This window comes from Leptolyngbya sp. BL0902 (assembly GCF_016403105.1).
GTDB lineage: Bacteria > Cyanobacteriota > Cyanobacteriia > Phormidesmidales > Phormidesmidaceae > Nodosilinea.
Map to the genome: position 1 here is coordinate 2,985,414 of NZ_CP046155.1, position 115,343 is coordinate 3,100,756.

Here is a 115,343-nt window from a genome sequence, read left to right on the forward strand (position 1 = left end):
ACGGTATTTTCACCCACCTGCCCCGGTTCGCCCCCTGCCAGACCAAAGGGCGGCACTTTACGGTGATTAGAGAGAATCGCCGCCGTCATCGGTTCTTGAAATTCAATCTGCCGAATCATGCCATTGCCGCCGGGATATTCCCCGGCCCCGCCGCTGTGGGGCCGAATGGCAAACTGCCGCAGCCGCACCGGAAACCGCCATTCCAGCACCTCCGGGTCGGTGAGGCGCGAGTTGGTCATGTGGGTGTGGACGGCATCGGTGCCCGCAAACCCCGGCCCAGCCCCCGATCCGCCGCAGAGGGTTTCATAGTACTGATACTGGGCATTGCCAAAGGTGAGGTTGTTCATGGTGCCCTGGGAAGCCGCCATCGCCCCCAACGCCCCATAGAGCGCATCCGTCACCGCCTGCGACACCTCCACATTGCCCGCCACCACCGCCGCCGGATAGGTCGGATTCAGCATCGACCCGGCTGGGACGAGGATTTCCAACGGTTTCAGACAGCCCGCATTGAGGGGAATGTCATCCTCCACCAGGGTTCTGAACACATACAGCACCGCCGCCTTTGTCACCGCCAAGGGCGCATTAAAATTGTTGGGCCGTTGCGAAGAAGTCCCCGAAAAATCAATCTGGGCGCAACGCTGGGCACGATTCACCGATACCCGCACCACAATCTGACTACCGTCATCCATCAAATAAGAGAACTGACCATCCTGAAGCCGATCAATCACCCGCCGCACACATTCTTCAGCATTATCTTGAACGTGCTGCATATAGGTTTTAACTGTGGCAAGGTCATAGCGATTCACCAGTTTTTGGAGTTCCTGTACACCCTTTTCATTCGCCGCAATCTGAGCCTGAAGATCCGCAATATTTTGCACCACATTTCGCACAGGATAGGCCGCTGTGGTGAGGATTTCCCGTAATTCTTCCTCCAAAAAGCGACCCTGATCCACAAGCTGAACACTATCCAACAACACCCCTTCTTCCTCAATGGAGGTGCTATCCGGCGGCATAGAACCGGGGGTAATTCCGCCAATATCCGCATGGTGTCCACGGGAAGCGACGTAGAACTGGGGAAGTCGGGAGTCGGGAGTTGGGTAGGGGCGAGGTCTTCTCGCCCCTGAAAGTTGAGGATCAGGAGTCGGAGAATCTAGAAAAACCGGGGTGATGACGGTGATATCTGGTAAGTGAGTGCCGCCGTTGTAGGGATTATTTTGCAGGTAAACATCCCCAGGTTTGAGATCTTTGCCTTTAGCCTCAATCAAACTCCGCACACTTTCACCCATAGAACCCAAGTGAACAGGAATATGGGGTGCATTGGCCACAAGTTGACCCTGTTGGTCGAATACCGCACAGGAAAAATCCAATCGTTCTTTAATATTCACCGAATAGCTAGTATTTTGCAGCGTCACCCCCATTTCTTCCGCCACTGCTCGGAAGAGGTTGTTAAAGATTTCTAACAAAACGGGATCGGGAGAGATTGGGGAGTCGGGATTCGAGAGTCGGGATTCGGGAGTGTTCTCTGTGAAATTCTCGCCTTTTTGCACGTTGAATTTTGAATTTTGAATTTCCTTCCCTTCCGCCTTCAAAATCAAATGTCCCTTAGCCGTAAAAGTCGCTTGCCAATGAGGTTCAACCACATTGGTTCCCGTCGGTTCAATAATCAACGCAGGGCCAGAAATCACATCCCCAGGACAGAGATCATCCCGGTGATAAACGGGCGTATCGTGCCAAGTATCGGCGGTGTAAACCGAGACAGTGGTTTTGGGAACCAAGGGCGTGGTACGGGGCTTAGATAACTCCGGTTCTGCTGGGCTGTGGGTGTGGCCGATCACCTCAACCGTGGCCGTATCGACGATCAGGCGCTTGTCTTCCTGGGCAAACCCATATCGCTGCCGATGCAACGTTGTGAACTGTGCCGTCATCTCCGCAACGCTGCCAAAATCCAGCGCCAGAGTGGAATCTGTGCCCTCGTATTTCAACAACAGGCGGGGCAGGAGTTGAGGTGAGTCGGGAATCGGGAATCGGGAGTCGGGAGTCGGAAATTCCGAATCAGTCCTCTCCAACTCTTGTCCCCCTCTCCCCATGGGAGAGGGGCTAGGGGTGAGGGCTGCCAAGGACTGGGGCGCGAGGGACTCAAACCCCTGCTGGGCTAACTCCTCAAGTCCCCGATCTGCCAAGGACTTCAGCACTCGTTGAATTTCGGGTAATGTCTCTTCACTCAGGGGTCGTTCTACCGATTGTTCGTGGAGCGACCGCACATCCGCCAAGCCCATGCCATAGGCCGACAGCACCCCGGCATAGGGATGGATGAACACCTCGGTCATGCCCAGCGCTTCGGCAATCAGGCAGGCGTGTTGTCCTCCGGCTCCGCCAAAGCAGCAGAGGACGTAATCGGCCAGGTCGTAGCCCCGCTGCACCGAGATTTTTTTGATGGCGTTGGCCATTTTTTCCACCGCAATGGCCAGAAACCCTGCGGCGACCTGTTCGGGGCTACGGCTGTCCCCCGTTTGGGCGTGGATGTCCTCGGCCAAGGCGGTGAACGTTTGCCGCACCATGTCCGCATCCAAGGGCAAATTCCCCGCAGGGCCGAAGACCTGGGGGAAAAACTCCGGCTGAAGTTTGCCCACCATCACATTGCAGTCCGTCACTGCCAGCGGCCCCCCGTGGCGATAGCAGGCTGGCCCCGGATACGCCCCCGCCGACTCTGGCCCCACCCGATAACGGCTACCGTCGAAACTCACAATCGAGCCGCCCCCCGCCGCCACGGTATGAATCGCCATCATCGGAGCCCGCAGCCGCACCCCCGCCACCTCGGTTTCCAAGGTGCGCTCATACTCACCCCGATAGTGGGACACATCCGTGGAGGTGCCGCCCATATCAAAGCCGATGATGCGGTCGTAACCCGCCTGCCCACTGGTTTGCACCGCCCCCACAATGCCCCCCGCAGGCCCAGAAAGAATGCTGTCCTTGCCCTGAAAAAAATCCGCATCGGTCAATCCGCCGTTGGATTGCATGAACATGATGCGGGGGAATCGGGAGTCGGGTAGGGGTGAGGTCTCCTCGCCCGTAGGACTTAGGAATCGGGAGTCGTGAATCGGGAGTCGTGAATCGGGAGGCGGGAGGCGGGAGGCGGGCTTATCCAACTCCTGTCCCCCTCTCCTCGTGGGAGAGGGGCTAGGGGTGAGGGCCTCCGGGGCATCCGCCTGCAACTGTCCCGCCACCCGCTCCACATACCGCCGCAAAATGGGCGACAGGTAGGCGTCTACGACGGTGGTATCCCCTCGGCTGATCAGTTTGATGAGCGGACTAACTTGATGAGACAGGGAAACCTGGGTAAAGCCGACCGCACGGGCGATTTCACCCAACCGTTGCTCATGGGTGGGATAGCGGTAGCCATGCATGAGGACAATCGCGCAGGAACGAATGCCGCTGGCGTAGGCACCCTGAAGCTCCTGGCGTAGGCGATCTTCTTCGGACGGGGTGAGCGGCGTCAGGATTTCCCCTTGGGCGCTGATTCGCTCCTGCACCTCCACCACCCGTTCGTAGAGCATTTCGGGGAGTTGGATGTGGCGGGCGAAAATGTCGGGTCGATTTTGGTAGCCAATCCGTAGGGCATCGCGGAAACCCTCGGTAATCAGCAGCAACACCCGATCTCCCTTGCGTTCTAGCAGGGCATTGGTGGCCACGGTAGTGCCCATTTTCACCGCTTCGATGGCTTCGGCGGGGATGGGTTCTGCGGGACTGAGCCCCAACAGATTGCGAATGCCTTGAATCGGCGCATCGGCATAGCGGTCGGGATTTTCCGACAGCAGCTTGTGAACGACCAAGGTTCCATCGGGGCGGCGGGCCACAATGTCGGTAAAGGTGCCACCTCGGTCAATCCAAAACTGCCAGCGCTGGGGAGAAGCTAGGACGTCCATTCAGACCTCTGCCAAGTTGTCGGTAGGCTCTTCATTCTATTGAGTTGGGGGAGTCGATGGAATGGGTGAAGGTTGGGGGGTGTTCGCCCTTGGAATACCAAGTCCTAACCCAAAACACCCTAGGGGCGAGGTCTCCCCGCCCGCTTATGCAAAGGGCACGAACCCAAGGGGATCTCAGTTGCGCGATGCGGTCGTTTGCCTGAGATTTCCGTCCCCATCGTCTCTATATAACGTTTTGTGGCTACGCTGGAGGGTAGGGACGGGGATCGGTGAACTCTAGCCTTGGGATCTGCTGTCCGCCATTGCTGCCGTTTGCCTGGAAATGCCCTATGAATGACTTCTTTAAAGGCTTTGAACAACTGCTGGAACTGGCCAAAACCCTAGAGGAAAAGGCCGAAAGCGGCGAACTAAAAACCAATGTGCAGATCAACGCCCGTGGCCTCAGCAGCATTCCCCGCCAGGGCAACATTCCCGATATCGGCGTTAGTCGCATGGGGCGTCCGGGAGCGGGGGTAAGCTCCGACCCGGTGGAGGACGTGATTATCACCCCGCCGCCTAGCCGCAATCCAGCCCCGGCAGATCCCTCGGCTACGTCTCCCTCGTCTCCCTCGTCCCCCGATACGCCTACCGCCACCGCTTCACCCTCGGACGATTCGCCCGAACTGCCCACCCTGCAATCCGTTGGGGGTTTGGCCGATACCCTGCGGGAACTGCGGGAACTGGTGGAAATTCCCCTCAAGCGGCCCGATGTGCTGGCTAAGCTGGGCCTAGAACCCACCCGTGGGGTGCTGATGGTTGGCCCCCCCGGCACCGGAAAAACCCTCACCGCCCGCTCCCTCGCCGAGGATTTGGGGGTGAACTACATCGCCATTGTGGGGCCGGAGGTGATGGGCAAATACTACGGGGAGGCCGAACAACGCCTACGCGGCATCTTTGAAAAAGCCAAAAAAGCGGCTCCCTGTCTGATTTTCATCGACGAAATCGACAGCCTCGCCCCCGACCGCAGCAAGGTGGAAGGGGAAGTGGAAAAGCGCCTAGTTGCCACGTTACTCGGACTCATGGACGGCTTTGCCCAAACCCAGGGGGTGCTGGTGCTAGCCGCCACCAATCGGCCCGACCACCTCGACCCCGCCCTGCGCCGCCCCGGACGCTTTGACCGTGAGGTGCAGTTCCGCGTTCCCGACCGTCAAGGCCGTCTAGAAATTCTGCGGATTCAAACCCGTGAAATGCCCCTGGATGGGGTTGACCTAGAAACCATTGCCGATCAAGCGGTGGGTTTGGTCGGGGCCGACCTCAAAGCCCTGTGCCAAAAAGCCGCCTACCTGGCCCTGCGTCGTCAGGTGCCCAACCTCAGCGCCCCCGTGCCCGACACCATGACCCTCTGCCCAGAGGACTTCGCCCAGGCCCTCAAGGAAATCAAGCCCTCGGTGCTGCGGTCGGTGGAGGTGGAATCTCCCGCCATCGCCTGGGACGACATCGGCGGATTGGAAGCCGTGAAGCAAACCCTGCAAGAATCGGTGGAAGGGGCGCTGCTCTACCCCGAACTGTATGAGCAAACGGGGGCTAAGGCTCCGCGAGGGCTGCTGCTGTGGGGGCCACCGGGCACGGGCAAAACCTTGCTAGCCAAGGCTGTTGCAGCCCAAGCTAGGGCCAACTTCATTGCCGTCAATGGCCCAGAACTGCTGAGCCGCTGGGTTGGCGCTGCTGAACAGGCGGTGCGGGAACTCTTTGCCAAGGCCCGCCAAGCCGCCCCCTGCGTGGTGTTCATCGACGAAATTGATACCCTGGTGCCCGCCCGTGGCCAATACATGGGCGATTCCGGCGTCAGTGATCGCGTGGTGGGCCAACTGCTGACGGAACTGGACGGCCTGCAAGACTGCCGCAACGTGCTGATGATTGGAGCCACCAACCGCCCCAACGCCCTCGACCCCGCCATCCTCCGGGCCGGACGCATCGACCTTCAGCTCGAAATTAGCCTGCCCGATGCCGCCGGACGACTGGCGATTCTGGAAGTCCACAACCAAAGCCGACCCCTAGCGGACGTAGACCTGCCCCACTGGGCCATCCTCACCGATGGCTGGAACGGCGCAGATTTGGCCCTGCTGAGCAACCAAGCGGCCCTCGAAGCCGTCCGCGAATACCGCGCCCAGGCCATGACCGACCCCAGCCAAATCCGCATCACCGCCCAGCACTGGGAAAACGCCCACCAGGCCATCCTCAGCCAGCGGGATTCTGTGGCCAGTCGAGGATAACGCCTGTAGCGTCGGAAAATCATTGGATATCAGCGAATATGGCCTATCGCTGATATCCGTGACCAAAGCCGCGATCTAGCCCACGATGGCCTAATCCACAATGGCAACGCTATTGCCATGCAGCCAAGCGGTGGTGTTAGACCCAGGGAAGTAGACCCGCACGAAGGTTTCGGTTTCATCTCCATTGAATAGGTAGATGACGCCCCGCAGCCGCACCACATCGCCCACCAGGCCGTAGCTGCTGCCCTTGACCAAGTTGCCGTTGCTCGACAAGTTGTAGAGGTACACCCGGCAGGCCGAATTGCCCACAATCACCGCCGGAAAGTCATCGTCGTCAAAGTCGATGGCTTGGGGTTGGGTGTCGTAGCGGCTGGGGGCGTTGCAGTTGTCGGCTTGGGCCTGCACGGGCAACACCAGGGAAGCAGCGGCCAACAGCCCCAGGCTCAGGGCACCGCAAAACCGACGACTAAAAGGCAGGGTGGACAGTAGAGACACGGCGTTACATCCTCAATCGGGTAATGATCAGAAGGCGAAGGGCCAAATGCTAGGTGTAAGTGACCTTTCAGACCTCTTATTGGGATACCCAGGCTATGGAAAGCAGTTCGCACGCCCAGCCTCATTTCAAACAAAACTTCACAAATGCCGCTGCCTGTATGAAGCTAGGCCATCAAGCAAGATAGCCCAAATCCTGCTAGCGTCTCTCAGCACCTGCCAACTAACCGTCCTGATCGGCAGACCCCAGACCGTACCACCCTGGCCGTACTAGAACGGGATTCTAGAACGGGATCGGGCTAGGAGCACTCTCGATACAGGAAATCAGCCGCAGGCGGTGTTGGATGCTCTGTTTCCGGTAGCGGGCGCGATTGGATGGCCGATTTGGGCGACTTCTGGGCAACAATGGTGAATGCCTTCCTGGCTAGATGCCCTGATGGGAGCAGCCAGGGGGCGCAGTATCTTTCCCGTCGGGCGCGATTCTATGTTTGAGCAAACCTTCAGAAATATTGACGATGTGCTCTGGAAGGAGGCGGGTTGCACCACGGAGCTAGACTACACCGAGCAAACCTCGTGGCTGCTGTTTCTGAAGTATCTGAATGATCTGGAGTATGAGCGGGCGATTGAAGCGGAGCTGGTCGGCAAGCCCTACGACTTTTTGCTGGAGGAACCCTACCGCTGGTCGAGCTGGGCGGCCCCCAAGACGGCGGCGGGTGAGTTTGATCACGATAGGGCGCTGATCGGCCCTGACCTGATTGAGTTTGTGAATACCCAGCTATTTCCCTACCTGCAAGGGTTTAAGCAGCGGGCCAGCAGCCCCAACACCATTGAATACAAGATTGGCGAAATCTTTGGGGAGATCAAAAACAAGTTTACGAGTGGCTACAGCCTGCGGGATGCGCTGGAATATATCGACGAACTGCGGTTTGGGTCTCAGGAGGAAAAGCACGAGCTTTCCTATTTGTATGAGGCCAAAATCAAAAATATGGGCAATGCGGGCCGCAATGGCGGGGAGTATTACACGCCGCGTCCGTTGATTCGGGCCATGATTCAGGTGGTGAAGCCCCAACTGGGGGAGACCATTTACGACGGGGCCTGTGGGTCGGCGGGTTTTTTGTGCGAAGCCTATGAGTACCTACGCCGGGGCCAACTGACCACGCAGCAGCTTGAGGTATTGCAGACCCAAACGCTGTTTGGCAAGGAAAAGAAGCCGCTGGCCTTTGTGATCAGCATTATGAACTTAATTCTGCACGGCATTGATGCGCCGAACATCATCCATACCAACACCCTGGCGGAAAATATCAGCGATGTTCAGGATAAGAACCGCTTTGATGTGATCCTGGCGAATCCGCCGTTTGGGGGCAAGGAGCGGAAGGAGGTACAGCAAAATTTCCCGATTAAAACGGGGGAAACGGCGTTTTTGTTTTTGCAGCACTTTATCAAAATGCTGAAGCAGGGCGGCAGAGGGGCGGTGGTGATTAAAAATACCTTTCTGTCGAACTCGGATAATGCGTCCCGTGCCCTGCGGCGAGAGCTGTTGTCGAGTTGTAATTTGCATACGGTATTAGACTGCCCCGGTGGAACGTTTATTGGGGCGGGGGTAAAGACGGTGGTGCTGTTTTTTGAGAAGGGTCCCTTCGACTCCGCTCAGGGTGTAGCCACTAAAAAGATTTGGTATTACCAGCTTGATCCGGGCCGCAATATGGGTAAAACGAACCCGCTAAATGATGATGACCTGAAGGAGTTTGTGGAGCTTCAGGCGACGTTTGCGGAAACGGAGAAGTCTTGGTTGGTGGATTTGGAGGATGTTGACCCCGAAACCTTTGACCTATCGGTAAAGAACCCCAACGCCCCAGAAGAAGCCCCCCTGCGCGACCCGCAGGAAATCATGGATGAGATTGCGGTGCTGGATGCGGAAAGTGCTGAGATTTTGGCAGGAATTGGGGGAATACTGTGATGGGTTTTGGCTTCGGCTGCGCTCAGCCAGCAGGTTGGGACGATCCACGAGGGCTGAGCGAAGTCGAAGCCCGGTCTCTGCTGAAGTAGCAGTGATTGCGGTGCTGGATGCGGAAAGTGCTGAGATTTTGGCGGGAATTGGGGGAATACTGTGATGGGTTTTGGCTTCGGCTGCGCTCAGCCAGCAGGTTGGGACGATCCACGAGGGCTGAGCGAGGTCGAAGCCCGGTATAAGATGCATGAAGGACAGGTGAACTATGCCTCATATGTACATTTTGGAATGCGTCGATGGGTCTTTTTACACGGGCAGCACTAGGAATTTGCCCCATCGCCTATGGCAGCACCAGAACGGTATGGGGGCCAATCATACGGCAAAGCGCTTGCCTGTGAAGTTGGTCTATGCGGAGGAATTTGAGCGGGTAGCGGATGCTTTTTATCGTGAGAAGCAGGTGCAGGGATGGAGTCGGGCAAAGAAAATAGCGCTGATGGAGAGCGATTGGGATCGGTTGCATATTTTGGCGGAGTGCCAAAATGCGACGCATTATTTGGGGGAGGCTGGGGGTTGATGGGTGGGTTTTGGCTTCGGCTTCGCTCAGCCAGCGGGGGGATGGGGTGGGGTAGATTTGGTTTCGGCTGTGCTCAGCCAGCGGGGGGGATGGGGCAATCCACGAGGGCTGAGCGAAGTCGAAGCCCGGTCTCTGCTGAAGTAGCAGTGATGGCGGCGCTGGATGCGGAGAATGCAGAAGAGATTTTGTCGAGAATTGGGGGGATGTTGTGATGGGTTTTGGCTTCGGCTTCGCTCAGCCAGCGGGGGGGGTGGTTGATGGGGTGGGTTTGGCTTTGGCTGCGCTCAGCCAGCGGGGGGGATGGGGCGATCCACGAGGGCTGAGCGAAGTCGAAGCCCGGTCTCTGCTGAAGTAGCAGTGATTGCGGCACTGGATGCGGAAAGTGCGGAGATTTTGGCTGGAATGGGGGGGGATGTTGTGATGGGTTTTGGTTTCGGCTGCGCTCAGCCAGCGGGGGGGATGGGGCGATCCACGAGGGCTGAGCGAAGTCGAAGCCCGGTCTCTGCTGCGGTAGCAGTGATGGCGGCGCTGGATGCGGAGAATGCAGAAGAGATTTTGTCGAGAATTGGGGGGATGTTGTGATGGGTTTTGGCTTCGGCTGCGCTCAGCCAGCGGGGGGGATGGGGCGATCCACGAGGGCTGAGCGAAGTCGAAGCCCGGTCTCTGCTGAAGTAGCAGTGATTGCGGCGCTGGATGCGGAAAGTGCTGAGATTTTGGCTGGAATTGGGGGAATATTGTGAATAACTGGAAATTGAAGTCTCTAGGTGATGTTTGTTTAGTTATTGGGGGTGGTACTCCATCCAAACGAAACAATGACTTCTATGGTGGTTCAATTCCTTGGGCAACTGTCCGGGACATGAAGCATGAAGTCATATCCAATACCGAATATAAAATTACCCAGGAAGCAGTTAAGAATAGCTCAACAAATATTATTCAAAAAGGCAATGTTATTATTGCAACTCGTGTTGGACTGGGAAAGGTTTGTTTCTTGGCGCAGGATACTGCCATCAATCAAGACTTACGCGGCATAATTCCTAAACGTCCTGATCAAGTCAATGAGCGTTTTCTCTTCTGGTGGTTTAAAAGTATAGTTGATTGACTTTAGACTGGGACGTTTTTAAGCTATTTATAAGCGGAGTGATGGTTGAACGAAGAAACGATGCCTTACAGTCTGGATTTAAGGAAGCGCGTGATCGACTTTGTAGAAGGAGGTGGCAGCATCTCGAAGGCGGCGAAAACCTATCAAGTCGGTCGTGCGACAATCTATCGCTGGTTAAATCGAGTCGACTTGGCCCCGACCAAGGTAACCCGACGCCAACGTAAACTCGATTGGGACGCTCTTCGCAAAGATGTGGAGCAGAATCCAGAAGCCACGTTGAAGGAACGGGCTCAGAAATTTGGGGTGAGCATTAGTGCGCTCTCTAAGGTCTTCAAGAAAATGAAAATCACCCGAAAAAAAAAGAACTAAGGTATCGAGAGCGAAATGCAGAAGAACGCATGAAATACTATCGAACCCTGAGAGCATTGATTCAGGTGTATGGCGTCAAAAGCCTGGTCTATATTGATGAGTGTGGGTTTGAGGAAGGCGTGGCTTGTCTGTACGCTTGGTCGAAACGGGGAAAGAAAATCTATGGAGAGCGCCAGGGCAAGCGAGGGAAGAAGGAGAATCTGATTGCGGCCCGGAGGAAAGGCAGAAAAGACTTGATTGCCCCAATGTTGTTTACCGGAAGCTTAGATGCTGAAGGATTTGAGGGATGGTTTAGTCTGTTTTTGTTGACGAACGTCACGACCCCCTCAGTTTTTATTCTAGATAATGCTCCCATCCATCGAAAGACGAAGATTAAAGAACTAGCAGAAGAGGCAGGGCATCAGATTTTATTTTTACCGAAGTACTCTCCCGACCTAAATGATATCGAGCATGACTTTAGTGCCTTAAAGAGAGCCAGAATGTATGCGAAACCCGGCACTTCTCTGGATGACATTATTCGAGACTATTGTGCTTCCTGATGTCTCATTACTAATTCCATCAACTATATTGCATCACAGATTGAGAAGGCTGGGACAGGCATGACTGTCAAAGGTGTCACATTACCTTTTATAAAATCTCTAAAAATCCCAGTCCCCCCAATCGCTGAGCAGAGGCGGATTGTGGCGATTTTGGATGAGGCATTTGAGGGAATTGATGCGGCCATTGCCAACACCGAAAAGAACCTAGCCAACGCCCGCGAACTCTTTGAAAGCTACCTAAATGCTGTCTTCACTCGCAAAGGTGATGGGTGGGTAGAGAAAAAACTAGATGAGATTTGCTCAATCAAGCATGGTTTTGCCTTTAAGGGTGAGTTTTTCACCAACGAGGAAACCGATTATGTCGTACTGACTCCTGGTTCCTTTTATGAAAGTGGAGGTTATCGAGATCAGGGATCAAAGACGAAATATTACACCGGAGAAATTCCAGAAGATTACGTCCTGCGTGAAGGTGATTTCCTGTTTGCTATGACCGAACAGGCAGTTGGTCTTTTAGGAAGCTCATTGATTGTGCCTGAATCAGGAAAATTTCTGCATAATCAGCGACTCGGATTAGTGCAAGTTTTTGAGGATGTCTCCTGGTGCAACGACTTCTTCTTTCATCAATTCAACACAAAACGTTTTAGGGATGCGGTTCAAGATACTGCTTCAGGCGTAAAAGTTAGGCATACTTCGCCTAAAAAGCTCGGCGCTATTCCAGTTTGTTTTCCTCCCACGATTTTGCAGCAACAGCAGGTCGCAGATAAGCTAAACATACTTCACACTGAAACCCAACGCCTCGAAGCCATCTACCAACAAAAACTTGCTGCCCTCAACGAACTCAAGCAATCCATTTTGCAAAAAGCCTTTTCTGGTGAATTAACCGCTGAAGTAGGCGATACAGCAGCGGCCCAAGCCCAGGAGGTGGCGGCGGCATGATTACCCTAGGCGACCTAGAACAGTGGCTAAATGCCCCAGCAGAGACAGAACAACTGGAATTTAAGCAGGCCAAGCAGAGCTTTAGCAAAACCGATTTGCTGCGGTACTGCGTTGCCTTGGCCAACGAGCGAGGCGGCCATCTTGTCTTGGGCGTGACCGATAAACCACCCCGTCGCGTGGTTGGCTCCCAGGCGTTTCCGTCGGCCACCTCTCTCAACGAAGTTAAGGCGCTGATCGTTCAACAATTGGGCTTTCGGGTAGACGTTACAGAATTGCAGCACCCCGATGGTCGAGTGCTGGTTTTTGAGATTCCTTCGCGCCCCCTTGGCCAGCCCCAAGCCTTTGAAGGCACCTATTTGATGCGGGCAGGTGAAAACCTGGTGGCCATGACGCCCGACGTATTGCGGGCCATCTTTGCTGAAGATCAACAGGATTGGTTTTCCCAGCCTGCCCGGTCGGAGGCCAGCGCCGATGATGTGATTGCCCTGCTAGACACCCAAACCTACTTTGAGCTGTTAGATCGGCCCTACCCCACCACCCGCGACAACGTGCTAGAGCGCTTGCAGAGCGAGGGCTTTATTCAGTCCACCAAGGCTGGATGGGTGATCACCAACCTTGCCGCCGTCCTCTTGGCCAGAAAGCTAGAGGCGTTTTCCCCATCGCTGGCTCGCAAGGCTCCGCGTGTCGTCATTTATGAAGGGATCAACAAACTCCAAACCCGCAACGAAATTGTTGGCCAGCGGGGTTATGCCGTTGGGTTTGAAGACTGGGTCACGTTTGTTCATAGCGCCGCTCCCCAAAATCACTTCATCGAAGAAGTGGTGCGCGAAGAAGTCAAAATGTTTCCCAAGCAAGCCATCCGAGAACTCATCGCCAATGCCCTGGTGCATCAAGATTTTTTGGCAACAGGAACCTCGGTGATGATCGAGATGTATAGCGACCGCTTGGAAATTTCTAATCCGGGTCTGCCCCCCATTCCTCCAGATCGCTTCATCGACGAGTACCGCTCTCGCAACGAACAACTCGCCGACATCATGCGCTGCCTCGGCATCTGCGAAGAAAAGGGCAGCGGCATCGATAAAGTTATCCATGCCGCCGAAGTCTACCAATTGCCAGCCCCCGACTTTCGGGTTGGAGAAACCCGCACAACGGCTGTGCTCTTTGCCTACCAAGACTTTGCCGACATGAGTAAATCAGACCGCATTCGGGCCTGCTATCAGCATTGCTGCCTGCTTTATGTCAGCAATCGCCAGATGTCTAACCAGACCCTTAGAGAGCGTTTTCACCTGCCTCCCGCGAGAGCTGCCACGGTATCGCAGATTATTGGCGCAACCAAAGAGGCTGACTTAATCAAAACCGATGACTCTGAATCAGCCTCCACTCGCTATGCCCGCTATCTCCCCTTCTGGGCCTAGAGTGTTTTAACGCAAATCGTTATTAGCCCCCTCCATTCGCTGAAACCCTTGTAAATCAAGGAAAAAAGTGTTTTAACGCAAATCATCAAAGCCCTCATTGAGGCCCAACAACTTGTCTTGTTGCCACATTTCATCTTTCTCAGGCTGGGTTTTCCCCTGAATGCCCTATCTTGGCCACCACCCGCCCCACTACTGACAATGGCCCAACCCCTAGGCCATGATAGAAGCGCCCCCGGAGGGCTTTGGCCTAAGAGTGCTTTAACGCAAATCGTCATTAGCCCCCCTCAATCGCTGAAGCCCTTGTAAATCAAGGAAAAAAGTGTTTTAACGCAAATCGAGATGCCCAATGAACGAAGCCGAAACCCGCGCTGAACTGATTGATCCTGCCCTGAGGGCCGCTGGCTGGGGCGTGGTAGACCATAGCCGGGTGCGGCGGGAAGTCATTGCCCCTGGGCGGCTGGTGGGGAATGGACGGCGGGCCACTGCCGAATTTGCCGACTATGTGTTGGAATATCGCGGCCACAAGCTTGCCGTCATTGAAGCCAAACGACGGAGCGAACCCGATACCCTCGGCGTGGCCCAGGCCAAACGCTATGCCCAAAAACTCGAAACCCGCTTTGCCTACTCCACCAATGGCGACGGCATCTACCAAATTGACCGACACACCGGGGTAGAGGGCTACATCAGCGCCTACCCTAGTCCCGATGACCTGTGGGCCGCCACATACAGCGAAGTTAATCTGTGGCGCGATCGCTTTGCCGCCATTCCCTTTGAAGACCGCAGCGGCACCTGGGAAGCCCGCTACTACCAGCACAATGCCATCCAGCACGTTTTAGAAGCCATCTGTGAAGGACGCAATCGAATCCTGCTGACTATGGCCACCGGAACCGGAAAAACCTTTGTGGCCTTTCAGCTCACATGGAAGCTATTTCAAAGCCGCTGGAACCTCAGCCGCGAACCTAACCGCCGCCCCCGCATCCTGTTCCTCGCCGACCGCAATATCCTGGCCAACCAAGCCTATAACGCCTACTCCGCCTTTCCCGACGATGCCCTCGTCCGCATCGACCCCGAAGCCATCAAAAAACGGGGCCGGGTGCCCAAAAACGGCAGCGTCTTTTTCACCATCTTCCAGACCTTCATGGCTGAGAGCGCTGGTTTTGACTCCGCTCAACCAGCGAGCACCACGGGGGCTGAGCGGAGCCGAAGCCCCCGCAACTTTGGCGACTATCCCCCCGACTTCTTCGACTTCATCATCATCGACGAATGCCACCGGGGCGGAGCCAAGGACGAAAGCACATGGCGGGCCATTTTGGAATACTTCGCCCCCGCCGTCCAACTGGGCCTCACCGCCACCCCCAAACGGGCTAACAACGCCGACACCTACGCCTACTTTGGCGACCCTGTCTACACCTACGCCCTCAAAGACGGCATCAACGACGGTTTCCTCACCCCCTTCAAGGTGCGCCAGTTCGAGACCACCCTCGATGAATACCTCTACAGCCCCGACGATGAGGTGATTGAAGGGGCGATCAACACCGAGAAAACCTATACCGAAGCCGACTTTAACCGCATCATCGAAATCAAAGAACGCGAACGCTACCGGGTGCAGCTCTTTATGGAGATGATTAACCAGAACGAAAAGACGCTGGTGTTTTGCGCCACCCAAGACCACGCCCTCGCTGTCCGCGACCTGATCAACGAGTTCAAAATTAGCACCGACCCCGACTACTGCGTCCGCGTCACCGCCGATGATGGCAACCTGGGCGAGCAATTCCTGCGCACCTTCCAGGACAACGAAAAAAACATCCCCACGATTCTCACTACTTCCCAAAAGCTCTCCACCGGAGTGGATGCCCGCAACGTGCGCAATATCGTCCTACTGCGGGTGATTGGCACCATCATCGAGTTTAAGCAAATCGTGGGACGCGGCACCCGGCCCTTCGATGGCAAAGACTATTTCACCATCTACGACTTCGTCAAAGCCTACGAACACTTCAACGACCCCGAATGGGATGGCGAACCCGCCGAACCCGTCCCCGTCACCAGCCGCCGCAGTCGCGAGCCCGGTGGACAATACATCACCGATCCAAACGTCACTGACCCCAGCGACGATGGAGAAGGGCCAGAATCTACCCGCCGCCGCCCTGAAAAAATCGTCATCCAGCTTGCCGATGGCAAGGCCCGCACCCTGCAAAACACCACCCAAACCCGCTTTTGGAGTCCTGACGGCACCCCCATCACCGCCGCTGAATTTGTGACGAGGCTGTTTGGCGATCTCCCATCCCTATTCCAAGACGAAGCCGAACTGCGCCACCTCTGGAGCCGCCCCGATACCCGCAAAGCTCTGCTAGAGGGGCTAGCTGAACGGGGCTATGGTAACGAACAGCTCACCGAAATCAGCCGCCTGGTAGACGCCGAAAACAGCGATCTTTACGATGTGTTGGCCTACATTGCCTACACCACCGATCCCATCAGCCGCCGAGATCGAGTCGCCATCCGCAAGGCTCGTATCTTTGCCCAATATGGCGACAGCAAACAGCAGGAATTTCTAGACTTTGTGCTCGATCAATACATCCACGCCGGAGTGAGCGAACTTGACCAAGGTAAGCTGCCACACCTGCTAGAGCTGCGATACCACAGCTTGAAAGATGCAGTGAATGAGCTGGGTAGCGTGAAAACGATTAGCGAGGTCTTTACAGGCTTTCAGCGATATTTGTATGCCCAAAACGAGGCCGCCTAGCCAGGTGCCTGACCCGATCTAGAAGCGCCGCAAGCGACCTTAACGGTGTCTTGACCTTGGCCTAAACAAAAGGCCAAAAGCCTTGACACTCAACGGAGAGGGAGGGATTCGAACCCTCGTTAGGTTTGACCCTAAAACAGATTTCGAGTCTGCCGCATTCAACCACTCTGCCACCTCTCCCGGTGGTGTTTGTTATTCTACCCTCTGATTAGGATTTTCCGGTGACGGGGGCGGAAAAATTCTCCTAGCTGACTAAGCCTGACCGCAAAGCCCGCACGGCGGCTTTGGTGCGATCATCCACCCCTAGCTTATTGAGAATGCTGCGAACGTGGGTTTTGACGGTGCCCACTGTGATGTAGGAGCGTTCGGCAATTTCGGCGTTGCTGCATCCGGCCACAATTAGCTCTAGAATTTCTAGCTCTCGCTCTGTGAGGGGGCAGGTTTCGAGGATTTGCTCGAATTCTGGAGCCACAGCATCAATCCGTACGGTGCGGCTTCCCGCAGCCACGGGGCTGACTTCACGCACCTGCTGGAGTACCACGTTGGCCACGGCTGGATCAATCCAGGCATTGCCTTGGCAGGTTTCGCGCACCGCAATGATCAGGTCATCGAGTTCCGTCTGTTTCATGCAATAGGAGTCGGCCCCAGCAGCAAAGGCCGCCATCACCGCCGATTCGCTGTCGTGCATGGTCAGCATCAGCACCCTGGGCAGGGCTTGACCTTGGCTGGCCTGGAATTGCCGCAGGGCCTCTACCACTTCTATCCCATCCATGTCTGGGAGGCCGATATCCACGAGGGCAATGTCTGCAACCTTGCTTTTTAAGAGATTGAGACCTTCCTTGCCTGTGGCGGCTTCACCGACTACTTCCATATCTTCCAACTGGCTGAGGCCAGCCTTCAGGCCCATGCGGGTGAGGTTGTGGTCTTCAATCAAAATAATCCGGATCATGGTGATGGGTTGAATGCAAGGAATAAATAAAACGAGTCGGGGCAGGCAGAGCAACTAGTCGGCAGAACAACTGCTGTAGCCTCTCCTGGCTGGGAGAATCGCTGGGCCATTGAGCAAGGGGGACGTTGCGTGAATAGCCGAAAAATCTGGCTCTTGGCTGGCTTTCCTTCTCAAAATTAAGTCTTTGGTTAGACGTTGTCTTGTATCCTCAGGCAGAGATTTCTGATTTGCCTTGGGAGCCAACGTTGACCGATCCCCTTTCCCCAACCGTTGTTGCCGATGATGCCCCCTGGCTGGCACTGGTGGTGGGCAATAGTCGCCTGCACTGGGCCGCCTTTTGGGGAGAGCAGATCCTTGGCCTTTGGCATACGCCCCACTTGTCTGAGGCCCAAGCCCAAGGGCTGATTCAGGACACCTTTGCCCCATCGGCCTGGGCGGCCTTAGCAGCGGATTTTGGACTTAGATCGTGGCCTTGGGAGGTTGGGCCATCGGAGGGGAGCCTATGGGATGGGCCAGGTTTTTCACCCCCGCCGCCCCTCTGGCTGGCCTCGGTGGTGCAGAATCAAGGGCAGATTTGGCACACCTACGACCGCTGTGTAGCGGTGACAACGGAGAACGTTCCCCTCGGCAACCGCTATGCCACCCTGGGGGTAGATCGGGCCTTGGCTTTGGTGGGGGCGGGGGATGTTTGGGGCTGGCCCGTTTTGGTAGTTGATGGGGGCACGGCCCTCACCCTCACCGCCGGAGTGGCCGGGGATTTGGTGGGCGGTGCCCTTTGGCCCGGTTTGCGAGCGCAGTTCCGCGCCCTGCACGACTACACTGATGGCCTGCCCCTTGTGTCCCCCGCCTTCGGTGGGGCCGTGAATACTCCCGTAGTCAGTCCTTGGACAACCACCCTGCCCCCCCGCTGGGCCACCACCACGGCAGAGGCTATGGTGAGCGGTGTTGTTTATGGCCAACTGGCAGGGCTGCGAGACTTCATTGCCGACTGGCGGCAAATCCATACTCAGGGGCGGGTGGTCTTCACCGGGGGCGATGGGCCAGCCCTAGCCGCTGCCCTAATTACCCAAATCCCCGCCTGGGAAGCGTTCATTCAGGTGGAAGCTGCCCTGACCTTCTGGGGCCTGCGGGTGTGTCGCCGGGGTTGGGGTTAGAGGCCGCGAATCATCGCTTGATAGGCGACGGGATCGGTGCCGACCCCAGTGTTAGCCTCGAAGGTGCCTTCGTTGTGCATGGCCTGGAGGTTGGCGACGCGGTTGCCCGGATTGGGGTGGCTGCTGAGAAATTCGGGTGGGTTGCCGCCTCGGCGCTCCAGGGTTTGCATGAAGGTAATGAAGCCCGTGGTGTCGTAGCCCGCTCGGCCCATGTTAACAAAGCCCCGACGGTCGGCATCAAACTCGGCTTCGCGGCTGTTGGGCAATTCTAGGGCCAACTGCATCCCGATATTCACGAGGGTGTCTTGACGCACGCGCAGGGCTCCGGCAATGCCGTTGGCTAGGGCCGCCTGCTGCATGCGGTTAATCACGTGGCGTCCGGTGATGTGGCCAATTTCGTGGGCCATTACCCCGGCCAGTTCGGCTTCGTTGGTGGCGGCCCGAATCAACCCGGTTTGGATGTAGACAAATCCGCCCGTGGTAGCAAAGGCATTAATGCTGTTATCGGCCACCACTTGGAAGGTGTAGGGCATGGTGGGACGGTCGCTGGCGGCGGCAAGGCGCTGACCAATGGCGTTGATGTACTCATTGATGGCCGGATTGCCGCGATAAACCGTTACCCCTTGGGCCTTGAGCTGTCGGTCAATCTGGGTGCCGAGGGCCACCTCATCGCGCTCTGACATATTACTGAGCTGGATGTAGCGAACCCCCTGGAACAACAGCTCCAGCAGGCTAGCGTGGGACGGCATGGGGGTGGCCAAGCCAATGCCGAGGGCCAACAGCAGCGCCATGGCAGCATAGGTGCCCCGACGGTAGAGGGAACGGAACAGGGTGCGCGAAGTGGTGGTGAGTCGAATCAACATGGTGGTCGTGCCCTATCAACGTACGATCAGGATGCCCAGTTTTCCTTCCAGACGCGCCAGCTAACACAGAAGTGCCCGCCTGTGCTTCAATGGTATCGGCTTTGCCCTAGAGGTGCAGCCCGACTGACTCGTTGTGTTCTAAGCCCAGAGGGGCATCCATTGGCATGACCATCATTGACTCTAAAGGACGCCTGTTTGGTAAAGTCAGCCTCCTGGATGTGGGAGCGGCACTGATTATTTTGATGGTGCTGGGCGGCATTTTCCTCTACCCCGGCACCTCTGGGTCGGTGGCCCAGGTGGGGGCCACGATGCGCCCGGTGGAGGTGGACTTAATGGTGCGCGGGCTGTCTTCGTCTAACCCCGACCAACTCTTCAGCGCCATCCAAAACGCCGAAACCGTCAACATCATTATCCGCAATCAGCCCCACGGCCAGGTTAGGGTCAAGGCTGTGCAGCGGCTATCGCGCTCGACCACGGTGCCCCAGCCCGATGGCAGCGTTATCGCCATGCCCGACCCGCGCCCGGAGCTGAACTACACCATTGATATGCTGATCACCCTAGAGGGACAGGCCCAAATGACCGATACAGGCCCCGTCTTTGGCAACAGCAAAATTAAGGTGGGCACCCCCGTCGAAATTGACGGCGACCTCTACAACTTCAACACCAGCACCGTGGACGTGCGAGTTTTAGATAATCCGTCCTAACCGCCGTCCCTCATCCAAGGAATTCCGTTCTATGACCGTCGCCCCTCTGTCTGCTGCTCCGTCGTCTCCCGCCGTCCGTTCTTCTTGGTTTGACCTAGCCGATCAATCCTTGGCTGGACAGATCATCAGCCGAGACGATGCCCATCGGGTGCTGGCCTCGGCGGATGAAGACTTGCTGGACTTGCTGGCGGCGGCCTACCGGGTGCGACGACACCACTGGGGCAATCGGGTGCGGCTGCACTTTTTGCTGAATGCCCAAAGCGGCCTTTGTCCCGAAGATTGCCATTACTGCTCCCAGTCCAAAATCTCCAGCGCCGAGATTGAAAAATATCCCTTCATGGCCCAGGAGCAAATCCTAGCCGCCGCTGAACGCGCCCATAACCTCAAGGCGGGCACCTTTTGCATGGTGATCTCCGGGCGATCTCCCTCAGAACGGGTATTCAACCAGGTGCTAGATACCGTGCGCGAGGTCAAAGCTCGCTACCCAATGAAGCTTTGCGCCTGTCTGGGGCTGTTGGATGAGCAGCAAACCCAGCAACTGGCGGCGGCGGGGGTTGACCGGGTGAACCACAACCTCAATACCTCCGAGGCCCACCACGGCGATATCTGCACCACCCACGGTTTCCAAGACCGCATGGAGACCCTGCGGGCGGTACAGTCGGCGGGCATCACCACCTGCTCTGGCGGCATCTTTGGCATGGGCGAAAGCCACGATGACATCATTGATATGGCCCTTACCCTGCGCCAAATCAACGTCACCAGTGTGCCGCTGAATTTCCTCATCCCCATCCCTGGCACCCCCTTTGAGGGCCGTCAGGAGCTTACCCCGCGCCAGTGCCTGCGGATTCTCAGCCTATTCCGCCTGCTGCTCCCCGCCCAGGAAATCCGCATTGCGGGGGGCCGCGAAGTGCAACTGCGCCAGCTTCAGCCCCTGGGCCTCTATGCCGCCAACTCCATTTTCATCGGCGACTACCTCACCACCCCTGGTCAAGCCGCCCAGGCCGACTTCGAGATGATCCGCGACGCCGGATTTGTGCTCGAAGGCCCCGACGGCGAAGCGCTGCCAGACACGGTCAATATCCCCGACGATATTCCAGCCGTCTAGTTTCTGGGGCGGATGCGAGTACTAGGTTTAGTCCACCACAGGGCTGCCGTGGTGGTGGGTCATATACCAGCGTCCAGCCATGCGCTCAAAGCCGTTGGTGGCCATGGAGCGGGCCTGGAGCCGTCGGCCTTGGCTGATTTGCAGCACGTTTTCTACCAGCACCACGTAGGCCAGATCGCCGCTCACTTCCACGGTCAGAATGTCGGTATCAATTTCGAGGTAGCTGGTGTTGGCAAAAATCCTGGCCCAGGCGTCGCGGATGTCCACCCAGCCCTTGAGGGCGTCGCGGCCTGGGTGGATGCAAAGACAGCCGATTCCCTTTGACCACACGGCCTCCATTGCTTCTAGGTCTTTTTTCTCAAAGCAGCGGTAGAACGCCTGATTGGCAGCCAAAACCAGTTCCCGATCACCAGCCATAGGGGCCTCACTGATAAGATACAAGGGTTTTCCTTGCTTCCCCCTTGAGCATAGCTAACGGCGCTGGGGTCTAGCCACCGCTGCGGCCCAGTTTTTCTGAGTCCATCCCAAACCTGACTTCTACGACCGAACCTCCCCATGCTGACGATTGAGCGTCTTTGTAAAGCCTACGGATCCAAACCCGTCCTGCAAAACCTGAGCTTGGCCCTAGAGCCGGGGGAAATCTACGGGCTGTTGGGGCCGAATGGGGCCGGAAAAACCACCACCATCAACATCATCTGCGGGCTGCTGAAGGCCGATGCTGGGGCGGTCTACCTGGGCGGACAACCCGTTACCCCTCGCACCAAGCGCCAGATCGGCATTGTGCCCCAAAGCAACCTGCTTTATACCAGCCTCTCCTGTCGGGATAATTTGGCCTTTTTGGGGCGGCTCTATGGGCTGTCTCGGCAGGAATGCCAGCGGCGGATTGAGGTGTGCCTGGGGTCGGTGAACCTACTGGAGAAGCGCGATACCCCCGTGGAGCGGCTCAGTGGCGGGATGCAGCGCCGCCTCAGCCTTGCCGCCGCCATGCTCCACAAGCCCCAACTGGTGATTTTGGACGAACCCACCACGGGCCTAGACATTGAAGCCCGTCAGGATGTGTGGCAACTGATTCGCCAACTCAAGGACATGGGGGTGACGGTGCTGCTCACCAGCCACCTGTTCGACGAGGTGGAGCGTCTGTGTCAGCGGATTGGCATTCTTCGCCAGGGCAGCATTGTAGCCGAGGGTACGCTGGAAGCCCTGCGCCAGCAAATTCCCGCCCACGAAATTGTCACCCTAGACACGCCAGACCCCGAAAGCGCCATCCGCCGAGGCCAAGAACTGGGCTATGCCCACCGCTACTACGGCGGCGAACTGGCCTTTTGGGTGCCCGACCAACCCGATCTAAAGGAACTGATCGCCCGATTCGATGGCGTGCCCATGGATTCCATCGCCCGTCACCCCATCCGCCTAGAGCACGTTTACCTAGAGGTGACGCGGCCCACCGCCGACCTCCCCAGCGCCGCCCCGGTGAGTTAGGCCAGGGCTTCACTGAAGCGGCAGCGACCGAGGGACAGATCAAACAGGTGAAAGCCATACTCTTGGGACAGCGCCTCAAACACCTTCAGCCCGCGCACGCTATTGCCGTGGCTATCCAAGGGGGGCGAAAAGACAGCAATGCCCGCCTGGTTGGGCACCACGGCGAGAATTCCGCCCGAAACGCCGCTTTTAGCCGGAATTCCCACCCGGAAGGCCCATTCTCCGGCAAAGTTGTACATGCCGCAGGTGTACATCACGCTCAGGATGTCTCGCACCTGATCGGCACCCACCGCCCGTTCTCCGGTAACGGGATTGATCCCTTGGTTGGCGAGGGTGGCGGCCATTACCGCAAGGTCGTGGGTGTTGACCAGCACCGAGCACTGCTGAAAGTACAGATCCAGGGCATCCTCGAGAGGTTCGTCGATCATGCCAAAGTTGAGCATGAGGTGAGCCATGGCGCGGTTGCGGTGTCCGGTGGCCTTTTCTGACAGAAAGGTGGACATATCAATAAACACCTCATGGCCCACGTAGCCCTGAAACATAGCCAGCAGTCGATTCAAACGGTCGGCGGGATCTTGCCCGGTGATCAGGCTAGTGGTGGCGATGGCTCCGGCGTTAATCATGGGGTTGTCGGGGCGCTTCGAGTCTTCATCCAGGCGAATGTGGGAGTTGAAGGGGTCGCCCGTGGGTTCTACACCTACCTTTTTCAGCAGCTTTTCGCGGCCATAGTCCTCTAGGGCCATGCCGTAGACAAACACCTTGGAAATAGACTGAATGGTGAAGGTTTGTTGTACATCCCCCACATCAAAGCTGCGGCCATCCAGCGTAACAATGCTGATGCCGAACCAATCTGGACTGGCCTTGGCCAGTTCTGGGATATAGCAGGCTAGTTTTCCCTGGCGGAGGGGCTGAAGCTCAGCATGGAGGTCGTTGAGAAAGGCTTGAATATCGCGGGTTGTCATGGTGGTGAGGGTGGGGGAGAGGGAATTGGGGGCGATGGGGCGTGATCGCCGAGCCATCCTAGGGTTAGGATGACAGCGACCCCAGGGCAAAACAAGGGGGCAGGTTAGGCTAAATCGCCCCTGGGAAACCTAACCTCAAGCCCTAGCCATGGCTATCTCTCCAGCAAGATCCCAAACCATGGCCCAAGCGACTCCCTAACCATTCCCTCAGGCACCATTGAAGGCGAAATCACCATGACCCAGTTTCCTAGCACCATCGTGGCGGAGATCCAGGCTTACCGCCAAGCCCTGGCCACCCTGCTGCTCTATGGTGACAGCTTGCAGGACGGTGTTGGCCAAGCCTTTACAGACTTACTCGATGCGGTGGCCAGCCAGTCTACGACCGATAGTCTGCGGGCCTATGGGCGATGGTTTCAGGCCCTCGCTACGGCCCAGGAAACCTGGTTGAGCTACCTCCAGCGGCGCATCCTCTATGCCGATAATCCCTTCACCCAGCAGGTGCAGACCCAGGGACTAGGGGGTCTTCCCGCCGCCCTCGCCCTCGCCGCCCGCCACGATCTCGCCCTGCTGCAAACCCTGAGTGGTCTCTCTGGCCAGCAGGTAGCCGAGTGGATTCAGGTGATTGGCAATCTGGCCGAGCGGCCCGTGGTGTGGGATACCCAGCCTGCGCCTCTCCCCTTTGCCTTTGACCCCGCTCAGCCCTGGCCCGATCAGGTAGAAGCCCTAGCCGCCCACTACCAACGCCATGGCGCGGGCGTTCTGGCCCAGTACCACGTGTTTACCTGGCAAGGTCAGGCGCTCCAGGGCGTAGCTCAACCCGACCCAGTGCGCCTAGAAACCCTCGCCGCCTACGACCATCCTCGCCAGCAGTTGCTGCACAACACCCTGGCCCTGCTGCGGGGCTATCCTGCCCTGAATGTACTGCTCTACGGCAGTCGCGGATCGGGCAAGTCTTCCCTGGTAAAAGCTCTGGTGAACGAGTATGGAGCCCAGGGGTTGCGGTTGGTGGAGGTGCCCAAGCCCGCCCTCCAGGCTTTGCCCCAGATTGTGGACAGGCTGCGATCCGCGCCGCAGAAGTTCATTATCTTTGTGGATGATTTGTCCTTCGAGGAGGACGATGACGCCTTCAAATCCCTGAAGGTGGTGCTGGAGGGTAGCGTCACGGCGCGGCCCCAGAACGTGGTGGTCTACGCCACCTCCAACCGTCGCCACTTGGTGCGGGAGTATTTCAGCGACCGCCCCCGCCCCAGCGATCAAGATGAAATCCAGTCCTGGGATACCGTGCAGGAAAAGCTTTCCTTTAGTGACCGCTTTGGCCTCACCCTCACCTTCGAGCCCGCCGATCAGCCCACCTACCTGGCCATTGTGCAGCACCTCGCAAACCAGGCGCAGCTTACCATCAGCGATGAGGATCTCCGGGCCAGAGCCCTGCAATGGGCCACCCGCCACAATGGCCGATCTGGCCGCACCGCCCGCCAGTTCATAGACTGGTTAACGGCGGACTTAGCGGAAGGATCCCACTAGCCAGGTGATCTTCGTCGCATCCCGCGAGATGAACGCGATTCCAGCCACGGCTTCGCGAAAGATCACGAAATAGTGAAAGATTCTGAAAGTTGGAGTACACTTCAGCAGATTAAGGCCCCAGATTTGAGTCTGGCCAAAAGATTGAGCTTGATCAATCTGGCCCATTCCCTCGGCTAGGCCGTTGGCCACTGCCATCCCCAATCCTTGCCCTGGCCGCTAAAATCCTATAAACGCTGCCAGCTTGGCCAACACTGTTGAATTGGGATGCCATCCCCAGGACACACCATGAGCCCAGATAATCCCCTCAATACCGCCACCCTACTCCCCGAAACGGCCACCCCCGACGAAGCCGTTGGGGATATCCTTGAAGTGGCAACAATGGATCCAGATCGGGTGGTCAGCACCTATGCCGACACGCTGATGGCAGGGCTGTTTGGCGACCTAGATCGGCTGTTGGATGGGGATGAGGAGGCGCTCACGGCGGTGGAAGCAGAATTGAAAGCGCCTCCCAGCCCCAATGAGACTGCGATTGAGCCTTCTACCTCCCCAGACCTTGGCCCTGCGCTAGAGGGTGATCCCCCATCTCCCGCCGAGACCACCCTCGTTGCCCCGGCCACCGCACTAGCCCCCGTTACCGAGGTAATGGCCTCGGCGGCCCCGGCCACCGCGCCAAAAACAGCCCTGGGCCGATGGTTTGATCGACTGCTGCTGGCTTGCACGGCCCTTTCGCTGACCGGGGTGGTGGTGCTGTTGTGGCAGGGGCAACGCTCTGAACCCGCTAGCCCGTTGACTGAAGACAGCGCAGCAGCTCAGAGTGATGCCGAATTTTTGGCCTACCTCCAGCGCTCTTTGGATGTGATTGAACAGCAGGTTGCTCAGCAGGCTCAGACCGATACGGCTCCGCCCCCGACGCCTTGGCCCAATGCGGCCCTGCTGCCCCCCGTGGGCTTTCCCTCCCAAGGGCTGGACGCCAACATTCCAGGCCGCATCAACGTCATTGAGCGGGTCTACATTCCTTACCAAATGACGCCTCCGGCCCTGCCCGCTGATCCCTCGGCGATTCCACCTGCTTTGGGATCTCCCCCGACGGTGGGGGTTCAGCCTACTCCGCCTGTAGCCGCCCCCGCCCCTGGGGTGCCCATCCCGCCCCAGGCGGTTCTCCCCGGTGCTACCCATGTCCTCATCGGCGTGCTAGAACTGGGAGACCGATCCGCCGCGCTGTTTGATATCAACGGTGCATCCCAGCGGGTCTACATTGGTGAGCGCATTGGCAATGCGGGTTGGAGCTTGGTCTCTGTGTCGAACCAGGAAGCTGTGATTCGGCGCAATGGCGAGGTGCGGTCAATCTTTATCGGTCAGCAGTTCTAGGTCTGGTCTTCGGCTAACTCGGCATCCCAGCGCTGTTCCCCACGGATGCGGTCAGGGCAAGGTGTAAGATAACGAAGGCCATCGCTTCCCAGTTCTATGCTCACTATTGCACTGCCCAAGGGATCGCTCCTGGGCGATAGTATTCAACTCCTTCAGCAGGTTGGTCTAGACTTCAGCCTGTTTCAAGATAAGGCCAATCGCCAACTGCAAATTCTTGACCCCACCGGACGGGCCAGGGCGCTCTTGGTGCGGGCGCAGGATGTTCCAGTCTACGTGGAGTACGGTCAGGCCCATCTCGGCATAGTGGGCTACGATGTGCTGCGGGAAAAGCAACCCACCGTCGCCAACCTGGCGGATTTGGGATTCGGTGGCTGTCGGCTGTCTGTGGCTGTCAAGGCTGATAGTCCCTATCGATCCGCCTTAGATATTCCGGCCCACAGCCGCATTGCCTCCAAGTTTGTCCACAGTGCCCAAGACTATTTCCAAAGCATTGATCTGCCTGTGGATATTGTGCCCCTCTCCGGGTCGGTAGAGCTTGGCCCGATTACGGGCATGTCGGAGGCCATTGTGGATCTGGTTTCCACGGGCAAAACCCTGCGCGAAAACAACCTGGTGGAACTAGAGGTGCTCTACTACAGCACCGCCCGCCTGATTGCCCATCCCCTCAGCTATCGGGTTAACCCCTATGGCTTGGGAACGTTGATTGCTCAAATTCGGGAACAGCTTCCCTCCCTCGTGCCCTAGGCCAGCGACGCCCGTGGACGCCATCGGCCTAGGTAGATCAAGGATACAAAACGCCCCTGGGCCTAGAGGAGCCTAGTCTATCTCTAGCGGTGGCCGAGTTAGACAGGCAAGCTGTTCCTGAGGCCCTAGTTCATAATGTCGATGGCAGGATTAGCCTCCTGGTCGGTGGCCTCTAGCCCAGCCTGCTGACGCCGCAGGGCTTCTTGCTGGAGGGTACGGAAGTTGGCCGCTTCAGTGCTCATGCGGTTTTGATGAATCCGGCTAAAGTCGGACAGGCTCATTTCATTCATCAAGACTGCGCGATGGATGAGATCGAAGGGCGAATTGGTATTGCCGCCAAAGGGATTGTCACTGCTTTCGTTGGTGCCAAAGCCTGCACCGGGATTGACCACTGGCGGGGCCGTGGGATCGCTGGTAGCGGTAGATTGGGCCAAAACAGTCGGCGCTGTTAGGCCCAAAACGGTTAACAGGCCCACGCCAGCGGCCAGGGAATGTTGAATAGCCATAAAAGCCTCCTTAACACCATGGGTGTATCTACAGGACGAACCCAGTCCTGTCTCTGTTCCAAACTATAACAAATCTCCCCTGGGGCGAATCAGACCCCTGACAGCGGCCCCTAGCCCATCTAGGCCATGCGGCGGCGCAGGAGGGGTTGGATTAACCCTAGGGCCAATCCACAGAAAGCCACCAGCACCGCCAGGGCAATCCCCATCGAAACATCCCAAAAGGGCGTGTTCAGCACAGTGCTGCCCAGGCTCCAGTCAGGGTGGAGATAGATGTAGCGGATCGGCTCGATGGCGTAGGTCAACGGATTCAGGCTGGCGATCACCTGGAGCCAGGAGGGCATGAAATCTAGCGGTACCAGGGCGGTGCTGGAAAAGAGCAGGGGCAAATTGGTGACAAAAATCACCGCCAGCAGCTCAATATGACCTGGTAGGGCAAAGGTGAGACCCAGACTGAGGGCCGTGACGCCCAACACCAGGGTCATCACAATAAACAGCACCAGAACTAGGCCCAACCCTTGGGGCAATCCGGCTCCTAGGACAGCGCTGAGGGCCAAAATGGCAGCGGTTTGCACCAGGCTGAGAGCAGCAATGAAAATCGCCGAAGCCAGCACAATGGAGTAGCGGGAGGCCAAAGGAGCCACCAGGAAGCGGTTCAAAAAGCCAAATTCCCGGTCAAACATGACGGGCAATCCAGCATTGAGGGCACCGCCAAAGGCCGTAAAGACTAGGATGCCCGCCCCTAGGAATTGGCCGTAGTTGCGGCTTTCCCCAAACAGGCCAGCGGGTACGTTCTGGAACAACGCCCCAAATAGCACTAGCCAAATCAAGGGTTGAATCACCCCCGCCACCAGAGTCGAAGGCCGACGCTGAAGCTGGAGAAACAGGCGACGGGCCATGGCCAGGGTTTCCTGCACAAAGGCTCCAGAGAATAGGCCGGGATCGGCTTTGGCTTTGGCCTGACGGTCTTTCCAGGCTTGTAGATCATTGCTACCCAAGGGCTTGGAGCCATTGAGCGAGGGGGAACGGTTCGGTAAGGTGGTGCTCATGGTGTTTGCCTCTTAGCTTCCCTTCATCGCCTGTTTTTTTTCTTTTTTCAAATCTCGCTGCCCCACGGCGGCCAGTTCAGCATCCATTAGGGTGCGGCCCGTGGCGGCCAGATACACATCATCTAAACTAGGCCGCGATTGGGAAATGCCAAAAATCGGCAGTCCCGCTTTTTCGATGGTGGTTTGGACGGCCATCAGTGCCCCTGGATCCCGTTCTACCACAAGGTTTAGGGAATTGCCCTGGGCAGCATTGAGGATCACCCCCTGCACAAAGGGTAGATCCAGCAGCAGCGCCTTCACCTTCTCGGCCTCGTCATCGGGGGTAAACTCCCGCACCCGCAGGGTAATGCGATCTCCGCCTAATTTGTCCTTCAAATCGCTGGGGGAACCCGCTGCAATGACTTGGCCTTGGTCAATGATGGCCACCCGATCCGCCAGGGCGTCCACTTCTTCAAGGTAGTGGCTGGTGATTAACACCGTCGTCCCCGCCGCCCGGAGCTGGCGCAAAAAGTCCCACACGGCGGAACGGGTTTCGATGTCTAGGCCCACGGTGGGCTCGTCCAGCACCAGCACGTCAGGTTGATGCAAGAGCCCCAGGGCCAAATCCAACCGTTTCCGCAAACCGCCAGAATAGGTGCCCGTTTTGCGGTCGGCCCAGTCGCCGAGTTCCAGCAGGGCAATCATTTGGTCGATGCGCTGGCGGGCCACCCCCTTGGGCATGTGGTACAGGTCGGCTTGCAGTTGCAGCAGTTCGCGCCCGGTCAACACCTTATCGAGGGCGATTTCCTGGGCAATGTAGCCGAGTCGCTGGCGCACCCGGCGGGGCTGATCCACCACGGAAATGCCCATCACCTCCAGCCGTCCTTCGTCGGGGGTGGCCAGGGTGCAGAGGCAGCGAATGGTCGTGGTTTTTCCGGCCCCGTTCGGCCCCAGTAGGCCAAAAATTTCCCCCGGCTGAATGGATAGGGATACCCCTCGCACCGCCGGAACCGAGCCATAGGACTTTTTCAGATTTTCGATGGTAACAGCGGCATCCATGTCGCCTATCTCGCCCCAGAAACATCCGTTGATCAAGCGCACTGGCCCTAGGCCGTTGGTCATCGTCCGCGATTCGTCACAATCCCTTGAGACGCCCCAAGGTTTGTAACAATCTGTTGATAACCGTAAACCCATTGTACAGAACTCGCTGCTCCCAGGCAGAAATGCCCCTGCGGATCAGGTGTTATGGCTTTGGCCTATCAACGATTATCCGGTGGCCATGCTGCGTCGATATCTGCTAGCACCCTGGTCAGGTCTTGGCCGTCCACATAGTCTACCATGCCCGACCAAAAGGCCCCTGTGCCCACCGCACCGGGCATGAGATCAGACCCATCGAAGCGCAGCACGTCGGCATTCCGCAGAATCTCCGCCTGCTGACGGGTGAGGTCGTTGGGGTAGGCATCGAGGCTGACCTGGCGATGGGGGGAGAGGTAGCTGCCCAGTCCGGCCCAGATGGCGTGGGGTTCGGGGGTGGCGAGGTAGGCCATCAGGGCGCGGACGGCGGGGGTGTCATTAAATACGCCAAACAAAATACCGCCGATGATCACGGGTTGCCCTTGGGCCGGGTCGATGGGGGGCAGGGCAAAGACGCTGATGTCGCTATCAGGGTCTACCCGATCCGGCAGAAATTCCACAATAAAGCTGGCCTGACGGTGCAGATAGCAGCCCGGTGGGTTGTCAAACAACGGTCGGGGTGCTTCTCCAAAGGGCGTGCTGATGACCCCGGTGGTGCCGCCGAGGACGGCCTGAGGGTTGCGGGCAATCGCGCCAAATTCCTCAAAAGCGGCCTGCACCTGCGGATCCGAAAAAGGTATCTCATGGCTCACCCATTGGTCATACACCGCTGGCCCCGCCTGCCGCAGCAGAATATCCTCCACCCAGTCTGTCCCCACCCAGCCCGTGGCCTGTCCACTTTCTATCCCCAGGCACCAGGGTGTTCCCCCATCGGCGATGATGCGGTCGCTGAGGGCGGTCATCTCTGCCCAGGTTTCGGGAACGGTGTAGCCCTTAGCCGCAAAGGCTGTGGGGCTGTACCATACCAGGCTTTTCACATCCGCCCGCATCCATAGCCCATAAACGGCCTCATCCTGGCTGACCAAATTCAGCAAATACTCGTCGTAGGCGTCGGCCAAGGTGGCCCGGTCGATGAAATCCGTCAGCGGCACCATCTGCCCCGCTTCGGCAAAGTCCAGCATTAGTCCGGGCTGCGGGAACAGGGCAATATCCGGCGGGTTGCCCGAATCCACCCGCACCGGAACTAGGGTGGTAAAGGCGTCGGTGCCTTCGTAGATGACCTGCACCCCAGTGGCCTCAGTGAAGGGAGCCATGGCCTGCCGCAGTTTGTCTTCCCCCACCCCGGTGAGGGTGCCCAAAATGGTGATGGTGTCGCCCGGTTGCACCTCGGTACTCTGGGGCTGGCTCGGCGACGACTGACAGCCGAAGATCACCAAGCTCAGGGTCAAACACAACCCAATTCGGTACAAACGCTTTGCCATAGTCCCAGGGTGCTCACGAAATCACGGGGCTATGGTCAACTATCGCCCAATCTGGCCTAGATGGCTGCTTTTCAGTAAAAGCGTTACATCGTACAGCCTGAAGTTTCCCTCACCCCAAGCCCCTCTCCCGTGGGGAGAGGGGCTTTGAGTAGATCCGGCTCCCCTTCTCCCAAATTGGGAGAAGGGGCTGGGGGATGAGGGCCAACCTAGGCGTTTGACTCGCCAACCTCCCCCCTAAATTGCCTCCTCCGTTTGCGGATCAAACCAATGCAAGGCGGCGGTATTGGCTAGCAGTTCCACCGTGTCGCCTAGGGCCATCTCAGATCGCCGATCCACGCGGGCCATCAGGGTTTGGCCGTCCGCGAGAGTGAGATACAGAATTACCTCGTTACCCAGGCTTTCTCGGTGGTGGATGGTGCCTCGGAGGGGGCTGGTGGGGATGTCGGCGGGGCAAAAGCGAGGATCGTGGAGGTCTTCGGGGCGCAGGCCACCGATCACCCGCTGGCCGAGATAGCGTTGATAGGGCGTTGGCGACTGGAGCGGCGGCAGGGGCAAGGTGAGGGCGCTGGATTGAAACCAGATCTGATCGTCCCGGTTGATGAGGACGCCTTCGGCAAAATTCATGGCCGGACTGCCCATAAATCCGGCCACAAACTTATTTTTGGGGGTGCTGTAGATGGCCTGGGGCGTATCCACCTGTTGCAAGACGCCCTGGTTCAACACGGCGATGCGGGTGCCCATGGTCATGGCTTCTACCTGGTCGTGGGTGACGTAGATGACGGTGGTTCCCAGGTCTCGGTGGAGTTGGCTGATTTCGGCGCGGGCCTGCCCTCGCAGTTGGGCATCTAGGTTGGAGAGGGGTTCATCCATCAAAAACACCGCCGGATTGCGGACAATCGCCCGACATACCGCCACCCGCTGCCGTTGCCCGCCCGATAGTTCCTTCGGTTTGCGCTGGAGCAAGGTTTCTAGGCCCATCTGCTGCGCCGCCCGCTGCACCCGCTGCTGAATTTCGCCCCGGCTCAGCCCCTGCAATTCCAGGCTAAAGGCCATATTTTCGGCCACCGTCATGTGGGGATAGAGCGCATAGGACTGAAACACCATGGCGATGTCCCGGTCTTTGGAGGGCAGGGTATCCACGCTGCGGTCGCCAATGTAGAGATGGCCGCTGGTCGCCGTTTCTAGCCCCGCCAACAGCCGCAGCGTCGTCGTTTTGCCGCAGCCGGAAGGGCCAACGAAGACAAGAAATTCGCCGTCGTTCACGGTCATGTCCAACTCACGCAGGGCCACCCCATCGCCGTAGCGCTTGGTGACAGACTCAAACCTTACCGAGGCCATACGCTCAACCCTATCTCACGCAATCTGGGTGCCTTCATCCCTTTACCGAACCCGCCAGTAGCCCTCGCACAAAGTAGCGCTGGAGGGCAAAAAACACCAGCAGCGGCACGGTCATGGTAATAAAGGCTCCGGCGGTGAGCAGGTGCCAGTCTTGCCCCCGTGAGCCTACCAAATTCGTCAGGGCCAGGGTGAGCGGAGCCACGGTGGGGGTGCCGCCCAAAAACACCAGGGCCACCAGCAGATCATTCCACACCCAAAGGAACTGAAACACCGCAAAGGAGGCAATGGCAGGCATCGACAACGGCAGCACCACCCGCCGCAAAATCTGCCCGTGGGATGCGCCATCCACCGCCGCCGCTTCGATCAAATCCCTCGGCAAGGCCCGAATATAGTTGCACAGCAGGTAAATTCCCAGGGGCAAACTGTAGGCCGTATGGGCCAGCCAAATTCCGGCAAAGGTGCCCGTCAGGCCCAGGTCTCGGTAGGCCCGCAGCAGGGGGATGAAGGTCATCTGCAAGGGCACCACCAGCAGCGCCACAATCGCCAAAAAGAGCACCTGCCGACCGGGAAACTCCATCCAGGCCAGGGCATAGGCCGCCATGGTGGCCATGGCAATGGGAATCACCGTCGCCGGAATTGCTACCGTAAAACTGTTCAGCCACGCCTGCCCCATCCCCGCCGAAAATAGCACTGTGCGGTAGTTCTCCAGGCTGTATTGGGTGAACTCAAAGGGATGTTGCAACACCGTCCACCAGCCCGTAGAGAGCACATCATCGGGGGGGCGGATGGAGCTAATCAGCAATCCCAGGCTGGGCAGCGTCCATAGGAAAGCTAGGGTGAGGAGGGCAAGGTGGACGGGAGTGCGGGTGAGCCAGGAGGGCATGGGGAGTGGGGAGTCAGGGGGCGGGAGTGGGGAGTGGGGAGTGGGGAGGGGGGGGATGCATTCGCGGACAACATTTCATCGGGGCATCGTCCAATCACGGTTATTTGCCGCAATGCACCATCCAGGACTTAGCGAGGATTGGGTTGGCGAAATTCTCGAATGTTAGCGACCATCACTGGAATCACCGCCAGCAGCAGCAGCACGGCAATGGCGCTGCCTCGGCCATAGTGCCGGAAGCTGAACATTTCCTTGAACATCCGGCTAGCCAAGACTTCGGTGCCCTGGTTGCCCGCCGTCATCACGTAGACGATATCAAACACCTTCAGCACCAGCAAAATCGTCGTCGTCGCCACCACTAGAATCGTGGAGCGAATCATGGGTACGGTAATCCGCCAGAAAACTTGCAGCTCGCTGGCTCCGTCCATACGAGCTGCTTCCAGAATTTCGGACGGGATACCCTTTACCGCCGCCGACAGCAGCACCATACAAAAGCCCGTTTGCAGCCAAATCATAATTGCAATCAGGGCGAAGTTGTTGATGGATCGCTCCACCAGCCAGCCCACGGGTTCAAAGCCCAGCCACGTTACCACGCCGTTGAGCAAGCCAATCTGGGCGGATCCCGCTGGACGAAAGGCGTAGATGAATTTCCAAATCACGCTGGCCCCCACAAAGGAGATGGCCATGGGCAGAAAAATCAGCGTTTTGGGCACCACCTCGTAGCGCACTCGGTCGGCCAGCACCGCAATCAGCAGCCCCAGCCCGACGCTCGTCCCCGTTACCCCCACCAGCCACAGCAGGTTATTCCGCAGGGCGATGCCCATGCTTCTATCGGTCAGCAGCGCCAGGTAGTTGGCGAGTCCTACAAACGTTTGGGAACGGGCATCCAGCAGGCTGAGGTACACCGTTACTAGGGTGGGAATCACCAAATAGGCCACCAACAACAGCAGCGCCGGAGCCAGGTAGACCCAGGGCAAAATCTGTTTTTTTCGCCGCCCAGGGGCCAGCCGTTCTACTAGTGCATTTGCCCCTACCAACAGAGCCACAACGCCCCCGCAACCTAGGCCAATGGCCAGGATTGCCGTCAACAGCTTGGAGAGGAGAAGTTCCATGGCATTGTGCATTGGGGCAGCGGCGAACTTGGGATAGGCAGTCCGCTGCTACCCATCCCAAAAGCCTTCTCTTCATTGTGCCCTGACCCTTTCACCAGTGGATGAACCCGATTTTGGGTTTAGGTATTGGGCACCGCCCACCGTGGTCAAACGTCCTGATGTTTGTGGGCATTTTGGTGGATGTTCCACAGGTGCCCTGTCCTCAACCTTGTACTGCCATGTGGTCTCATCTTGCCGTCACGTTCAGTCTCTCGATGGTGTCCCTCGGATCTGGATGGCTGATGCCGGAGGTGCTTCCACAGCACATTGGCCTCGCTGCCACCACGCCCCAGACCAATCTAGTCGCCAGTATCCAGGGAACGTCCAGCACTCCAAGGTTCACCGTCACCTATCCCGACCACTGGTTCGAGTATTCCAACAACCAGCGGGACTACGTAATCATCTACAACCAACGAACTTCGGGTGCTTACCGTGAAACGGCCCCGCCCTACCTGATCAAGACCGACGCCTCGATCCAAAGTACCTCCCTCCGCGAGGCGCTTCAGGTTTACCGGGATCAGCCCGGTCGTGCCCGTCGCATCGAAGAAGTGGTGATCAACGGACGGCTGGCGGTGCGGGTGTGGGAAGACAGCGAGGGCTGGGCCTTTCCTAACGTCCTCATCACCTACATCCCCACGGGTGAAGCCGAAGTGTTTACCATCGCCAGCTACTACAGCCGCCAGAACCAGTACGCCGAAGCCGCCATCCTGCAAGTGCATGCCTCCGTTCAGTTGCGGTAGTGGTAGTCGTCTCGGTAGATGGCAAAGCCCCCGACGCCCTCACCCTAAATCCCTCTCCCCTGGAGAGAGGGACTTTGAAAGCATCCTGTCTAACTCCCCTCTCCTCGCGGGAGAGGGGCTGGGGGTGAGGGCTGGATCGCGGCAAAAGAGCGCGTTTGTGAGGTACTAAATCTACGGCAGCAGGCTGACCAATGGGGCCAGTTGTCCGGCCAGATGACCCGATAGCTGAGCCGTCCAGCTTTGGGTGATGGGCCAGCTATCCACCACCATCCCCGCCGAGAGCAGCATCATGTAGAGGATGGAATATTTGAACAGCCCCTTGGCCAAGTCTCGGTCGCTGGGGGCTTTCAGTAAGGCCCAGGCTTTTTGGATAAACTTGATCCCTAATCCCAGGGCCACCATGGCATAGACGGCCCCCGTTGCGCCGAGGGGATAGCTCATCATCAGGGTGAGGGGCACCAGAATTAGGGTGTAGTACCAAATCTGGCGAGCAGTGGCTTCGTCGCCGACGATCACAGGCATCATCGGCACGTTGACCTTAGCGTAGTCGTCTTGGATCAGCATAGCCAATCCCCAAAAGTGGGGCGGCGTCCAGATAAACACAATGAAGAAGAACAACCAGGCCGCAAGGCTGAGTTCTCCAGTGACAGCGGCCCAACCCACTAGGGGCGGAATTGCGCCAGCCGCGCCGCCAATCACAATGTTTTGGGGCGAAGACCGCTTCAGCCAGGTGGTGTAGACCCCTACATAAATCGCGATCCCCACCATGGACAGGCCCGCGCTGAGCAAGTTAGCCACCCACGCCTGAAGCCCGAAGGACAACGCCGCCAGAATGCCCGCAAACACCAGCGCATCCCGCACCTGAATCCGCCCAGAGGGGATGGGCCGATGGCGGGTGCGCTCCATGTCAAAGTCGATGTCGCGGTCATAGATGCAGTTAATCGTCTGGGCCGAAGCCGCCGCCAGAGTACCGCTCAGCAGTGTGGTCAACACCAGCCAAACATTCACTTCGCCATGGCCTGCCACCCACATCGCCGCCGCCGTTTCAATCAGCAACAGGGGAATAATCCGGGGCTTGGTGAGCTGCACATAGCTGCGGATCACGGATCCGATGGAATCATGGTGCCGGGTGGCCTCGTTCCAAGTCGTGGTTTGAGTCATGCAGAGGAAATCCTTCCGAAGGAATGGAGCTAGTTGAAGATGAAGACAAGAATCGGTCTAGGGCTGAGGAATTGGGCCATCGGGAGTGATTGCGTTGGCTGCCCTCTGTTCCCGCAAAGCTAGGGTGGTAAAGCAAACCAGGGTGCCTACCAAGGCCGCGCCGAGGGTGTGGTGAATCACGGTCAACGGTTCCACCTGGAGGTGAAGGCGGAAGGTGGCAATGCCCATCACCAGTTGAAACGCCAGCAGCATACTGGCCAAATTGCCCAACTGCCGCAGGGGATAGCTGAGGGCCGGGGTGCGCCACACCGCCTGGGTGAGGGCCAACACCGATACCGTGGCCGGGAGAATACCGATCAGGTGGCTATTCATCACCTGGCAGAGTTCGCCCAGACCAAAGCACTGGTGTGCAGCCCAGCGAGACCCCACCAGTCCGCCCAGTAGGCACTGACCATAGACCAGCACCGTGGCCCCCAGGCCCAGCCAGGGCAATCGTCCTACCGTTCCCGTGGGGGTGCAGCGCAGCAGACAGGTGCCGATCACCAGCATGGTGCTGAAAAACAGCAGGGCCGTCCCCAGGTGAGCGGTGACAATATCAAACCGCAGGAGCTGGGTCACGGTGAGCCCCCCCAGCACCCCCTGAAAGCCAATCAACGCCAGCGCCCCCACCGAGGCCCAGGGCAACCACCCCGGCACCTGCCGCCGATACCAAACACTCAGGGCCACCAGCCACAGGGTGCTGAGGCCAATCAGGGCGGCATCCAGCCGATGGAACCACTCCAAAAACACCTGAAGATTCATCTGACTCTGGGGCACCAGTTGGCCATAGCACAGGGGCCAATCAGGACAGGCTAACCCCGCATTCATCACCCGCGTGGCGCTGCCTACGGCCATTAGGGCCAGGGTGGCGAGGGCAAGTTTCCACACCAGCCGCCGAATACGGTCTGTGGGCTCTGCCGAGGTAGCCCGTTGCCAGCCAGGAAAGCGGCCATGCACCCCTGGGACGGAGGAAAGGGAAGAAAGGTTGGTTGCCATGGCGTTTGTTGCTATTGATCTAAACAAAAGTGTCTTAAATGGGGAAATTAGCTTGAAAATCAACTTCAGAAACCCATGGTGAGGCATCAAAATTGCGGTCTTAAGCTTTGCTTCATAAACCTGAGAGTAATGGCATCAGTTGTTAGGGTTTTCCCTCCTAGGGTCTTCGATCATTGGCTTCACCACCTTATCCATGCCCAGCCAACGCACTGCGTTGATTGCCTATCACTGTAGAGAGGACAACCCAAAAATCAACCCAGCTTTAGGAATTTCTTCGGAATTCGAGACACTTCCCCCCTGTCGCCGAGGCTTTTTTCCTCTCCCGGCTTAATAGTCCGTTACCTTTCGAGACATTCCGTATCCAGAGATACCAGACCTCCTTGCGCTGCTGGTTTCTCGCCTATCTAGGCGCATCTCAGCCCGCCCAGATTGCCGCAGATGCCAGGGAAGATGCCAGAATGACAGCGTTCCTTCCCCAACCTTGCCCATGTCCCAGACCATCACCCTCAACCTTGCTGATGGATCCATCCAGTTCAGCTTTTCCGCCGCCGCCGCCCAAGCCCTCAAGACCGATCTGGATAGTCTGATCACACAAATGAAAGCCGCCACCGCCGCCGGAACGCCCCGCCGTGCCCCCCTACCCTCCACAGAACACCGCCACAGCGGCGACGTGTTCCTAGAAGTCTTTTGTAACCCCAACCTTTGGCCCAGCCCCTTCGCCGCCAGGGTTCTCCTCACCCTGCGCGACGACCGCATCCGCCTCACCACCGAAACCGGGCTCTCCCAATTCTACGACGACCTCACCACCTACCTCGACCAAGTCACCTAATCGCCACCGGGGTCGCCTTCCTATCAATCGCCACTGGTCAAGCTAGAATCAGGGCATTTCCTGGGCTAGGCGTTCACCGAGAACGCTCCCAGATGCTCTAGATCTGTTATCTTTTGGCCATCCTCCGTGCCCATCCTCTGGATCTGATTTCTTCCTTCCATACCAATCAAGCTCCATAGCGAGGACAACATCATGACTCCCGACCCTGTGACCACCACGATTCAAAAGGGCTTCCGCGTCACCCTGGGCGCAACAGCCACCCTGCTGGAGGTTATCCAAGATCCCCAGTCCTCTAGTGAGCGCTTTTCAGCCCTGGGCAGCGATGTAAGCCGTCTAGCCGAAACCCTAGAGACCAAGGGCGAAGTCACCGAGCGAGAGGCCCGACAGTTTGTAGATGGGCTTCTCAGCCAACTGCCTACCCCCTTCTCGAATACACCGGGTACCCCGTCCACCGTTGATGCCGTGGCCACCCCCGTGGCTGACCCCGCCGTGCAAGATGACCTAGCGACCCTCACCCAAGAGCTGGCTGACCTGCGCCAAGCCATCGAGACTCTCAAAGCAGAAAACGCCTAGTCAGCTCGCTGGATCCATAGGATCCTAATCATCACGGCCTTGAAGCTGAATCTTGAGACGGATATCTTGCCGTCGATAGAAGCGTAAAACCCAGTGGTTCTGAGGATCTACTTTGCACTAAGGCTAGTCACAGTAGACCACCATGGTCTATAATCGTAGACTGTGCACATTTGCAGGCCCTATGAACGCAGAGGAAATCATCCGCTCAATTGAAGCGGAGCAGCTAAAGTCAGACCTGCCTGAGATTTACGTCGGCGACACCGTGCGCGTCGGCGTCCGTATCCAGGAGGGTGGAAAAGAGCGGATCCAGCCCTACGAAGGCACTATCATTGCCATGCGCAATGGTGGCATCAACCGTTCTATCACGGTTCGTAAAGTTTTCCAGGGCGTTGGTGTCGAGCGGGTTTTCTTGCTCCATGCCCCCAAACTGGCGGACATTAAAGTTTTGCGCCGAGGTAAGGCTCGCCGTGCTAAACTTTATTACCTGCGGGATCGAGTGGGTAAAGCCACCCGACTCAAGCAGCGATTTGACCGTCCAATCAAGTAAGCTGGATATAGACCTGCCATCCAGCCCTAGGTCACTGATTGGCGGCCCCATGCGTCCTTAGTTCAGTTGGTAGAACGCGGGTCTCCAAAACCCGATGTCGGGGGTTCGAGTCCTCCAGGGCGCGCTGAGTAACCCAAGTGGCAAGTGCCCAACGATCTGAATTTCAGACCTGTCTGAAACCTGATCTGCGGGCACTTCTACTGAGACCACTCTATGCCGTTAATCACGTTGGCTGACTGCTTCGGATGGCATTCCAGATCTGGCTAAACGTCCAGCAGGAGCTAGCACCAGTGGTAAAGAAAGACGCGGCAGTCGAAGCGAAGCGGAAGGGAACTCCGGCTATCGAAGCGGAAGGAACCTTCAGTGTCGGTAATTTTTTCAAGGGTACCAAGGAAGAGTTGAGCAAGGTTGTGTGGCCCAGTCGCCAACAACTGATCAGCGAATCGGCGGCGGTCATTCTGATGGTCAGTCTGTCCGCTACTCTGATTTACTTGGTTGATCGACTCTTTAGATGGGTTTCACAGCAGGTGTTTTAATGGCGTTGACCTCAAACGACTTTAACGACGATGCGTCCTCCTTCGATAATGATGGAGACGTTATTCGTGATGCAGATTCGGAGGGCGTAGGTGAGGCTGCGGGTCAGTCTCGAAATCGGGCCCGATGGTATGCCGTTCAGGTCGCTTCCGGTTGCGAAAAAAAGGTCAAAGCTAACCTAGAGCAGCGCCGCCAAACCCTGGAGGGAGCTGATCACATTCTCAAGATTGAGATCCCCCAAACGCCCATTCGCAAGCTGAAAAAAGATGGTAGTCATCAAGCCCTAGAGGAGAAAGTCTTTCCGGGCTATGTGCTTCTGCAAATTCGGCAAAAGTGGGATGATCTCATCAAGGAATGGAAAGTGCCGGAGGATGCTTGGCTGGTGGTCAAAAACACCCCCCACGTCATTAACTTCGTGGGTGCTGAGCAGCGACGGGCCTATGGCCGAGGCCGAGGCCACGTTAAGCCCATGCCCTTGAGTGAAGGCGAAGTCAAGCGGATCTTCAAACGCACCGAGGAGCAGAAGCCCGTCATCAAAATTGACATGGCTCCTGGCGATAAGATCACCGTCCTTTCTGGCCCCTTCAAGGACTTTGAGGGTGAGGTGGTGGAAGTTAGCCCTGAACGGAGCAAGCTGAAAGCCTTGCTGTCTATTTTTGGGCGCGATACTCCGGTGGAACTGGAGTTTAATCAAGTGGAAAAAGAGAGTTAATCGATGGCTAAAAAAGTTGTTGCGTTGATTAAGCTAGCCATCCCGGCTGGCAAAGCTAACCCTGCTCCCCCGATTGGCCCCGCCCTGGGTCAGCACGGGGTCAACATCATGGCGTTCTGTAAAGAATACAACGCCAGAACCCAGGACAAAGTGGGTCTTGTGGTGCCTGTTGAAATTTCGGTCTTTGAAGATCGGAGTTTTACGTTCATCCTCAAAACCCCCCCCGCTTCGGTGTTGATCAAGAAAGCAGCTGGAATTGAGCGGGGTTCTGGCGAGCCTCGTACCAAGAAAGTGGGCTCCATCAGCCGTGCTCAACTGCGGGAAATTGCTGAAACCAAACTGCCTGACCTCAACGCCAACGACGTTGAAGCGGCGATGAGAATTGTGGAAGGCACCGCCCGGAACATGGGCGTTACCGTAGCCGACTAAGGATCTGACTCAAGCGATAGACCCCGATGGATATCATCGAGTTTGAGGGCTATCGACCGTTCCAATTTTTGTCATTTATTACGGGGGAGAAGGTCGTCTTCGCCAGCACCCCAAGGAGTAAACCATGTCTAAAGTGTCTAAGCGTCTCCGAGACGCCCGCGCCAAAGTTGAAGATCGACTGTACGATCCCCTTGAGGCCCTAGAACTGCTGAAGGAAACGGCCACGGCTAAGTTTACGGAGTCTGTGGAAGCTCATATCCGTCTGGGGATTGATCCGAAGTACACCGACCAACAACTGCGAACCACGGTGATTCTGCCCAAGGGCACCGGGCAAACCATTCGGGTTGCGGTCATTGCTAAGGGCGAAAAAGTAGCCGAAGCAACCGCTGCCGGGGCCGATATCGTCGGTTCTGAGGATCTGATTGAAGACATCCAAAAGGGCATGATGGACTTTGATGTCCTGATTGCGACCCCCGACGTGATGCCCCAAGTAGCCAAACTAGGTCGGCAACTCGGCCCCCGTGGCCTGATGCCCTCTCCTAAGGGCGGTACTGTCACCTTTGACCTACCCCAGGCCATCACCGAATTTAAAGCCGGGAAACTAGAATTCCGGGCTGACAAAACGGGCATCGTCCATGTTATGTTTGGAAAGGCCGATTTCAGCGCTGAGGATCTGATGGTCAATCTCAAGGCACTTCAGGAGTGCATTGACCGCAACCGTCCCTCCGGTGCTAAGGGTCGCTACTGGCGCACGGTCGCTATCGCCTCCACCATGGGTCCGTCCATTCGGTTGGATGTTAGCGCTCTGCGAGACTATAAGCTACCTGAAGCCGCTTAGTCTCTGCCAGCGTCGAAGTTTCAAATTTTCACGAAGGAGCCGCAATTGCCCTAACTCCCACAACTGCATAGACGACCGTAGACAGCAGGTGCATCCTTCCTGCATAAATCCTGCCGAGGTTGACGTTGCGATAGAGGTTTCCAGGCCAAAACTGGAAACGGCTAATCGTGAGTCTGCCCCGGCAAACTGGTCGGGGCTTTGTTTTGGGAAAAATCGGGACATCAACAACAACGGCCATCTGCCCGTGAGCACTCAGTTTTCTATCCCCGATGTAAAGGAGGTGAGATTGATATGGGGAGAACCCTAGCAAACAAAAAAGAGATTGTGGGCGAAATTCAGGACTTACTGAAGGAAGCTCAACTCGCCTTTGTAATTGACTACAAGGGTCTGACCGTTGCTGAAATTACAAACCTGCGGAACCGCTTGCGGCCCAAGGGTGCGGTGTGCAAAGTCACCAAAAATACCCTGATGCGGATTGCCGTGGAGGGAGACAGCAACTGGGAAGCCATGACTGAATTCCTCAGTGATTCGTCAGCCTTTGTGCTGGTGAAGGAGGATCTCAGCGGCGCAATCAAGGAATACCAAGCCTTCCAGAAGGAATCCAAGAAAACCACCCTGCGCGGTGGGGTCATGGAGGGTCAGGCGCTGACCGAAGATCAGGTAAAAGCGATCACGGAACTGCCGACCAAGGAGCAACTGATGGCCCGATTGGCTGGAGCCATCAATGCCATGCCGACCCGTCTGGCGGTGGGTGTCAAGGCGGTACCGACCAAACTGGCGGTGGGTATCAACGAAGTTCCGGCTTCGCTATCCCGTGCCATCAAGGCGGTCTCCGAACAGGGCCAAGACGCGGCCTAAATTCCCTAGTTTGCTTCAGTTTGGTCGAACGTCTGACAACCCAATGTCTTACGACCAAACGTCTGACAACCAAGTTTGTTTTTTGTACACAGGAGTTAAGTTTTAACGATGTCTGCCAAAACCGATGAAATTCTCGAACAGCTAAAATCTCTGTCTCTGCTGGAAGCTTCTGAACTGGTCAAGCAAATTGAAGAAGCCTTCGGTGTGGATGCCTCTGCTTCCGCTGGCGGCGGCATGATGATGATGGCCCCCGGCATGATGGGCGGCGGTGCTGGTGCCGCTGCGGCTGAGCCCGAAGAAGAGAAGACCGAATTCGACGTGATTCTCGAAGACGTGCCCGCTGACAAGAAGATCGCCATCCTGAAAGTGGTGCGCGGCCTAACCGGGCTGGGCCTGAAAGAAGCCAAGGAGATGGTGGAAGCCGCTCCCAAGGCTGTTAAGGAAGGCGTGACCAAGGATGATGCCGAAGCCGCCAAGAAAGAACTTGAGGAAGCTGGCGCTAAAGTTACCGTTAAGTAAGTTTAGCCCCGTGCTAGCCCCTTGAGGGTTGAAGAGCCTCCTATCGCGGTGGGGGGCTTTTTTGTGGGCTATGGAGGGCTTTTGTCTGATCCCACCTTGACGATCTGGGGCTAGGCCCGCTAGCGTGAAGGTGAATTCCATAGGTCAAGAGCGTACTGTTGGCGCTAGGAATCTGCTATCTGGAGCATTTAGCCTCGAAGCCCTAGCGCTAGATGCCCTATGGGTATGCCAAAACCCTCGACGTATTCCTTCAAGGAGGCCGTGATGGCACAACACCTAAAGCGCTGGGAGTCTGTCGGCCTGGGCGCAATGACAAAGGGCGGGGCGGCTCGGCTCGGCAGCGGCAGATCCGCAAACGTAGCCAAGGGCTGCGACACCGACTTCGCGCTGGGGGCTCATCCCAGCCCAACTCCAATCACCACCACGCAGGGGAGGGCCAAGGCTCTCCCCTTTTTAATGCGTCGGGTATCCCCACCTTTGGGGATGGGCTAGGGGATGGGGGCGGGGTTGATGCCTAGCCCTAGCCTTAGGGGGGTGTATGGCTGAGCAAATGCATCCTATGCCCTAAACTTACGGCACGACTAGACTGCGATTTTAGTGGCTCTGGGCCGTTGTTTAACAGGGCAATACCGCTCTGGTTTGTTCGGTTCGCGCCATGACGAAATGGAACTCGGTTGCTACCATAGGCGTCAACGGACGCTGGATCAGATGTTGATCAACCCTTGGCCGAAATCCGTATCGCTGCCTGGGAGGGCCTAGACCGGGTGAGGGGTTGGCCACCGTCACCAAGGCTCCTTGCCCGTCCCGTCGTTCCGCTACCTCAGAAATCGTCCTATGGTGAATCCATCTGCCCTTGGTGTTGCGTTTTTGGTGTTGCTGGCCACCACCACCATGGTGGGATCCTCATCACCCAGTCGCCAAAGTTTTCAAGTGGCCCATCCTTCCCTGGGCACTCTTCCCCTAGAGGAATCGGTGGAAGCTATGCTCGGCGCGTACCAATCTCAAACCAACACCATCAGCCTCGACCAAGACGGTTTAGACCGAGCCCAGCGGCTGACGGTGCAGGTGCCACGGGGTGTTACCTTTCAAGGCCGATTGCTCATTAACGGCGAAGTAAGCCAGTCCTTACAGGGGGATGGCATCACCCTCGACCTGCGCGATTTTCTCTCCCTGGGGCTAACAGAAATCACGCTGGAGGGCACCTACACCCCCCCAGACAGCGCAATTATGATTGCCTTTGAAAACCCAGAGACCACCGTGCGGCAGCAGGTAGGACAGCAGGGCCTTGTGCGCTACCACATTCAGTTTCGGGTCGATTAGAGTTAACCCCTCAGTCTCCGTCCTTCGTCGAGCGGCTAGGACGGGGTAGGGTAAGCCTCCTGCCTGCCACAAAGACCACCCCGCTAGCGGGGTTACGTCGGGCTGGCTATCTGCCGATAGTTCTGTGCTAGAGCCATTTGTGGCAGGGTCATTTGCGCTAGGATCGAAATCACACTGTCCTTAAAGAGGAGAAGAACAAGCTTGCCTACCCTAGGAGTCAATATTGATCATGTGGCCACAGTTCGCCAAGCCCGACGCACCGTAGAACCCGACCCAGTGGCGGCGGCGGTGCTGGCGGAACTGGCGGGAGCTGACGGTATTACCGTCCACCTGCGGGAGGATCGCCGCCATATGCAGGATCGGGATGTGCGACTGCTGCGCCAGACGGTGCGCACCCACCTGAACCTAGAAATGGCCGCCACCGATGAGATGGTCGCCATTGCGCTGGATATCAAACCTGACTACGTCACCCTGGTTCCGGAACGGCGGGAGGAAGTAACCACGGAGGGTGGCTTGGATGTCGCGGGGCAGGTAGACCGCATGGCTCAGGTTGTAGACGCCCTGCAAGCGGCCAATATTCCCGTGAGCCTGTTCATTGATGCCGATGCTTCCCAGATCCAGGCTTCGGCCCAAGTGAAGGCTAAGTTTATTGAACTCCATACAGGCCCCTATGCCGAAGCCCACGGAGAAGCCGAGGTAGCCGAGCAATTAGCCATCCTTCAGCGCGGGACAGCCCAGGCGATAGATTTGGGGCTGCGGGTCAATGCGGGCCATGGTCTGACCTACTGGAACACCTACGCCGTAGCCTGTATCCCTGGCATGGAAGAACTCAACATCGGCCACAGCATCATCAGTCGGGCGGTGCTGGTGGGCCTAGAGCGAGCAGTGCGAGAGATGAAGCAAGTCATTTACGGCGTTCCCCTCAGCCTCTAAAGGCCCAGTTCCCGCGTGGGTGATGCGGTGGCCATGGTTTTTCGCCTGTCTGGGGCTGGGCTAAGGCTAAAATGTGATGGGGCTGGGGGACGCTTTCCCCTGGGCAAACCACGGTGCCCGCCAATCTTTAGGATGGATTGGATGGCTTGATGGTGTCCGATGCCGCCGTGCTCAATGCCGCCGTGCTCGATGCAGCGTCAATGCTATTCCTCTTAATTCCTGCTACGAAAGACTCACTGCTAGAGAACTTTAGGAGAACCCGATGACAACCTACTACTACGCCGTCGCCAGCGAAAAATTTTTGCTAGAGGAAGAACCCTTTGAAGAGGTGCTGAAGGAGCGTCGCCGCTATTATCAAGAACAGGAGCAAGACCTGGATTTTTGGCTGGTCAAGGCTCCGGCCTTTTTGGATGCGCCCGAACTGGCTTCGGTAAAGGCGAGCTGTCCTCAGCCTGCTGTGGCGGTGGTGTCTACGAACAAAACCTTCATTACCTGGCTCAAGCTGCGCCTAGAATACATCGCCACGGGCGACTTTGAAGCGCCCTCGGCAACGATTCCCGATCCTCTGGCTTCGGCCACGGCAATCTCGGCCTAGAACGCCTGTGGGGCTAAGGTTGCTATCCCGGCCTTGGCCCCTGGTTCACCCTCCGCTGTCGATGCATCGCCCCACCAATCCATGGTTCAGTCGATTGGCGACCTCCTTGGTCTAGCCAAGGAATCGGTGCCCTGGCGATCAACAACGTTACGACCTCTCTCATCTGCGGTCGAAAGGAACGGGATTGGGCTAGAATCGCTGGCAGGTTGCGGCCCTCTGTGGGCGCACCTCTCCCAGCACACTTTGAATAACGCTTTGAATAAGGCAAATGCAACGGCCATGAGTAACGGGTTTGGGCTATCCATCACAACGGCGCTTCGTCTTCCCCTGCGGGTTGTTCAGGGTAGATTGGGGACTATTACCCTCGGTATGTTGATGGTGGTAGGTGGGGGCGAAGTAGCCCAGGCCCAGGTGGCGTTTCCAGTCTGTCCGCCGCCACAAACCAACGAATATCTGCTGTTGGTGCGCGGCAATACCGAGGCCGAGCGTAACCGGGTTCAAGACTTGCTGCCCTCCAGCAGCACGGTGATGGTCTGCAACTACCTGAGTGATACGGTGGTGCGGGCCGGAGGGTTCACCAGCCTGGAAAATGCCAACGCCTGGGCACAGTACATGACCGAGGTGGAAGGGCTCCAAGCCTTTGTTGCTCGCCCTGCTACGGCTACCACCCCACCGCCTACGACCACTACCCCACCGCCTACAGCCACTACGCCACCGCCGCCCACGGCCACTACCCCACCGCCTACAACCACTGCGCCCCCCTCTACCCCAGAGAATCCGACGATTCCTGATCCGACGCCGACGGTCGCGCCCCCGCCCGCAGGCCCCGTCACTCCCATTGCCTATGCTCCCCAGCCGCTCAATGCTGGATTTGCGGTGTTGGTAGACTACCAGTATCAGCCGGAGACAGCCCGATCCATCCAGCGCCAAGTGGGCCAAGCGGTGGGGCTAGCGGTCTATCGCCAGCGTCCCTACCTGCTGATTGCCTACAGCCCTAACCTAGAGGGAGCCGCCACCACCCTACAAGTCTTGGGTGGCTACGGCATTTCGGGCTTCATTGTCGATAGCCAGGAAGTGGTTATGCTGACCCCGGCTATTGCCCTGGTAGATTAGGTGCCCTGGTGGATTAGGTCTTCTGGGGGCTAAAACCCATAGGCCGGAGCCGCTAGCCAAGAAATGACGACGCCCAGCATCGATCCAGCGATGACCTGGAATGGGGTATGGCCAAGGAGTTCCTTCAGACGGTCTTCGTTGAATTCAGGCTTTTCCTGAAAGAGCTCATCAATGATTTGGTTGAGGACGCGGGCTTGTTTCCCGGCGGCTTGGCGAACCCCGGCGGCATCGTACATGACAATAATGGCGAAGACGCAGGTGGCAGCAAAGAAAGGACTAGCCCAGCCAACGGTTTGCCCCACACCGCAGGCCAGGGCGGTGACGAGAGCGGAGTGGGCACTGGGCATTCCCCCAGTTTCGACCATCACCTTGAGGTTGAGCTTGCGGTGGCGCACCAGTTCAATGATGGCCTTGAGAATTTGGGCCGCGATGCAGGCCACTAAAGCCACCAGCAGCACGTAGTTATTGAGAATGTCGCTAAAGTTTTCCATCGTCGGCATGGTGAATCCCTAGTAGGTGCGGGCAACAATGTAGTCGGCGATTGCGCGGAGGGGTTGGTTGGCAGGCCCAAAGCCTTCGAGGGCAGCTTTGGCTTCGTCAATCAGTTTATCCGCCTGCCGTCGCGATTCCTCTAGGCCCCACAGGCTGGGATAGGTGGCTTTTTGGGCCGCCACATCTTTGCCGATGGATTTACCCAGGGTTTCGGCGGTGGAGGTGATGTCAAGGATGTCGTCCACAATTTGGAAGGCGAGGCCGATGCGCTGGGCATAGCCCCGCAGGTTTTGAACTTGCTCCTCGGTGGCTCCAGCGAGGATGGCCCCGGAGGTAACGGAAATTTCGAGCAGGGCGGCGGTTTTATGGTTGTGGATGTAGTTGAGGGTTTCGAGGGTCGTGTCGGGGTTGCCTTCGCTGGCTAGGTCAACGATCTGGCCGCCCACCAGCCCTTCGCCGCCGACGGCCTTGCCCAGTCCGGCAATGACCCGCAGTACCCGGTCTGCCGGAACCCCCTGGGTAGCGGTAGCCACGTGCTCAAAGGCGTAGGTGAGGAGGGCATCTCCGGCCAAAATGGCGACATCATCGCCGTAGACCTTGTGGTTCGTCAGCCGTCCGCGCCGATAGTCGTCGTTGTCCATCGATGGCAGATCGTCGTGGATTAGCGACATGGTGTGAATCATTTCTAGGGCGCAGGCCGTGGGCATGGCCACCGCTGGATCGCCCCCGACAAGTTCGCAAGCCGCCAAACAGAGGATAGGCCGCAGCCGCTTGCCCCCCGCCAGCAGCGAATAGCGCATGGATTCGTAGAGGGTTTCGGGGTACTGCATCGGTACGGCAGCATCGAGGGCGGCTTCCACCTGGGGCCGACGCTCCTCTAGGTAGGCGGAGAGGTCAAAGTTCGTCAGGTTGGCTTCGAGGGAGTTTGCGGACACCATGGCGGCTCAGAACAGCACTACACAAAAGAAGGACAGGGGAGGAAGGCAAAAACGGTCAGAGCGGGGGCGTGAACTCTAGGCAAGCTAGCGCGACTCAGGCTGTTTGGAAAGTCGCCCGGGGAGCACGCCACAACCTCAGAGTTGCAGGCGCTGGCGGTAGCTTGTCACCGTATTTTCTAGCAGCATGGCGACGGTCATCGGGCCGATGCCGCCAGGGACGGGAGTGATAGCACTGGCGATGGGGGCTACGGCGTCATAGTCCACGTCTCCCACCAGGCGGGCTTTGCCGTCGGGGCTTTCCACCCGGTTAATGCCCACGTCAATCACCACGGCACCGGGTTTTACCCAGTCAACCCCGATCATGTTGGGCCGACCCACCGCCGCCACCAGGATATCCGCCTGACGGGTGAGGGCGGGTAAGTCTACGGTGCGGGCATGGGCCACGGTAACGGTGGCGTTGGCCTCTAGCAGCATCATGGCCATGGGTTTGCCCACCAAAATGCTGCGCCCGATCACCACCGCATTCAGGCCCGTTAGGTCAATCTGGTGAGCCGCCAGCAGCCGCATTACTCCGTAGGGTGTGCAACTTCTCAGTCCCCACTCCCCTCGCAGCAGACGGCCAAGGTTGATGGGATGCAGTCCATCCACGTCTTTATCGGGGTCAATGGCGTTCAGCAGGGCCACGGCATCCAGGCCATCAGGCAAGGGCAACTGCACCAGGATGCCATCCACATTGGCATCGTGATTGAGGTGCTGAATCAGGGCCATCACCTCGCTTTGGGGCGTTCCGGTGGGCAGGTGATGCACCTGGGAGGCAATCCCCACCCTGCCGGAGGCCCGTTCCTTATTGCGAACGTAGGCGGCGCTAGCGGGGTTGTCGCCTACCATAATCACCGCCAGACCGGGGGGGCGGTGGCCTTGGGTCGTGAGGGCTTGCACCTGTTGGGCCAGTTCGTCCTGCACCTGGGCTGCGAGGGCTTTACCGTCGAGGAGTTGAGTCATGGCACGGACAATCGTTAAACACAGGGAAAAGAAGGCAACGTCGGAAGCTACCAGCCCGGAGCAACTTAGGTGAGCACCCCAGCGTGATTCCGGGCCATGTCCCAAGGCTAGGCTTCAAGGCTAGGATAGATCAGGCTGGCCTAGAACCTTTCCCAGTGTCTCAGATTTTGCCCGTTTCGCGGCAGGGAAGCCCTAGGTCAGGGCGTGTTTTCAGCCTAGGTTTTTCGTTCACCTCTCTAATCCCGGTTCTGGCTATGTTCAAACGGTTTGCCTATTCCGGCATCACTGGCCTCGTGATCCTCTCCATCGCCCTAGGTGGCGCTAGGGCGAATGCTGGCTTGGGATTGAGTCTACGAAAACAGTTGGGCAGTTTACCCGGTCTGGGCTGGCTCAGCCCCGCCACCCCCATCGCCAGCCTGGGGCAGCACCGAGGCGGTACGGCCTCCTTTGAAGGCCAGGTCACTCGGCATTTGCCCCTGCTAGAGCGCACCCTATACCAAGTCACCGATGCCTCCGGAGCAATTTGGGTTAAAACCGATGCACCCCCGCCTGACTTGGGCCAGCAAGTGGCGCTGCAAGCCACTATCCGCTACGAACTGATTTTGATGCAGGGGCAAGATATTGGCGAATTCTACGCCGAAGAGCTAGGACGGGTGGTTCGGGATTGATGCGGGATGAATTTGGAATAGATTCGGGGATAAGTCCGGTCGAAATTAGGGCGATCTCTCAAGGGCGATGGAAAATGGTAGGCTCTTAGAAACGCTGTGTAGTTCTTAATTTTGTAGGAGAGGAAAAGGGGATATGAAACGACTGGTTGGCCTGCTCATTGCCATTGGAGTGCTAGTTGGTTGGTTTGGTGGGTTTGGGTTGGCCCAGCCTGCGCTAGCCGCTGGAGGCTCTAGCGCCTTTGCCCTGCTGGCCGAGCGCCCCCTCGTAAACGCCGTCGATGCAAAATTGGGCACCGAGTACGGGGCTAAGATCGACCTTAACAACACCAATGTTCAAAGCTTCCGCAAGTATCCTGGTCTCTATCCCACCCTGGCGGGCAAAATTCTGCAAAATGCTCCCTTTGACACCGTGGAAGCCGTGCTGGAGATGCCCGGTCTGACCGAGCAGCAGATCGAAATCCTGCGAGCTAACTTGGACAACTTTACCGTCAGCCAGCCTGATCCGGCTCTGGTGGAAGGAGCTGACCGCTTTAACAATGGGGTTTACAAGTAAATCGCCTGAATCGTCCTAATTGATTCAACGTACTAAGCCCTTGTCAGGGGCCGCTCTGGGGCTAGAGTGGTCATCGACAGGGGCTTTCTCGCACCCAGAGGAGTCTGCTTTGGCCCAGTGTATTCCGTCTCCGGCAGGGGTGAACCCGCCCTGGGATTTCGATGTTTTGGTGGTGGGCGGCGGGGCAGCGGGGCTTTACTCAGCCCTCGCCATTCCGCCCCAGTGGCGAGTGGGGCTGATTACAAAGGACAATCTAACCCTCTCCGCCAGCGATTGGGCACAGGGAGGCATTGCCGCCGCCCTAGGGCCAGATGACTCAGCCCACCTCCATGTGGCCGACACCCTGCGGGCCGGGGCAGGTCTGTGTGAGCGAGAGGCGGTGGAACATCTCGTCACCCATGCGGCCACCTGCATCCATCGCCTAGTGGATTTAGGCGTCGCCTTTGACCGCAGCGGTGCTGATTTGGCCATGACCCTAGAGGCAGCTCACTCCCGGAAGCGCGTTCTCCACGCCGCCGACACCACCGGACGGGCAATTGTCTCCATTTTGGCGGAGGCGGTGCTGCAACGACCCAACATTACAGTGTATGAGTCGGCCTTTGCGCTGGATCTCTGGCTGCAAGAGGGGCAATGTCGGGGCATTGCGCTGGTGCAGGGCCATCGGCTGCGGTGGATCTCGGCTCAGGCGACGGTGCTGGCCACGGGGGGCGGCGGCCAAGTCTATGCCCAAACCACCAACCCGACGGCCAGCACCGGGGATGGCGTGGCGATGGTATGGCGAGCGGGGGGCCAACTGCGTGATTTAGAGTTCTTCCAGTTTCACCCCACCTCCCTGTCCTTGCCCGGAGCCCCGCCGTTTTTAATTAGCGAAGCCGTGCGCGGCGAAGGGGCACACCTGGTGGATAAATCGGGCCGACGGTTTGCCTACGACTATCACCCCGACGGCGAGCTGGCCCCCCGCGATGTGGTGAGTCGAGCCATTTTCCACCATTTACAAAAAACGGGGGATCGGCAGGTGTGGCTCGATATGCGCCCCATCCCCGCCGACCGATTGAACTATCGCTTCCCCAACATCATCCGGGTTTGCCGCACCTGGGGCTGCGACCCGTTGACTGAACCCGTCTCCGTGGCCCCCGCCGCCCACTACTGGATGGGGGGCATCCCCACCGATCTGCACAGCCAGACCCAAATTCCCGGCCTCTATGCCGTAGGAGAAAACGCCAGTACCGGGGTGCATGGGGCCAACCGTTTGGCCAGCAATTCTCTGCTGGAATGCCTGGTCTATGGGGCAGAGTTAGCGCACCTTCCCCTCCAGGCGGGCTTAGTGAAGCCGGAGGTTCCCACCCCGTTGCCGCCTCAGCCACCACCATCGGACACCGGAGAGGATGATCGACTGGCGGAACTCAACCAAAAACGGCAGCAGCTCACCCAACTGATGTGGGACTATGCCGCCATCAGCCGCAACCAAGCGGGGCTAGACACTGCCATTACCACCCTAGACGCCTGGCGGCAAGACGCGGAGCAAGACGACTTGTCTCAGGCTTTGCAGGCCCTTCCCCCGGATTTGCACCAGGAGCTACCCGCCGACCTAACCCTGCCACGGCTGCGGGCCTGGGGCGAACTGCGGAACCTGTCTGATGTGGGCTGGTTGGTGCTAAATAGCGCCCGCTTCCGCACCGAAAGCCGGGGTGGCCATTACCGTAGCGATCACCCCAAGACTGACCCCGCGTGGCAGGCCCATACCCTGGTACAGGGCCATCAGTGGCAGCGGTCGGCCTCGTTGTCCGGTCAGCTTTCCTCCGAGGACAGCCCAACCTAGCCATCCAGTCCTGGGCTTGCTAGGCTAAACGGAGCTTCGTTTCCTGTCCCAATCCCCGTCCCTGGCCCATGGCTACCTCCTCCAAACCGCTGTTTGATCAGTTCCTCCTGCCTATTTTTGAGCGCCTGATTGACCGTGAGGCTATCCTCCGGCTGCGTCAGCGCATTGATTGGGATCAAGAACTGCCGCGCCTGACCAATCCCCAGGTGGCCTACCCCGACTACTACACCCACCACAATTTCCATGGCGTCCAAGGCGGCTACCTCAACATTGATGCCGCCATCACCTACGACCCCATTACCCAGTACGTGCTGCCGCCAGGAGAAACCTGGGTGCGAGAAAGCCTGGTCAACGCCATTCAGGGCCAGCCGCGCCGCATTCTAGACCTGGGCTGTGGCACGGGCAGTACCACTTTGATGCTCAAGCGCCGCTTTCCCCAGGCGGAGGTGATCGGCCTAGACCTGTCTCCCCAAATGCTGGTGATGGCCGCCGACAAAGCCAAATCCGCCCCCCTCGACATCACCTTCTGCCACGGCAACGCCGCCGAGACCGGATTGCCAGAGGCATCCTTTAATGTGGTGTGTATGACGCTGCTGTTCCACGAAACGCCGCCCACCGTGGCCAAAACCATCTTGCAGGAGAGCTTTCGGCTGTTGGTTCCCGGTGGACAGGTGCTAATTTTGGACGGCAACCAGCGCACCCTGCGGGCCACCGACTGGCTCAACCACATTTTTGAAGAGCCCTTTATCCGCGACTATGCCCAGGGGAACGTGGATGCGTGGCTGGGCTGGGCCGGGTTTGAGGCCGTCCGCTCTGAGGAGGTGTTTTGGCTGAACCAGTTGAACTATGGCCGCAAACCTCTGCCCGTCCATGAACGCAACGCTCACCCCGCCGACCCAGGCGCATCCCGGTCGGAAGGGTTGGGTGATGAAGCGAGCGGCGGGTGGCAACATCAGCCAGCCTAGCCCAACGTCCAGAACACCAGTGATACAGCCCCCGGTGGCCCAGATCTACCGTCAACAATCGGGTTGGGGATAGGAGATATCCTGGATAGTCCTAGACATCCTACACCCAGACGTTATGCTCAATCCTACTTGGCAACCCCTGATTCTCCTGGGGTGCAGGGTGACGAACCCAAGCGACTAGGGTGATCCCAAGTAGGGTGATTGCCGCGAATACACCCTACAGTCGCACCCTTGGAAAATCAGGGCTCTGGTCTTCGGATTGGGTATTAGGCATGGCTGGCGGCAGCGGCAACCGGAGATTCGGATCCGGCATCATGGCCGCTGTGTACCACCATCACTGAGCAGGCTGCATGGTGCATGACATGGTTGCTGACACTGCCCAAGAGCAGTTCACCTAAACCTCGACGGCGATGGCTTCCTACCACAATCAAATCGGCTTCCCAGGATTTAGCTACGGCGCAAATCGTGGTGGCTGGATCGCCCGCCGCTTGGGAAAACTCTGCCTCAACCCCAGTGGTCTTAGCCAGGTCGGCCTCCCGTTCCAGCATCGCCATCCGATTGGATTCAAAGGTTTCCCAGCGTTTTTGATAGTCCTTCCACACGGCGTCATCCAGCACCGGGTAATAGGCTTGGTAGGAACGAATGGGGATGCCGGGGCTGCCTTCTTCATAGGCAGACAGCACATGGAGCAGCATCAACTTAGCTCCGGTAGCCTGGGCTAAATCCAGGGCTTGGTCAAACACCGTTTGCCGTAGGGACGAACTATCTAGGGCCACAAGAATGCGCTTAAACATGGTGAGTCTCCTCTGCTTCTTGCTGTGATACTAAATCCCGGTTGTTTACCCCCGATTTAACCATCGTTCTCGCTCAGGTTGAGCTTGTCGTTGGCGTAGCCTCCTCAATGGGGAAAGCCTCAATTTATCCAGGGGTTTTCTATTCGGATTTAGCATGAGCCCGCTTTTCTAGTTGCTCTGAGTGGAAGCGATGCAACCAAGGAGAAGCCAGCGGTAAATCACTGGTGATAGAGCGTGAGCGCTAAGAGAACCAGAGCCAGGGGCCGTAGGCTATGCCTTCATTATAAAAAAAGCTCCCAGGGTATTTCCCAGGGCTTAACAATGCCGCAACAAAGCTTGGGCTCGTTAACCGTAACCTGCCAGATTTCTGGAAGGTGTGGCGCGGGTGCAACCTAGAGGTGCCCCTGACCAGGAGCCTAAGCCCCTGGTGCCCAGGGTTTGGGTGTGGTGTTGGTGTATTTACCAAAGAATCGCGACAGTCCAAAAAAGATGCCGCAAAAGGTGCAGCTACGCTACACCCTTGCCCCTACGGGATTTTTGGGAAACCGTTGCCTACTGAACCCTAGAAGCTTTGACCCGCAGTAGCGAGTTCCGCAGAGGAATCGGCGGCGGGATCAGCGGTTTTAGGGCTGGAATCTAAAAAGATGTCGGTCGCTTTTAACCGCAATCCTGCCCGGGGTTGGGCATCCATTTTGCTGAGGTAGGGATCGGCATCAATGGCTCCACTGGCAATAATTAATGACCCCTTGCGAATATAGGATAGCTTGCGCCATGCAGCGGAGCCTTCCCACACGCTGATTTCAACGGTAAAGCTATCATCTTCTTTGCGACTAGGAATGCGATCAACATAAATGGTTATTTTAGCGACCTGAACTTCGCCCCCAGCTTTTCGTTCAACATTCCGAATTTCTGGGTCAGCGGCCACATTACCCGACAAAGTACACACATTTAAACCACGGCTTGACATGGAAAGTAACTCCTAGGGATTACATTAGAATGGCCACGATGAGTTGGCCATCCCACTGACTATGTTGTGACATCACCAGCCCAGCCCGCCGTGATGGGTTAGAGGATAGGGATAGTGTGTCAATCAAGCGGATTAACACACCAGAAGATGCGCCCTAGTCTCAGCTTCGTTGTGAGCGAAGCAAGGTCATGATCAGCGGGTGAAGGCTGGTAGGTTTACTATGCACAACCCCAGGGTAAAAGTGGCTACGCACAATCGCTGAACTTGCCTAATGCGTTGGGCAATGGGTGTGAAAAACAGGCTGAAAACCCTTTTCCTGCATCGCTTTTGGCCTTTGATATTGCTAGAGCAGGGTGGGGCCAAGTTCAGCCAATTGACGGAGGGGCAGCGGATAGCTTACGCAGATGATCTACAAAACGTATGCGAAGCTTTGGGGCCTATCAAAAGGGATCAAAAATGTAGTTGTCGGCACAGGATTGGGCCTTGGCTTGGTCGGAGGGACTGCGAACAGTCCAGGTGATGAGCGGAATGTGAAAGGCACATTTGGCCACCGTGGTCGAGAGTTTGGGCAAAGAGCGCAGGTCGTAGGCGATGAAGTGGGGCTGGCTAGCCCAGTTGAACAGCAGGTTGCTATGGGCGAGGGCCAAGTGGCGGGGGGCGGGTTCCCAGCCGATGGCGCTGGACAGTTGGCCGCGTTGAATGTGGGGTGCGTGGTGTTTAAACCACTGCAAAGATAAGGGATTGAACGACTGGACGGCAAACTCACCCTGGTAGTGGGTGAGCGTCTTGAGCAGAGCGCGTTCGAGGGCTCCAACCCGACCTTCGTTTTTGATTTCAATCAGTGCCGGAACCCGCCCGTCAATCACATCTAACGCCTCCGCTAACGACGGGATCCTTTCGTCGGTGTCGTAGAGGCGATAGTGTTTCAGGCTGGCAAGGGTTTGGTGGTGAATGATCCCCGGTTGCCCGGTGAGGCGGTCGAGGGTTTTATCGTGGAAGACGGCTAACTCACCATCGGCTAGGAGCTGGATATCCATCTCAATGGGGAAGCCTTGGGCGATGGCCGCGTCAAAGGCCAGGAGAGAGTTTTCCGGCACCGTCTTGCCCTGGTGCAGGCCGCGATGGGCGATAGGTCGAGCGGTAATCCAGTCCATGGCAGGCATTCTAGACCAGACTGCTCCCCGCTTGGGTTAAGGGAATTTCTAGATTCTGCCTAGGATCTTAACCTAGGCTTGAGGCCGTTGGTGGCGATGCCCTAGCCCTCCAGCAGGGGCTTTAGATCGAGATGTTGGCCAATTTCTTCGGTTAGGGCCGTGAGGACAGCTTCACGATGTTCGCGGTAGTTGGGGATGCCCGTGGGCAGTGAGCCTAGCCCCCGCTGCTGGCGGAGACGATTGAGCCACGCCCGTCGCCAGGGGCCGTTGTCAAAAATACCGTGGAGGTAGGTGCCCCAGAGGGATTGGCTGCGGTCTACTACGCCGAGGCTGCGATCTTCAAACAAAAACTCGAATTCGTAGCCCGTTTGTTCCTTGGCTTCGGAGAGGCTGAGCTGGGTGCGGCCCTGGTGCAGTTCGTAGCCGGAGACAGGCAGACCATCCTGGGGAAATCGGGAGGTAACGGTGCGCTGGCGGGCGACTTTTTGCTGGGTGATCACCGTCCGCATGGGCACCAAATCGAGGCCGGGGAAGCGTCCTTCGTGGCCCTCAATGCCTTCGGGATCGGCCATGAACTGCCCCATCATTTGAAAGCCGCCGCAGATGCCCATCACGGTTCCTCCCGCTGCCACATAGTCGCGGATGGCATCTGCCATACCCGTGCGCTGGAGGGTGAGCAGGTCGGCGATGGTGGTTTTGGTGCCGGGGATGATCACCGCATCGGGGTAGCCCAGGTCATCCTTGGGGCTGAGGTAGGTGACGCGCACCGAGGGCTCTGATTCGAGCGGGTCGAAATCGGTGAAGTTGGCAATGCGGGGTAGACGCACCACGGCAATCGTTAAGTCGGCCTGCTTTTTGCGGTTGGGCAGGCGATCTAGCAGACTGAGGGAATCCTCGGCGGGCAAGGTTTGATCCATCCAGGGCACAACTCCCAGTACCGGAATCCCGGTGCGCTCGGTGAGCCAAGCTAGGCCCGGTTCTAGGATGCTCCGCTGGCCTCGAAATTTATTAATGACAATGCCCTTCACCAAGGCCCGTTCATCGGGATCCATAAGTTCTAGGGTGCCAACAATGTGGGCAAACACGCCACCCCGGTCGATATCTGCCACCAGCACCGTGGGGGCATTCAGGTGTTTGGCAATCCGCATATTGGTGAGATCGCGGTGTTTGAGGTTCACCTCCACCGGGCTACCTGCCCCTTCGCACACCAAAAAATCGTAGTCCTGACTGAGCACAATCAGCGATTCTTGAATCGCCTGCCAGCCTTTGTCAAAAAAATCTTCGTAGTAGCGCTGGGCGGTAGTGGTGCCAACAGCTTTGCCCTTAAAAATCACCTGGGAGGTCATATCTCCCTGGGGTTTCAGCAAAATTGGGTTCATCTCCACCTGGGGAGATACTCCCGCTGCCCAAGCCTGCACCGCCTGGGCATAGCCCATCTCGCCCCCGGTGGCCGTCACGTAGGCATTGAGGGCCATGTTCTGCCCCTTGAAGGGAGCTACCCGCCACCCCTGACGGTTCAACAAACGACAAATGGCCGTCGTAATCAGCGATTTGCCGACGTGGGAGGCCGTTCCCACTACCATAATTGCCCGCATGGCGCTTCTCCCAAAATCTAAAACGGATGGGGGTGGCCCACCTCTAACTCTTCTCCCCGTGAATGAGGAGAGCCGGAAATCTTGTCAACCCCTAGCCCTGCCACCAACTGGGCAGGCGCAGCCAGCGATGCCAGGTGTTGTGAAGATGATCGCCCCAGGTGGGCCGCAGTTGGCTAGTGCTGAGTTGTTCTAGATGATGGCACAGGTGATGCCCCAGGGGCGTGAGCCGAAAGCTATCGGTCAGCCCTTGGCCATCCACTTCGCGCCGCAGCAGCCCCACGGCAATCAGCCACATCAGTTCGTTGTCCGCTTGCAGTTCCGACAGGGAGCGACGGGTATAGCCCTGTGTCACCCCCTGGGGATGACACACCTGACGCACCGAAACACTTTGGTGGCGGAGGGTAATCAGCAGGTCTAGGCGAAAGGGGGAGCACTTGAAGGCGCGTTCGGCCCGCCTCCAGGAGGACTGGGGATAGCGCTGGATTAAACTGGGGTCTGAATTTACAAGGGCCATAGGTTCTCAGTCAGGGCGGTTGGGGAGAGGGTGATACCTAGCCCCATTGTATAGGCGGTGTAGGGGTAATCCCAGATTGCGGGACAATGCTGGGGTCGGTATCAAAACATTCGGCGGAGAAATCTATGCGCGGTGAGCTGTCGGCCCTAGCAACGGCCTGTTTGTGGGCGGTGGCGACCATGTTATTTGGCCAACTGGGCAAGCAACTGCCGCCCTCGGTGATGAACTTGGCAAAGGGCGTCATCGCCCTCACCCTGGTCGTGATCACGCTGCTGGTGCTGCAACGGGCACCCGTAGGGTTAGATCCTCGATCCTGGGGGCTGCTGTTGGCCAGTGGTGGCCTGGGCATCGGCATCGGCGATACCCTGTACTTCACTTCCATCAATCGGATTGGCCCTCGGCGGGCGCTGCTGCTAGAAACCCTATCACCGCCCCTAGGGGCTTTGCTGGCGCTGTTGTTTCTGGGCGAAGTGCTGTCCCTGCGGGCCTGGGCAGGAATTGGCCTCACGGCTCTGGGGGTAGTATGGGTGGTGTCTGAGCGGGTGCCCACCGGAGCAACCTCAATGCGGCCAAGGTGGCAAGATACGACCTTTGGGGTGCTGGCCGCCCTCACTTCAGCGGTGGCAGCGGTGCTATCGCGGGCCGCCCTAGCCGACACCGTGATTGACCCGCTGTGGGGAACGCTGGCCCGATTGGGGGGCGGCCTAGCAATCCTGCTGATTATCCTTCGTCGCCAAGGCCCGTTGCCCACCCCTCGGCAAATTGCGCCCAATCGCCGGGTGCTGGGCGGGCTATTCCTGGCCACCTTCTTAGGCACCTACCTGGGCATCTACCTGCAACAAACCGCCTTCAAATTTGCCCCCACGGGCATCGCCCAATCCCTGCTGGCTACCAGCCCCCTGTTCATCCTGCCCCTGGCGGCGGCGATGGGAGAAAGGGTCAGCGGTCGGGCCGTGGGGGGAGCGCTGTTGGCCTTGGCGGGGGTGGTGCTGTTGGTAATGGGGCGATAAGGGAGTCGGGATGCGGGAGGGGGAAGTCGGGGCTAAACCTTTTCGCCGCTGAGGATGAAGATCGGGTCTACGGCGGTAAAGACTTGGTGGTTGCCCTTCACCTCTAGGCGGTTGACGGCGGGTTGGGCCGCTTCGATATTGCGGACTTGAAGCTGAGCAAAGGTTTCAGAAACGCTGTAGAGCCCTTCTAAATTGCCCACCGTGACCACCAAGCGTCCACCGGGGGGCAGGTAGTTCCAGGCGGCTTGCAGAATAGTTTTCAGAGATCGCCCTCCCTCCACAAAGATGCAGTTAGGATCGGGGGATAGATGGTCTAAAACCTCTGGGGCGCTGCCCTGCACTACGGTCAAATTAGATAGCTCAAACCGCTGGCAATTGCGACGAATTAAGTCCGCCACGTCTTCATCGCGCTCCACCGCCACCACTTGGCCCTGCCTGCACATCAGCGCAGCCTCAATGGCCAGGGTGCCTGTGCCTGCGCCAATATCCCATAGCACATCCGTGGGCCGCAGCCGCAGATACCCCAGCAGCAATAGCCGCACCTCCCGACTGCTGAGGGGAATACCGGGCAACTGCTCAAAGAGGGCATCAGGAATGCCGGGGGTGGCATAGGGCCAAAGGGTAGACATAGACCACGCTGTCGGGGGGCGCTTCCATTGTGCCATTGTCGCTAAATCCGGCCAAATCTTCAGGGAGTCGGCGGTGAGGTGGGACGTTGCAGTCGGCTAGACCTACGTCCAATGACCCCAGAGATGTAAAGACGCCTTACTCCGGGTGAGGAGCCTCCACCAAGCGGAGAGAAAATACCTCGCTGAACGACTGCTTCACCAGGGGCACCACCTCCGCTACGGTGATGCCGGGGCAAAATTGCGCCACGCTGCCCACGGCTTTATCGGCAATGCCACAGGGAATAATCGCTTCAAAGCCCGCCAAGTCGGGACACACATTAAGGGCAAAGCCGTGCATCGTAATCCAGCGGCTGACCTTGATGCCGATGGCGGCTAGCTTGGTATCACCGACCCATACCCCGGTGAGTCCGGGCTGGCGCGTTGCGTGGATACCCAGGGTCGCCAAGGTCTGGATCACCACTTCCTCTAACTGCCGCAGATACCAGTGCAAATCCGTCTGGTGGCGCTTGAGATCGAGGATGGGATAGCCCACCAGTTGGCCGGGGCAATGGTGAGTCACTTCGCCGCCACGCTCGATGCGAAACAGGGGATGGGGAGGGTTACTCTCCAGAAATTTAAGATTTTCAGTGGTGGATCCCTGGCCCAGGGTGTAGACCGGAGGGTGCTCCACCAGCAGCAGACGGTCGGGCTGGGGAGATTGACGGTGGCGCGAAACCCAGCTTTTTTGCAGGTTCCAGGCATCTGCATAGGGCACCAACCCCAGGGTATAGACCTCGCAGAAAGGCTGATCAGCCTGCTGATCGCGTCCCATCTTGTCAACCGTATAAGAACTGGAAAATGTCATGAACTGTGGAAAAACGAGGATGGGGGAATCAAGATTTATCAACCCATGCAAAGGATTCTAACGGACGGTGTTGTGCAGAATACAAGGTGCTAGGGTGAAGTCATAAGCCGACGTTTCAAGGAGTCCGCTTTACTATGAAACTGGTTATCCATGGCAGAAATATCGAGATTACCGATGCAATTCGTGACTATGTGGAGCAGAAGATCCTCAAGGCGGTCAGCCACTTCAATCACCTGACCAACGAGGTGGACGTTCACCTATCGGTGGCGCGGAACCCTCGGATTAGCTCCAAACAGTCGGCAGAGGTAACGCTCTATGTCGATGGGGCCATTGTGCGGGCTGAGGAAAGCAGCGAAAACCTGTACGCCAGTATCGATCTAGTTGCCGATAAAATTAGCCGCCAACTCCGCAAGTTCAAAGAAAAGCGCAACGACCGCAGGCATGGCAACCTGGGCAAAACTACGGAAGCCTACCTCAACGAAGCGCCTGTTACTAACGTCACGGAGGTGCTAACCAACGCTGAACCTCAACTACCCGAAGAGGTGATCCGGGCCAAATACTTCGCGATGCCGCCGATGACGGTAGCCGAAGCCCTGGAGCAACTAACGCTGATCGACCACGATTTCTATATGTTCCTCAATGCAGAAACCAACGAAATCAACGTGGTCTACGAACGCAACCACGGTGGCTATGGCCTTATCCAACCCCGTCAGCCTAACGGCAACGAAGTGGTAGCGAAAGAGCTTTCTGCCACGGCCTCCTAGGCTCTCTTCGGCCAGCGTGGGGTAGCCCTTCAGATCTCATCTCCAAAGTAGGGTAGCCCCCTAGACACCATCCCGGAGCTTTCGGTATTTCCCAGTAAGACACTGGGGACTCTCCCAAAGGCTCCGGGTTTTGTATGATGGCATCGCAGACTTGCCCTGTGTGCCCTAGAGGCATGGGCGATAGTCTGCCGATGCGATGGAGAGGCTAAGCTTGGGGCACCTGGGCGGCTACCTGGGGCTGGGGCTGGGGCTGGAACTGGAACAGGGTGTAGACGACATTCCGGCGGATGCCCGTCATCATGTCGAGGAAGAGTTCGTAGCCTTCGCTCTTGTACTCGATTAGGGGATCCTTTTGGCCGTAGCCACGCAGACCCACGGTTTCCCTCAGGGCGTCCATCTGTTGTAGGTGGTCGCGCCAGAGGCTATCGATCTGCTGGAGGATGAAGAACCGCTCGGCTTCGCGCATCAGACCGGGTTTGACCTGATCGACCTGGGCTTCTTTGATGTCGTAGGCGATGCGGGCCTGCTCGTGGAGGAAGGTGCGGATTTCGCCCACGGAGAGGTTTTCCAGTTGTTCGGGGGTCAAATCCGCCAGCAGGTAGACAAACTCTTTGACCTTATCGACCATTTCCGGCAGTTTCCACTCTTCCGGCGGCAGTTCGGGGTTGATGTAGGCTTGCACGATATCGTCCATGGTTTGTTCGGCGTAGCCAATCACCATGTCCTTCAGTTGGTCGCCCTCCAGCACCCGCCGCCGTTCGGCATAGATGGCGCGGCGCTGGTTGTTCATCACCTCGTCGTACTCGAATACCTGCTTACGGATGTCGTAGTAGTAGGTTTCCACCTTCTTCTGCGCCCCTTCCAGAGAACGGGTCAGCATCCCCGATTCGATGGGCATATCTTCTTCGACGCGGAAGGCGTTCATCAGTCCCGCCACGCGATCCCCGCCGAAGATTCGCAGCAGGTTGTCTTGCAGACTGAGGAAGAACTTGGTGGAACCGGGGTCGCCCTGGCGTCCGGCCCGCCCTCGGAGCTGGTTGTCGATGCGGCGGGATTCGTGGCGTTCGGTGCCGATTACGTGCAGACCACCCCGCTGGATTACGGTTTGGTGTTCTGTGCTGGTGAAGGTTTCGTACTCGCGGCGGATTTGGTTGTAGGCGTCGCGAATCGCCTGGATCACCGGATCATCGGTGGGAGCCTTTTCGGCGGCGACGGCGAGTTTGTCTTCGGCCTGAAGTTCTGGCAGGCTGCGTTCACCATAGGTTTTTACCGCCAAATCCACAGCGGCCTTGAGGTTGGCGACGGCTTCGTTAGACAGTTCGATGGGGAAAATGTCCGCCGAAGCTTTCCAGTTTTTGGCGGGCTTGCCCGACCCAAAGCCCTGAGCCTTGTTGCGGCTCTGGGCACCGGGGACAGCGGTGACGGAAAATTCGTCCTCGTCTTCGGGCTTCACGATGCGGGGCATCAGGTATTCCCGCACCTTCAGACGCGCCATGTAATCGGCGTTACCGCCCAGGATGATGTCGGTGCCCCGTCCGGCCATGTTGGTGGCGATGGTGACGGCTCCGCTGCGTCCGGCCTGGGCCACGATTTCCGATTCCCGCTCCACATTCTCTGGCTTGGCGTTGAGCAGGTTGTGGGGCACGCCCCGTTCGCTCAGCAGGGCCGAGAGCACCTCGGATTTTTCCACGCTGGTGGTGCCGACCAGGACGGGCCGACCCGCTTCATGCATTTCGGCACATTCAGCGGCGACCGCGTTCCACTTCGCCTCTTCGCTTTTGTAGACTACATCGGACATATCCTTCCGGGCGGGTACCCGGTTGGTGGGCACGATGGTCACTTCTAGCTTGTAGATGCGCTCAAATTCCGCCTCTTCGGTTTTGGCGGTGCCCGTCATGCCGGAGAGCTTGGGGTAGAGCAGGAAGAAGTTTTGGTAGGTGATGCTGGCTAGGGTTTGGGTTTCTGGCTGGATTTCCACATGCTCCTTGGCTTCGATGGCCTGGTGCAGACCGTCACTCCAGCGGCGACCGGGCATCACCCGTCCGGTAAATTCGTCCACAATCACAATTTCGCCGTTGCGGACGATGTAGTTCACGTCCTTGGTGAACAGTTCCTCGGCCTTGATGGCGTTGAAAATGTAGTGCGCCCAGGGATCCTTGGGGTCGAACAGATCGGTGACGCCCAGCATTTCCTCGGCCTTGATGAAGCCCTCGTCGGTCAGCAGCACGTTACGGGCCTTCTCGTCAGCCTCGTAGTAGTACTCCATGCGGGCCTGGGCCACCTCGGCTTCAATAAACAGTTCCCGTGCCTCGGCTTTGTGCCCTTCCCGCTCTAGTTCTTCAGCCCTGGCTTGCTTGGCGTCGTATTCCTTCTTGGCCACCTGCTTTTCGCGCCAGAAGAAATCCGCCACCACGGCGGCTTGGGTGTATTTCTCGCTGGGGCGCTCCACCTGGCCAGAGATGATCAGGGGCGTGCGGGCCTCGTCGATCAGAATCGAGTCTACTTCGTCAATGACGCAGAAGTTGAAGGGGCGCTGCACCACGTCGGCCATGGCGGTGGCCATGTTGTCGCGCAGGTAGTCGAAGCCAAATTCGCTGTTGGTGCCGTAGGTGATGTCGCAGCCGTAGTTAATTTTGCGCTCCGCTGGGGACATGCCCTGCTGAATCAGCCCCACGCTGAGGCCCAAAAAGCGGTGTACCTGCCCCATCCATTCAGCGTCGCGGCGGGCCAGGTAGTCGTTCACGGTGACGACGTGGGCACCTTTCCCGGAAAGCGCATTCAGATACGAAGGCAGTGTGGCCACCAGGGTTTTCCCTTCCCCGGTTTTCATTTCGGCAATTTGGCCATCGTGGAGCACCATGCCGCCGATCAACTGCACGTCAAAGTGGCGCATCCCCAGCACCCGCTTGGAGGCTTCCCGCACTACCGCAAAGGCTTCCGGCAGAAGGTCATCCAGGGTTTCGCCCTTCTCTAGGCGCTGCTTAAATTCCGCCGTTTTCCCGGTCAGTGCCTCGTCCGACAGCTTTTGGATTTCCTCCTCCAGCAGGTTGATTTCCACGACATCGGGACGATACCGCTTGAGTTTACGGGCGTTGGGATCACCAAGCAGGTTCTTCAGCATGAATACAGCAGCCGGATAGGGTAGGAAATATCGTTTCTTAGTAAATCGTAGGACAAACCGCCCAACAAGGGGCAATGTCCGCACTCACCCCTGGCCAGCAACAGCCAAAAGTGCTTTTTTATCCTAGCACCTGGGCCATGGGCACCCGAAGCACCCTGCCGCCAACCTTGGGGGTGATTGACCGAGCGCCGGGGTCGCCAAACAGCGTCCCTGACCACGCCTAGGCGACGTGACATTCGGGGACGAGGGCAGCGAGGGTCATATCCCAAACCTCAACATGGGTGGTGCCTTCGGTCTCTAGGGCAAGGGTAATGAGGTCATCGAGGGTGGTGCGATGCTCTACCTGGCCTCCCAAAAGGATGACGCCCCCCCGCTGCTTCACCGTCACCTTGGCGGCATCCACTCGGCCCAGGCGATCTTTGAAGCGAGCCTGAATGCGCTTGGCCAGCCCGTAGTGATCATACTTTCCGTCTAGGCCCACCCGCTCTGGAGGGATAGCGGAGAGGCAAAGGTTTCCCTGACCATGGCTGCTAGCGTAGCAAACCCCACGAACACAGTGCCCCGCAATAACTAACGATTTCCAACCCTGAGCCATGACTCGCCTTCCTGTAGATGCTGAAACCTAGGTCGAGCACAGCGGTATCCACAGAGCACCGAAGCCCCTAGGATGATAGCCGCACTGACAACGGTGTAACCACTGAAGCTGTAGTCGTTTCGTGGTAAAGATTATAAACTTATTGTGAGCTTATTATGAAGTTTTTTAGAAGAAGCGCCGTATCTCAAGACACGATGTAGCCCCAGTACGCAGTTCGACGGATAAAATCCGGCATTAGTTTCCATCTGGGGCCAGATTGGTGCAAATCTTCAACGACGCTCCGCCCAAAGGCAGGAATCCAGGGTGAGGGCTCCCAGGGATTTTGCGGTTGACTAAAGCCCTGGTTGGCACCACGGATGGAAAATGCTCTGACTCCCCTAGGCCCAGACCTTGGCTACTTTGTGAGGCTTTTCCCTTACAAAGCTCACCTTAATCAAGAAAATATAATGGAGGGGGATGATCGTTGCCATGGACAAGAGGCAGGGCCAGCCTAGCTGAAGGCAGGGGCTGAGATGACGAAGAATTGAAAAGATGCTGGCGACCTGGCACGTTCGGTAAACTTAGCCTATACCTTGAAGGAATATCGACAAAATCGTCCCCTTTGTGACTGTCAACACCTATGTCGGGCTCTGCCATTCCCCATGGGGCGACCCAGCCTAGCCAATCTGTCTGTACGTTCCCCTTTGCCGCTGCGTCGGATTCCTCTGTGGATTTACGGACGGCCCTAATTCGCGATCCCCTAGTGGTGTCTCCTGGCAGCACGGTGCTGGCGGCGGTGGTGCAGATGGGCCAGGTGGGGCGCTGCTGTGATTTAGCTGAACAAGGGCAAGGGCTCTCTGGTTTGCCGCAGCTAACCCCCTCAAGCTGCGTGGTGGTGGATGGAGATCGGCGCGTGGTGGGCATCATCACCGAGCGAGACGTGGTGAAACTGGGGGCACAACAGCAGCCGCTAGAGACCCTATTGGTGGAACAGGTGATGACGAAGCCTGTCATCACCATGGGGCAGTCGGAACTGACGGATCTCTTTTCGGTGGTGGGTCTGTTGCAGCAACATCACATCCGCCATTTGCCCATTGTGGATGAACACAATCGCCTCGTTGGGTTGTTGACCCACGACAGCCTGCGTCAGGTCACGCGCCCCATTGACCTGCTGCGGTTGCGGTCGGTTTCGGAGGTGATGAGTCGCGATGTTGTTTGTGCTGCCCCAGACGACACGCTCCTGCAGGTGGCGCAAACCATGGCCCACAACCGGGTGAGTTCGGTGGTGATCACGCTGCCCCAAAATGTAGGGTTAACGGTGCAACCCGTGGGCATTGTAACCGAGCGAGATATGGTGCAGTTCCAGGCTCTTGGGCTTGATTTAGCGGCCCATCGGGCGAAGGACATGATGAGCACCCCGGTGTTTACCGTGGGGCTGGAGGAATCCCTCTGGGCGGTGCAGCAAATCATGGGCCAGCACTGGATTCGGCGGGTGGCTGTGGTGGGGGATCGAGGGGAACTTTTGGGCATTGTGACCCAAAGCAGTTTACTCCAGGCTCTCAACCCCCTAGAGCTTTACAACCTAGCCGCTGTGCTCGAAGACAAGATGGCTCAGCTTGAGATGGAGCGGAATCAGCTCGCGGCCATCATTGGCTTTTCCCAGGATGCGATTATTAGCTTGGATTTAACTGGCACCATCACCAGTTGGAACCCCGCCGCCACCCAGGTCTACGGCTATGCCGCCGAGGCGATGTTGGGGAAATCGGTGATGCGTTTGATCCCACCCGATTTGCGGGCCGAGGCAGATCAGATCCTGCAACGCCTACAGGCGGGAGAAACCATTCCTCCCTACGAAACCCAGCGCCTGCACCAAGATGGCCACCGGATTGAGGTGGCCCTCACCCTGTCGCCTCTGTACAACCGAGACGGCCTTTTGGTAGGGGCTTCCAAAATTGTGCGGGACATCAGCGCCCGCAAGCGTCACGAGGCCGAACATCAACAGGCCAAGCAGGCGCTAAAAGCCAAAACCGAGGAGATAGATACCTTCTTTTCTGTGGCCCTCGACCTGCTCTGCATTGCCGATACCCAGGGCTACTTCCGGCGACTAAATCAGGGATGGACGAAGACACTGGGCTATGCCATCACGGAGTTGGAGGGGACGCGCTTCTTAGACTATATTCACCCCGAAGACCGGGCCGACACTGAGGCCCAAGTCGTCCGTCTGAGTAACCAGGAGGTGGTGACTGGCTTTATTAACCGAATGCGCTGCGTCGATGGCACCTATCGCTGGGTTGAGTGGCAGTCTGTTCCCGTCGGCAATTTAATCTACGCCGCCGCCCGCGATATTACCGACCGTCGATCCGCTGAAATGCGCCTTCGAGCCAGTGAGGCCCGCTATCGCAACGTGATTGAGACCACCCTGGAGGGGGTGTGGATCTTGGATGGCCAGGGCAAAACCACCTTTGTCAACCAACGCATGGCGGATATGCTGGGCTATGCCCCCGCCGAAATGGAAGGTCAAGCGTTTACAGATTTTATGGCAGCGGTCGATCAGGCCCAGGCCCAGGCCTACCTAGCCCAACGGCAGCAGGGCATTGCTGATCAGCATCCCTTCAAATTCAAATGCCGCGATGGTCGTCCCCTATGGGCGATTGTGTCGGCTACGGTGATGAAGGATGAGGGGGGACAGTTTATAGGCTGCGTCGGCCTGTTAACCGACATTACCCAACTGGTGCAAACCCAGGAGGCCCTACGCGCCTCAGAACTGCGCCTCAGCAGCGTGTTAGACAGTTCCCTCGATGGCATCATGGCCTTTCGCGCCGTGCGGGATGACCAGGGGCAGATCGTGGATTTTGAGTATACGATCAGCAATCCGGTGGCCTGCCAGGTGATGGGACGCTCCCAGACGGATCTCATCGGCCAGCGGATGTTGGAAATCATGCCAGGGCATCGCGATGAGGGCTTGTTTGACAGCTATGTGCAGGTGGTGGAAACGGGCCAGCCCAGCCACCGCGAGTTTTACTACAACCACGACGGCCTAGAATCTTGGTTCGAGCATGTGGCGGTGAAGCTGGAGGATGGCTTTGCCGTCACCTTCCGCGACATCACCAACCTCAAGCGCTCGGAACAAGCCCTACAACAGGCCAACCAAGAACTAGAGGCCCGCATCGCCGACCTCAACCAGCGCCACGCCGAGCAAGTTCTGCTCAGCGACCTGAGCGAATTTTTGCAGGTCTGCCTCACCGTGGAGGAAGCCTGTGCCGCCCTTGGGGGGTTAGTTGCGCCGCTGTTTCCCCACTGTTCCGGGGGGCTTTTCCTCAACCAAGACCACCAAGAGACCATGCACTGCGTCGCGCAATGGGGAGACCATGAATTTTCCCTAGAGCAATTTCCCGCCCGATCCTGCTGGGCCTTGCGCTGGGGCCATGCCCACCTCTGGAGCCCCGCCCAGCCCGGTCTGATCTGTGCCCATGTACGTCAAGCCCACGCTCCAGAGGACTCACCACATCTGCCCGTTGTCCACATCCCCAACCAAGGGCTGTGCGTTCCCCTCATCGCCCAGGGCGAAACCCTTGGGATTCTCAGCCTCGCCACCGATGCGGATAGCACCCTACTGGAGGCCAAGCAGCACCTCGCCCGCACCGTGGCCGAACAAATTGCCCTTGCCCTCGCCAACCTCAACCTACGGGCCACCCTGCACCTGCAAAGCATTCGTGATTCCCTCACAGGTCTGTTCAACCGCCGCTATTTAGAAGAATCCCTAGCCCAGGAAATGGCTCGCGCCCTTCGCCACCATCGCCCCCTCAGCGTCATCATGCTGGATATTGACCATTTCAAGCGCTTCAACGATACCTACGGCCACGAAGCCGGAGACTATGTGCTCAAAACCGTCAGCGAGACCCTGCAAAGTAGCGTGCGCAGCTCCGATGTTGTCTGTCGCTACGGCGGCGAAGAACTCACCATTCTGCTGCCCGACCTGGCGCTCACCCTCGCCAAGGCAAAGGCCGAACGGCTGCGATCTAGCATCGAAAACCTGTGTCTGGTATTCAAGGGAAAAGGGCTCGGCCCCATTACCGCATCCCTAGGCGTGGCCAGCTTTCCAGAGCACGGCACCGACGGCACTACCCTTGTACAAACCGCCGATGCCGCCCTCTACCAAGCCAAGGCAGCGGGACGGAATCGGGTGATTGTGGCCTCCTAGGGTGGGCCGGAATCGAGATTAACCAAGGGCTTCAAGCGGTAAAAGTATCTTCCGGCTGGGACTCTAGCCGACCGCTACAGGAATCGGTTAGCCACGCTTTTCCAGGACATCCGCCAGTCGGGCTAGGGTTTCGTTGAGCTTTTCTTCGGTGGTCGGTTCGGCGTTGGCGGCGGCCTCCACCTCTTCCTTGCGCTTCATCTTCTCAAAGGCCCGCACAACCAGGAATAGAACGAGGGCAATGATGACAAAGTCGATCACCGTTCCCAAAAAACTGCCCAACCGAATGCCGGGGCCAACCACCGCCTCCCGCCAGTCTGTACCCGCCTGGGCCAGCAGCGGATTGAGCACGGCAGGCATGATGACATCCTCCACAAAGGAGCTAATAATGGATCCAAAAGCGCCGCCGATAATCACCGCCACCGCCAGATCCACCACATTGCCCTTGAGCGCAAAGGCCCGGAAGTCGCTCCAGAAGCTACGAGCCCTGGCCTGGGCGCGTTGAGTGCTGTTTGCCATGACGATTCTGTCTTTTACTACGAACAATACGATAAAGCACTTTTTTCAGCCGGGAGAACCCAATTCCAAACTCCATACCGGGGCATACCCCAAGCACCGTCTGTCATACTAGATAGGCAAATTTCCACCCCGGCTCCATGACCAACTTTCTCGCCCCCCTCAACCCCGCCCAACGCCAAGCCGTCGAGCACTTCTGCGGCCCGCTGCTGGTGGTGGCCGGAGCCGGATCGGGCAAAACCCGCGCCCTCACCTACCGCATCGCTAACCTGGTGCTCACCCACCGCATCGATCCCGAAAATATCTTGGCCGTCACCTTCACCAACAAAGCCGCCAAGGAAATGAAGGAGCGCATCGAGATTTTGTTTGCCGAACAGGATGCCCAGGCCAAGCACGGCAAATCCCTATCGGCCCTGTCGGATTATGAACAAACCAAGCTCAAATCCCAGGTCTATAAAAATATCACCAAGCATCTGTGGATTGGTACTTTCCACGCTCTTTGTGCCCGAATTTTGCGGTTTGACATTGAAAAATACCAACATCCCGCAGGCTATCGTTGGACAAAGAGCTTTTCGATTTTTGACGAATCCGACGCTCAAAGCCTGGTGAAAACCATCGTCACCCAAACCCTCAATTTGGACGACAAAAAGTTTAACCCTCGCTCCGTGCGTTTCGCCATCAGCAACGCCAAAAACCAAAAACTCTCCCCCGATGAACTAGAGCAAGAACAGCCCAACTATCGCGGACGGGTGATTGCGGATGTCTATCGCCACTACCAAAAAGCCCTCGCTGAAAATAATGCCTTAGATTTCGACGATCTCATTTTGATGCCCGTTTACCTGTTTCAACAAAATGAACAGGTACTCGCCTACTGGCACAAACGTTTTCGCCACGTCCTAGTGGATGAATACCAAGATACTAACCGCACCCAGTACGAACTCATTCGACTTTTGGCAACTAATGGCGAAGAAATTTCTGAATATGAAAACTGGGATTATCGGTCGGTTTTTGTGGTCGGAGATGCCGATCAGTGCCTCCCTCCCGAAACAGAGATTCTGACTCCCAAGGGGCTAGTACCCATCCAAAATCTCAAAGTGGGTAGCACCGTTCTATCGACTAGGGGGCAAAATCAGTTATTGCCTGCTACCGTCACCCAGATTAACAAAGGAAATTTCCAGGGAAAAATTTGGTGCATTCGGGTCGGGGATCGGGTACTGAAGGGAACTCCCCATCACATCCTCATGGCTCGTATGGTGCCCTTGCTAGATCGCTACTATGTTTACCTCATGTTCCGCGAAGATCGAGGCTATCGAGTCGGCATCACGACCGGGCAGCAATCCAATGACTATGGACGCAAGGAAATTGGGTTTAAGGTTAGAGTGGCCCAAGAAAATGCGGATAAACTCTGGGTCTTAAAAGCAGTTGATACCTACGAAGAAGCCGCTTATTATGAAGCTTATTTTGCCGCCACCTATGGATTGCCCACGATGGTCTTCCATGGTAAAGGTCGGAAGTTGAGCATTTCAGATGAAACTATCTTTAAACTTTTCTCTGAAATCGACACCTTCACACGGGCCGAATCGCTCATGCGAGATCTGTGGCTACATCCTGAATTCCCTCACTATCGTCCCCAAAATGGCCTGCGTCGCCAGACCATCAACTTCACGATGTTTGGAAACGTTAGGAAAGAAAGTGGTCGTTCCAGTCATCGTATTCAGTGGTCATCTAATCGAGCCGACATTGCAGAGAAATTGTCCCAAGCCGGATACCCAATTCGTCCCGGCAAGTTACCAGGAACCTATCGCTTTGAAACCGCCCGAAATTCCTATTCAGAAGGGTTGGCTATTGTTAAGGATGCCGCAGAAGCAGGACATCTAGAAATCAAGCGTCGCGCCTTGATTAATAGTGAGATTTATAATTTCCTGCCACTTTCTCACCTGCATTCTGGCATGAGGGTTTTGGTTGATGTTAATGGCCAGCTAGAAGAACAAGACATTACAGAAGTTTGGCAGGAAGACTACGATGGCCCAGTTTATGATTTAGAAGTAGAGCATAGCCATAGCTACCTAGCTGATGGTGTGCTAGTTCATAACTCAATTTATTCCTTTAGGGCGGCAGATTTCACCATTCTGATGAACTTTCAGGATGATTTTGGCGATGGCTTGCCCGATGATGATACCCGCACGATGGTCAAGCTGGAGGAGAACTATCGTTCCACGTCCAATATTCTAGAAGTCGCCAATTACCTGATTGACAACAACACCGAACGCATTGATAAAGTGCTGCGTCCCACCCGTGGCGAGGGCGAAAGCATTTTTATCTACCACGCCGACGATGAAATTGCCGAAGCGAATTTTGTGATTAGCCAAATTCGCCACCTAGAAACCCAGCATCCAGAATTGAACTGGGGGGATTTTGCTATTCTCTACCGCACCAATGCCCAGTCCCGTGCCTTTGAGGAAATGCTGACCCGCTACGGTATTCCCTATCAGGTGGTGGGTGGAATGCGGTTCTATGATCGCCGTGAAATTAAAGACGTTCTGGCCTACCTGCGGTTGATTAATAATCCCTCAGATACGGTGAGCCTAAAGCGAGTGATCAACGTGCCGAAACGAGGAGTCGGCAAGGGTACTTTGGATAAATTGGAACAAGCAGCCCAAACCCTAGGAGTGCCCCTGTGGGAAATTTTGTCTGACGAAACCTCAGTCAAGACCTTGGCCGGACGGTCGGCTAGGGGCGTGTTGGAATTTGCATCATTGGTCAAAAATTATCAGGAAGACATTGCGAATCAAAAGGCATCTACGATTATTCAGGGTGTGCTAGATGACAGCGGATACCTAGCCGCTCTCAAAGCCGAAGGTACCGACGAAGCCGAAGATCGCTTTGGCAACGTGCAGGAACTTTACAACGCCGTGCTGCAATTTGAGGAAGAAAACGTTGATGATCCGTCCCTAGAAGCCTTCTTAGCCAATGCGTCTTTAGCCTCGGATTTAGACGATACCAAAGACGGCAAAAATGCGGTTTCGTTGATGACCCTCCACTCTTCTAAGGGGCTAGAATTTCCGGTGGTGTTTTTGGTGGGGTTAGAGGAAGGGTTATTCCCCAACTATCGCTCTATGGAAGACCCCGCCGCCCTAGAAGAAGAACGTCGTCTTTGCTACGTGGGCATTACCCGTGCCCAGGAGCGGCTCTTCATTTCCCACGCTAGGGAACGCCGCCTCTATGGTCAGCGAGAAATGGCTAGTCCATCACTTTTTCTATCTGAATTACCCGCCGATTTGGTCAGTGGCAACACTCCTCATCGCCGCCCTGGCAAAGCTAAGCCAGGGCATACGATGACTAGGACAAGTACCCCCATGCGCGAGGCCCAAAAAGAGCGGGAATCTGCCGCAAGGCCAGGTAGCGGTGCCCACGAACGCGACTGGAAAGTGGGGGATGTGGTGGTTCACAAATCCTACGGGGCAGGGCAAGTCACTCACATTTTTGGAGCTGGAAATAAGATCTGCCTTGCTATTCAATTTCAGAGCCAAGGACGTAAAATTATTGATCCTAAACTCTCTCCTTTGCAGCGGGCAGAGTAGCCGATGATGCTTTGGCATAACAATCCTATTCCTTGCCCAAAATATGGCCCTCCTATTAGGGCAGCGGATGAGAAACCGATGTTTGGACTCAAACTATAGTGACTCTCGATAGTCTGCTATGTACCCACGATCTAGACCGTCGAGGTTTGGGGTTAAGATGGCTAACGTTGCTCCACCAATGTCCCCTGTGTTGCTATGGGTTTTACTGAGGATCTAGGGCTGCTGCTGCGTGCCCGCTACCCGATTATCTACGTGGCCACCGCCGAAGAAGAACGGGCCGAAGCAGAGATTACCGCCAGCGCCAAGGCCCAAGGAGATCGGGCGGTGTATCTGTGGGACTTTGTGGATGGCTACCAGGGCAACCTGAATGATGCGGGCTTTGGGCGGCGCAATCCGTTGCAGGCGTTGGAATTGGTGGAAAAGCTGCCCACCTCGGCCCCAGCAGTGTTTATTTTGCGGGACTTTCAGCGATTTTTAGACGATATCGCCATTTCCCGCAAGCTACGGAACCTGGCACGATTGCTGAAGTCGCAGCCCAAAAATATTGTCATCCTGTCGCCCCAGTTGGCCATCCCAGAGGAACTGGGGGAAATTGTGACGGTGCTGGAGTTCACCCTGCCCTCGGCGGCGGCGATTCGGCAAGAGGTGCAGCAACTGCTGGGGGCCACGGGCACGAATCTGTCCTCCACCATGCTGGATGAGGTAGTGCGTTCCTGCCAGGGGCTTTCCCTAGAGCGGATTCGGCGGGTGTTGGGCCGTGCCATCGCCAGCCACGGAGCCTTTGACGACCGGGATCTGGATTTGATTCTAGAGGAAAAGCGGCAGACCATTCGCCAAACCCAAATTTTGGATTACTACCCCGCCACCGAGCAAATTTCCGACATCGGTGGTCTAGACAACCTCAAGGATTGGCTGCTAAAACGGGGCACGGCCTTTTCGGAAAAGGCCCGTCAGTACGGTCTGCCCTACCCCCGTGGGCTGCTGCTGATTGGCATCCAGGGCACCGGAAAATCCCTCACCGCCAAGGCCATTGCCCACCACTGGCACCTGCCCCTGCTGCGGCTGGATGTGGGGCGGCTGTTTGGCGGATTGGTGGGGGAATCAGAGTCTCGCACCCGGCAGATGATTCAACTGGCGGAAGCCCTGGCCCCCTGTGTGCTGTGGATTGACGAAATTGACAAAGCCTTTGCCGGGGTGGAAGGCCGCAGCGACGGCGGCACCACCAGCCGCGTGTTTGGCACCTTCATCACCTGGATGGCGGAAAAACGCTCCCCGGTGTTTGTGGTGGCCACAGCCAACAACATTCAAGCCCTGCCGCCGGAAATGCTGCGCCGAGGCCGATTCGACGAAATTTTCTTTGTGGGCTTGCCCAGCCAACCCGAACGGCAGGCTATCTTTGAGGTGCATCTTTCCCGTCTGCGGCCCCACAGCTTGGCGAATTACGACCTGCCCCGCCTCGCCGAAGAAACCCCCGATTTTTCTGGGGCCGAAATTGAGCAGATGATCGTGGAAGCCATGCACCTCGGCTTTAGCCAAAACCGCGACTTCACCACCAACGACATCCTGGAAGCCGCCAGCCAGATCGTGCCCCTGGCCCGCACCGCCCAAGAGCAAATCGAGGCGCTGCAAGCCTGGGCGTACTCTGGCAAAGCCCGTCTCGCTTCTCGCAATGACCTCAGCCAACGCCTCAGCCGCTCGGACAATCGTTAAGCGCTCTGGGGAAGCGGCTGGGTTGCTCTCAGCCTCAAAAAGCGAGAGGGGCGAGAATTTCCCGCCCCTCAGATGGCTGGATTGCCTGGATTGCCCTATCCGAGGTCGCCCAGGGCTTTAGCTACGGTGTTTACGTCCTTGTCGCCCCGGCCAGAGGAGTTGATCACAATGCGGGGGTTGCCCGATAGCTGGGGACAAAGGGTTTCGAGGTAGGCAAAGGCGTGGGCGGTTTCTAGGGCGGGGATAATCCCCTCTAGGCGAGACACCCGCTGGAAGGCATCGAGGGCTTCCTGGTCGGTGACGCTGTAGTATTCGGCCCGTCCGGCATCCTTGAGGAAGCTGTGTTCGGGGCCAACACCGGGGTAGTCTAGGCCCGCGCTGATGGAGTGGGCTTCAATCACCTGGCCATCGGTGTCTTGCAGCAGATAGCTCATGGCTCCGTGGAGCACGCCGACCCGTCCGGCGGTGAGGGTAGCCGCGTGTTTGCCGCTGTTGACACCGCTGCCCGCCGCTTCGATGCCGATCATCCGCACGCTGGTATCGGGGATGAACTCATTGAACAGGCCCATGGCATTGGAGCCGCCGCCCACGCAGGCGATCAGGATATCCGGCAGGCCGCCCCATTTTTCCTGACACTGGACGCGGGTTTCTTCGCCGATGATGGCATGGAAATCGCGCACCATCATGGGGTAGGGGTGGGGGCCAGCCACGGATCCGAGGATGTAGTGGGTGGTTTCCACGTTCGTCACCCAGTCGCGGATGGCTTCAGACGTCGCGTCCTTGAGGGTGCCTGTGCCAGCGGCCACGCCCCGCACCTCAGCCCCCATCAGCCGCATCCGAAACACGTTCAACGCCTGCCGCTCCATGTCGTGGACGCCCATGTAGATGACGCACTGGAGGCCAAAGCGGGCGCACACCGTAGCGGTGGCAACCCCGTGCTGTCCGGCCCCGGTTTCGGCAATGATGCGCTGTTTGCCCATGCGCTTGGCCAGCAACACCTGGGCCAGGGCGTTGTTAATCTTGTGAGCCCCAGTATGGTTCAGGTCTTCCCGCTTCAGGTAAATGTCGGGGCCTTGGCCATCGGGGCGGCGATAGTGGGCGGTGAGGCGTTCCGCAAAATACAGCGGGCTGGGACGCCCTACATAGTCGGCCAGCAGCCCATCGAGTTCCGCTTTGAACCCAGCCTCATCCTTGTAGCGATAGAAGGCTTCCTCCAGTTCGCTGAGGGCGGGCATCAGGGTTTCGGGCACATACTTGCCGCCAAACTGGCCAAAACGGCCCAGGGCATCGGGGCGGGGCGCATCAATGGAAGCGGCGGACGGACGGGGGGAGAGCGGCGTTTGGGTCACAGGACATGGGGGGTGAACGGAATAGCCCCCATTATAGGGAATCCCCTTCCCCTGAGGCTAGGCCAGGGCTTTTCTAGCCCCCCGCTCCCCGTGGGAGCGGGGCAGGGGGTGAGGGCTGACCCGTGGGAGCGGGGCAGGGGGTGAGGGCCACCTACCGCAATCGTTCTAGCAGATGATCCCCCACCCGCAGGGCGTTGGCAATCACCGTCAGGCATGGCCCCACGCTGGGGATGGAGGGGAAAAAGCTGCTATCGACCACGTAGAGATTGTCGAGGTCGTGGGTGCGGCAATTCAGATCCAGCACCGAGGTGGCGGGGTCAGTGCCCATTTTGCAGGTGCCGCACTGGTTGGCCATCACGGGCAGGGGCACTTCCCCACGGGGGTGCATTCCGGCGCGGGAGAACAGGTGGCTGTCTTTTTCCACGGATTTCAGCACATCCAGCCAGCGGTAGACCAGGCGATCATGGGCCTCGGCGTTGTTGGGGTTAAAGGTGATGTGGAGCTTGCCCTTTTTCACCTCCACCCGATTTTTGGGGTCGGGCAGTACCTCCGTCATCACCCACCAGGCGATGGATCGGTTGGCCAGTTGCTTGAGGCCAAAGTTGGGCATCAGCTTGGTAATCAGAGACAGCACCGGGGGCGATTCGGCAAAGATGGCGTCTTGCAGCACGCCGCCCATGTTCTGAATATGGCCCATGGGGTAGTGGAATTGGTTGTCGCCCCAGTAGTAATCGTTGATGCCGACGGAGCGAGGGAACTTGCCATCGTGGCCATGGGCGGTGATTTCCACGATGGAACTCATCCGCATTTTCATCAGGTTGCGGCCCACCTGGTCGGAGCCGTTGGCCAACCCCTGGGGGTGCTGGTCGTTGGCGGATTGCAGCAGAATCGCCGCCGAGTTCACCGCCCCGCAGGCCAGCACCACAATATCGGCAAAAAACAGGTAGGGCTGACCCGCAACTTCAGCCTGCACCGCTTTCACCGCCGTTCCGGCTGGGTTGGTGTGCAGCCCCGTCACCTTGGCCTCGGTTTTCAGGGCAACATTGCCAAAATCCAGGGCTGGCACCACCCCAAACACCTCCGCATCCCCGGTGGGGTCGTCCTCCCGCAGGGAGAGGGACATGGGCAGCGGGTAGGGGCGGCAACCATGCTTGGCGATTTCCTCCACCACGGGCTGCATGGTGGCGTTGTGGGGCACCGCCGCAAAGGGAAAGTCGCCGCTGCGGCTGGGTTCGGTGGGGTCGGCCCCGGCTTGGCCATGGACTTGGTACAGGGCCTCGGCCTCGGTGTAGTAGGGTTCAAAGTCGCGGTAGCTCAGCCCCCATTCCGGCGAAATCCCGTCTTGGTGGGCCACGGTTTCAAAGTCCTTCTCCCGCATCCGTTGCAGAGCCGCCCCATAGATTTTGGTGTTGCCGCCAATGGCGTACTTCATTTGGGGGGTGAAGGGTTCGCCCATGTCGTCGTACCACTGTTCGGGGGCGTGGTAGCGCTGCTTTTGGAAAATGTCCACATCGCTAATGTTCTGTTCCGCCAGGGGCATCGCACCGCCCCGCTCCAGCAGCAAAATTCGCTTCCCCGACGGTGCCAACTTGCGGGCCAAGGTGCCCCCTCCGGCCCCGGTGCCAATGATGATGACATCGTAGTGCTGGTCGTCAATAATCATGGGGAAGTCCTCACGGCGGATCACGGGGCATATCGCTAGAACGATAGACAGGGGCGTTCTATCGACGAGCTAGCGCCATTGACAGGCTAACGTTAACCAATCTACTGAAAATCCTCCGTCGAGGCTGTCTTTTTCCTTTCAATTACAGATTTCCCCCCGCCCGTGTCGCTGCCTCAACCTGAATGGAGCCAAGCTGGTCGGGCACTTGGATCGGGGTGGATGGGCCGAACCTCTGCCGAAACCCCAAAAACCTTATAGATTAGGTAATTAGGGAACACTAGAGAAAAACGAGGACACCCACATGCGGGTATTGTTGATGACGGGTAAAGGCGGCGTGGGCAAAACCTCTGTGGCGGCGGCTACGGGCCTTCGCTGCGCCGAGCTGGGCTACAAAACCCTGGTGCTGAGTACCGACCCAGCCCACTCCTTGGCCGATAGCTTTGACATGGAACTGGGCCACGATCCGCGCCTGGTGCAGCCCAACCTGTGGGGGGCCGAACTGGATGCCCTAATGGAACTGGAGGGCAACTGGGGAGCGGTGAAGCGCTACATCACCGACGTACTGCAAGCCCGTGGCCTAGAGGGCATCGAGGCCGAAGAATTGGCCATCCTCCCCGGCATGGACGAAATTTTTAGCCTGGTGCGGATGAAGCGCCACCACGACGAAGGCGAATTTGACGTGCTGATCATCGACTCGGCCCCCACCGGAACCGCCCTGCGCCTGCTGAGTTTGCCGGAGGTGGCGGGCTGGTACATGCGGAAACTCTACAAGCCCTTCCAGGCCGTTTCGGAGGTATTGCGTCCCCTGGTGCAACCGCTATTTCGCCCTGTGGCCGGGTTCAACCTGCCCACCAAGGAGGTCATGGACGCCCCCTACGAGTTCTACGAGCAGTTGGTGGAGCTAGAAAAAGTTCTCACCGATGCCGCCACCACTTCGGTGCGTCTGGTCACGAACCCGGAAAAAATGGTGCTGAAGGAATCCCTCCGCGCCCACGCCTACCTGAGTTTGTACAACGTGGGGACAGATTTGGTGATTGCCAACCGCATCATCCCCGAAGAGGTGCAGGATCCCTTCTTCCAGCGGATGAAGGAAAAGCAGCAGGTATACAAACAGGAAATCCACGACGATTTTCGGCCCCTGCCTGTTAAAGAAGTACCCCTGTTTGCTGAAGAAATGTGTGGCATCGAAGCCCTCCATCGCCTCAAGGACACCCTTTATAAGGACGAAGATCCGGCCCAGGTTTACTACAAAGAAACCACCCTGCGCGTGGTGCAAGAGGCCAGCAGCTACAGCCTAGAACTGTACCTGCCCGGCATCCCCAAGGACAAAATTGAGCTGAGCAAATCCGCCGACGAACTCAACATTCGCATCGGCAACCACCGCCGCAACCTGGTGCTGCCCCAAGCCCTCGCGGCCCTGCAACCCTCCGGGGCCAAAATGGAGGATGACTACCTCAAAATTCGCTTTAGCTCAGCGGCCTAGGCTCAGTTTGTCATTCAATGGCGGCTTCTAGTTGTTTGGAGGTTTTGGGGAGCCAAAAGGACAGCGCCAAGCAAATCAGACACAGCCCAAAGGCCAGCAGCAGGGTGTACTGCATGGCCGATAGGGCGGCGGTTTTGAGGATGCTGGGCAAGGCAGGCTGGATGGCATCGGGCAGAGCGGCAAAGATGCCTTGGCGGTCGCTGGGGCGCAGGGTTTGGATGGCAGTTTGGAGGGAGCGAATGGCCTGACGGCGCACCGCCGGGTCGAGGGTTTGGCCCAGTTCTGCCAAAATGCCATCCACAATCTGAATGGAGGCAATGCCGACGAGAATCGTCCCCAAGACACCTCGCCCCAGGGATGCCCCCAGATTTTGGAAGGGACGGTAGACCCCTCTAGCCTCGGCTTTTTCCTCCTCCTGGGTATCTGTGAAGGTGAGAGAGGTGATGTAGGTCGAAAAGATGCCTGTCCCCAGGCCAAAGACCACCAGAGGAGGCATGAGGCGAAGTAGGGTGAGGTTTGGCCCCATGGCCCACCACAGCAGGAGAATACCCAGAGCCTTGATGCCCAACCCCCACTGAAGCAGCCACCGATGGGGTTGTCTGGGACGCCGTTTGGCCAGGGTCAACAACACCCCCAACTGAGCAATGGTGACGGGGGCCACAGCGATGGCCGTTTGAAAGGGATTGAGCCCCATCACCGCCGGGATGAACTGAAACAGGTTGAACTGCACCCCCACATGGAGCAGGGTATGGAGGGTGCCAATGGTAAGACCGAGGGCGTAGATGCGGCGGTTAAACACGCCCATCCGCAGCAGCGATTCTTCTCCCCGGCGAATGCGCTGACGTTCCCAAAAGGCCAGCAGCCCCAGGCAAATCATCCCCGCCGCCAGCAGCACAGGCACCACGGAGATGCCTAGAGGAGCCAGCCAAAAGCCTCGCTGATCTGGAATCCCTTTGGGCACCCACCAGCCCAAGTCGGCGGCAAGGCTGAGCCCCACCAGGGTGCAGCCAAACCCCGCCACCGAGAGCAGCCCACCCACCCAGTCCACCGCCATGGATCGGGTGGGCTGGTAGCGCAGCAGCGGCCATACCAGCCTCGCGATGATGGGAATCAGCAGGAGGGCAATGCCAAAGGGCCAGCGCCAGTTCAGTTGATAGGCCATGATCCCGCCCAAAATAGACCCGGTCAAAGCTCCAGAAATTCCGGCCACCGTGAGGGCCAGTAGGGCATATTTTTTGGCGACGGTATCGGGGTAGCACCGATCCATCAGCGCCACGGGTGTGCTTACCAGCACCGAGGCCGCTAGTCCGGTGCCGCCCGCTAGGCCCAGGGTAAACAGCCCCATATTTTGGCTAATCATCACCAGGCCCAGGCCCAGGGCAAACAGGGCCAAGGCTCCATTGAAGACCCACTTGCGGCCTAGGCGGCGGCTGAGGTTTTCGGCAGTGGGGGTAAAGGAAGCCGTCAGCAGCGACATCATCACCAGGGCCGATTGGATATAGCCCACCGTAGACTGAAACTCCTGCACCAGCGAGGGCATGATCGGCTGCACTACCCCCACGGTATAGGAGAGCATAAAAAACGTCAGCCCCAGGCCAATGGGGCCACCCCACCGCTCGAATCGGGTGGAGGCTAGATCGGTGGAGGTTGGCGGCTGGGCTGGGTTGTTTTCCATCGCGGTTGGTCTTCTGCGTCCTCTGGCCCTCAATCATAGGGGAGAGGTTGAGGGGAAGGCTAGGCAGTGGCCTAGGTCTGTGGCCATAGGCCTGCGGTTGACCGCCAGCGTTGGCCCCTAGCCCCACGGACGAAGAACTGCCACAGGAATCTGCGCCCCCCAGGGAAAAGCTAGGTATACTTTGACTTTCAGAGGGGTCTAGGGTGGAGACAGGCCCAAGCAGAGATGCCGCCACCCAAGAGCACCCACCGGACGCCACACACCGTCTTGGGGGAGCAGCCCTAGCCAGCATGGAGAGGAAACGAACGTGTTAAGTCTATTGCTGTCGTTGTCTTGGCTAGGAGGCCCTGCCCTAGGGGTAGCTCAGCCTCCAGCGTTGGTGGAACCCGTGGCTCCGTCCCAGCCCCAACTCATTGCCCAAACGGCCCCTAGCCCCTACCGGGTGCCTGCGCTTCAGGCCGATGCCACTGGGCGACTGTGGGTGGGGTCGTGGAATGGGTTGATTCGCATTCACCCCGAAACCGGAGCCATTGAGCGGCGCGTGGCTATTCCTGGTCGCACCCTAGAATCCCTGGCCATGGATCGGGTTGGGCGAATTTGGGTCGGCAGTGCCCTGGGTTTGGTACGGGTGGATCCACGCACCAACGAGATAACCGCCCAAAACTTTACGCTGCCCTCCAACCGAGTGCTAGCCCTGCAACTCGATCACCGAGGCTTTTTGTGGGCGGGCACCGACCGGGGCCTTGCCATGATCAGCCCCGACCAGGGCCTGCTGATGACCACCCTGCAAGACCTCCAGGGCGTTAGCGCCAATGCCCTCAGCCTAGATGGCAACAACCATCTATGGGTGGGCACCCTAGATGGCCTAGTGCAAATTAACACAGCCAATGCCTTTCCTATCGGTCGGGTAGGCAACCTGCCGGGGGGAGCCGTTCAAGCCCTGGCACTGGGGCCTAGGGGGAACCTCTGGGTTGGTACTCCATCAGGGGTGTTTGTGGTGGATCCAGTGCGGGCGGAACTGGTGCGTTCTGTGTCGGCTATGCGCGATAGAAACGTTCGCACCATTGGCTTTGACGCCAACCGCAATGTTTGGGTCGGCACCAGCGAAGGGCTGTTTCACCTCAAGGCCGACAGCGGCGAACTGCTGGGTCGGGTGCCGCTGCTGCCCTCGGGCCAGATTCTCTCCGTTGCTCCGGGCGTTGGCAACAAAGTTTGGGTTGGCACTAGCGAGGGCCTCGGCTGGGTTAGCCAGATGACGGGGCAGGGCAACCCCCATCGCGGCCTGGTCAACCCTCAACTGTTGGAGGCCCAGCGTTAGCACCATGGCCCGTGACCTCCCAACTTCGATGCCGTCTCAGCGCTATCAACTTCGCATTGATCTTCTAGATAGCGATCCGCCCATCTGGCGCAGTCTATGGGTGAGGGCCAACACGCCCCTAGCCGATCTTCCCGCTCTGTTGGCAGCGGCGATGGGGTGGTCGGGGCGGGCTGAAACCCAACTCAAGGCTCCACCCACCCTAGATAACCCCACGATGGCCGAGGAGAATGGCGACCTATCCACCGACCTATCCACCATGCTGCGCCAGCCAGGAGATAGCCTGCGCTACCTCTATGCACCCACCCTGGGTTGGCTGCACCGAGTCACCCTGGAAGCGGTGGCTCCGGTGGACAATGCCCAGCCTTTGCCCTGTTGCATTGCCGGAGAGCGTCACTGTCCGCCAGAGTTTTGTGCGGGAGTCTGGGGTTATGAAGACCTTCTAGATCGCCTAAACGATCCAGAAGATCCTGACTATGCCGATCTATGGGAACAGACTGGCTACGACTTCGACCCTGAGAAATTTGATCTTGTCGCGGCTAACCAGCGGCTCCAAGTCCTCTTTCTCCCAAGCCCGCCACCCCCTGAAGGCGATGAATAACCTTCCGCTATCCCATCGGCCCATGTAGGGGGTAAACGGCGAATCTGCACCTGCTAACCGTCGGTTGTGATGCGGCTAATCAGTTGCTGGAGAACAGGATCAGCTTGATCATTGGCAACTTGACAGGTGCCCGCATTGACATGACCACCGCCGCCATACTCCAGCATCAGCTCGCCAATGTTTGTTTGAGAAGTCCGATTAAAGATGGATTTTCCCGTCGCAAAAACCGTATTTTGCTGCTTTAGCCCCCACATGACATGGATGGAAATGTTGCAGTCGGGAAAAATGGCGTAGATCATAAATCGATTACCCGCATGAATCACCGCTTCCTGCCGCAGATCGAGCACGACTAGATTGTTGTAAACAGTGGCGCAGCGCTGAATCTGCTGCTTAAATTTAGGCTCCTGCTCAAAGTATAAATCTACTCGTTCCTTGACATCGGGCAGAGCCAAAATGTCATCAATTGTGTGGGCTTTACAGTAATCAATTAGCTCCATCATCAGGGTGTAGTTTGAGACCCGAAACTCCCGAAATCGCCCTAACCCTGTGCGGGCATCCATCAAAAAGTTCAGCAGCGTCCAACCCTGGGGATTGAGCACATCCGCCAGGTCAAACTGGGCAGAATCAGCCTTGTCCACCGCCTCCATCATGGCCTGGGAAATGGCGGGAAATCGATCAGCCCCGCCATAGTAGTCGTAGACCACACGGGCCGCAGAGGGAGCTTTAGGGTCGATGATGTGGTTGTCGCGCTGGCCTTGGTTGCGCACCATTTCGCTGGCATGGTGATCAAAGGCGAGGTGAACCCCTTCCACATAGGGTAGGTTGGTAGTAATGTCGTTCGCCGTTACATCCACCTTGCCATCCTGCATGTCCTTGGGATGGACGAATAAAATATCGTCGATTAGCCCCATATCCTTCATCAACACGGCACACACTAAGCCGTCAAAATCGCTGCGGGTGACTAAACGATGCCGAGCACTGGTCACAACCATAGCCTTGGTCTCCAAATACAAATCGGGAAGCCCAGCCGAAGCGCAAGCTAACCCTAGGATTCCCAAATTGTACTCGCTGGTAACGGGAGACAACGCAGGTGCATGGCCGGAAGACTCAGGGCGGGGCGTTCCTTCAGCTCACGCAGCTTGGGGGGCGAGTTGACATCCCCCTTTAGCCGAAAAGCGATGCCCAAAGTCTGGTTGCCCTGGCCCCAGGACGCTGCTAACGGGGAGGAGAGTAAGGGATGACCCACTGGGGACGACAGGGAAACCTGATTGACGGGCAAAAGAGCCCAGATGGACCCCCGAAAGCCTTTACTCCGGCCCTCTGCTGAGGGGGTGAGGGTAAGGACGTACATCATTGGTCAGGCAACCAGCAGAAGAACAGGCCCTAGGTCAAAAAATAAGTTCCGCAGATCCACGTAGATTTTACAGAAACTTTACAGACTTGCGAAGGCATCTGAACTTTAAGTAACTACCGACTTAGCCTCACAACTTCCGTTCTTCGACTAGATATCCTAATAGCGATGGTTAGATCTGACTCACCTGCGCTACCCTGATTCACATACAGATCCACCCTACCCCAACCCTTAGCGCGGTCAGAATCCATCGTTTTTCATGTGGTATTCTGCTTTCCACAGCCATATTGCTCTCCCCCAGGCGTGCGTTTCCCTCTTTACGATCACCAGTAGAAACGACTAGGAGACCTCCTAGGACTATCATGAATCATGCAGAACGAGAGACAATTGACCTAGATTTAAGTTCCTTGGGGTCTTCGGTACGAGAATCAGGAGTCTTTGCAGCAGGAGCCTTCGCCATTTGTGTGGCTGTAGCTGCCTTTGCGACCACTCGCATCACGCCTCAGTATACCGCTGACGCCAAACTACTCTTTACCAAGGTAGACCGAACCGCTGCCCTGACGGGGTTAGGGGGCGGAGAAACCGGACAGCTCCAATCGCTTTTGATCGACCAAACTCCCCTCAGCACAGAAATTGAAGTGCTGCGTTCGCGGCCTCTCCTTCAGGCCACCATTGAAGCTTTAGATCTAAGGGATGAAGAGGGTGATCCCCTCAGCGCCGATAATTTAAGTCAACGGCTAGACATCAGTATTATTGGCGGCACTGACGTACTATCCATTCTGTTTACCGATACCGATCCTGAAACTTCCGCTAACGTCGTTAATACCTTAATTAATCAGTATCGAGAACAATCTATTAATACTAATCGAGCTGAAACACGAGAAGCCAAAGAGTTTTTGATAGCGCAGCTTCCTCAAACTGAAGCTGTGTTGCGTCAAGCTGAAGTAGATCTACAAAATTTCCTAGAGCAAAATCAAATCGGTGTATTAGAAGCCGAGGCTAGATCCCTCGTCACTAAAATCGAAACGATTTCTAATCAGATCGCTACCGTTCAGGCCAGCATGGAAGGAGCTGCCACAGAATCTAATACACTGCAAGGTCGCCTCAATTTAAACCCTCAAGATGCCTTGATTGTAGGAATACTGAGTCAAAACCCTGGTGTACAAGAAGCCATTGTCGCTCTGCAAGCTGTAGAGCGAGATCTTGCTACTCAACAGGCTCGGTTTAGCAACGATAGTCCCGTTGTTCGCCAGTTGCTCTCTCAACAGCAGTCTTTGCAAACTTTCCTTCAACAACAAATTCAACTTGCTGGAGGAGCACCCAATGCACCCAATGCACTTATCCAAGGCACTCCTAACCAACAGAATATTACTCAGGCTCTCATACAACGATACCTAGATACTGAGATTGAGTATATTGGTCTGAGGCAACAACTCAGTGTCCTCCAGAATTATCAGGCTCAGTATCAATCTCGCCTCATCAGTGTTCCTTCTCTTAGTGCTGAACAGCGTGCCCTAGAACGTCAAGTGGCGGTTGCTGAAGAAACCTACAGCAACGTCCTATCTCGTCTCCAGGAGTTACAAGTGCGAGAAAATGAGACAACCTACAATACCCGCATTGTTCAGCTTGCAACACCTCCAGAGGAGCCTGATTCTGGAATGAAGCTGAAGCTTTTAGCCTTCGGTGTTGTGGGTGGGGCGTTACTAGCGATTGCAATTATTCTAGTGTCGGAAGCTTTGAAATTTAGTAAATCCTTCAATAAACGTTCAGCCTAGGATAAAGAGCTGACCATTCATGGAAATCGTTAAAGTCGCCAGATTCCGATAAGCCTCAAAATTTCAGGCAATCATATCTAGCAATACGGCCAGAGTCTACCTCCAAACCGAATAATAACAATGGCAAAAATTAAAATTAACGTAATGAATACGCTTGACAAGTTCGAGCGAGTATTTAGCGTTATTTCCCTCATCCTCTACATGAATGCGGTTGTTCCTTTATTTATTATTCAAGGAGCCAGCGAAGGGGATGGGGTTGATCTTTTTGCCTTCAATTACACTCCATTAAACTTGCTTTTTATCACTAACTACCTAATAACGCTGACTTTGCTTATTTTGCGGTGGAACAAAACGCTAGTCTTTGCTATTAATAACGTTTTGTTCATCACCTTAATCTTAATGGCACCCCTGTCCTATGTCTGGTCAGCCCTGCCTGATCGAACTATGTCCGCTTCTATCGGCATCATGGGCAGCACCATGTTTGGATTCTATGTCGCAACCAGATTTAGTTTCCGCGAACAAGTTCGGCTTCTGGCCTGGGCTTTTGGCGTAACTATTGCCCTTAGCTTTGTTTTTATTGTCGCACTGCCCAAATATGGAATTATGGCTGCCGTACACGCCGGATCGCTGAGGGGAGTATGGACGCACAAAAACGGCATGGGAAAATTTATGGTGTTAAGCAATGCCGTATTCCTCATGCTCCTACAATCCAATGCTAAGCCTAAGTGGTATCTGTGGATAGGTTTATTGTCGAGTCTCATGTTAACTGTGGGATCTAACTCTACTAATGCTCTGGTTAATTCGATCTTGGCTATCACCATCATTCTTTTTCTCAATCAGGTATTTAAACTAGAGAATGATAAATTTTCAATCGTAGCTGTTCTTCTCGTTATGTTTCTTTCTGGCCTAGTCATTACCTTCAATGATATCGCTGGAGCATTACTAGGCTTAGTAGGAAAAGATCCCACCTTAACTGGACGTACAGACATTTGGGCTTTGGTCATAGAAAAGATCCAGCAGCGGCCCATTCTGGGTTATGGATTTGCTGGATTTTGGCAAGGTCTTCGTGGCGAGTCTGCCTCTATTATCAGGGCATTAAGATGGCCCGTTCCTAACTCTCACAACGGCTATCTAGACTTTATCCTTCAGCTTGGGTTAGCTGGCTTTTCACTGTTCTTAGTCATCTACTGGTCTACCTTAGTCAGAGTTTATCTCCTGCTGCGCCAATGCTTCTGTCTAGACTATCTCTGGCCGCTCATTGTTCTGATATATCTCATCCAGATCAATATTGCTGAGCCATCTCTTCTCGCGCAGAACGACTTTTTCTGGATTCTTTTTACAACTATTGTTGTTTCTGCATCTGCAGAGTTCAAGAGTGTTTTTCAGCGAAGAAGTATTACTCAGGTATATCAGAGCAAAGATATTTCCAAAAAAGCAGCTACCATTTCCTCTTGATTTCGCGAACCCCCAGCTTTCCTAGAGAAACATCATGAGCCCTATCCTATGAACCATTTGACCAGCAAGATAGCAATCAAGGGCAACCTAAAGGGTCTTCTTCGCTGGACAAAGTGGTTTTTGATTGCTCTATGTGCTGGCCTTCTCGCGTTTACCCTTACCGTTAGCTGTAGGGCGACATCAGCAACTAATGGGATTCAGGAAAACTCAATTCCACCTCGATATATCCTAGTCGATCAGTTTGGTTACCGCCCCAACGACCGTAAGATGGCCGTTATTTCGCAGCCATGCTTTCTTCACACCGATCTAGAAGAGGCAGAGCGGTTAACTGATGCCTACAGCCTAATTGAGATCAGCGGGAATACAGAAAAGATAGTGTATGAAGCTATTCCAACGCTGTGGAACAATGGGGAAATTCACAACCAATCTGGTGATTGTGCTGCCTGGTTTGACTTTTCCGAAACTCAGGACGTTGGCCGCTATATCATCCAAAATAATCGCACTAAGGAAACCTCGTGGCCCTTTTACATTAGACCCGACATTTATCGAGAAATCTTAGTTGCTGCTACACGCATGTTTTTCTATCAGCGTAGCGGCTTTCCCAAACATGCACCCTATGCAGATCCTCGTTGGACAGATGATGCCGCCTTCATTGGGCCAAGGCAGGATACGGAGGCTCGCTTTGTCGAAGACCGACAGAATACTGCCCTGACTAGGGACATGCAAGGGGGATGGTTTGATGCTGGAGATACAAATAAGTATGTCACCTTTGCATCAACAGCCGTCCACCAATTACTCGATGCTTATCAACAAAATCCCACCCTATGGACTGATGATTTCAACATTCCTGAATCAGGAAATGGAATCCCTGATCTCCTGGACGAAGTCCGCTATGAGATAGAGTGGCTAAAGCGTATGCAGGCCGATGATGGCGGTGCATTTATCAAGATTGGGACAGTAGACTTTAGAACATTCGAGCGACCAAGCCTAGACCCACGACCACGCTTTTATGCTCCCCAATGTTCCTCTGCCACGATTGATATCGCCAGTATGTTTTCCCATGCAGCGCTGGTTTTTAAGTCGGTTCAACCTCTATCTGGAGATGTAGAGGATCTTCAAAATCGATCTATCAAAGCTTGGCACTGGTACCATAGTCACCCTCACCAAACGGATTGTGATACCCAAGTTGTTAAGTCAGGCGATGCCGATAGAACCCTTGAGCAGCAGGCTGACAGCGCCATTGCTGCTGCCATTTATCTATCGCGAATCACCTCTGATCCTAGCTACGAAAACTATTTAACAGAAAACCTTCGACATTATTGCTTTTACTGCCATCAAACCTGGTATCCCTACAAGCCAATTTTAGGCGATGCCCTTCTTTATTATGTGCAGCAACCTGATGTTTCTCAAACCCTGAAGTCTCGTGTGATAAAGGCTCTTGAAAATCTCACTAGACATTCCAAAACCTATGGCCTACACCCTGAAGTCACTCCTTACCCAGCTCACATGCCAGATGATCAGTATCACTGGGGCAGTAATTTTGTTCAGGCGGTCTATGGGATTACTAATTTCGATGCCTATCGCATTCTAGAGCCTTCTACACTGCGTTCACAATATTATGATAGGGCTCTGGAGGCTATCCACTATTTCCATGGAGTTAACCCATTGGGCCTTGTTTACCTATCTAATATGTATGCTTACGGCGCTAGTCACTCTGCCAATGAAATGTATCATGAGTGGTTTGGTCACGGTATTTACGATAATGCCCTTACTTCCGAAAGTGGCCCTGCCTCTGGCTATTTGACAGGCGGCCCTAACAAAAACTACACTGGCGATGCTCCTATCAACTTAGACTATCCCATGAGAGCCTATCTAGACAGCAATAACAAACGCCATTCAATGTATATATGGGAACTGACTGAACCTGGAATCTACTATCAAAGCGCTTATCTAAAGCTCCTGTCTCGTTTTGTAAGTCTTGCCCAATAAACCTTTTTTTGATATTCGACTATTCGACAACGAGTTGCAAGGGCAAAATACAGCGATGCTTTTCCTGGTGAGGTGCGCTTCAAGTTCTGAAGGTCATGTATGACAAGGATATCGAGTTTTGCGCTGTACCTCAGGTGATCCTAAAGCGCTGTATCCTCTAGATCAACTGATTAAAAATTCCGAGTAATTAAGAATCATGCTTTGAGAAGCCGCAATCTTTGCCTGATCTAAACCCAACATCATATCTGTTAATCGCGACTATGGCTACTAGCCTTGGCTTTATTTTAGTTACCCACAATCAACCCAATCAACTGCGACGCCTTGTGGATACAATCAACATTATGTTTGATTATCCCAGAATCGTCTGCCATCATAACTTCTCAATCACGCCTCTCAATCAGGAAAGCTTTCCTAAAAATGTGAAATTTGTCATGCCCCATGTCAAAACCAAGTGGGGAAAGTTTTCTACGATAGAAGCTGAAATGAGGGCACTGCGCCTACTGTACCAATGCCCTGATCCGCCTGATTGGTTTACCATCTTGAGCGGTTCAGATTACCCGATTAAACCTGCTGCTAAAATCATTCAAGATCTATCGTCATCGCCCTACGATGCCTTTATCCACCATGAGATAGTTCAGTACAACCGCCTAGAAAGCCCATGGCAACGACTAGGCTATCAACGTTACTGCACGGTCAAAACATGGGTGCCAGCCATTGAAAAAAATGGACGGCTAAAGAAAAAATTTATTACGCTCTTGGAAAAACCATCTTTGACAAAATTTTTTACCCCCTTTTCAGATTCTTTTCCTTGCTTTGTGGGCGATCATTTTTTCTGCGGCAATCATCGAGTCGCAAAATATTTACTTGATCAGCATGAAACTGCTGTGTCGCTACAAAAATACTATCAAAAACATACTATATTCCCTACCGAATCTTATTACCAAACTCTTCTTTGCAATGCTCGAGGCTTCAATTTATGTAACAACAACATGCGCTATGTTGACTGGAGCTCTGAAAATGCCCATCCTAAAACTCTTGGGATGGAAGATCTCCCGTCATTGCTATCGTCATCGGCACACTTCGCTAGAAAATTTGATTCATGTAAAGATATAGAAATTCTTAATGAGTTGGACAAACAAATCCGAGAATACTGAGATAAATTAACGTAACAGTTGCCCTTTCTTGGTCGCCCAAAATACCATTCATGGGCCGCAATCTAAATCATTATGAAGCAAGTGATTTCTAAAGTAAGATCAAAGATTAGAGATCTCACCCAAACTGCCTTCTTTAAGGACAGCTTTTGGATGTTGATCACTCGCGCTTTAAGCATGGTGATTCAAGTAGCCTACTTCATCATCCTGGCTCGATACCTTGGCTCTGAATACTACGGCATTTTTGAGGGAAGTAAAGCTATTTGGGCCATTATATTTCCCTTTGTTGGCATGGGTGCTAGTGATCTTTTAGTTCAAGATGTCTCTAGAGAAAATCGAGTTTTTTCCCAACGGTGGGGAGATGCGTTGTCCTTAGTTTTATTGTCTGCTGGAGTGGTTGCACTAGCTATCTTCCCAGTAGTAGCCTTCTTTTTCTCATCTGTGCCACCTTTATTTATATTTTTGACTCTAGTTGCAGATCTGGTTGGCTTAAAGCTATGTGGTTTTTCTGAAAGAGCTTTTATCGCAAGTCATCGCATAAAGGAGGCTGCCCAGTACGGCATGATATATACGGTCTCAAAGTTGGTCGGGGTGATGTTTCTGCCGATCATACCAGGAGATGATCGGCTGATGATCTGGGGATTTGTCTATTGTTTAAGTTCTTTAGTGCCTGCCTTTATTCTTTTATACTTAGTGCATAGAAAAGTTGGAAAGCCTATTTTTCGATTTAATTTCTTAGACCTAAATAAATTAAGTCAAGGTTTTTTCTTCTCCCTTTCGGAGTCAGCATCAAGCGTCAATGCCCAAATGGATAGGGCGATGCTGGTAGGGCTTTCCAGTCCGGTAGCGGCTGGTATCTACAGTGCTGGATATCGGTTCATTGATATGGGATACCTGCCCATTATTGCTGTGCAAGGTGCGAGTTATCCGCGCTTCTTCAAGGCGGGGGAAGGTGGTCTTCGCGGAACATTGACGCTGGCAAAGAAGCTTCTCTTGCCTGGAATCCTGTACGGATTAGCAACGATTATTATCTTAGTTCTGTTTTCTCCGTTCGTTTCTCAAATCTTGGGGCCTGAATTTGAACAATCCTCGCTAGTCTTGGTTTGGCTAGCACCTGTTCACCTGCTCTTTATCCTACAGTTTCTAGCGGCTGACTCTTTGACTGGGGCTGGATATCAAAGAGCCAGAAGCTTTATTCAAGTTAGCGCAGCTGTAATTAATATTTCCCTTAATTTCTATCTCATTCCAATCTATTCCTGGCAAGGGGCTATTTGGGCAACGTTATTCTCTGAGGTATTCAAGTCAGTTCTACTTTGGATGATCGTGTGGTTCTCCTATCAAAAGGAACGGCAAGCTCAGACCTAGAAAGCAAGATAAGCCTGGCCCCTAACTCTGAGCTTCACCTGAGTCTAGAAACTAAATCGGTCTAAAACTTGCCCCAGTTGCCTGCCAGAGGCTGAAAACGAAAAATGCTCTAGAGCATAGGCCCGAGCATTATGGCTGATACGTCTGCGTAGATCGTGATCATGCCACAGCGTATCGATGGCTTCAGTCATGCTGTCCACACAGTTTGGCTTGACAAGCCATCCCGTTTCTCCATGAATAACATAATCATCGGCCCCGTAGAGATTAGTTAAAATGAGAGGCCGACCCATCATCATGGCATCAATGATGGTTACTTGACCCGCAGCGGTAACGTCTTTTTTAGGAAGCAATGGAAGTACACTGAGACGTGCCTGCTGGGCAAGTCGGAGGCAATCGTCGCGACTGATGCCAAAGGGCAATTCAACCTGTTCTGGAACTGCAACGCCCTGAACGGCTGATTCGCTAGTGGCCACAACAGTTTTTAGGTTTAATCTCTTGACGGCTTCAAAGAAAGTTGGAAAATCCCGATGAGCAGATCCAAGCGATGTGATAAAGGGGTTCTCAGTGTCTTCATGGTATTCAATGGGAATTTCTGAGCCAGTGTAGGGGACAAACTCAAAACGACTTTTGGGCAAGCCTAGCCATTGGCTATAGATATTCACCTCGCGACGAGTATGGACGATAAAATAATTGACATCTTTTAAGCTAAACTGAGCCAATTTGCGACGGAGCCCAGTGCTGCAAGTTCCCACATTGAAGATCCACGCGATTACAGGTTTTTTACGAAATCGTAGTGCTTGTTGGAGCCCTATGGCGGCAGGCAATTGAGGATAGGCAGTTATGATGCCCTCTGTCGAGGCGTTCAAGGCGCTAGAGGCGTGTCTCATGTAGACTGACCATTCCCGTACTGAGGTGTACTTTGACTTGCGTGTGTGCCATTTTGGCAGTGGCTCTGGGCGGGGAATAATAGTTAATTCATGATTATTTCCAGGCACATAGGGAACCAGCCATGGATCGGTAGTAGTTATATTTTCAACATCGATGAAGGGTGCAGCTACAGACCATTTCATATGAACTCCTCACATCTAAGCGCAGGATTTAGGATGAATTTTAACTCAAGTGGCGATAAAAGGGTGAGCTTCTGCGCCATGGCAGTTTTTGTTGAAGCTGGACGCATTCATGAAGCCATACTTCCCTTGCCTTACAGAGACTCGCTTAATTGTAAATGATCCTACTGCTATAAATCCCTTTAAATATCTATAAAATGTCTTTATAAACTTATATCAAATGAGGACAATAAAAATTTGAGTTGAGCCAAAAGTGACATTAATTTAGCATCAAGGTAAGTAAAGGTCATGGGGCAGCGGCCCTTGCTAGCAAGGTTTTCAGCCAAATATGATTTAATGGGCACAGGCTATCACCATGGAAAAGGCAGCTATACTGTTAACCCTCAACTCATTAGCCCTCTACTGAAGAAGATTGAACTTTAGTTACAGAGAACAGCAATTTGAGGACGAACTCTGCATGGCTTAGCGTCCAATGCAGCACACAGATCTGAGATAAAGTTGCCCAGCATGGGATACTCTTGGCTACTTTAAGGGCTTATGGCCATGGCATTGACGGATATCATAGCCCATCAGCCTAGAGCATCCTAGCTAATATCCATGATAGTTGTGACCATCCATAGTTGTGACCATCCATAGTTGTGACCATCCATAAAAGTAGCGTTTGCCACTATGGGATGGGATATGGGAATAGAACTCCCACCTTATATCATGCGGTCAATTACCTCTATCTATCTTTAATAAACCTAGGGGCTACAAGATGATCTATCGTTGAGGCATCCCCATTATGTCTTTTCGTTTTTTCATTTTCCCATGACCCTCACTGCACGACTTCAAGGCACCAACCTCTACCTCATCGGCATGATGGGGGCGGGCAAAAGCAGCACTGGAACGGCCCTAGCCCAGGCGTTGGGCTATCAGTTCTTTGATACCGATGTAGTGCTAGAAACGGTGGCAGGACGGACGATTGCTGAGATTTTCGCTCAGGAGGGAGAGGATGGGTTTCGGCAGCAGGAAACGGAGGTGTTGGCGCAACTGGCGGCCTATCGGCGACTGGTGATTGCTACGGGGGGTGGCATTGTGACCCAGCGGCGCAACTGGGGCCACCTACACCACGGTATTGTGGTGTGGCTAGATGTGCCCCTGGCAGTGTTAGAGCAGCGTCTGGCTGGAGAAACGGGACGCCCCCTCTTGCAGCGGCCCGACTGGCGGCAAACCCTGGCAGATTTGGTGGATCAGCGCCAGCCCCTCTATGCCCAGGCGGATGTGCGGGTACCCATCGCGGCAGGGGATACAGTGGAGGTCATCACCGCGCAAATTTTAAGCCTTGTTGACGAAAGACTGCGGGCGGATGCTCCGGCCAACCAACTCAATTGATACACTAACGGGAGCCTATCATTTCTACCGCTAGCCCTATGGTTCAGTCTCCTGCCACTGCCGACACCATCCACGCCGCCGAGGCCACACGGGTTCAGATTCTCAGCGAAGCCCTGCCCTACATTCAGCAGTTTCGGGGCCGCACGGTGGTCGTCAAGTACGGCGGCGCGGCGATGAAGGACAGCAGCCTCAAGGCCGACGTCATCCGCGATATTGTGTTCATGGCCTGCGTGGGGTTGCGTCCGGTGATGGTGCATGGCGGTGGGCCAGAAATCAACACCTGGCTGGGCAAGCTGAACATCGAACCCCAGTTTAAGGACGGCCTGCGCGTCACCGATGCCCCCACCATGGATGTGGTGGAAATGGTGCTGGTGGGCCGGGTCAACAAAGAACTGGTGGGCCTAATTAACCAGGCCGGAGGCAAGGCCGTGGGCCTGTGCGGCGTGGATGGCAACCTAATCACCGCCCGTCCCCAAGGGGCCGAAGGGGTTGGCTTTGTGGGCGAAGTCAGCGGTGTCGATTCCCGCGTGATCAAGACCCTGGTGGAGGCGGGCTACATCCCCATCGTCTCCAGCGTGGCCAGGGACGACAACGGCCAAGCCTACAACATCAATGCCGACACCGTGGCTGGGGAAATTGCTGCTGCCCTAGGGGCCGAAAAGCTGATCCTACTTACCGACACCAAAGGCATTTTGGAGGACTACACCGATCCCAGCACTCTGCTGCCAAAACTGGACATCCAAAAGGCGCGGGAACTGATTGAGGTGGGCATTGTTTCCGGCGGCATGATTCCCAAGGTGAACTGCTGCGTTCGCTCCCTAGCCCAGGGCGTTGGCGCGGCGCACATTCTGGATGGCCGCATTCCCCATGCCCTGCTGCTAGAAATTTTCAGCGACCTCGGTATCGGCTCCATGATTGTGGCCTCGGAATTTCGGGGCTAACCTTTGCCAGATGTCGTTACGTTAGACCAACCCGCCTCGTATTCATTGGGACTATTATCCGGGCCAGCCAGGTTGAGGGACAGGGACAATTGCGACATCCTGCTATCCGTTAGCGATTAACTCATGAGCTTTTGCCTCAGCCTTGGCCAAGGGAACACGACTCAAGACTTCCATGGGGCTTGGTTTTGTGATGCCAATAACAACGGCATAGCGCTTCTGCATATCAAACCTTGTCAACAGTGAAATTAGCTTTCCCCGATACGGTGGAAGTCACGTGTTTTGCCTTACCCAAAGCACCAGTACCGGACGTGCTTAGAGAAGTCATAAACCGTGGATTGGAATCCCACTGGGGATAGCATAACCTGAGTGCAGGATGGAAAGAACGTGCCCCCAGGGGGTGCTGCCCCTAGGGGCGAGGCTGGAGCCTTGAAGATGGCACCCAGGCAAAGTCTAGATGCGAGGGCAGTCCTTTCCCAGAATCGGCTGTGGGGTTTGGGCCGAGGGCAGGGCCAAGGCTACAATGGTGAAGCTATTGCCCTTCGTCGTTTGTTGGAGCGGTCTATGACCTCTGCGGCCCCCGCCAAAACCCAGTCTGCCAAAACCCAGTACGAGGCCATCATTGGGCTAGAGACCCATTGCCAGTTGTGTACGGAAACCAAGATTTTCTCTCCGGCCTCCACCGCCTTTGGGGCCGATCCCAACACCTACATCGACCCGATTGTGCTGGGAATGCCGGGGGTGCTGCCCGTGCTCAACCAAAAGGTGCTGGAGTATGCCGTCAAGGCGGGGCTGGCACTGAACTGCCAGATTGCCCCCTACTCGAAGTTTGACCGCAAGCAGTATTTCTACCCCGACCTGCCCAAGAATTACCAGATCTCCCAGTACGACCTGCCCATCGCCGAGCACGGCTGGCTAGAGATTGAGCTGATCGACAAGAAAACCAAGGCAGCCACCCGCAAGCGCATCGGCATCACCCGGTTGCACATGGAAGAGGATGCAGGCAAGCTCGTCCACGCCGGAAGCGACCGTCTGGCGGGTTCCACCTACTCTTTGGTGGACTACAACCGGGCTGGGGTGCCCCTGGTGGAAATCGTCTCGGAACCGGACATTCGCACCGGACAAGAAGCCGCCGAATATGCCCAAGAACTGCGCCGTATCGTCCGCTACCTGGGCATCAGCGACGGCAACATGCAGGAGGGTTCCCTGCGCTGCGACGTGAACATTTCCGTGCGTCCGGTGGGCCAAGAGGAATTTGGCACCAAGGTGGAGATCAAAAACATGAACTCCTTCAGCGCCATCCAAAAGGCCATTGAGTACGAAATTGAGCGGCAGATCAAGGCCAACGAAGCAGGCGAAAAAATCCTCCAAGAAACCCGCCTGTGGGACGAAAGCACCCAGCGCACCAAGAGTATGCGCTCCAAGGAAGGCTCCAGCGACTACCGCTACTTCCCCGAACCCGACCTGCCGCCCATTGTCGTTTCCGTTGCCCAAAAAGAAGCGTGGCAAGGGGAACTGCCGGAACTGCCCGCCCAAAAGCGCAGCCGCTACGAGGAAGACTTTGGCCTCTCTGCCTACGATGCCCGGGTGCTCTGCGACGAGCGCCCCATTGCCGAGTTTTTTGAAGCCACCGTGGCCACCGGGGCCGACCCCAAACTCACCGCCAACTGGCTCACCCAGGATATTGCAGCCTACCTCAACTCTGAAAAACTCACGATTGACGAACTGCCCCTGAAGCCGGAGATGCTGGCGGAACTGGTGCAGCTGATCGAAGCGGGCACCATCAGCAACAAAATCGGCAAAGACCTATTGCCCGAACTGCTGACCCAAGGCGGTTCCCCCAAGGCGATGGTGGAAGAACGCGGCCTCAGCCAAATTTCCGACCCCGCCCAAATTGAGGCGATGATCGATGAAGTTCTCGCCGCCCACCCCGAAGAACTGGAAGCCTACCGAGGCGGTAAGAAAAAACTGCAAGGTTTCTTTGTGGGCCAGTTGATGAAGGCCAGCGGCGGACGGGTGGATCCCAAGCTCAGCAACCAGCTCCTGAGTAAAAAGCTCAATGGCTAGGGGATGAGGTTAGGGAGTTGTCAAGGGAGCACTGGTCATATCGTGGATCTCTGACCAGTGCTATCAACCGTTGTCTCTGACTATGGGGGAGAACAAAGATGCAAATCATGATCAATTTGCCACCGGATCTTGAACAGGATTTGACCCGCCAAGCCGCGCAATCCAATATTCCTTTGCAAACTTTGATTCTCAATGCCTTACGTCAAACAACAGAAAATTACCCTAAGCCCCTATCTCAGTGGACAGAGGTCATTCTGACCTATGAGGGAGTGCCTGATTTCCCCGCGTTTGAATCCTACCGTGATGAACTTCTGTGATGCATAACCTACTGATGATTACAGCCAATCAACGGGAATTTGATCGAGTTCCTGGATTAACCACCGAGAATTGGCGACAGTCCTAAAACGTCCCTTTCACCCGCGCAGGTGCCGCCTAAGATGCCATCCCCTCTGATTGAGTTTCGCAATTTGCAAAAAATCTACGGCGAGGGCAATACCGAGGTGCGCGCCCTGTGGAAAGTCAACCTGGCGATTTTTCCGGGGGAATATTGTGCCATCATGGGGCCGTCTGGCTCGGGCAAGTCCACCGCCATGAATATGATTGGCTGTCTGGATCGGCCCACCGCCGGAGACTATTACTTTGATCAGCAAAATGTGGCGACGCTGGCGGATAGCGATCTCGCCCACATTCGCAACCGCAAAATTGGCTTTGTGTTCCAGCAGTTTCATCTGTTGTCCCAGCTAACGGCGCGGGAAAATGTGGAATTGCCCATGGTCTATGCCGGGGTGGCCAAGGCGGAACGGCGACAGCGATCCCTTGCCGCCCTAGAGCAAGTCGGCTTGGGCAACCGCATCAACAATCGCCCCACCCAGCTCTCTGGAGGGCAGCAGCAGCGGGTCGCCATTGCCCGCGCCATCGTTAACCGTCCCCTGTTGCTACTGGCCGATGAACCCACGGGAGCCCTCGACACCCACACTACTGAAGAGGTGCTCAAGATTTTTGCCGACCTCCACGCCAGCGGCATCACCGTGGTGATGGTGACGCACGAACCCGACGTGGCCCGCGCCAGCCAGCGTATCATTTGGTTTAAGGACGGAGAAGTGATGAACGATCACCTCCATCCCGCCGACCTCACCTCGTTGACCACCCTGGGCACTGCTCCATGACCGCTGATGCTTTTCCCCCTGTGGCCCTGCAACCGGGCCAACTGCGTCGGATCCATCACCTGGCGCTGAATGTGAAGGATATGACGGCCTCACGCCAGTTCTATGGTGGGCTGCTGGGGCTACGCGAACTCACCGGAGACGAGGTAGATGATACCCTCAAAGCCTTGGTGGCGGCAGGTAAGGTGGCCAACTTCCTCCTGCCCGATGGCCTGATCCTCGACCTGTTCTACGCGCCAGAGCTCGATCCCCCCGACCCCGACCCCGAACGCACCTTCACCCGCGCCTATCACCTAGCTTTTGACATCCCTGCGGATCAGTTTGATCAAGCTCTGGCGGTGCTGCGCCATCACCAGATTGCCATCGCCCACGGCCCCGTCCGTCGGCCCACCGGGCGCGGCGTGTATTTCTATGATCCCGATGGCTTTATGGTAGAAATCCGCTGCGACCCCGATTAGGGCTAGCCCAGCTCAGCTAGTGCGGTGCCCTCGGCGGTGGTTGCGCTGCCGTCAGGCCCGCGATTGGAAAAGTCCAGACAAAAATGGCCTCCGGGTTTTACCCCAGAAGGCCAATGAATGGGCGTTATCGAGAAAGCCCTGACTAGAATGGGTTATCCCTGAAGCGAGGTTCTAGCTAAGGGCTCAACACCGTCCTGCGGACTGTTCTGGCGAAAACTACCAGCTCGACTTCACCACGCCGGGGAGCAAGCCTTGGTGGGCCATTTCCCGCAGTTTGTTGCGGCAAAGGCCGAAATCGCGGTAGTAGCCACGGGGACGGCCCGTCATCCAGCAGCGGTTGTGCAGGCGAGTGGGGGCACTGTTGCGGGGCAGTTGCTGAATTTTGCGGTGGATTTCAACCCGCTCTTGCTGAGATTGGGCATTGTTAAATTCCTCAAGCAGGGCTTCCCGCTTTTTGGCGTACTTGGCCACCAGTTGTTCCCGCTTGTTCTCGCGGGCAATCATGCTTTTCTTCGCCATGGAGTTTCCTAGCCGTAGAACCTTGGATTACAGACACAGTCTTCTAGTTTAAGGGATAGAGAGGCTTTGTGTAAACTCCCCCCTGCCCCTGAACAGACAGAGGTTAGGGGTTGGGGCTCCTAGCGGTGCCATTAGGGGGGCAACGCTGAAGTGCAGGCCCACTAACCCGCTTTACCAGGGCTGGAGGGCAGGGGCGGCGGTATGAGATCTGTGTCTAGCCGGGGCGGGCTACTGCGGAGGGCAGGCAAGGCAATGACCAGACGATATCCGGCCTCATCACTGCCCTGAAGACGGAGGTGGCCACCGTGATGCTGGGCAAGGTGATGGCACAGAAGCAGCCCCAGCCAGTGCTTAGACAAGTCCGCTGGGGTGAGGCCATTCCCCAACAGACCCTGATTGTAGAGATCGTTTTCTAGGCGCTGGCAGCCGTCGCCCTGTTCGAGGGACTGACAAAGACTAATCATGCTGTTCGGTAGCCCCTCCCCTAACCAGGGATTAGACACCCAAAGGGCCAGGGTGAGGGATTGGCCTTTGCGGGAGCTATGAATCCGCAGGATGCTGTTTTCGCTGGCCATGTGCATGAGGCTAAACACGGCGTGATAGAGGATTTGCTTGACCGTGTGCTGGTCGAGAATCCAGAGTCCTTGGTTGGGCTCTACGGTGAGATCTAGGGTTTGGGAGAGGGTTTCGGCTAGGGGCGCTAGGGTGTCGAGCACCTGATGGCCGAGGCGGTGAATATCAACGGGGGCGGCGACGAGTTTGTTGGTTTCTGGGCTAATCAGCCCCAGATCGAGCATTTCATCGACTTGGTGCATCAGGGTTTGGCTGCTGGTGCGCACAATTTCCACATACTCCCGCTGTTTTTCGGTGAGGGGGCCGTAGATTTCGCGGCCCAACATGCTGGTCATGCCGAGAACAGCGGTGAGAGGATTGCGCATATCCTGAATCAGTTGGCCAATCAGGTGTAGCCGCACGGCATCTACCGCCGCCTGCTCGGCTTGCGTGGTCTGGGCCGCAGACATCGGTCGGGTGGTGGCCTGTTGCCGTTCGTATTCTCCCATGCCCCAACGGGCTGCCATCGCCAAAAAGCTGACATCCTGAGCGCTGAACTGCCGAGGCTGGCGATCCATCACCGCGAGGACACCAATGCACTGATGTTGGCTGGTGATGAGGGGCACGGCACAGTAGGCCGCCAGACCATAGGTGGCCATCATCGCCGTTGGGCTGTGGTGGGGGAGTTGGGTGGCATCGGCCACGGCCCAGGGCTGTTGGCAGTCGAGGACGTAGGGGCTGAGGCTGTCGGCCAGCGGTAGCTGTCGATGTTCGGCCAGGGGATTTCCCAGGCCCAGGCTGGAGAGGCCGTAGGTGGCCTTCAGAACTTCGGTATCCGCTAAGACCACGCTTACCCAGCCGATGGCAATCCCTAAATGATCTCGCACGAGTTGAATCGCTTCCTCGAAGGCAGGAATACTGCGATTGTCCTCAAGGTGGAGGGCGGCAATAGCGTCTAAGCGCTCTTGGGTTGAATGGGGACTCGTCACCGCAAGCGGGCGATGGGCAGACCAACTGTCCACCGTTACATCATTGGGAGCAAGTCCATGGGCTGGGGAAACTAGGAAACTCATGGCCACAGATGGAGGAAGTTAGGAAGACATCCTTAGCATTCCCGAATCGCGGCCTGAATGCGCAGTTTTTTTGAAAAAAACGTAAATTTTTATACGCCATTTCATATTGACTCCTGACACTCGGTTTCCTCGGTGGAGCAGAGGAAGCGGGCCTAGAAGGGAATGGCGCTGGGCGGGCGGCTGATTAGAAGCGCGCAGGACGCTGGGGAACAAGATGGGCACAACCCAGTACGGAGACAGGCGATCAGGTGTTACCCCCACCGACGGCCCTACGTAGTGGCTATTGTTGACTACGCTGCGGCTTTGTGTCCCAGCACCCGCTAGGTTGTCCAGGGCGGTAGGGGATCGCGGTGCCCTTGGCCCTGGCCGTTCTGGCTAAAGTGTTTCGCGGCGCAGATACTACAGCGAGACCAGCGCTTCAGTTCGCCCGGTGGGGTGGGGCAACGACAATCTGGGCAGAGCATCCGTTGGGCCGCCATAGTCTGGGCCACCCTGGCCCAGCGCTGGAAACTTTCCTGGGCTGTAGGACGGTGATCGATAGGAGGTGGGGTGGAAATCACGTCGGGCTCGAAGCTGGGGTGCTGCCGTAGCCAGTCGGGCAGGTTATTGATGGGGGCTGAACTGGGCAAGGTTTTGGGGTGGGGGCGGCGAAACCAGTCGCCACTGGAAAACCGTAGGTCTTGGAGGTCGATCTGAAGCTGTTGGTTGAGCTTGGTGAGAATGCCGATTCGCTCTAGGGTGAGGGTCTGCGCCCACATTGGATTTATGACGGTAACGTAAAGAATCGATTGCTCTAGCCGCACAGGCCGGGATTGGCGGGCGACAGCAGGCCCTACCACGGCAGACCAGTTTTCTAGAATGCGCCGAAACTGCCCTTGCCTACGCCATGCAGGCTGTTTCTCAACCTGGTTTAACAGGTGGCCAAGGGCATCGAGGGACATGGGTATGCCTAGGGAGGTGGACGGTAGCTCGGCCCTTGGGGTGGGCGGTGGGGCGGTGGGCAAGCCTCGATGGCGCAAGACTCAGACTAGCGAGAGGCACCCTGGGGGCTAACGTTAAGTCTGCCCGATCTCCGTGGTGGGCGAGGACATAGCTTCGATGCCCATCTCCATCTGGCTTTAACCCAACCTTCTCACAGATTAACTGGATCCTAGCGGGTAACTAGACTGTAACGAACGTTGTCAATGGGGAAGAAATCAGTAGTATTAGGGGTGTTCCGTTGATCGGTCGTCTAGGACGTTACGCCATGGTTCATCCGTCGGTTGGTTCCACACCCTATCCTAATGCTTCCCAGCCAGGGGTAGCCAGCCCACCCAGCCCCGACCTCCACCGCGCCCTGGGGAGTCTCATGGTGAACCTGGATGATGAGATCCTACGCTATCGCCATAGCCGCACCGGACAGGGGCCTCGTCCCGATACTCAGCGCAAACTTGCCTTTCGGCCCAAGGGTCGCCCCGCCCCCAGTTTGATGCCCCTCCAGGCGTCTGGCTCTAAGCCCAGCCAGGGCCAACCCACCCGCAGGCTGACGGATCCGCCCGTGCCCCAGAAACGCCGCACGGCGTCGGCCACCCCCAGTCTTCCGGCCTACGCACCAGGGGCTATTCCTGGTGTACCGCCCACCGCTGCGACTGATCTGGGCAGTACCCTAGCCCCCTATGCCCCGGCACCAGATGCCTACCTGGAGAGCACAGCGGCTTTGCTGGGCAGTGCGCCCGCCGCTGCGCCCATCTATCGTCCAGAGGAGCCCTATTATCCAGAGCCCTACTTCCCCCAAGACGAGGCCGACTATGAACCGTCCCTGGCCCAACGGCTTTCTACGCCGTTAGGGGTGGGGGCATTGCTGCTGTTGCTGGTGGGCAGTGCGGGCTTAGGCTATTTGGCCACCTCCCCCGCCGCCCTCGACCATTTACGGGATCGAGTTGGCCTGGGGCATTCCTCCTCTCCGGCTCCTGATGCTGAGGATGGGGCACCTCCGGCCCTAGGGGAAGTGCCCACTGGGCTCCAAGGCATCGGCCCAGATTTGTCAGGCCAGACCTTTGACGCCCTGGATCTTGACCGGGTGAGTCGGCTACCCGTAGAGCCTTCGCGAAGTGGGGCCAGTCTAGAACCAGCGGACAGGGCACTGAATTCTGCCCCCGGTGCCGATTCAGCGCCTGCCCCCACCGAGGCTTCCCCCACCGAAGCTGGGACAGCATCAAGCAGCCCTCCCCAACCCACGGAGCCCATTCGGCCTACGGGCACCCTCCGAACAGAACCTGTGACTCCCAGTGCGCCCAGCCGCCCCACTCCGGTGACGGTATCGCCGAGTGCCGTTTCGCCCGGTGCGGCTCGACCCGCTGCGTCTGCGCCCCCTGCGCCCATGCCTCCCATTGCCGCCCCCCCGGCACGTCCGGCTCCACCACCGTCAGCTCCAGCGGCTCCTCCTGCGGCCCAACCTCCCCAACCCCTCGGCACCGTGACCACCGCCCCTACACCGCCGCCCTCACTCTCCGCCGCGCCCCCGCCGCCCTTAACCCCGTCGGCCTCAACTCCGCCTCCGGCCACCAGTCAGCCTAACTTCTATGTGGTGACAGACTACACGGGCAACCAATCCCTAGAGTCTGCCCGCCGGGTGGTGGGCAATGCCTATGTGCGCGATTTTCAGGGCGGTACCAAGATTCAAATGGGGGCATTTTCCCAGGAGTCCTCTGCCCGCACCTTGGTGGAGCAACTTCAGCAGCAAGGTATCCCAGCTCAGGTTTACAATACGCCCTAGCCAGGGCCTCAATCGCCGCCTGTGGGGCTGTTTTGGGGAAAACCAAGGACGCTCTGCTGGGGACTCAGGCCTGCGGTTCACCCCTAGGCCAAAGAACGGCTGTTATGCTGAATCAGGGGGCCAACCTGCCCTCTTATTTTGGAGACTGGGAGAACGCTATGGGGTTGTTTGATCGCGCCTTTCGTACCCTGCGGGCCAACCTCAACGGCATGGTCAACCAGGCTGAAGACCCCGCCAAAGTCCTGGAGCAAACCCTGTTGGAGATGGAGTCGAATCTGCTGCAACTGAGGCAGGCCGTCGCCCAGGCCATTGCCACCCAAAAGCGCACCGAACGCCAAAGCGCCCAGGCCCAAACCACCGCCCAAGAATGGTACAACCGCGCTGAACTCGCCCTGCAAAAAGGAGACGAGGCCACCGCCCGACAGGCTCTCACCCGCCGCCAAACCTCCCTAGAAGCAGCCCAAGCCATGGATAGTCAACTGGTGCAGCAGCGGCAGGTGGTTGCCACCATGAAGGAAAACATGCACCGCCTAGAAACTAAAATTGCCGAGGCTAAAACCAAAAAAGATTTGTACATTGCCCGCGCCCGTTCCGCCGAAGCCTCCCAGCGCTTGCAGGAGATGATCGGTGGCTTTAGCAGCGGTGGAGCCAAGACGGCATTCGACCAAATGGAACAGCGCGTGCTGGATTTAGAGGCTCGTTCTGAGGCCATGCAAGACCTCAGTGGCGACCCCCTAGAGCGCCAGTTCACTGCCCTAGAAAGGGGTGGCCCCGTTGAGCAAGAACTCGATGCTATGAAAGCTCGACTCGGTCAATCTGCCCCAGCCCCAGAGAGCCTACCCCCAGCAAGTTAAGGCTTGACAGCCACGGTGATAAAAACTACGTGATAAAGCCACACTCTGCAAGATTATTGCATTGCCGAATCATGGGAAACGGGTGAGGTTCGGGGAACTGGGTACGGTAGGTTCGGTGGGGAAATACCCCATGGGATTAGGGTTTCTCGCCCTAGAACCGCCTAAAAAAATAGCACACTATAGAGTCATAGCCTAGGTGGTTTAACCACTCATTCAACAACTAGGAGGTTGCTGTAATGATCGTTCGTCGCTATCTCGATCCCATCTCTGAAATTAATGCCATTCGCCGTCAAATTAACGACGTCTTTGGTGACTTTGCTGCTGAAGTTTTGCCCAGGGCTGATTGGGCTCCGGCGGTACGTTTATTGGATCAAGGCGATCACTTTTTGCTGACGGCCCATGTGGTTGGTATTGAGCCTGAAGCCTTGAATGTGCAGGTGACGGCTGACACCATTTCCCTAGAAGGTCAGCGCCCTGAACCGACCTTGCCAGAGGATACCAAGCTGCTCTATGACGATGTGCGCTATGGGCAGTTCCAGCGGGTCATTAACCTGCCGGAACCCATTCAAAATAGCCTGGTAACTGCCGAATTTAACCATGGCATCCTGACGCTGACCCTGCCTAAAGTAGTGGAATCCCAAACCAAGGTTGTGAAAATTACCTTGGGTGCTCCTACCCTAGAGGCCCGTCAGCCAGAAGGTGAGGGAACCAAAGCCTAGGAACTCCGTTGGTATGATGTCGATCCAGCGGTAAAGCCTTCGGAAATCGTGGACAATAGGCTGCTGCCATAAAGCCTAATTCGATCCCAACATCCAACCTGTTTCTAGGTCTAAATTCAGGGGAACTGAGGTTCCCCTTTTTGGTGGGTTGAGCTACAGGCCGTCCCAAAATGTGCCCGTACCAATTAAAGCCTCGTAGGGTTCGAGTTGGTCAAAGGAAAAGTCCACCATGGTGGGGACGAGAAGGGCATGGGCTGGGTGCTGGTGGCTGACAAAGAGCTTGCCGTCGCGGTCGTACAAAAAAAGGGAAACGTGCTCGTCGTTCTCAAGTTCGGCAACTAGGCCATACTCAAACCCTGGCCAGTCCTTGGGCTGCTGGGTAGCCCAATCCTTAGGACGGTAGGGTTCGGCTAGCTTAACCACATCTCCGGCGGCAATGGCGTACTCAGACACAGTGGATCTCCGCTGAACGTCAGGTTGAAAAACAGGGCAGAGAGCACAACCTTGGGGCTAATGGCCAAGGGGCACGATGAATACCGGGTCTGCTAAGGCCCTTCTGCCGTTTAGCTAGATTACCGTAGCCTTGGGGGAAAGAGGAACTTTGTGTATTCAAAGACACAGTTTTTAAGAAAATGATCCGGCCCGTACAGAGGATAGTGCCTCTGGCGAGACAGCCTATCCATCTGGGACTGGGAAATAGCCCTAAATCCGCATAGAAAAACTCCTATATCAATTAGGGTTTTTACCAGCCTTGAGACTTTGACAAACACCACGAATTTCAGTATGGAGGAGGCTACGCCAACGACCAGATCCACAGGGGCAAGATCAAGGGTTAAATTGGGGGTAAATACTAGGATTTAGGATAGCTGGGGCTGGAGATCCCGCAGGTAGGGCCACCTGCCAGGGCAGAATCTTGTGGGGGCTTGCGCCAGATTGGGCATTCGATCCTAATATTCATAACGAAAGGGACGGGGGCATCCCGGCGCAATACGCTGTTTCATGAGGATCAATCATGGGTACCTGGGTTAAGGAAACCGACGAAGCCATCTATCTCATGCAGGGCAATCAATGGATTTCCCGCATTCAGAAAAAGCCCTCCTCCAGCAACCCCAGGGAACAAGTCCTCAATGTTGAGGGGATGCGGCAGTGGTTTCTGCGGGCCGATGCCCCTTTGGCAATGACAGTTTCGGTCGGATCTGGGGGATCGGAGCCAGATCGGATGGGCGCAGCTACGCCGGACAAGAACCCCCAAGGGGAGGAGAGCCTAGGGGAGGCCGATGGTGAGGGATTGGCCCCCCTGGGGGAAGATCGTCCTAGCCTGGGGGCCAAACTGCGGGTAAAAAAAACCACCTACTTTAGGCGACAGCCTCTCCCCGCTGATCGCTTGGCGGAAGTCGATAAAATTTTGCTCACCCAGGGGAGCGTTCTTGATCTTCAGTACTACGTTGATCTCGGGGATCATCAATGGCAGGTAGAACTGCGAGAGCCTACCCTGGGGAACCAGCCGCAAAAAACCTGGTGGGTCGATGCCCGTGATGTGGAAATGATCACCCACATTACCCTCACGGCAATCCGCAAGACCGTCTTTAAACGAGAGGCCAAGGACTCCTCTCAGCTTCCGGCAACCAGCCTGTTGACCATCGCCCAGGGTGCCCGATTTCATCTGATCAACAACACACCCGCCGCTGGCGACCACGCGGAAATAGAGCTGGCGGAGGTGCCCTCCAGCCAAGAGACGAGGCGACAGTGGTTTGTCTATAAACCCGACGTCAACATTGAAGGCAGGCGGGAACTGCTGCGGGTGAAGGGGGACACGGTCTTCAAAACCCAGCCGATTCAGTCCAGCCAGCTCACCAGCGAGGAAAAGGTGCTGGTCAAAAAAGGGACGGTGTTTTTGCTCAACTCCTACGCTCAGCCCGCCCAAAACCATGTGCGGGTCGCCCTCCAGGGTGCTTTTCTGGGGCCCAAAAACCTCACAACCTGGTACGCCTACATTCCCGATATTGAGATGGAGGGCACCAGCCTGGGCAACAATCCCAAGGATCAAGGGGTGGCCCCGGTGGCCCCTACCAGAACGGCCCCCGCCCCGGTAGATCGCGGCATTCGGCTGACCCTCCCTGGCCTCAGCGGCACCTACTACTCCAACGATCCGATCTATCCCGTCAATCAGTACGGACAGCCCGGCAACTTTACCTGGGCTGAGGCCCTGCACGTTAATCGAGCGACGGGCTACTATCGCAAACCCGCCAATGCCGCTGTGGTGCAGGGCATCTTTCGGATAGCTCGCGCCCTAGAGGAAATTCGTCGTATGTACGGAGATCGCCCCATGCGCATCAACTCCTGGTATCGTGACCCTGCCACCAATGCCGCCGTCGGGGGGGCTCGGTTTTCACGCCACCTGTCGGGGGACGCGGTAGATTTTGTCATTCCGGGGGTCAGTTGCTTCAATGTCTACGCCCGCCTCAGTCCTTGGTGGGGCCAACGGGGTGGTCTCGCCAGCTCCTCGGTCTTCACCCATATTGACGCTCGGGGCTACCGGGCTCGGTGGGATTACGGGTATTAACCGATCAGCCTGGGGAAATTAAATACAAAGTCAAGATAATTTGTTCGGAAGAACCCTGCCGAAGCCCTAGGGAAAAGGTTAAAATTTACCTTGATTTTTAAGCGTTAGAACAATTTCTACCATGGCGGATTCCGGTACTTCCCCGACCAGCGACAATTTTGAACTATTGCCCCGTCAAGAAAGGGTAGAAACGCTGCGTAATGCCCTAGAGACCCTGCAAATTGCCGACGAAATCGCTAAGCAAGGCTATCTTATCACCAGTTCCGAACTGGCTGATTTAATGGACGTGAATGCCAGCGCTGTCACCAGTCGGGGCGAACTTTGGCACTGGCGCAACTGGTCTGTTTCCCGGGTGCGGCGCGAAGGCAATCAAATTCTCTGGCAAATCGAGCGCATCGACTAACGGTTTGCGAGCGCTTTCCACGAAATGGGCATAGGATTTCTCTGCCCATTTTTTAGCGCATCTAGCCAGAGCGAAGGTGTCCCCAGGATGAGGGTGTCCCAAGATAGGCCCCCAGGGAGGTCTTCGGGTGGTGGCGACCTTCTGTCCGCCCAACCTGTGCGCTTACAGCCCTCCCACAAAGCGGCCAGGGCTGAGTCGGTGCTGGGGGTCAAACTGGGCTTTAACAGCCTCCATGAGGGCCAGGGCAGGGCCAACATCGCCCCAAACCCCTAGGGCTTGTTTAAGATCGGGGGATGCCTCCAGCAGCACTAGATAGCCTTGGGAGGCCCCACAGATAGACCGCAGTTTTGTCAGGAGATCAGGGGTGGCGGTGGTGGCCTCCAGGCACACCGTACCGATGCCGCTACTGGCGTGGATGCGGGCAAGGTGGCCGGGGGCAAGCTGCTGAAGCTGGGTCAACAGGTCGCAGGCGGTGGTGGGCAGCAGGCCAACTTTAGCTTTTACGGTCGTGGTTGCCGTTGTTTCAGCGGGAAAGAGGTAATCATTCGCCCGATGCCAAAAGGCTTGATCCTCGGCTTCTGCCAATTCCTGAACGGCTAGTCCGGCGGGGAGAAGCTGGCGCAGAACAGCCAACTGTTCTTCTACCCCAGGAGCGATGGACTGGAACCGGGCGGCGAGGGTGAAGGACTCTGGGCTACCCAAGGCCGCGGCGAGGGTGGGCGAAAGCAGGTCTAGGGCCACGGGGGTCAGCGAGGAACGGCGCACGGCGGCGGTGAGAGTCTGGATTTCGGCAATGTTCCCAGAAATGACCAGGGTTTTCGAGGTTTCCTGCACCGGGAACAGGCGGAAGGTGAGTTGGGAAATCATGCCCAAGCTGCCGTAGGATCCGGTGAACAGCTTCATCAGGTCGTATCCGGCCACGTTTTTCACGACGCGGCCCCCAGCCTTGGCAATCTGACCGTCGTAGCGCACCAGGGAAAGGCCAATCAGCATATCCCGCACGCCACCGTAGCGCTGCCGCAGGGAACCTGCATCCCCGGTTGCCACCATGCCGCCGAGGGTGGCCCGATGGGGATAGGCCGGATCCAGAGGCAGAAATTGGTTCACAGCGGCGAGCTTGGGGGCCAATTCCGCCAGAGTCAACCCTGCCTGGGCGGTGAGGGTCATATCCCCCACGGCATGGTCGATGATCTGGTTCAGGCGGGCGGTGCTAACCACCAGATCAACCCCCTGAGCCAAACTGCCCCAGGTGAGCTTGCTGCCCGCACCGCAGGGCAACACCCGCCACTGGTTTTGGTGGGCGCAGGCCATCACCGCTGCCAGTTGGGCTTCGCTGGTGGGATAAACCACGGCCTGGGGCAGGGTGTGATCCACCGTGACCTGGGCTAGGGATGTCCCTAGCTCAGCGGCGATTTGGCCTTGGGAAGTGACAGATTCGGCCCCAAGCAGGGCGGTGAGGGTGCTAACGAGGTCAGCCATGGGCGCTAGTCGATGCTGATGGGGGTGGGGCCGCTGGCGCTGGAGGCCGAGGGGGGAGGAACGTCGGTGCGGGGGGTGCGAAACTCACCGTAGAGCCGATCCCGCCAGTCGAAGACGGCCTGGTACTCTGGCACGTCGGCCAAGCCAGGGACGCCCTTGCCGCAAATGCCCTCCGGCAGATCCACATACTGACGGTCGGGGAACTTGAGGTACATGGTGGCAGCAGCCACGGCAAAATCCGCCAGGGTAGGCTGGTTGCCCAGCAGGTAGGGGCTATTTTCCAGCATTAAACAGAGGGCGTCTAAATCTTGCTTCAGGGCGGTGGCGGCGACCTTGATATCGTCAGGGCCAAAGCCAACCCCGGTGCCGACGAGGTTCAGAATATCCCCCGGCAGGGCACCCACCAGATTCCGCAGCAGGTCGGGGGTGGCCGTTGGCAGCAAGGCCGTGCGGAAATTGGGATGCTGCTTGAAGGCCCCGATCATCACCTTGCGGGCATTGGGCACAATGGCTTCATCGGCCCAGCTTTCTAGGGCAAGGCACAGCCCCCGCTGTTTGGGGTCGGTGGGCAGAATGGGGCGGTCGGGGTAGGTGCGCTCTAGGTGCAGGGCAATAGCGGTGGAATCGGGGATGATTTGGTCGCCATCCTTGAGCACAGGCACTTGGCGCTGGCCCGACATTTGGAAAACTTCAACCTGACCCACGCCGGGGGTGACGTCCACCTTTTGGTAGGGCAGTTGCTTGTAATCGAGGATGAGACGAACTTTCTCCGCGTAGGTGGAGGCTTCAAACTGGTACAGCGCTAGCATGATCGTCCTCTTAGCAGCCTGGGATATCGAGGATCAAGTCTGACCCGGTAACACTGTATCGCTATTTGTCGAGATTTGTTGGGGTGACGGGCTGGCACAGGCCGAAGCATGGGGCGGCTGGGTAATCACCTCCACCGACGCAAACCCGGCGGTGGCCAACAGTTGGCCCACGGCCAGTTCGGCCCGCTGATTGGCCTCGGCGAGTAGATCGGAGGTGCAGGCGGCGGCGTTGATTTTGGCCAGGGCTTCTTGCTGAGCACGGCTTTGCAGCAGGGGAGCATTGTCGGGGCCGAGGCCCAGCCAGCCCCGATCATAGGCGTAGACCGTGGATTGACTCACGTCTAGCTTGCTGTCTAGGATTCGCGGCGGCGGTAGGGTAATCCGCAGGGTCGAGTCGCCCGCCACCTCCACGTCTGTTGCGGCAATTTGGGACAGATCAACCCCCGCCCGCACTTGGCCGTGGGCAAGGTAGAGCAGGTGGGTGGAGCCAATGACATAGCCCGCTAGGGTGCGATCACTCTGGGCGGGTACCACGGCCTCCATGGTGAAAATGGCTGTGGTCAGTTCGCTGGCTCCCTGCAACTGCCGTACCACCACCGTCCGCACATCCACCTCCGGCTCCGTCACCACCGGGATAAACAGCGCGGGCAAGGTGGTCAAAACCTGCTGCCCCGTCCGCAAAAGCCCTACGCCCATGACTAGGCCCGCTGCCACGGTGCCGCCGATCACCATTTGCCCCAAGGCCCACCGCCAGGGGCGCGTTCTCCGTCTGGGCATAGGATCGGCCCAGCCATAGCGGCAATCTGCATCTGAATCAGCCCTGGGGGGGGAGAGCCAGGGCTGGCCTGCGCGGGGAATGGCCTCCGCTCCTTGCCGATGATTCCCTTGCCGATGGTTAGAAGAATCTTTAGTTCTGGAGCAATCATCTGTCGCTGCGGGCATAATGGCAGCGGTTGAGTTGCTCGGTTCGGGGCGATCAACGGTGTCAGACTCGGCAGGAACGTGGCCCATAGGAATAGGGATCTACACAGTGAGATTGTCCCTCTGAGGCTAACAAATTCCTCGCTAATTCGGGGGGCTTGCCCCAAAAATGTGTGCCCTAGAATACGCAAATTGGGTTGACCTAGACTTAACCTTTGGGGTAAGCTGGGGCGCTAATTACGGCCTCAATATTGGCCAAACCCATCAAAAGTAGCCTGGTTTTCCACAGGCTGCGCTTTTGCCGCCATAAGTTAACGGTGCTCGAAAGTCGTTATGGCCCTGCGGTTACAGCGGGCTTGGTGGGTGATTAGGCCGATGCGTTTCCTAGCTTATCCACAGACCTCGGTAAGGCTGTGGATAAGATCTTAGTACTAGCCAAACATTCTGAAGAACCTAAGCTTGGATTAAGGACTGAGGGTAGCCTCTAGCCTGAAGTTTGACCATAACCTCGATTCTGGCAGGGCTGCTTGCCCTCAGATCCAGCTCGGAATCCACCAGCGACGATGGAGATCCCTCGGCGACAGGGGCCAACCCAGGAATAGGGGGAGCCAGAAAAGAAAGCCAAGGGCAACTAAACTCAGCAAGAGCCAAGCCATGGCCCGATGGGATCGGCGGCGATGCCCCAGCCAGCCGGACAGCAACCAGGCTAACGCCAGGGCGCTAAAGACCACCATCCCCAGGGCGTGGTACAGAAAGGTACAGCGGCTCACCAGCAGCCACGGCAGCCACTGGGTTAGATAGTTGACGACTAAAAAAGCCTCGACGGTGAGGGCACTGGCCGAGGAGGACGACGGGCCGCCACCATCCGCCGCTGTACTGGGGGCCGAGGAATTGCCCGGGGCCGAGATGGCCCTGGGGGCAGGGGAATCGCTGGTTACGGGGGAAATCATCGGCTGAGATCGGCCCCACCATGCCCCTGGGCTGCGACAAACCTTTACCCCCAGGGCGAAGATAGCGGCGGTTGACCACCACCAGAGCATGGGGTTGCCCATGGCCTGAATGGTGACGACTTGCTCCGGCGGGTAAGCCTGGTAAAAGTAGGCGACCGGGCGCAGCATCAAGGGCCAGGTAAACCAAGGGGAGCAGTAGGGATGGGGGATGGCCTGCGCCCCGATGGTCTGGTGAGCCCCCCATAGCTGCTGGTGCAGTTTCCAGAGGGATTCCCCGGTCATGGCGAGGTGGGGTAGCCACAGTAGCCCGTAGGTCAGGGTAGGCAGGATGCCAACGTACAGCAGTTCCCTGCGCCAGGAGATGGGCTGATCACAACCCTGGCGTCTCCACCGCCTCAAGAGCAGCCCCAGCCCAAAGGCTGCTCCGTTCCACTTGCCATTGATGGCGGCCCCTAGGCTGATCCCAGTCGCCAGCCGCCCCAAGGAACCCCTAGCCCAAACCCAGCAGACCTGCCCCAAGACCCCAAACCACAGCCAGTAGAGGTTAATCAGCGCCAGCCGCGACTCTACCAGCGTCAGGCCCTCCAGGGTCATCAGCGTTGCGGCCATGAGGCTAAAGCGGACGCGACGAGGGCGAGGCTGCCCCTGGCTCAGGCCGTAGGCGAGGGCCGCGACGAGGGCGGGGAGGGTTGATCCCACCAGGGCATTGAGCCATCGCCCGCTCAGCAGGCTAACGGACTGACCAGCCACGACCACCGTGGGCCACTGCCCCTGGGTCGCAGGCCCCTGACTGAGCCAAAGCCCCAGGGCAATCAAATACTTGCCGAGGGGAGGATGGGCATCGAAAACAGGGCTGCGGTTGAGGTAGCCCAGGGCAAAGGGGATATAGTAGATTTCATCAAAAATGAGCTGATTGAATCGCCCCAGGCCCCAAAATCGCAGGCCTAGGGAGAGGCTACTCAGGCCGAGAATTCCCAGCCACAGGGACGTTGGGCGCAGGGTCTTCGGCATTACCGTTCTGGGGCCGTGAGGGAAACGGCTATTATTAAGAATTGCGACACATGATCGATCATGACGATCAAGGAGAATGGCCTGTGAAACGGAATCACGTTTTGGCTGGGATGATGGTGGGCTGGCTGGGTGGCTGGGGCGTTGCCGCCGAGGCTGCCATGCCGAGGGTCGAAATAGCGCCTCCCCAGCCGTCCATGGAGCTTTGGGCAACCCAAGCCCCTCTGCAACTGGCCCAAGCGACCTCCTCCAGTAACCTTACCGCAGCCCAGCAAGCTCAACTGGATGAATTGCTGCGTCAAGGGCAGGCGCGAGTCGCCGCTGGCGATCCAGCCGGAGCCCTCACGGCCTATCGGCAGGCGGCCCAGATCGATCCCCAGAACGCCCGCATTTTCTCTGGCATGGGCTACCTCTACATCCAGCAGGGCAACTATACGGAAGCCGTCACCGCCTACCGTCGTGCCCTAGACCTAGACCGCAACAACCTAGCTTTCCGCTATGGCCTTGCCCACAGCCTTTTCCACAGCGATCAACTCACCGAAGCCCTAGCGGTCTACCGCGAAATCCTCTCCCGACACCCCCGTGAGGCCAATGCCCACCTGGGTATCGGCAGCATCCAGCTTCAGCAGGGTGATGAAGTCGCCGCCCTAGCCACCTACCGTGAACTGGTGCGTATTGCCCCCGGCAACGCCCAAGCCTACGAAGCCCTAGGCAATCTCTACATCCGCCAGGGCAACTACGATGAAGCGCTCACCTACCTC

General features: G+C 56.8%; 99 protein-coding genes, 2 tRNA genes, 1 pseudogene and 1 other annotated feature (2 of these 103 cut by a window edge). Of the genes and pseudogenes, 60 read left to right on the plus strand and 42 right to left on the minus strand.

What is annotated here, in order from left to right:
* On the minus strand, positions 1–3,923 hold the 5' portion of the coding sequence (locus GFS31_RS13110) for a hydantoinase B/oxoprolinase family protein (RefSeq protein ID WP_198805244.1). 127 nt of this gene lie to the left of the window's left edge; only the first 3,923 of its 4,050 coding nucleotides appear in the window; its start codon is at positions 3,921–3,923; its stop codon lies off the left edge, out of view.
* A gap of 329 nt (positions 3,924–4,252) precedes the next feature.
* Here GFS31_RS13110 and GFS31_RS13115 point away from each other — a divergent pair, with 329 nt between their 5' ends.
* Positions 4,253–6,175, plus strand: coding sequence for an AAA family ATPase (locus tag GFS31_RS13115; protein WP_198805245.1), 1,923 nt, complete (start codon positions 4,253–4,255; stop codon positions 6,173–6,175).
* Positions 6,176–6,265: 90 nt separating this feature from the next.
* Here the strand turns inward: GFS31_RS13115 and GFS31_RS13120 are convergent, their stop codons facing one another.
* Positions 6,266–6,670 carry a hypothetical protein gene (locus tag GFS31_RS13120; protein WP_198805246.1) on the minus strand — a complete coding sequence of 135 codons (405 nt, stop codon included), beginning with the start codon at positions 6,668–6,670 and terminating at the stop codon, positions 6,266–6,268.
* Positions 6,671–7,079: 409 nt separating this feature from the next.
* On the opposite strand from GFS31_RS13120, the gene GFS31_RS13125 reads away from it, so the two are divergent.
* The 7 genes and pseudogenes from GFS31_RS13125 to hsdR all read left to right on the plus strand — a co-directional run bounded on the left by GFS31_RS13125 (position 7,080) and on the right by hsdR (position 16,287).
* Entirely contained in the window at positions 7,080–8,624 is a 1,545-nt protein-coding gene (locus tag GFS31_RS13125; RefSeq protein WP_263974836.1) for a type I restriction-modification system subunit M, read from the plus strand.
* Positions 8,625–8,880: 256 nt separating this feature from the next.
* Positions 8,881–9,189: a GIY-YIG nuclease family protein gene (locus GFS31_RS13130; RefSeq protein WP_198805247.1), complete on the plus strand. Its 309-nt coding sequence runs from the start codon at positions 8,881–8,883 to the stop codon at positions 9,187–9,189.
* A gap of 736 nt (positions 9,190–9,925) precedes the next feature.
* Entirely contained in the window at positions 9,926–10,288 is a 363-nt protein-coding gene (locus GFS31_RS13135) for a restriction endonuclease subunit S (RefSeq protein WP_198805248.1), read from the plus strand.
* A 60-nt stretch (positions 10,289–10,348) separates the two neighbouring features.
* Positions 10,349–11,196: pseudogene (locus tag GFS31_RS13140) on the plus strand (IS630 family transposase).
* Between the two features lie 39 nt (positions 11,197–11,235).
* Positions 11,236–12,132, plus strand: a complete 897-nt coding sequence (locus GFS31_RS13145; protein WP_225907685.1) for a restriction endonuclease subunit S — start codon at positions 11,236–11,238, stop codon at positions 12,130–12,132.
* Positions 12,129–13,547, plus strand: a complete 1,419-nt coding sequence (locus tag GFS31_RS13150) for an ATP-binding protein (RefSeq protein WP_198805249.1) — start codon at positions 12,129–12,131, stop codon at positions 13,545–13,547. Before GFS31_RS13145 ends, GFS31_RS13150 begins: the two co-directional genes overlap by 4 nt.
* 346 nt (positions 13,548–13,893) lie before the next feature.
* Positions 13,894–16,287, plus strand: a complete 2,394-nt coding sequence (hsdR, locus tag GFS31_RS13155; RefSeq protein WP_198805250.1) for an EcoAI/FtnUII family type I restriction enzme subunit R — start codon at positions 13,894–13,896, stop codon at positions 16,285–16,287.
* Between the two features lie 93 nt (positions 16,288–16,380).
* Here the strand turns inward: hsdR and GFS31_RS13160 are convergent.
* Together GFS31_RS13160 and GFS31_RS13165 are read right to left on the minus strand one after the other, a co-directional pair.
* Positions 16,381–16,467: transfer RNA gene (locus GFS31_RS13160), tRNA-Ser, on the minus strand.
* 64 nt (positions 16,468–16,531) lie between these two features.
* The gene (locus GFS31_RS13165; protein ID WP_410503852.1) at positions 16,532–17,236 is read right to left on the minus strand and encodes a response regulator; all 705 of its coding nucleotides are present in this window, start codon (positions 17,234–17,236) and stop codon (positions 16,532–16,534) included.
* A 245-nt stretch (positions 17,237–17,481) separates the two neighbouring features.
* Here GFS31_RS13165 and GFS31_RS13170 point away from each other — a divergent pair, with 245 nt between their 5' ends.
* On the plus strand, positions 17,482–18,390 hold the full coding sequence (locus tag GFS31_RS13170) for a type III pantothenate kinase (RefSeq protein WP_198805251.1): 909 nt from the start codon (positions 17,482–17,484) through the stop codon (positions 18,388–18,390).
* Here the strand turns inward: GFS31_RS13170 and GFS31_RS13175 are convergent.
* A complete protein-coding gene (locus tag GFS31_RS13175; protein WP_198805252.1) occupies positions 18,387–19,253 on the minus strand; it encodes a M48 family metallopeptidase in 867 nt (288 codons plus the stop codon). The two genes, GFS31_RS13170 and GFS31_RS13175, sit on opposite strands and share 4 nt — an antisense overlap.
* A gap of 164 nt (positions 19,254–19,417) precedes the next feature.
* Here GFS31_RS13175 and GFS31_RS13180 point away from each other — a divergent pair, with 164 nt between their 5' ends.
* Together GFS31_RS13180 and bioB are read left to right on the plus strand one after the other, a co-directional pair.
* Positions 19,418–19,957 carry a DUF4330 domain-containing protein gene (locus tag GFS31_RS13180; protein WP_198805253.1) on the plus strand — a complete coding sequence of 180 codons (540 nt, stop codon included), beginning with the start codon at positions 19,418–19,420 and terminating at the stop codon, positions 19,955–19,957.
* 31 nt (positions 19,958–19,988) lie between these two features.
* The gene (gene bioB / locus GFS31_RS13185; RefSeq protein WP_198805254.1) at positions 19,989–21,062 is read left to right on the plus strand and encodes a biotin synthase BioB; all 1,074 of its coding nucleotides are present in this window, start codon (positions 19,989–19,991) and stop codon (positions 21,060–21,062) included.
* Between the two features lie 27 nt (positions 21,063–21,089).
* On the opposite strand, the gene GFS31_RS13190 is transcribed toward bioB, so the two are convergent.
* Positions 21,090–21,479 carry a nuclear transport factor 2 family protein gene (locus GFS31_RS13190; RefSeq protein ID WP_198805255.1) on the minus strand — a complete coding sequence of 130 codons (390 nt, stop codon included), beginning with the start codon at positions 21,477–21,479 and terminating at the stop codon, positions 21,090–21,092.
* Positions 21,480–21,617: 138 nt separating this feature from the next.
* Between GFS31_RS13190 and GFS31_RS13195 the strand changes: the two genes are divergently transcribed.
* The gene (locus GFS31_RS13195; RefSeq protein WP_198805256.1) at positions 21,618–22,541 is read left to right on the plus strand and encodes an ABC transporter ATP-binding protein; all 924 of its coding nucleotides are present in this window, start codon (positions 21,618–21,620) and stop codon (positions 22,539–22,541) included.
* On the opposite strand, the gene glsA is transcribed toward GFS31_RS13195, so the two are convergent.
* Positions 22,538–23,560 carry a glutaminase A gene (glsA, locus tag GFS31_RS13200; protein ID WP_263974838.1) on the minus strand — a complete coding sequence of 341 codons (1,023 nt, stop codon included), beginning with the start codon at positions 23,558–23,560 and terminating at the stop codon, positions 22,538–22,540. The genes GFS31_RS13195 and glsA overlap by 4 nt on opposite strands.
* A 177-nt stretch (positions 23,561–23,737) precedes the next feature.
* On the opposite strand from glsA, the gene GFS31_RS13205 reads away from it, so the two are divergent.
* From GFS31_RS13205 to hisG, 3 genes are all read left to right on the plus strand, one after another.
* Positions 23,738–25,027, plus strand: a complete 1,290-nt coding sequence (locus tag GFS31_RS13205) for an ATP-binding protein (protein ID WP_198805257.1) — start codon at positions 23,738–23,740, stop codon at positions 25,025–25,027.
* Positions 25,028–25,312: 285 nt separating this feature from the next.
* The gene (locus GFS31_RS13210; protein WP_198805258.1) at positions 25,313–26,395 is read left to right on the plus strand and encodes a hypothetical protein; all 1,083 of its coding nucleotides are present in this window, start codon (positions 25,313–25,315) and stop codon (positions 26,393–26,395) included.
* 96 nt (positions 26,396–26,491) lie between these two features.
* Positions 26,492–27,139, plus strand: a complete 648-nt coding sequence (gene hisG, locus GFS31_RS13215) for an ATP phosphoribosyltransferase (protein ID WP_198805259.1) — start codon at positions 26,492–26,494, stop codon at positions 27,137–27,139.
* A 125-nt stretch (positions 27,140–27,264) separates the two neighbouring features.
* Here the strand turns inward: hisG and GFS31_RS13220 are convergent, their stop codons facing one another.
* The 7 genes from GFS31_RS13220 to GFS31_RS13250 form a co-directional block, all read right to left on the minus strand.
* Positions 27,265–27,645 carry a hypothetical protein gene (locus GFS31_RS13220; protein ID WP_198805260.1) on the minus strand — a complete coding sequence of 127 codons (381 nt, stop codon included), beginning with the start codon at positions 27,643–27,645 and terminating at the stop codon, positions 27,265–27,267.
* 119 nt (positions 27,646–27,764) lie between these two features.
* Positions 27,765–28,691, minus strand: a complete 927-nt coding sequence (locus tag GFS31_RS13225; protein WP_198805261.1) for an ABC transporter permease — start codon at positions 28,689–28,691, stop codon at positions 27,765–27,767.
* Between the two features lie 12 nt (positions 28,692–28,703).
* Positions 28,704–29,729 carry an ATP-binding cassette domain-containing protein gene (locus tag GFS31_RS13230; RefSeq protein WP_198805262.1) on the minus strand — a complete coding sequence of 342 codons (1,026 nt, stop codon included), beginning with the start codon at positions 29,727–29,729 and terminating at the stop codon, positions 28,704–28,706.
* A 200-nt stretch (positions 29,730–29,929) separates the two neighbouring features.
* Entirely contained in the window at positions 29,930–31,225 is a 1,296-nt protein-coding gene (locus GFS31_RS13235) for an ABC transporter substrate-binding protein (RefSeq protein ID WP_198805263.1), read from the minus strand.
* 234 nt (positions 31,226–31,459) lie between these two features.
* Positions 31,460–32,563 (minus strand): ABC transporter ATP-binding protein, encoded by a 1,104-nt coding sequence (locus tag GFS31_RS13240; RefSeq protein WP_198805264.1) that lies wholly within the window; start codon positions 32,561–32,563, stop codon positions 31,460–31,462.
* Between the two features lie 34 nt (positions 32,564–32,597).
* Positions 32,598–33,446: a carbohydrate ABC transporter permease gene (locus tag GFS31_RS13245; RefSeq protein WP_198805265.1), complete on the minus strand. Its 849-nt coding sequence runs from the start codon at positions 33,444–33,446 to the stop codon at positions 32,598–32,600.
* A gap of 128 nt (positions 33,447–33,574) precedes the next feature.
* Positions 33,575–34,555: a carbohydrate ABC transporter permease gene (locus GFS31_RS13250; protein WP_198805266.1), complete on the minus strand. Its 981-nt coding sequence runs from the start codon at positions 34,553–34,555 to the stop codon at positions 33,575–33,577.
* Between the two features lie 218 nt (positions 34,556–34,773).
* Here GFS31_RS13250 and GFS31_RS13255 point away from each other — a divergent pair, with 218 nt between their 5' ends.
* Positions 34,774–35,334 (plus strand): hypothetical protein, encoded by a 561-nt coding sequence (locus GFS31_RS13255; protein ID WP_198805267.1) that lies wholly within the window; start codon positions 34,774–34,776, stop codon positions 35,332–35,334.
* A gap of 171 nt (positions 35,335–35,505) precedes the next feature.
* On the opposite strand, the gene GFS31_RS13260 is transcribed toward GFS31_RS13255, so the two are convergent.
* A complete protein-coding gene (locus GFS31_RS13260; protein ID WP_198805268.1) occupies positions 35,506–36,495 on the minus strand; it encodes a heme o synthase in 990 nt (329 codons plus the stop codon).
* Positions 36,496–36,552: 57 nt separating this feature from the next.
* Positions 36,553–37,530: a COX15/CtaA family protein gene (locus GFS31_RS13265; RefSeq protein WP_198805269.1), complete on the minus strand. Its 978-nt coding sequence runs from the start codon at positions 37,528–37,530 to the stop codon at positions 36,553–36,555.
* A 487-nt stretch (positions 37,531–38,017) separates the two neighbouring features.
* Between GFS31_RS13265 and GFS31_RS13270 the strand changes: the two genes are divergently transcribed.
* The 14 genes from GFS31_RS13270 to GFS31_RS13335 all read left to right on the plus strand — a co-directional run bounded on the left by GFS31_RS13270 (position 38,018) and on the right by GFS31_RS13335 (position 47,330).
* On the plus strand, positions 38,018–38,359 hold the full coding sequence (locus tag GFS31_RS13270; RefSeq protein WP_198805270.1) for a hypothetical protein: 342 nt from the start codon (positions 38,018–38,020) through the stop codon (positions 38,357–38,359).
* Positions 38,360–38,551: 192 nt separating this feature from the next.
* A complete protein-coding gene (locus GFS31_RS13275) occupies positions 38,552–38,932 on the plus strand; it encodes a hypothetical protein (RefSeq protein ID WP_198805271.1) in 381 nt (126 codons plus the stop codon).
* A 181-nt stretch (positions 38,933–39,113) separates the two neighbouring features.
* Entirely contained in the window at positions 39,114–39,479 is a 366-nt protein-coding gene (gene rplS, locus GFS31_RS13280; RefSeq protein WP_198805272.1) for a 50S ribosomal protein L19, read from the plus strand.
* Between the two features lie 51 nt (positions 39,480–39,530).
* Positions 39,531–39,603 (plus strand) — tRNA-Trp (locus tag GFS31_RS13285).
* Between the two features lie 166 nt (positions 39,604–39,769).
* Positions 39,770–40,015: a preprotein translocase subunit SecE gene (gene secE, locus GFS31_RS13290; protein ID WP_225907686.1), complete on the plus strand. Its 246-nt coding sequence runs from the start codon at positions 39,770–39,772 to the stop codon at positions 40,013–40,015.
* A complete protein-coding gene (nusG, locus tag GFS31_RS13295) occupies positions 40,015–40,725 on the plus strand; it encodes a transcription termination/antitermination protein NusG (RefSeq protein WP_198805274.1) in 711 nt (236 codons plus the stop codon). Before secE ends, nusG begins: the two co-directional genes overlap by 1 nt.
* Positions 40,726–40,728: 3 nt before the next feature.
* Positions 40,729–41,154: a 50S ribosomal protein L11 gene (gene rplK, locus GFS31_RS13300; RefSeq protein ID WP_198805275.1), complete on the plus strand. Its 426-nt coding sequence runs from the start codon at positions 40,729–40,731 to the stop codon at positions 41,152–41,154.
* A 124-nt stretch (positions 41,155–41,278) separates the two neighbouring features.
* Complete coding sequence (gene rplA, locus GFS31_RS13305) at positions 41,279–41,992, plus strand: 50S ribosomal protein L1 (RefSeq protein ID WP_198805276.1); 714 nt, start codon at positions 41,279–41,281, stop codon at positions 41,990–41,992.
* 57 nt (positions 41,993–42,049) lie between these two features.
* Positions 42,050–42,204, plus strand: a sequence feature (ribosomal protein L10 leader region).
* 79 nt (positions 42,205–42,283) lie between these two features.
* Positions 42,284–42,850 carry a 50S ribosomal protein L10 gene (rplJ, locus tag GFS31_RS13310; protein ID WP_198805277.1) on the plus strand — a complete coding sequence of 189 codons (567 nt, stop codon included), beginning with the start codon at positions 42,284–42,286 and terminating at the stop codon, positions 42,848–42,850.
* A gap of 108 nt (positions 42,851–42,958) precedes the next feature.
* Positions 42,959–43,369: a 50S ribosomal protein L7/L12 gene (gene rplL / locus GFS31_RS13315; RefSeq protein WP_190492136.1), complete on the plus strand. Its 411-nt coding sequence runs from the start codon at positions 42,959–42,961 to the stop codon at positions 43,367–43,369.
* A gap of 834 nt (positions 43,370–44,203) precedes the next feature.
* Positions 44,204–44,689 carry a hypothetical protein gene (locus GFS31_RS13320; RefSeq protein WP_198805278.1) on the plus strand — a complete coding sequence of 162 codons (486 nt, stop codon included), beginning with the start codon at positions 44,204–44,206 and terminating at the stop codon, positions 44,687–44,689.
* A 201-nt stretch (positions 44,690–44,890) separates the two neighbouring features.
* Positions 44,891–45,622: a pyridoxine 5'-phosphate synthase gene (locus GFS31_RS13325; RefSeq protein ID WP_198805279.1), complete on the plus strand. Its 732-nt coding sequence runs from the start codon at positions 44,891–44,893 to the stop codon at positions 45,620–45,622.
* 262 nt (positions 45,623–45,884) lie between these two features.
* Positions 45,885–46,217 carry an MgPME-cyclase complex family protein gene (locus GFS31_RS13330; protein ID WP_198805280.1) on the plus strand — a complete coding sequence of 111 codons (333 nt, stop codon included), beginning with the start codon at positions 45,885–45,887 and terminating at the stop codon, positions 46,215–46,217.
* Between the two features lie 279 nt (positions 46,218–46,496).
* Positions 46,497–47,330 (plus strand): hypothetical protein, encoded by an 834-nt coding sequence (locus tag GFS31_RS13335; RefSeq protein ID WP_198805281.1) that lies wholly within the window; start codon positions 46,497–46,499, stop codon positions 47,328–47,330.
* 29 nt (positions 47,331–47,359) lie between these two features.
* Here the strand turns inward: GFS31_RS13335 and GFS31_RS13340 are convergent, their stop codons facing one another.
* The 3 genes from GFS31_RS13340 to folD form a co-directional block, all read right to left on the minus strand.
* Complete coding sequence (locus GFS31_RS13340; protein ID WP_410503853.1) at positions 47,360–47,830, minus strand: divergent PAP2 family protein; 471 nt, start codon at positions 47,828–47,830, stop codon at positions 47,360–47,362.
* A 9-nt stretch (positions 47,831–47,839) separates the two neighbouring features.
* Complete coding sequence (gene crtE / locus GFS31_RS13345; protein ID WP_198805282.1) at positions 47,840–48,760, minus strand: geranylgeranyl diphosphate synthase CrtE; 921 nt, start codon at positions 48,758–48,760, stop codon at positions 47,840–47,842.
* Between the two features lie 135 nt (positions 48,761–48,895).
* Entirely contained in the window at positions 48,896–49,762 is an 867-nt protein-coding gene (folD, locus tag GFS31_RS13350) for a bifunctional methylenetetrahydrofolate dehydrogenase/methenyltetrahydrofolate cyclohydrolase FolD (protein ID WP_198805283.1), read from the minus strand.
* Positions 49,763–50,016: 254 nt separating this feature from the next.
* On the opposite strand from folD, the gene GFS31_RS13355 reads away from it, so the two are divergent.
* The 4 genes from GFS31_RS13355 to GFS31_RS13370 all read left to right on the plus strand — a co-directional run bounded on the left by GFS31_RS13355 (position 50,017) and on the right by GFS31_RS13370 (position 53,767).
* Positions 50,017–50,430, plus strand: coding sequence for a hypothetical protein (locus GFS31_RS13355; RefSeq protein ID WP_198805284.1), 414 nt, complete (start codon positions 50,017–50,019; stop codon positions 50,428–50,430).
* A gap of 133 nt (positions 50,431–50,563) precedes the next feature.
* A complete protein-coding gene (psbU, locus tag GFS31_RS13360; RefSeq protein ID WP_198805285.1) occupies positions 50,564–50,983 on the plus strand; it encodes a photosystem II complex extrinsic protein PsbU in 420 nt (139 codons plus the stop codon).
* A 109-nt stretch (positions 50,984–51,092) separates the two neighbouring features.
* A complete protein-coding gene (nadB, locus tag GFS31_RS13365) occupies positions 51,093–52,802 on the plus strand; it encodes an L-aspartate oxidase (RefSeq protein ID WP_225907413.1) in 1,710 nt (569 codons plus the stop codon).
* A gap of 68 nt (positions 52,803–52,870) precedes the next feature.
* Entirely contained in the window at positions 52,871–53,767 is an 897-nt protein-coding gene (locus tag GFS31_RS13370) for a class I SAM-dependent methyltransferase (protein WP_198805286.1), read from the plus strand.
* A 266-nt stretch (positions 53,768–54,033) separates the two neighbouring features.
* Here the strand turns inward: GFS31_RS13370 and GFS31_RS13375 are convergent, their stop codons facing one another.
* The 5 genes from GFS31_RS13375 to GFS31_RS13395 all read right to left on the minus strand — a co-directional run bounded on the left by GFS31_RS13375 (position 54,034) and on the right by GFS31_RS13395 (position 58,791).
* The gene (locus GFS31_RS13375) at positions 54,034–54,561 is read right to left on the minus strand and encodes a universal stress protein (RefSeq protein ID WP_198805287.1); all 528 of its coding nucleotides are present in this window, start codon (positions 54,559–54,561) and stop codon (positions 54,034–54,036) included.
* A 562-nt stretch (positions 54,562–55,123) separates the two neighbouring features.
* Complete coding sequence (locus GFS31_RS13380; protein ID WP_198805288.1) at positions 55,124–55,528, minus strand: single-stranded DNA-binding protein; 405 nt, start codon at positions 55,526–55,528, stop codon at positions 55,124–55,126.
* 440 nt (positions 55,529–55,968) lie between these two features.
* Positions 55,969–56,682, minus strand: coding sequence for a glycerophosphodiester phosphodiesterase family protein (locus tag GFS31_RS13385; protein WP_198805289.1), 714 nt, complete (start codon positions 56,680–56,682; stop codon positions 55,969–55,971).
* A 101-nt stretch (positions 56,683–56,783) separates the two neighbouring features.
* The gene (gene cobQ, locus GFS31_RS13390) at positions 56,784–58,277 is read right to left on the minus strand and encodes a cobyric acid synthase CobQ (RefSeq protein ID WP_198805290.1); all 1,494 of its coding nucleotides are present in this window, start codon (positions 58,275–58,277) and stop codon (positions 56,784–56,786) included.
* A 91-nt stretch (positions 58,278–58,368) separates the two neighbouring features.
* Positions 58,369–58,791, minus strand: coding sequence for an Npun_F0494 family protein (locus tag GFS31_RS13395; RefSeq protein WP_198805291.1), 423 nt, complete (start codon positions 58,789–58,791; stop codon positions 58,369–58,371).
* Positions 58,792–58,916: 125 nt separating this feature from the next.
* On the opposite strand from GFS31_RS13395, the gene GFS31_RS13400 reads away from it, so the two are divergent.
* Positions 58,917–59,801, plus strand: a complete 885-nt coding sequence (locus GFS31_RS13400) for a DMT family transporter (protein ID WP_198805292.1) — start codon at positions 58,917–58,919, stop codon at positions 59,799–59,801.
* Between the two features lie 32 nt (positions 59,802–59,833).
* Here the strand turns inward: GFS31_RS13400 and cbiT are convergent, their stop codons facing one another.
* On the minus strand, positions 59,834–60,430 hold the full coding sequence (gene cbiT, locus GFS31_RS13405) for a precorrin-6Y C5,15-methyltransferase subunit CbiT (RefSeq protein ID WP_198805293.1): 597 nt from the start codon (positions 60,428–60,430) through the stop codon (positions 59,834–59,836).
* A gap of 136 nt (positions 60,431–60,566) precedes the next feature.
* Positions 60,567–61,241, minus strand: coding sequence for a lipoyl(octanoyl) transferase LipB (gene lipB, locus GFS31_RS13410; protein ID WP_198805294.1), 675 nt, complete (start codon positions 61,239–61,241; stop codon positions 60,567–60,569).
* A 167-nt stretch (positions 61,242–61,408) separates the two neighbouring features.
* Here lipB and hpf point away from each other — a divergent pair, with 167 nt between their 5' ends.
* Positions 61,409–62,038, plus strand: coding sequence for a ribosome hibernation-promoting factor, HPF/YfiA family (hpf, locus tag GFS31_RS13415; protein WP_198805295.1), 630 nt, complete (start codon positions 61,409–61,411; stop codon positions 62,036–62,038).
* Positions 62,039–62,243: 205 nt separating this feature from the next.
* Here the strand turns inward: hpf and secA are convergent, their stop codons facing one another.
* Complete coding sequence (secA, locus tag GFS31_RS13420) at positions 62,244–65,159, minus strand: preprotein translocase subunit SecA (protein ID WP_198805296.1); 2,916 nt, start codon at positions 65,157–65,159, stop codon at positions 62,244–62,246.
* Between the two features lie 74 nt (positions 65,160–65,233).
* Here secA and GFS31_RS13425 point away from each other — a divergent pair, with 74 nt between their 5' ends.
* Complete coding sequence (locus GFS31_RS13425; RefSeq protein ID WP_198805297.1) at positions 65,234–65,383, plus strand: hypothetical protein; 150 nt, start codon at positions 65,234–65,236, stop codon at positions 65,381–65,383.
* Here GFS31_RS13425 and GFS31_RS13430 read toward each other — a convergent pair.
* Positions 65,380–65,754, minus strand: coding sequence for a hypothetical protein (locus GFS31_RS13430; RefSeq protein ID WP_198805298.1), 375 nt, complete (start codon positions 65,752–65,754; stop codon positions 65,380–65,382). The two genes, GFS31_RS13425 and GFS31_RS13430, sit on opposite strands and share 4 nt — an antisense overlap.
* Before the next feature lie 619 nt (positions 65,755–66,373).
* Here GFS31_RS13430 and GFS31_RS13435 point away from each other — a divergent pair.
* Positions 66,374–69,934: a PAS domain S-box protein gene (locus GFS31_RS13435; RefSeq protein ID WP_198805299.1), complete on the plus strand. Its 3,561-nt coding sequence runs from the start codon at positions 66,374–66,376 to the stop codon at positions 69,932–69,934.
* A gap of 87 nt (positions 69,935–70,021) precedes the next feature.
* On the opposite strand, the gene mscL is transcribed toward GFS31_RS13435, so the two are convergent.
* On the minus strand, positions 70,022–70,450 hold the full coding sequence (mscL, locus tag GFS31_RS13440) for a large conductance mechanosensitive channel protein MscL (protein ID WP_198805300.1): 429 nt from the start codon (positions 70,448–70,450) through the stop codon (positions 70,022–70,024).
* A gap of 137 nt (positions 70,451–70,587) precedes the next feature.
* On the opposite strand from mscL, the gene GFS31_RS13445 reads away from it, so the two are divergent.
* Positions 70,588–74,028: a UvrD-helicase domain-containing protein gene (locus tag GFS31_RS13445; protein ID WP_198805301.1), complete on the plus strand. Its 3,441-nt coding sequence runs from the start codon at positions 70,588–70,590 to the stop codon at positions 74,026–74,028.
* 195 nt (positions 74,029–74,223) lie between these two features.
* Positions 74,224–75,738 (plus strand): AAA family ATPase, encoded by a 1,515-nt coding sequence (locus GFS31_RS13450; RefSeq protein ID WP_198805302.1) that lies wholly within the window; start codon positions 74,224–74,226, stop codon positions 75,736–75,738.
* A 95-nt stretch (positions 75,739–75,833) separates the two neighbouring features.
* Here GFS31_RS13450 and trpB read toward each other — a convergent pair whose 3' ends face one another.
* The gene (gene trpB / locus GFS31_RS13455; protein ID WP_198805303.1) at positions 75,834–77,087 is read right to left on the minus strand and encodes a tryptophan synthase subunit beta; all 1,254 of its coding nucleotides are present in this window, start codon (positions 77,085–77,087) and stop codon (positions 75,834–75,836) included.
* 151 nt (positions 77,088–77,238) lie between these two features.
* The gene (locus GFS31_RS13460; protein WP_198805304.1) at positions 77,239–78,750 is read right to left on the minus strand and encodes a GMC oxidoreductase; all 1,512 of its coding nucleotides are present in this window, start codon (positions 78,748–78,750) and stop codon (positions 77,239–77,241) included.
* 301 nt (positions 78,751–79,051) lie between these two features.
* Between GFS31_RS13460 and GFS31_RS13465 the strand changes: the two genes are divergently transcribed.
* Positions 79,052–80,233: a TRC40/GET3/ArsA family transport-energizing ATPase gene (locus GFS31_RS13465; protein ID WP_198805305.1), complete on the plus strand. Its 1,182-nt coding sequence runs from the start codon at positions 79,052–79,054 to the stop codon at positions 80,231–80,233.
* 10 nt (positions 80,234–80,243) lie between these two features.
* Here the strand turns inward: GFS31_RS13465 and GFS31_RS13470 are convergent, their stop codons facing one another.
* On the minus strand, positions 80,244–81,908 hold the full coding sequence (locus tag GFS31_RS13470; protein ID WP_198805306.1) for an MFS transporter: 1,665 nt from the start codon (positions 81,906–81,908) through the stop codon (positions 80,244–80,246).
* A gap of 307 nt (positions 81,909–82,215) precedes the next feature.
* Between GFS31_RS13470 and GFS31_RS13475 the strand changes: the two genes are divergently transcribed.
* Both GFS31_RS13475 and GFS31_RS13480 read left to right on the plus strand, forming a co-directional pair.
* Positions 82,216–83,226, plus strand: a complete 1,011-nt coding sequence (locus GFS31_RS13475; RefSeq protein WP_225907414.1) for a two-component regulator propeller domain-containing protein — start codon at positions 82,216–82,218, stop codon at positions 83,224–83,226.
* 28 nt (positions 83,227–83,254) lie between these two features.
* Positions 83,255–83,824, plus strand: a complete 570-nt coding sequence (locus GFS31_RS13480; RefSeq protein ID WP_198805307.1) for a plasmid pRiA4b ORF-3 family protein — start codon at positions 83,255–83,257, stop codon at positions 83,822–83,824.
* Positions 83,825–83,877: 53 nt separating this feature from the next.
* Here the strand turns inward: GFS31_RS13480 and GFS31_RS13485 are convergent, their stop codons facing one another.
* A complete protein-coding gene (locus tag GFS31_RS13485; RefSeq protein ID WP_198805308.1) occupies positions 83,878–84,816 on the minus strand; it encodes an exopolyphosphatase in 939 nt (312 codons plus the stop codon).
* 721 nt (positions 84,817–85,537) lie between these two features.
* Between GFS31_RS13485 and GFS31_RS13490 the strand changes: the two genes are divergently transcribed.
* The 5 genes from GFS31_RS13490 (at position 85,538) to GFS31_RS13510 (ending at position 92,910) form a co-directional block, all read left to right on the plus strand.
* The gene (locus tag GFS31_RS13490) at positions 85,538–86,950 is read left to right on the plus strand and encodes a GumC family protein (RefSeq protein WP_198805309.1); all 1,413 of its coding nucleotides are present in this window, start codon (positions 85,538–85,540) and stop codon (positions 86,948–86,950) included.
* Positions 86,951–87,070: 120 nt separating this feature from the next.
* Complete coding sequence (locus tag GFS31_RS13495) at positions 87,071–88,405, plus strand: O-antigen ligase family protein (RefSeq protein WP_198805310.1); 1,335 nt, start codon at positions 87,071–87,073, stop codon at positions 88,403–88,405.
* A 48-nt stretch (positions 88,406–88,453) separates the two neighbouring features.
* Entirely contained in the window at positions 88,454–90,394 is a 1,941-nt protein-coding gene (locus tag GFS31_RS13500; protein WP_198805311.1) for a glycoside hydrolase family 9 protein, read from the plus strand.
* Positions 90,395–90,654: 260 nt separating this feature from the next.
* Positions 90,655–91,548, plus strand: coding sequence for a beta-1,6-N-acetylglucosaminyltransferase (locus GFS31_RS13505; protein ID WP_198805312.1), 894 nt, complete (start codon positions 90,655–90,657; stop codon positions 91,546–91,548).
* Between the two features lie 72 nt (positions 91,549–91,620).
* A complete protein-coding gene (locus GFS31_RS13510) occupies positions 91,621–92,910 on the plus strand; it encodes an oligosaccharide flippase family protein (protein WP_198805313.1) in 1,290 nt (429 codons plus the stop codon).
* A 44-nt stretch (positions 92,911–92,954) separates the two neighbouring features.
* Here GFS31_RS13510 and GFS31_RS13515 read toward each other — a convergent pair whose 3' ends face one another.
* The gene (locus GFS31_RS13515; protein ID WP_198805314.1) at positions 92,955–93,980 is read right to left on the minus strand and encodes a glycosyltransferase family 4 protein; all 1,026 of its coding nucleotides are present in this window, start codon (positions 93,978–93,980) and stop codon (positions 92,955–92,957) included.
* Between the two features lie 807 nt (positions 93,981–94,787).
* On the opposite strand from GFS31_RS13515, the gene GFS31_RS13520 reads away from it, so the two are divergent.
* The 6 genes from GFS31_RS13520 to GFS31_RS13545 all read left to right on the plus strand — a co-directional run bounded on the left by GFS31_RS13520 (position 94,788) and on the right by GFS31_RS13545 (position 99,977).
* Positions 94,788–95,351 (plus strand): shikimate kinase, encoded by a 564-nt coding sequence (locus tag GFS31_RS13520; protein ID WP_198805315.1) that lies wholly within the window; start codon positions 94,788–94,790, stop codon positions 95,349–95,351.
* A gap of 38 nt (positions 95,352–95,389) precedes the next feature.
* Positions 95,390–96,292, plus strand: coding sequence for an acetylglutamate kinase (argB, locus tag GFS31_RS13525; RefSeq protein ID WP_198805316.1), 903 nt, complete (start codon positions 95,390–95,392; stop codon positions 96,290–96,292).
* Positions 96,293–96,853: 561 nt separating this feature from the next.
* Positions 96,854–98,356: an Asp-tRNA(Asn)/Glu-tRNA(Gln) amidotransferase subunit GatB gene (gene gatB / locus GFS31_RS13530; RefSeq protein ID WP_198805317.1), complete on the plus strand. Its 1,503-nt coding sequence runs from the start codon at positions 96,854–96,856 to the stop codon at positions 98,354–98,356.
* A 98-nt stretch (positions 98,357–98,454) separates the two neighbouring features.
* Entirely contained in the window at positions 98,455–98,673 is a 219-nt protein-coding gene (locus GFS31_RS13535; RefSeq protein WP_198805318.1) for a hypothetical protein, read from the plus strand.
* A 120-nt stretch (positions 98,674–98,793) separates the two neighbouring features.
* Positions 98,794–99,522: an ABC transporter ATP-binding protein gene (locus GFS31_RS13540; RefSeq protein ID WP_198805319.1), complete on the plus strand. Its 729-nt coding sequence runs from the start codon at positions 98,794–98,796 to the stop codon at positions 99,520–99,522.
* The gene (locus GFS31_RS13545; protein WP_198805320.1) at positions 99,519–99,977 is read left to right on the plus strand and encodes a VOC family protein; all 459 of its coding nucleotides are present in this window, start codon (positions 99,519–99,521) and stop codon (positions 99,975–99,977) included. The genes GFS31_RS13540 and GFS31_RS13545 overlap by 4 nt, the downstream gene beginning before the upstream one ends.
* A 216-nt stretch (positions 99,978–100,193) precedes the next feature.
* On the opposite strand, the gene rpsN is transcribed toward GFS31_RS13545, so the two are convergent.
* From rpsN to GFS31_RS13560, 3 genes are all read right to left on the minus strand, one after another.
* On the minus strand, positions 100,194–100,496 hold the full coding sequence (rpsN, locus tag GFS31_RS13550) for a 30S ribosomal protein S14 (RefSeq protein ID WP_198805321.1): 303 nt from the start codon (positions 100,494–100,496) through the stop codon (positions 100,194–100,196).
* A gap of 161 nt (positions 100,497–100,657) precedes the next feature.
* Positions 100,658–102,121, minus strand: coding sequence for a GAF domain-containing sensor histidine kinase (locus tag GFS31_RS13555; protein WP_198805322.1), 1,464 nt, complete (start codon positions 102,119–102,121; stop codon positions 100,658–100,660).
* Between the two features lie 320 nt (positions 102,122–102,441).
* On the minus strand, positions 102,442–103,062 hold the full coding sequence (locus GFS31_RS13560) for a DciA family protein (protein WP_198805323.1): 621 nt from the start codon (positions 103,060–103,062) through the stop codon (positions 102,442–102,444).
* 305 nt (positions 103,063–103,367) lie between these two features.
* Here GFS31_RS13560 and GFS31_RS13565 point away from each other — a divergent pair, with 305 nt between their 5' ends.
* The 3 genes from GFS31_RS13565 to GFS31_RS13575 all read left to right on the plus strand — a co-directional run bounded on the left by GFS31_RS13565 (position 103,368) and on the right by GFS31_RS13575 (position 106,449).
* Positions 103,368–104,876: an SPOR domain-containing protein gene (locus GFS31_RS13565; protein ID WP_198805324.1), complete on the plus strand. Its 1,509-nt coding sequence runs from the start codon at positions 103,368–103,370 to the stop codon at positions 104,874–104,876.
* A 158-nt stretch (positions 104,877–105,034) separates the two neighbouring features.
* Positions 105,035–105,730: a PspA/IM30 family protein gene (locus GFS31_RS13570; RefSeq protein ID WP_198805325.1), complete on the plus strand. Its 696-nt coding sequence runs from the start codon at positions 105,035–105,037 to the stop codon at positions 105,728–105,730.
* A 236-nt stretch (positions 105,731–105,966) separates the two neighbouring features.
* Positions 105,967–106,449, plus strand: a complete 483-nt coding sequence (locus GFS31_RS13575) for an Hsp20/alpha crystallin family protein (protein WP_198805326.1) — start codon at positions 105,967–105,969, stop codon at positions 106,447–106,449.
* Between the two features lie 153 nt (positions 106,450–106,602).
* Here GFS31_RS13575 and GFS31_RS13580 read toward each other — a convergent pair whose 3' ends face one another.
* The gene (locus GFS31_RS13580; protein ID WP_198805327.1) at positions 106,603–106,902 is read right to left on the minus strand and encodes a hypothetical protein; all 300 of its coding nucleotides are present in this window, start codon (positions 106,900–106,902) and stop codon (positions 106,603–106,605) included.
* Between the two features lie 559 nt (positions 106,903–107,461).
* On the opposite strand from GFS31_RS13580, the gene GFS31_RS13585 reads away from it, so the two are divergent.
* Both GFS31_RS13585 and GFS31_RS13590 read left to right on the plus strand, forming a co-directional pair.
* On the plus strand, positions 107,462–109,012 hold the full coding sequence (locus GFS31_RS13585) for a D-Ala-D-Ala carboxypeptidase family metallohydrolase (protein WP_198805328.1): 1,551 nt from the start codon (positions 107,462–107,464) through the stop codon (positions 109,010–109,012).
* A gap of 121 nt (positions 109,013–109,133) precedes the next feature.
* Positions 109,134–109,415 carry a hypothetical protein gene (locus tag GFS31_RS13590; protein WP_198805329.1) on the plus strand — a complete coding sequence of 94 codons (282 nt, stop codon included), beginning with the start codon at positions 109,134–109,136 and terminating at the stop codon, positions 109,413–109,415.
* A gap of 162 nt (positions 109,416–109,577) precedes the next feature.
* Here GFS31_RS13590 and GFS31_RS13595 read toward each other — a convergent pair whose 3' ends face one another.
* The 4 genes from GFS31_RS13595 to GFS31_RS13610 form a co-directional block, all read right to left on the minus strand.
* On the minus strand, positions 109,578–110,894 hold the full coding sequence (locus GFS31_RS13595; protein ID WP_198805330.1) for an FAD-binding oxidoreductase: 1,317 nt from the start codon (positions 110,892–110,894) through the stop codon (positions 109,578–109,580).
* 5 nt (positions 110,895–110,899) lie between these two features.
* A complete protein-coding gene (locus GFS31_RS13600; RefSeq protein WP_198805331.1) occupies positions 110,900–111,703 on the minus strand; it encodes a glutathione S-transferase family protein in 804 nt (267 codons plus the stop codon).
* Positions 111,704–111,736: 33 nt separating this feature from the next.
* Complete coding sequence (locus tag GFS31_RS13605) at positions 111,737–112,714, minus strand: DUF4230 domain-containing protein (RefSeq protein ID WP_225907415.1); 978 nt, start codon at positions 112,712–112,714, stop codon at positions 111,737–111,739.
* 443 nt (positions 112,715–113,157) lie between these two features.
* A complete protein-coding gene (locus tag GFS31_RS13610) occupies positions 113,158–114,585 on the minus strand; it encodes a phospholipid carrier-dependent glycosyltransferase (protein WP_198805332.1) in 1,428 nt (475 codons plus the stop codon).
* Between the two features lie 83 nt (positions 114,586–114,668).
* On the opposite strand from GFS31_RS13610, the gene GFS31_RS13615 reads away from it, so the two are divergent.
* Positions 114,669–115,343: the 5' portion of a tetratricopeptide repeat protein gene (locus tag GFS31_RS13615; RefSeq protein WP_198805333.1), read on the plus strand. It continues 501 nt past the right edge of the window; the window shows 675 of its 1,176 coding nt (coding positions 1–675); its start codon is at positions 114,669–114,671; the stop codon falls past the right edge of the window.

Excerpts from the sequence above, each read along its gene's own strand:
- GFS31_RS13435 (WP_198805299.1), top strand. The coding sequence starts at position 66,374 with ATGTCGGGCTCTGCCATTCCCCATGGGGCGACCCAGCCTAGCCAATCT.
- GFS31_RS13380 (WP_198805288.1), bottom strand. The coding sequence starts at position 55,528 with ATGTCAAGCCGTGGTTTAAATGTGTGTACTTTGTCGGGTAATGTGGCC.
- hpf (WP_198805295.1), top strand. The coding sequence starts at position 61,409 with ATGAAACTGGTTATCCATGGCAGAAATATCGAGATTACCGATGCAATT.
- GFS31_RS13220 (WP_198805260.1), bottom strand. The coding sequence starts at position 27,645 with ATGGCTATTCAACATTCCCTGGCCGCTGGCGTGGGCCTGTTAACCGTT.
- hsdR (WP_198805250.1), top strand. The coding sequence starts at position 13,894 with ATGAACGAAGCCGAAACCCGCGCTGAACTGATTGATCCTGCCCTGAGG.
- GFS31_RS13195 (WP_198805256.1), top strand. The coding sequence starts at position 21,618 with ATGCTGACGATTGAGCGTCTTTGTAAAGCCTACGGATCCAAACCCGTC.
- psbU (WP_198805285.1), top strand. The coding sequence starts at position 50,564 with ATGAAACGACTGGTTGGCCTGCTCATTGCCATTGGAGTGCTAGTTGGT.
- GFS31_RS13600 (WP_198805331.1), bottom strand. The coding sequence starts at position 111,703 with ATGCTAGCGCTGTACCAGTTTGAAGCCTCCACCTACGCGGAGAAAGTT.
- GFS31_RS13585 (WP_198805328.1), top strand. The coding sequence starts at position 107,462 with ATGGGTACCTGGGTTAAGGAAACCGACGAAGCCATCTATCTCATGCAG.
- rplL (WP_190492136.1), top strand. The coding sequence starts at position 42,959 with ATGTCTGCCAAAACCGATGAAATTCTCGAACAGCTAAAATCTCTGTCT.
- lipB (WP_198805294.1), bottom strand. The coding sequence starts at position 61,241 with ATGGGACGCGATCAGCAGGCTGATCAGCCTTTCTGCGAGGTCTATACC.
- hisG (WP_198805259.1), top strand. The coding sequence starts at position 26,492 with ATGCTCACTATTGCACTGCCCAAGGGATCGCTCCTGGGCGATAGTATT.
- rplS (WP_198805272.1), top strand. The coding sequence starts at position 39,114 with ATGAACGCAGAGGAAATCATCCGCTCAATTGAAGCGGAGCAGCTAAAG.
- GFS31_RS13555 (WP_198805322.1), bottom strand. The coding sequence starts at position 102,121 with ATGAGTTTCCTAGTTTCCCCAGCCCATGGACTTGCTCCCAATGATGTA.
- GFS31_RS13450 (WP_198805302.1), top strand. The coding sequence starts at position 74,224 with ATGGGTTTTACTGAGGATCTAGGGCTGCTGCTGCGTGCCCGCTACCCG.
- secA (WP_198805296.1), bottom strand. The coding sequence starts at position 65,159 with ATGCTGAAGAACCTGCTTGGTGATCCCAACGCCCGTAAACTCAAGCGG.
- GFS31_RS13460 (WP_198805304.1), bottom strand. The coding sequence starts at position 78,750 with ATGATTATTGACGACCAGCACTACGATGTCATCATCATTGGCACCGGG.
- argB (WP_198805316.1), top strand. The coding sequence starts at position 95,390 with ATGGTTCAGTCTCCTGCCACTGCCGACACCATCCACGCCGCCGAGGCC.
- GFS31_RS13610 (WP_198805332.1), bottom strand. The coding sequence starts at position 114,585 with ATGCCGAAGACCCTGCGCCCAACGTCCCTGTGGCTGGGAATTCTCGGC.
- GFS31_RS13520 (WP_198805315.1), top strand. The coding sequence starts at position 94,788 with ATGACCCTCACTGCACGACTTCAAGGCACCAACCTCTACCTCATCGGC.
- GFS31_RS13375 (WP_198805287.1), bottom strand. The coding sequence starts at position 54,561 with ATGTTTAAGCGCATTCTTGTGGCCCTAGATAGTTCGTCCCTACGGCAA.
- GFS31_RS13395 (WP_198805291.1), bottom strand. The coding sequence starts at position 58,791 with ATGGCCCTTGTAAATTCAGACCCCAGTTTAATCCAGCGCTATCCCCAG.
- GFS31_RS13125 (WP_263974836.1), top strand. The coding sequence starts at position 7,080 with ATGCCTTCCTGGCTAGATGCCCTGATGGGAGCAGCCAGGGGGCGCAGT.
- GFS31_RS13595 (WP_198805330.1), bottom strand. The coding sequence starts at position 110,894 with ATGGCTGACCTCGTTAGCACCCTCACCGCCCTGCTTGGGGCCGAATCT.
- cbiT (WP_198805293.1), bottom strand. The coding sequence starts at position 60,430 with ATGTCTACCCTTTGGCCCTATGCCACCCCCGGCATTCCTGATGCCCTC.
- GFS31_RS13240 (WP_198805264.1), bottom strand. The coding sequence starts at position 32,563 with ATGGCCTCGGTAAGGTTTGAGTCTGTCACCAAGCGCTACGGCGATGGG.
- GFS31_RS13270 (WP_198805270.1), top strand. The coding sequence starts at position 38,018 with ATGTCCCAGACCATCACCCTCAACCTTGCTGATGGATCCATCCAGTTC.
- GFS31_RS13505 (WP_198805312.1), top strand. The coding sequence starts at position 90,655 with ATGGCTACTAGCCTTGGCTTTATTTTAGTTACCCACAATCAACCCAAT.
- GFS31_RS13210 (WP_198805258.1), top strand. The coding sequence starts at position 25,313 with ATGAGCCCAGATAATCCCCTCAATACCGCCACCCTACTCCCCGAAACG.
- GFS31_RS13490 (WP_198805309.1), top strand. The coding sequence starts at position 85,538 with ATGAATCATGCAGAACGAGAGACAATTGACCTAGATTTAAGTTCCTTG.
- GFS31_RS13355 (WP_198805284.1), top strand. The coding sequence starts at position 50,017 with ATGTTCAAACGGTTTGCCTATTCCGGCATCACTGGCCTCGTGATCCTC.
- GFS31_RS13165 (WP_410503852.1), bottom strand. The coding sequence starts at position 17,236 with ATGATCCGGATTATTTTGATTGAAGACCACAACCTCACCCGCATGGGC.
- crtE (WP_198805282.1), bottom strand. The coding sequence starts at position 48,760 with ATGGTGTCCGCAAACTCCCTCGAAGCCAACCTGACGAACTTTGACCTC.
- GFS31_RS13230 (WP_198805262.1), bottom strand. The coding sequence starts at position 29,729 with ATGGATGCCGCTGTTACCATCGAAAATCTGAAAAAGTCCTATGGCTCG.
- GFS31_RS13320 (WP_198805278.1), top strand. The coding sequence starts at position 44,204 with ATGGTGAATCCATCTGCCCTTGGTGTTGCGTTTTTGGTGTTGCTGGCC.
- GFS31_RS13385 (WP_198805289.1), bottom strand. The coding sequence starts at position 56,682 with ATGGACTGGATTACCGCTCGACCTATCGCCCATCGCGGCCTGCACCAG.
- GFS31_RS13540 (WP_198805319.1), top strand. The coding sequence starts at position 98,794 with ATGCCATCCCCTCTGATTGAGTTTCGCAATTTGCAAAAAATCTACGGC.
- rplA (WP_198805276.1), top strand. The coding sequence starts at position 41,279 with ATGTCTAAAGTGTCTAAGCGTCTCCGAGACGCCCGCGCCAAAGTTGAA.
- GFS31_RS13275 (WP_198805271.1), top strand. The coding sequence starts at position 38,552 with ATGACTCCCGACCCTGTGACCACCACGATTCAAAAGGGCTTCCGCGTC.
- GFS31_RS13175 (WP_198805252.1), bottom strand. The coding sequence starts at position 19,253 with ATGTTGATTCGACTCACCACCACTTCGCGCACCCTGTTCCGTTCCCTC.
- rplJ (WP_198805277.1), top strand. The coding sequence starts at position 42,284 with ATGGGGAGAACCCTAGCAAACAAAAAAGAGATTGTGGGCGAAATTCAG.
- GFS31_RS13225 (WP_198805261.1), bottom strand. The coding sequence starts at position 28,691 with ATGAGCACCACCTTACCGAACCGTTCCCCCTCGCTCAATGGCTCCAAG.
- GFS31_RS13515 (WP_198805314.1), bottom strand. The coding sequence starts at position 93,980 with ATGAAATGGTCTGTAGCTGCACCCTTCATCGATGTTGAAAATATAACT.
- GFS31_RS13575 (WP_198805326.1), top strand. The coding sequence starts at position 105,967 with ATGATCGTTCGTCGCTATCTCGATCCCATCTCTGAAATTAATGCCATT.
- GFS31_RS13260 (WP_198805268.1), bottom strand. The coding sequence starts at position 36,495 with ATGACTCAAACCACGACTTGGAACGAGGCCACCCGGCACCATGATTCC.
- GFS31_RS13590 (WP_198805329.1), top strand. The coding sequence starts at position 109,134 with ATGGCGGATTCCGGTACTTCCCCGACCAGCGACAATTTTGAACTATTG.
- GFS31_RS13250 (WP_198805266.1), bottom strand. The coding sequence starts at position 34,555 with ATGGAACTTCTCCTCTCCAAGCTGTTGACGGCAATCCTGGCCATTGGC.
- GFS31_RS13245 (WP_198805265.1), bottom strand. The coding sequence starts at position 33,446 with ATGCCCTCCTGGCTCACCCGCACTCCCGTCCACCTTGCCCTCCTCACC.
- rpsN (WP_198805321.1), bottom strand. The coding sequence starts at position 100,496 with ATGGCGAAGAAAAGCATGATTGCCCGCGAGAACAAGCGGGAACAACTG.
- GFS31_RS13425 (WP_198805297.1), top strand. The coding sequence starts at position 65,234 with ATGTCCGCACTCACCCCTGGCCAGCAACAGCCAAAAGTGCTTTTTTAT.
- GFS31_RS13130 (WP_198805247.1), top strand. The coding sequence starts at position 8,881 with ATGCCTCATATGTACATTTTGGAATGCGTCGATGGGTCTTTTTACACG.
- GFS31_RS13190 (WP_198805255.1), bottom strand. The coding sequence starts at position 21,479 with ATGGCTGGTGATCGGGAACTGGTTTTGGCTGCCAATCAGGCGTTCTAC.
- GFS31_RS13495 (WP_198805310.1), top strand. The coding sequence starts at position 87,071 with ATGGCAAAAATTAAAATTAACGTAATGAATACGCTTGACAAGTTCGAG.
- GFS31_RS13330 (WP_198805280.1), top strand. The coding sequence starts at position 45,885 with ATGACAACCTACTACTACGCCGTCGCCAGCGAAAAATTTTTGCTAGAG.
- glsA (WP_263974838.1), bottom strand. The coding sequence starts at position 23,560 with ATGGCTCGGCGATCACGCCCCATCGCCCCCAATTCCCTCTCCCCCACC.
- GFS31_RS13150 (WP_198805249.1), top strand. The coding sequence starts at position 12,129 with ATGATTACCCTAGGCGACCTAGAACAGTGGCTAAATGCCCCAGCAGAG.
- GFS31_RS13545 (WP_198805320.1), top strand. The coding sequence starts at position 99,519 with ATGACCGCTGATGCTTTTCCCCCTGTGGCCCTGCAACCGGGCCAACTG.
- GFS31_RS13485 (WP_198805308.1), bottom strand. The coding sequence starts at position 84,816 with ATGGTTGTGACCAGTGCTCGGCATCGTTTAGTCACCCGCAGCGATTTT.
- GFS31_RS13430 (WP_198805298.1), bottom strand. The coding sequence starts at position 65,754 with ATGGCTCAGGGTTGGAAATCGTTAGTTATTGCGGGGCACTGTGTTCGT.
- GFS31_RS13480 (WP_198805307.1), top strand. The coding sequence starts at position 83,255 with ATGCCGTCTCAGCGCTATCAACTTCGCATTGATCTTCTAGATAGCGAT.
- gatB (WP_198805317.1), top strand. The coding sequence starts at position 96,854 with ATGACCTCTGCGGCCCCCGCCAAAACCCAGTCTGCCAAAACCCAGTAC.
- bioB (WP_198805254.1), top strand. The coding sequence starts at position 19,989 with ATGACCGTCGCCCCTCTGTCTGCTGCTCCGTCGTCTCCCGCCGTCCGT.
- GFS31_RS13565 (WP_198805324.1), top strand. The coding sequence starts at position 103,368 with ATGGTTCATCCGTCGGTTGGTTCCACACCCTATCCTAATGCTTCCCAG.
- GFS31_RS13465 (WP_198805305.1), top strand. The coding sequence starts at position 79,052 with ATGCGGGTATTGTTGATGACGGGTAAAGGCGGCGTGGGCAAAACCTCT.
- GFS31_RS13510 (WP_198805313.1), top strand. The coding sequence starts at position 91,621 with ATGAAGCAAGTGATTTCTAAAGTAAGATCAAAGATTAGAGATCTCACC.
- GFS31_RS13445 (WP_198805301.1), top strand. The coding sequence starts at position 70,588 with ATGACCAACTTTCTCGCCCCCCTCAACCCCGCCCAACGCCAAGCCGTC.
- GFS31_RS13535 (WP_198805318.1), top strand. The coding sequence starts at position 98,455 with ATGCAAATCATGATCAATTTGCCACCGGATCTTGAACAGGATTTGACC.
- GFS31_RS13180 (WP_198805253.1), top strand. The coding sequence starts at position 19,418 with ATGACCATCATTGACTCTAAAGGACGCCTGTTTGGTAAAGTCAGCCTC.
- nusG (WP_198805274.1), top strand. The coding sequence starts at position 40,015 with ATGGCGTTGACCTCAAACGACTTTAACGACGATGCGTCCTCCTTCGAT.
- GFS31_RS13470 (WP_198805306.1), bottom strand. The coding sequence starts at position 81,908 with ATGGAAAACAACCCAGCCCAGCCGCCAACCTCCACCGATCTAGCCTCC.
- GFS31_RS13115 (WP_198805245.1), top strand. The coding sequence starts at position 4,253 with ATGAATGACTTCTTTAAAGGCTTTGAACAACTGCTGGAACTGGCCAAA.
- rplK (WP_198805275.1), top strand. The coding sequence starts at position 40,729 with ATGGCTAAAAAAGTTGTTGCGTTGATTAAGCTAGCCATCCCGGCTGGC.
- GFS31_RS13255 (WP_198805267.1), top strand. The coding sequence starts at position 34,774 with ATGTGGTCTCATCTTGCCGTCACGTTCAGTCTCTCGATGGTGTCCCTC.
- GFS31_RS13335 (WP_198805281.1), top strand. The coding sequence starts at position 46,497 with ATGAGTAACGGGTTTGGGCTATCCATCACAACGGCGCTTCGTCTTCCC.
- folD (WP_198805283.1), bottom strand. The coding sequence starts at position 49,762 with ATGACTCAACTCCTCGACGGTAAAGCCCTCGCAGCCCAGGTGCAGGAC.
- GFS31_RS13560 (WP_198805323.1), bottom strand. The coding sequence starts at position 103,062 with ATGTCCCTCGATGCCCTTGGCCACCTGTTAAACCAGGTTGAGAAACAG.
- cobQ (WP_198805290.1), bottom strand. The coding sequence starts at position 58,277 with ATGCGGGCAATTATGGTAGTGGGAACGGCCTCCCACGTCGGCAAATCG.
- GFS31_RS13370 (WP_198805286.1), top strand. The coding sequence starts at position 52,871 with ATGGCTACCTCCTCCAAACCGCTGTTTGATCAGTTCCTCCTGCCTATT.
- GFS31_RS13265 (WP_198805269.1), bottom strand. The coding sequence starts at position 37,530 with ATGGCAACCAACCTTTCTTCCCTTTCCTCCGTCCCAGGGGTGCATGGC.
- GFS31_RS13500 (WP_198805311.1), top strand. The coding sequence starts at position 88,454 with ATGAACCATTTGACCAGCAAGATAGCAATCAAGGGCAACCTAAAGGGT.
- GFS31_RS13400 (WP_198805292.1), top strand. The coding sequence starts at position 58,917 with ATGCGCGGTGAGCTGTCGGCCCTAGCAACGGCCTGTTTGTGGGCGGTG.
- GFS31_RS13605 (WP_225907415.1), bottom strand. The coding sequence starts at position 112,714 with ATGGGCCACGTTCCTGCCGAGTCTGACACCGTTGATCGCCCCGAACCG.
- GFS31_RS13205 (WP_198805257.1), top strand. The coding sequence starts at position 23,738 with ATGACCCAGTTTCCTAGCACCATCGTGGCGGAGATCCAGGCTTACCGC.
- GFS31_RS13570 (WP_198805325.1), top strand. The coding sequence starts at position 105,035 with ATGGGGTTGTTTGATCGCGCCTTTCGTACCCTGCGGGCCAACCTCAAC.
- GFS31_RS13235 (WP_198805263.1), bottom strand. The coding sequence starts at position 31,225 with ATGGCAAAGCGTTTGTACCGAATTGGGTTGTGTTTGACCCTGAGCTTG.
- mscL (WP_198805300.1), bottom strand. The coding sequence starts at position 70,450 with ATGGCAAACAGCACTCAACGCGCCCAGGCCAGGGCTCGTAGCTTCTGG.
- GFS31_RS13340 (WP_410503853.1), bottom strand. The coding sequence starts at position 47,830 with ATGCCGACGATGGAAAACTTTAGCGACATTCTCAATAACTACGTGCTG.